Origin of the sequence: Marinobacter daqiaonensis (assembly GCF_900115285.1) — a bacterium.
GTDB classification, from domain to species: Bacteria; Pseudomonadota; Gammaproteobacteria; order Pseudomonadales; family Oleiphilaceae; genus Marinobacter; species Marinobacter daqiaonensis.
Window position 1 is genome coordinate 286,470 of record NZ_FOYW01000003.1, and the last position, 107,641, is coordinate 394,110.

The following is a 107,641-nucleotide window of genomic DNA, read 5'->3' on the forward strand; positions in this document are numbered from 1 at the left end:
CAGCGACAGGTTAAACCCGCAATAGCCGAGACGGCCGGCGATGTGTGGATTGACGTGAAGGTGGCAGAGCACCTGCTTGATTACCTGCCGGTCCAGGCGCCGGGAGAGTTCAAACCGTTCAATCAGGGGGAGGAACTCCGCCGGGGTCAGGGGCGCGCTGTCGTCCGCGGAGGGCCCACGAAGCCGAGCGAGTATTTCGATACACAGTGGCCCGTTCTTGTCCTGGCTGGCTTCCATGAGCTGGAAGTCCAGAGGAAGTCCACCCGAGGCCAGGCTGGTCCGGATATGTGCGAGCAGCGCCTTGGTGCGGGCAATATCCTCACGGCTGCTGGTCTGGCCGGCGTCGGGGCCGGTTGCCCGGGAAGCCTTTGGAACCACCAGCGGCTTCTGGATGGGCGGTTTTTCTTTGGTGACGGGGGCGGGGCGAACCACAACCCGGGCAGCCAGGAAATAGCCGCGGCTATGGCGCAAGGTGACGGTCAGCGGGCGCCCACTTTCATGGTAGCTGGCATAATCCGGGCACAGCGGGTTATCCTCCGCCGAGGCAATGAGGGTTTGCAGGGGGCGTCCCTCGATGTCTCCGGCGCTATAACCAAGCACCAGTGAGAGATTGATGTCCGTGCCAATAACGCTGCCGTCCTGGCCGATGGTCAGAACGGTCGTCACCCCTTCGCCGGCACCGGGTCGGTGGCGACAAATGACGAGCTCATTCACGTCAGAGTACTCCTTTCCCAGACTCTGTCTGACTGTTTATTATTCTCTGGCGTCCGCTGCCGATAACCTGAAAACAGGCGGGCAAGACTCTTCAGGTTTATGATCAGGTGGGCTGTCCAAATGCCAACCATTTCACATTGTACATAGAAAACGCCGAAAGAAAACGTCTCAAATCTGGAGTGTAGTCAACACGTGCATAAAAGGCCTGTCCATGTGGACTTTTCGGAAGGTGTCGACCGTAAGGTCCTGAAGTGTATCACCGAACGGTTCTGCGAGCTGAACCGCGTTCGTCTCGATCGGGCCCGCTCCGCACTGACCTGGCGTCAGCAGACAGTGCTGGATCTGCTTCCCCTCGTGTTTCACCTGAATCACCCCGCCCTGCCCGGCTATCATGCCGCTGACTGCCCCCGGGGTCTGCAGCGATACCAGCCATCGGAGCTGGCTCTCCATGCGGCCCAGCGCATTGCCCGCTCCTTCCGGCCAACGACGGGCCACAAGAAAGACGCGGATCTGACCGGGCTGTACCTGATGGGCAGTCCCGGCTCACTGGGCCACTCGGTAGCCAGTGACCTGGACGTCTGGGTCTGTCACCGGGCGGATCTCGACCCGCAGGCCGTTGCCGGGCTGACACAAAAGGCACGACGACTCACAGCATGGGCAGAGGGTTACGGCCTTGAACTCAACCTCTTCGTATTCAGCGCCGAGGATTTCCGGCAGCAACGCCAGAAGACCGAGGTGACGGCAGAGAACTGCGGCAGCGCCCAGCACTACCTGCTGCTGGATGAGTTCTACCGGACGGCTATTCATTTGGGAGGGCGCTATCCCTTGTGGTGGCTGATTCCGGTGGAAGAGGAAGGCCGATACGGCGAGTTGACGGCGTTTCTGCTGGAGAACCGGTTTATCCGGCCCGACGAATACCTGGACTTTGGGGCGGTGCCCGCCATTCCGCCATCGGAGTTTCTTGGCGCGGGCGTCTGGCAACTCTACAAAGGGATCGACTCTCCCTGGAAGTCCCTGCTCAAACTGCTGCTGATCGAATGCTATGCCAGAGACCGTGAGCATGGCCTGCTGTCAGCGCATTTCAAACGTGCGGTCTACGAGGGCGGTCTGGACCCGGATTGCCTTGATCCCTATGTCATGCTCTATCAGCGTCTCGAGCTGTGGCTGTCGGCCCTGGACGCTCCCGGTCGGCTGGACCTGACGCGACGGGCCCTTTATCTGAAAACCGGTCTGCCACTGACTCGGGCCGAGGAATCCGCAGGCCGTTGGCAGGGGCGGATTCTGCAACGGCTGGTGGGGGACTGGGGCTGGAGTCGTGAGACCCTGGCCGAGCTGGATGCCCGGCATCAATGGCGGGTCGAGCTGGTAATGGACCTGCGGCGCAGGGTAGTGGCAGAACTGACTCACAGCTACCGGCTGCTCTCCCGCATGGCGCGCAGCGGAAACGTGCGCGCCGCCATCAGCGACGCCGACCTGAACCTGCTGGGCCGAAAGCTGTATGCCGCGTTCCAGCGCAAGGCCGGCAAGGTGGAGCTCATCAATCCGGGTATCGCGCCCAGCCTGGCGGAGGAAAATCTGGCGTTCTGGCACCGGAGCGCGGCGTCGAACCAGCCCGCTCCGGACGGCTGGCTGCTGTTCCGGAATCTGGATTCTGTGGCCGAGACCTTCTGGCAGAGTCCGCTACGACGGGCGGGGAGCCTCGTGGAGCTCGTGCTCTGGTGCCACTGCAACGGGTTGCTGGTAAGGTCCACCCGGCTCAACCTTCGTCAGGAGCGGCGGGACCAGAGTGCCCCGGCGCAACGGGCCGCAGCACCGGCGCTGGCGGTGACCGACCTGCGCAGCATGGCGGCATTCCTGGCGACTCACCTGCCGGTGGCGGGACCGGTGCCCAGAGAGGCCCTGATGGCGCCGGCGCGACCGGTGACTCAGTTACTGCTGGTGAATGTGGGCGTGGATCCGCAGGCGAGCCTGACGGAAAGAGGTCTGCACAAGCTCAGTGACCGTCATGATTCCCTTGGCTTCAGTGGCGGCCGTGACAATCTGGTGGCGACCATTGAGCAGGTCACCCTGAACAGCTGGCACGAGGTGAGCCTGCAGCGGTATGTTACCGGTGACGCCCTGGTGCAGTGCCTGAAGAACCTGCTGGCGATGGTGGCCCGGGCGCCGGAGTCGCCGCCGGCGGTGGCAGTGTGGAGTGCCAGTAGCAGCCATGCCGCCGCCATCACAAGGCGTATCCGGGAACTGGTGGCGGATGTTACCAGCCAGTTTTTTGCGGGCGGTCGCGGGCCGCATCCGTTGCGGTACCTGATGCAGGTGGACCAGCGCTGGTTCGTGCTGCGCTTCGATGGCCTTGAGCCGGGCTTCACGGGACTGGCCACGGAACAGGAGCTGATGGATTACCTGGCGCGGCCGCAGGAGGTCTACACCCCGGTGGTCCCCGACCGCCATGCGCTGGCGGATGATCCCGCGTTCCGGGCGGTGTGCGGCGCCTGTCAGCCGGATATTATCCAGTTGTTCTGGCAGGTCATCGGCCCCCGCGTCCGCTTCTGGGTAACCGACGAGACCGGTTCACTCTACGGCTGGAGTCAACCTTTCAGCGGCAGCCGGCGCCAGGTCCTGCTTCCCCTTATGCGCTTCCTTGAGAGCCTTGTCGAGCGTCGCCAGCTCCGGCAGATGGCGGGTGCCTACTCCGGCGGTGCGGACCTGTCCTGCAGCGAGGTGATTGTGGAAGCCGGGGAGGCGCGGCTGGAACGGACACCGCTGGCGCCCGAATCCCTGTCACTCGATGGCATGGAGCTCCAAGCGGTAGGTGTGCAGCAGGGGGACGGCAGCCTGCGCTTCGACCTGTACTGCGACGAGGAGGCCTTTTCGGTGGAAGACTATGGCGACCGGCAGATGGCTGCGGTGGCCGACTACATCCGGCGGCACCGGCGCAGCGGAGAACGCTATCCGGTGCACCTCACCGATATTCACCTCCCCCATGATCTGGACCCCCATCTGTGGCAGCAGGAGCTGCAGACCTGCCAGTACCTGTGGTACCGGCAGCGCCTGCAGGAGGCGCTGAGCGAGGAGTTGCGATAGCGAATGCCATTTCTCCGGCGCGACGGCGTTACCCCGGCTCGCCCAGCGCTGTTGCCCTCAGGTATACTGCGCCATTGGTTTTTCACGGTGCCGGCAATCCCCCAGGGTCGGATGGCCAGCCCGGGTCAGAGGGGCGTTTGAAATGGCGAAAGCGGTAAGAGGCGTGTTTATCCTGGCACTGGTCGCTGGCCTGATGGCGGGGTGCGGGCAGAAAGGGCCGCTGGAGCGTCCGGAGAACGCCGAATCCGCCGTTATTTCCGGCACGGGCGAACCCGGCACTGATAACCGTTAACAGGACGCATTCATGGATCAGTTCAGCTATCGCGACGGCCAGCTCTTCGCAGAGCAGGTGGCCGTTGCCGACATTGCCCGGGATCATGGCACCCCGGCCTATCTTTATTCCCGGGCCGCTTTCGAGAGTCATTACCAGGCCTACGACGAAGCCCTGGCGGGCCGGCCTCATCTGGTGTGCTATGCGGTCAAGGCGAACAGCAACCTGGCGGTGCTCAATGTACTTGCCCGTCTCGGTGCCGGTTTCGACATTGTCTCGGCCGGCGAGCTGGAGCGGGTCATCCGGGCCGGCGGTGACCCGGGCCGGGTGGTGTTTTCGGGGGTCGGCAAGCAGCCCTGGGAAATGCGCCGGGCGCTGGAAGTGGGGGTGCGCTGTTTCAACGTGGAGTCCGACACCGAGCTGGACCGGCTCAATGAAGTGGCCGGCGAAATCGGCGTCACGGCGCCGGTATCACTGCGGGTCAATCCGGACGTCGACGCAGGCACTCACCCTTACATCTCCACCGGATTGAAGGAAAACAAGTTCGGCATTGATATTGCCGATGCGCCGCGGGTCTATGGCCGTGCGGCTGCCATGCCCAATCTGGAAGTTCTCGGCGTGGACTGTCACATCGGCTCCCAGCTCACTACCGTGGCGCCTTTCCTGGATGCCATGGACCGCGTTCTGGCCCTGGTGGATCAGCTGGCTGAGCAGGGCATCCATATCCGCCATCTGGACATGGGGGGTGGTCTCGGGGTGACCTACAACCAGGAGCAGCCCCCGAGCCCCGGCGATTACATCGGCGCCATGCTGGACCGCCTGGGTGATCGTCCCCTGGAGCTGTGGCTGGAGCCCGGTCGCTCGATAGCGGCCAACGCAGGCATCATGCTGACCCGGGTTGAGTTCCTGAAGTGTACTGAGCACCACAACTTCGCCATTATCGACGGTGCCATGAACGACCTCATCCGTCCGGCCCTGTACAGCGCCTGGCAGGCCATCGAGCCCGTGGTTCCCCGCACCGACACCGCGGAAAGGACCTGGGACCTGGTGGGTCCGGTCTGCGAGACCGGGGATTTCCTGGGCAAGGACCGGCGCCTGGCGCTGGCTCCGGGAGACCTTCTGGCAGTGCGCTCCGCCGGTGCCTATGGTTTCGTCATGAGCTCCAACTACAACAGCCGGAACCGTCCGCCGGAGCTGATGGTGGATGGTGACCAGGTACACGTGATCCGCGAGCGGGAAACCCTGGATGACCAGTTGCGACACGAACATTGTCTGCCGCAATGAGTGAGGATGCCATGACCGGACCGAGACGCAGTCAGGGCCCATTGCTGTCGTTCACCAAGATGCACGGTCTGGGCAATGATTTCATGGTGGTGGATGCCATCAGTCAGCCGTTCCGGCTGCGGCCTGATATGATCCGCAAGCTCGCCGACCGGCACTTCGGCGTCGGTTTCGACCAGTTGCTGGTGGTGGAGCCACCCGGTCTGCCGGATGTGGACTTCCGTTATCGCATCTTCAACGCCGACGGCTCCGAGGTGGAACAGTGCGGAAATGGCGCCCGCTGCTTCGCCCGTTTCGTGAGAGACCAGCGCCTTACCAACCGGCGTGTGATCCGGGTTCAGACCGCCGGCGGTGTTATCGAGCTGCGAATCGGCCGGGAAGGCTGGGTCACTGTGAATATGGGCGTTCCGGAACTGAATCCGGCGGCCATTCCCTTCGCCGCAGACTCCCGGCAGGTGGTCTATCCCATCGACGTCAACGGGCAGTTGCTGGATCTGTCAGCGGTTTCCATGGGTAACCCCCACGGGGTTCTGCTGGTGGACGACGTGGACACGGCACCGGTGGCTTCCCTTGGCCCTGCCCTGGAGCGACATCCCCGTTTCCCCGCCCGGGCCAACATCGGATTTCTGCAGGTGATCGACCGAGGCCGTGCCCGGTTGCGGGTATTCGAGCGCGGCTCCGGTGAGACCCTGGCCTGTGGCAGTGGCGCCTGTGCGGCGGTGGTGGCGGGGCACCTGCGGGGACTCCTGGATAACCGGGTCCGCATCACAGTGCCGGGCGGCGACCTGGTGATCGAATGGCAGGGTGAGGGGGCCCCTGTTATGATGGAAGGACCAACGGCACGGGTATTCGACGGCCAGATCCGCCTGCCCGCGGAGAGCCCGCAGCGACGCCGCGGTCGCCGCCAGACAGTACGGTCCCATGACCGCCGTCCCTAGGGAAGTGTCTGGCGCCATACAATAAACACGAGCCCATCGGCCCGGTAGAAGGCCGTCGCAATAACAGGGGAATCATCAGTGGAAGCAACCATGACAGCCGAGCAGGTGGTCGAGTATCTGCGGGACAATCCGGATTTCTTCGTGGGCCGGGATGAGCTGGTGCGCTCGCTGACCCTGCCCCATGACAGCGGACGCGCCATCTCCCTGGTGGAGCGCCAGGTCCACCTCTTCCGGGAGCAGCGGGACACCCTGCGCAAGGAACTGGTTGAGCTGGTGTCCATCGCCCGCCACAACGATCGCCTGTTCGAGAAGAGCAAGCGCTTGCTGATGCAGGTGATCGAGGCCCGTAATCTCACCGAAATGGCGGCGGCCATCGATGACAGCATCCGCGGAGACTTTGGTCTTGACGCTGCATCGCTGATGCTGATCGGCGGGGACCTGCCAGCCGGTGCCAGCTCCGGTGCCCTGCACCTGGTGTCGGAGGCGAAGGCAACGGATCAGCTGGGCTCTCTGCTGGAAGGTGAGCGCGCCGTTTGCGGTCAGTTCCGGGAAGCAGACCGCGATTTCCTGTTCCCCGGCCGCCAGGACCCGGTAGCCTCCGTAGCGCTGGTGCCCCTGAGGACCGACCGCCTGATCGGTGTATTCGCGGTCGGCAGCTGCCAGCCGGGCTATTTCGATCAGAGTATGGGCTCGCTGTTCCTGTCCTACATCAGCGACACTCTCAGCCGCCTGCTACCACCCCTGCTGCAACGTCATCGTCAGGCTGAGCCAGTGCTGGATGCGGTGGCCGATTCACGCTGACCGGGCCTGTCCATGACCGGTCATCGCCGCAGTCAGCAGTATGACGCTCCATCGTCTCTTCAGGAGCCGGTGAGCGCTTTTCTCCATTACCTTGCCAGCGAGAGGCGACACTCTGCCCATACCGGCGCCGCCTATGGCCGGGACCTGGGCCGGCTTGTGGCCTGGGCGGCCTCCCAGACCCCGGCCATCGAACACTGGCATCAGATAACTGTTGCGGATGTGCGCCGGTATGCGGCAACCCTCAACCGGGAAGGGCTTTCAGGTGGAAGCATCGCCCGGGCCCTGTCCGCCATTCGGCGGCTCTACGACTATCTCATTCGTGAGCACCTGGCCAGCTCCAATCCCGCTCTGGACATACGCGCCCCCAAGACCGGGCGCAAGCTGCCGGTGGCGGCGGACGCCGATCAGCTCATGCAGCTGCTTGACACCGAACCCGAGGATCCGCTTGAAGTCCGGGACCTGGCCATGTTCGAGCTGTTCTATTCCTCCGGGCTGCGGCTGGCGGAATTGACGGGGCTTGACCTGAATCGACTCGACCTGCCCAACAGCGAAGTGAGGGTCCTCGGCAAAGGCAGCCGCGAGCGGATACTGCCGGTGGGCCGCAAGGCCTGTGAGGCACTTCGGCAATGGCTGGCGCTGCGTCCGGAGCTGGCGGCGAGCGGGGAGACAGCCCTTTTCGTGAGCCAGCGCGGGAAGCGCCTGGGGCCTCGCAGTGTCCAGGCCCGCCTGGACCGCTGGGGCCGGCGTTGCGGCGCCGACCAGAACCTGCATCCACATCTGCTCCGGCATTCCTTTGCCAGCCACCTGCTGGAATCCAGTGGCGACCTCCGTGCCGTACAGGAATTACTGGGACATGCGGATATTGCCACCACCCAGGTGTATACCCACCTGGATTTCCAGCACCTGGCACGGGTGTACGACGAGGCCCACCCCAGGGCGAAGCGCCGGTCAACGCCCGGCAGCGACGGCTCCGGGTCCGGATAGAGGGGTTGCGTCGGATCAAGGAGTGGTGAGACCCGTTTCGCTATAGTAGCGGAGGCGCTTCCGGCAGCATTCCTGTTAGGTAAGCCAGGCAGGCCGGATTCACAGCCGTCAAGAACAGATACAGGATCGACCATGGTATCCAACAGAAATGGCGGTGACTCTCCGCCAGGTGACGAGGAGGAGCTCCACTATCTTCTGGAGCGACTTCTGGCGCGCACCAGCTTCGCCTGCGAAGGTCAGGACGAGCGGCTTGATAAACTACTGGGAGAGTTGCGCCAGTATCTCCGCGGCCGGGAGCGGGCACCGGAGACCCTGAAGACGTTCCAGGAAAAGTTGGACCAGGAGCTGGAGCGTCTTGATGGTCGGGGCCAGACCGAGGCTCGCCAGTTGGGAAAGGTTCTGGGGCGCCTTCTTGAGGCTTTGGAGCGCAGTCCCGTCTTGAGCGGCAGTCTTGCCGGACTCAGGCGACTGCGCAAGGACCTCGGGCCCAGGGGTATGCCCCAGGACAGGCTGCTGCCCTGGCTGGAGTCCTTTGCGGAAACGGTCGAACAGACACTGACGGATACCGTGGGGGAAGCCCCCCGGGGGCGGGGTCTGTTCGGGCGTCTTTTCAACCGGGAGGGAGCTTCGCCAGGATCTGCGGAAGAAAGTGGTGGCCACGATTCCGGTAAGATGGCGCTGGATCGCGAGCCGCCGCCCGTGGGGAGCCCGGACGTAGTGCAAACGGATCCGGAGCAGCGACTGCGTATTGCCCGTCGTGTCGGTGAACTCATGGAACGGGTCATGGAGCAGGTGGACCTGCCACCGGATACCCATAAGCGGGCTTCGCTGATCCGGTCACGGCTGTCTGACCACGATGACTGGGAGACCCTGCGCATCAGTCTTGAGGACACCGCCGATCTGGTGATTACCGTAATCAGCCACAATCAGCGGGAGTTCGAGAACTTCCTGCAACGGCTGGATGAAAAACTTTCCTCCCTCCACGGCCACGTCGCCGAGCAGGCGGAGGCAATGGCAGGGCGCAGGTCCGCCTCAGCGGAGCTGGAACTGTCGCTCCAGGAAGAGCTCACTGAATTGGGTTCTCATCTGCACGCCAGCTCGGATATCGCCGAACTTCGGAGCTCGGTGAGCCGTCACATCGACCACATTGCCCGCACCGTACAGGCGTTTCGTGAGCAGGAGAATGTCCGCGAACAACAGCTGGCCGAGCAGATGGTGACCATGCAGGAGAAGCTGGTGGCCATGGAAACCCACTGTGAGCAGGTTCGCGACCAGCTGAGGCGTGAGCGGGCAAGGGCGCTGACGGACATCCTGACTCAGTTGCCCAACCGGGAGGCCTGGGATGAGCGACTCCAGTTCGAGTATAATCGCTGGCAACGCTATGGCCACCCGGTTTCCCTGGCGGTCATCGATATCGACCACTTCAAGCGGGTGAATGATTCCTTTGGCCACAAGGCCGGTGACCGTGTCATCCACCTGATGGCAAAGGCCCTGCGGGAACGATTGCGCAATACGGACTTCGTGGCCCGGTACGGCGGCGAGGAGTTTGTCCTGTTGTTACCGGAAACCTCCCTGGAACAGGCTCGCCTGTTGCTGGACGATCTGCGCCAACATGTGGCGGGCATGCCGTTTCATTTTCAGGGACAACCCGTGCAGATCACCTTCTCTGCGGGGCTGGCCCGGTTCCGTGAGGGCGCGGGTCACGACCAGGTGTTCGATGAAGCCGACAAGGCGCTCTACAGCGCCAAACAACAGGGGCGCAACCGGATTGCCGGCGCCCGGGAGCTCAATCCCCAGTGAAGTACCCGTTATACCTTCTGCTTTCCATCCTGCTGAGCGGGATATCCGTGGCCCTGGCGGAGCCGGAAACGCCCATGATGTGGCCAATGCTCAGCGCCGAACAACTGGAGAGGCTGGACGACATCGACCGACTGGTGGTTGGGGTCCAGCCCGGACAGACTCCGCTGGCGTTTCTCACCGCGGAGAGCACGCTCGCGGGTACCTATCTTGATTACCTGTCCCTGATTGCCCGGAAGCTGCGTCTCGATATCCGGGTCGAGACCCTGGCCGAGACCGGCGAGCCGGATCTCCCCGGCGCCGGTCACGTTCCGGACCTCCGGATCAGCACTGGCCGCTCGGGACAGTCCACCGACGGTGACTGGATCCGAACCCGGCCCCTGATGTCGGTGACCTACGGCCTGTTCGCCGATCCGGGCGATGCCAGCATCCGCCGCCTCTCGGATCTGGAAAGGCGACGGGTGGCACTGGTGGCCAGAGACCCCAATCAGCTTGATCTGCTTGAGTCGGTTCAGGAGTTCACGCCGGTGCCGGTCGCGACCATCAGCGAGGCGGTGAGCACTGTCCTGTCGGGGCAGGCGGATGCCTTCATAGGCCCGGTGCCCGTGGTTTCCGACTACCTGCAGTCCGCACTGATCAATGGCGTGGCCCTGATCGCACTGCTCGACGGATCGCCGATGGAGGTTGTGCTGGAGGTGCGTCAGGAACGGGCCGAACTGGTACCGATCCTCAACAGGGCCATCGAGTCCATCAGTCATAATGAGCACCGGCGAATCCGGGGGGCGTGGCTGCCGGACCCGGTTATCGACCTGGACAGCGCCAGCGGCCTGACACTCAGCTCCAGTGAGAAGGCCTGGCTGCGAGACCGTGTTCCCCTCCGTGTTGCCTACCGTGAAAACTGGCCACCGTTTGAATTCACCGAGGCCGGCAAAACCCGGGGACTGGTGCCAGACCTGGTGGAGCGCCTTGGCAGCAATCTAGGCGCCGAACTCGAGAGTCGCTCGGTGTCGGACTGGGCCACCGCCGAGAGAATGCTTCGTAACGGCGAGATCGATATCCTTCCGGCTCTGCCGAGAACGCCTCGCCGGGAGGAGGACTTCCTGTTCACCCGGGCGTATCTGACCCTGCCCATCGTGGTGGTGATCCGGGAGGACGGGCGTTTTATCGGCGATCTGCGGGAATTGCGTGAGGAGCGGGTGGGGGTGGTCAGTCAGCACGCCGCCCACGATTACCTGCTGATCAATCATCCGGACCTGAACCTCTATCCGGTCGGCTCGGTGCAGGACGGCCTGCTGGACCTGTCCAACGGCGATCTCGATGTGATGGTGACCCATATCCCCGGGGTCAGCTATACCGTGGCAAAACTGGGCCTCTCCAACCTGCGGATCACCAGCATTACCCCTTACGAATACGAGTTCCGGCTGGCGGTCAACCGGAACCGCGGCGAACTGATGCGTATTCTCAACAAGGGGCTGGCCAACATCGACGCGGCGGAAAAAGACGCCATATACAATCGCTGGGTGTACCTGGACATCGAGCAGGGACAGGACTACACGGCCATCAAGCGGGTGATCCTGATCGCCGTCCTGGTGGTACTGATTTTCCTGTACTGGAACCGCAAGCTGTCACGGGAGGTGGACGAGCGTATCCGTTCCGAGCACGCCCTGCGCCGTAGTGAGGATGACCTGAGAGCCGCCAAGCTTGAGGCAGAGCGGCTTGCCCGGGAGGCGGAAAGCGCCAATCGGGCGAAAAGCGAGTTTCTGGCCAACATGTCCCATGAGATCCGCACGCCGATGAATGCGGTGATCGGTTACAGTGACCTGCTCAGCAAGACCGTTACCGACCCGCAGCAGAAGCACTACCTGGATGCCATTCGCGCCAGCAGCCGGAGCCTGCTGATGCTGATCAACGACATTCTCGACCTGTCACGCCTCGAGGCCGGGAAAATGCGCCTTGAATATGGCCCGGTTTCCCTGCGCCGGATGCTTCAGGATGTTCGCCACATCTTCGACCTTCGGGCCCGGGAGCACAATGTCAGCCTTGAGGTTAGCGTTGCGCCCGACATGCCCTCTGGCCTGGTTCTCGACGAAACCCGGCTGCGTCAGGTGCTGTTCAATCTGGTGGGTAACGCCATCAAGTTCACCCATGAGGGCGGTGTCGCCGTTCGCGCTACCGCCACACCGTCGGCGCGGGATGGCGAGCAAGGACTTTATCACCTGAGCATCGCGGTAACGGATACCGGTATCGGTATCGCGCCTGACCAGAAGGAGCGGATCTTTGATGCCTTTGAGCAGCAGGAGGGTCAGAGCAGTCGCAAATACGGCGGTACCGGCCTGGGACTGGCCATCAGCCGCAAGCTGGTACGAATGATGGGCGGCGAGCTGACCGTGGACAGCGTTGAGGGACAGGGCTCGGTCTTTACCGTGGTGCTCACTGACGTGGCGGCGGTGACGATGGAGGAAGAGCCGGAAGTGCCACTCGAGGACCACCAGACACCGATGACCGAAACCCTCGATATGCAGGAGCGGAGCTGGCTGAAGGAACAGCTGCGAGAAGACTTCGGGGATGAGTGGCGCACCGTTCGGGAAAGCGGTGACCCTGAGCAGATGCGCTATTTCGCGGCCCAGGTAATGAGCTGGGGACAGAGGTACCGTTCCCGGGCGGTGACCCGATACGCGGAAAAGCTGATGGCGGACGTGGACGCTTTCAACCTGGATGCCGTCAACGCCTCTCTCGAAGCGTTCCCCGACCTGCTGGGAGGAAGCAGGTCAGAGGAGAATGGCTGAGCCCGGAAGACCGGTATCAAGCCACGCTAGAGGCAGTCGTACTGGTAGTGCCGGTCAAACGCCACGGACACCATGTCGTAACCCTGGTGGGTGAGTGACCTGATCAGGTCTCGGTTTTTCAGAAGCGCGGTGCAGACACGGTGGACGCTGGCCAGCTCCTGCTCCCGGTCACGACCGTAACCGCTTCGGAAATCCACGATCAGGTACTTTCGATCGACCCCGGAGGCGGTGGGAATGTCGGCCCGCTCGACACTGTCGAAACCGATGTAGGTAAGCTCTTCCTTGGGAAAGAGATTGCTCATCAGCAAGTCAATGTTCTCCGCCGTCGCGGCTGCCGGAACCAGACTGGCGAACAGAAGGGCGAGCAGTGAGTGGGGGGCGAGGCGATGCATGGCCTGATTCTCCTGGCAGGGGCGAGTCCCGTGTAACAAACTGTTACGAAGTATTATCACAGAGAAATGTGAGGCACGTCACCAATGCTGCCCACGTTTTGCAACCTTTAACAGTTAGTGCCCGGTCCTGTTACTGTTCCTGACCTGTGACGTGGCGCCGCTCGGCACTGTGCCATTTCTTCCGCCGGAAGGCTAAACTTAAGTGGAAAACGCTGGTCGTCAGCGGTATCCAACCGACATGCAGAAGGTGAAAGGATCAGGCCATGTTTCAATTGATTTTCCGTGGAGAATGTCAGCCTGGCACCGATGTGGCTACGGCGCGGAGCAATGCCCGCGCCCTGTTCAAGGCATCGGTGGAACAGGTGGAACGCATGTTCAGCGGCCGTCCGGTGGTGATCCGTAACAGGCTGGAGCAGGACCAGGCGGAGAAATACCGGCTGGTGCTGGCACGCCACGGCATGATCGCCTATGTGGAAACCATGACCGGGCCGGGTGTCACTCCGGACCAGTCCGCGCGCCCCGAAGCAGCCCCGGCTCCGGCGGCCCGGGCTGCTTCGGAATCGCGATCAGCGCCGGATGTCACCAGCGCTGATAAGGTGAGCAGGCAGGGGCCGGCGGTGGAGCCGGGGGATCGCCTGCCGGTGGCCGGTGACAGGGTCGATGAGGTGCTGGCTCGGTCCAGCCTTGGCCTGGAACCGGTGGGCAGCCGCCTGGAGCCCGAGCGCCAGGTCGAAGAGCCGGTGTTCGATCACCTGGATGACTGGAGCATTGCCCCACCAGGCACCGACCTTGGCGTTGAGCGTGATCTTCCTCCTCCGGTGGTGCCGGATGTCAGCCACCTTTCGCTGGTGAAAGAGGAGCCCGGATCCGGGTCGCGGCGGTCCTGAGGGCGCAGCGGTTTCAGAGAAGTGGCGCCATCAGCCGGGCGCTGCGACAGGCCAGCCGGAACAGAGCGGACCTGCCCTCATAATCGGTCCGCTCCAGGGCACGGCTGAGGGCGAGATCCTCCTCCAGCATTGTTTCCACCTCTGCCACGAATCGGGGTGCCGTGGAAAGGGCGGTGATTTCAAAATTGAGCCGCATGGACCGGTTGTCCAGGTTGGCGGTTCCCACGGCCGCGTAACGCTGATCCACGAGCACCACCTTCTGGTGCATGAAGCCACCCTGGTACTGGCAGATCCGGATACCGCATTCATTGGCGGCCACCAGATAGGAGTAAGCGGCAAGACCGATCAGAATATGGTCGGACTTTTCCGGGATCAGTATGCGCACGTCCACCCCCCGCATGGCCGCCAGCTGGAGAGCATTCATGATCTGGAAGTCCGGGACAAAATAGGGCGACGCGATCCACAGCCGGTCCCGGGCGCTGTTGATGCAGTTCAGGAAGAACAGGGTGCAGGTTTCCCAACGATCAGCCGGGCCACTGGGCAGGATCAGCATCTGTTGGTCCCCCCTGGCAACCTTGGGGGGAGTCCAGTTCAGCTCCGGCACATCGCTGGCAGCCCAGTGCCAGTCTTCCAGCCATGCCAGCTGGAGCCCGAGGGAGGCAGGGCCGATAATGCGACAGTGGGTGTCGCGCCAGGGTTCCTCGGTCTCAGTCGCCAGGTATTCATCGCCCAGATTGATGCCCCCCACGAAGCTGGTGCTGCCGTCGCAGATCAGGAGTTTGCGATGGTTGCGGAAGTTGATCTGCAGGCGGCGCCGGCGGACATTGCCATCCCCGAAGGAAGCGACCCGCGCCCCGGCCTCCCGCAGTTGCTTGAGATAACGGCCGGGGAGAAAGGCGCTGCCGATGTCGTCGTACAGGAAGTAGACCCGGACGCCCTGGCCGAGTTTACGTTTGAGAATGTTGAGGATGCGGGTGCCGACGCGGTCGGAACGGACTATGTAGAATTCCAGCAGAATGTAGTCGGTGGCGGCCTCCATGGCGTCAAAAAGAGCCTCGAAGGTCGCTTCGCCATTGCGCAGGAGAGAACAGTGATTGCCGTCGGTGAATGGCTGTCGGCTTAGGGTGCACAAAACCTGGAACTCATCGCCGAGGCCGGAGCTGTCTCCGCCGGGCACCGTCTCGGCCTGTTCCTCATAACGGTTGAGCAGCGGCTCCAGAGCCCGGTCATTGAGCCGACGGGCGCGAACATAGCCTGAAAAACGATTGCGACCGAACAGCAGGAACAGGGGTACCGCCAGCCACGGCAGTCCCAACAGACTGATAACCCAGGCAATGGCGCCCTGGGCAGTGCGGTAACTGAGCAGGATGCGGTAAACGCAGACCAGCGCCACAGCGTATAGCCCGATGAGGGCAATGGCGACCAGCGAAAAATCCGGCATGGACTGTACTCTTGCAAAGTGACCCTGCAACAATAGCAAAGCTCGGGCGCTGGCTGCACATGCAAGGAGCCGCGCGACAGGGCTCCTTCGCGGAGCGATGATTCACAGATTCGACACGAGGTATCCATGAGCGTCACGTTACACCATCGCATAACCGGGGAAGGAAAGCCGTTGCTGCTGCTTCACGGCCTGTTCGGATCACTGGAGAATCTCGGTGGCATCAACCAGCGCCTGCAGGACAGCTGGCAGATTCATGGCCTGGATCTGCGCAACCACGGTCGCTCACCCCACACGGATACCATGGATTATCCGCGGATGGCGGAGGACGTTGTCCGGTACCTGGACAGCCAGCAGATCGAGACCGCCAGCCTGATCGGTCACTCCATGGGGGGCAAGACCGCCATGCAGGTGGCGCTCAGCTATCCGGACAGGGTGGACCGGCTGGTGGTGGCGGATATTGCACCGGTCACCTACAAGCCCAGGCACGACGCCATTCTGGAGGGCATGAAGGCCCTCGACCTGGCCACCATCAAGTCCCGGGGTGAGGCGGACAAGGCGCTGGAAGCCCATGTCGAGACTCCGGAGGTCCGCATGTTCCTGCTGAAAAACCTGGTGCGTGTGCCCGAGTCGGAGAAAAAAGACGATGGCGCCACTTTCCGCTGGCGACTCAACCTGCCGGTGATCGAGGCCTGCTACCAGAATCTGGCGGACGCGCCCAAGGGGGAGGGTCCCTTCGAGGGCCCGGTGCTTTTTATCAAGGGAGAGAACTCCGCCTATATCCAGAAAAAGCATCATGACCGCATCCAGACTCTGTTCCCGGCCGCCCGGGTGGAGGAAATCCCGGGTACGGACCATTGGCTTCATGCGGAAAAGCCCGATGAGTTTGCGCGACTGTGCCGGCAATTTCTGCAGCAGTAGCCCCGGTAACGACAACAGTTCAATGAAAATAACAGACCGAAGGAGCCATGACGCCATGACAGACCACCGGGAAGACGCCCTGACCTGGGATCTGCCAGACCCGTTCACCCTTCCCATCGAGGTGCGGCCGGAGGATACCGATCGGCTGGGCCATGCCAATAATGTTGTCTACGTACGATGGCTGGAAGATATAAGCTGGGCACATATCGAACGTGAAGGCATGACGTGGGCCCTCCATGAACAGACCGGAAAGGCCATGGCCATAACCCGTACCGAGATCGACTACCTGGGGGCCGCGAATGCCGGAGACAGGCTGGTCCTCGGCACCTGGTTAACCGATTTCGACGGTCGCATCCGCTCAGCCCGCCAGTTCCAGCTGATTCGCCCCGTCGACGGCAAAACCCTGATGCGGGCAGTCTCGACCCATGCCTGCGTCAACATGGCGTCCCAGCGACCCTCCCGGGTGCCTCCGGAGTTTGCCGATATCTTCCGTCGCATCCAGGTGAAAGGTGGCTTCACGTTCTGACGCATCGAACCACTTTCGGTGTCATCGAACTCTGCTAATCTGAACGTTCAGGAACGAGGATATTTCGTGCCCCGGGACGCTGGCGGGCGTGTTTCAAGGTTTTCGGTAGGGAGTCAATCATGGATCAATCCGGTGCAGTACCCATGAAGCAACTGGTCTACGACACATTCGGCGACCCTGACGTACTTCGTGTGACGGAGGCGTCTGTTCCCGAGCCCGGTCCCGATCAGGTCTGCGTGCGGGTTGCCGCGGCCGGGGTTAACCCTATTGATTGGAAAACCCGGCGTGGACTAGGCTTCGTGGCCCGCCAGATCGAGGATGACCTGCCCTGGATACCGGGTTATGACATGGCCGGGGAGGTGGTATCCGTGGGCGACAGGGTATCCACCCTGGTGCCCGGGGACCGGGTGCTGGGCATGGTGGGTTTTCCCGTGGACGGGGGTGCCTGCGCCCAGTATGTTCTGGCGCCATCCGCGGAGCTGGCGATTGTCCCTGAGGAGCTGGACCTGTTACACGCCGGGGGGTTACCGCTTGCCGGGCTGACGGCCTGGCAGGCCCTCTTTGAGGTTGGCAATCTGGAGAAGGGCCAGAAAGTGCTGGTCCATGCCGGTGCCGGCGGCGTCGGCCATCTGGCGGTCCAGTTCGCCCTTGAGCGTGGGGCTCACGTGGTTGCCACGGCGTCCGCTGAAAACCGGGATTTCCTGGCGGGCCTGGGTGTGCATGAAGTCATTGATTACCATCAGGTGGACTTTGTGAACGAGTGCTATGGCCTGGACCTGGTGCTCGATCTGGTGGGTGGAAGCGTTGGCCGGCGGTCGTTGCATACCCTCAGTGAGCAGGGCGTCCTGGTAACCGTGCCTACGGCCACCGCCGACGAGGTGATCAGCGAGGCTGAGAGGATGGGGCTGCGGGCCCACGGCATCACGGTCCGTCCCGATGTGTTCCAGCTTGAGGAAATTCTGGAGCTCATCGAGGACGGCGATGTCAGGGTTCACGTCGACGGTGTGTTCCCGCTGGCGGACGCCCCTGCAGCCCATCGTCTGCTTGAGGGCGGCCATGTAAGGGGCAAGCTGGTGCTGGATCTTTGGTCGTGAGCGACTCAGGCGCCTGGGGGTTCGCCGGCCCGGCGGGCGATCCGGTTGATCAGCCGGGATGCCGCGATAAAGCCGAACGTCGCTGTGACCGGAGAGGCCGCACCGAAACCGGTGGCGCAGTCCAGCCTCACCGGGCCGCCGGTGTCCGGCTTCTGGTGGCACACCTCACCGTCCCCCGTCGGATAGATCAGCTGTTCCGTTGAATAAACTGCTTCAATGCCGAACTTGCGCTTGGGGTTCCGCGAGAAACCGTACTCACGCCGCAACAGGTTGCGAATCTTGGCCAGCAGTGGGTCCTGGGTGGTGCGGCTCAGGTCCGCCACTTCGACCCTGGTGGGGTCAATCTGACCCCCGGCACCACCCGATACCACGAGCGGCGTCTTGCGGCGCTGGCAGTGGGCGATGAGGGCCGCCTTGGATTTGACGCTGTCAATGGCGTCCACCACCCCGTCCATGTCGCCGGTGATCAGGTCGGCGACGTTTCCCGCTGTCACAAAGCCGAAGTGAACCCGGATGTCCGCCCGTGGGTTGATGGCCCGCAGGCGGTCAGCCATGGCATCGGTCTTGGTGCGACCGTACTGACCCTCGAGGGCATGCAGTTGGCGGTTGGTGTTGGAGACGCAGACATCGTCCATGTCGATCAGGGTGATGGTGCCCACGCCGGTTCTAACCAGGGCTTCGGCGGCCCACGAACCCACGCCACCCAGTCCGGCAACGACAAGATGGGATTCGCGCAGAGCGATGCTTGCGCGGTGGCCATAGAGGCGTTCGATGCCGCCAAAACGGAAGGAGGTGTCGTCTGCAATCATGGCAACCGGTTCGTCGGGTGAAAACCGCATTGTACCTGAATTCCGGGTGCTTTCGTTGCTGGTTGGGCGAAAGACGGCTGAGGGTCGGGGACCCTCAGCGGATAAACGGGTTGAGAAGGCGCGTAAAGGTCCCGGTCAGCTTGAGGGGGGCGCTGAGAACGGAGAGGGTAATGCAGTCGTCCCCCTCCAGAGCCACTGGCTTGTGCTCATCCTCGGGTCCGAGAATGACAAAGTCCCACTGATTGAATACGCCCTTGTTGTCGGCAAACGCACCCTGCAGTACTACCGTGGTTTCAATGCCACGGTGGGTATGGACGGGTGCCTTTCCGCCGGCACACAGCTTCTGGAGAACCACCTGCTCCTGCTGGCCGGGGAACCGGTCAGTGATGTCCAGCACGCTCACGTCCCCCAGCTGGCGCTTCCAGGGAAGCCCGTTGAGGTCGTCCCCAAGCAATTTGCTCAGCGCGCCGCGAGGTCTGCTGGCGGGCTTTGCCGGTAGCGGGGTATCGTCATCGATGCGGGACATAATCCTGTCAAACACCGATTCCGATACGGTGACCTGAGCCTGTTGCTCCATCATGACCGCTCCCAGGCTGTCCAGGGTATCCACCCGGCTTCGGCAGTGGGCACACTTGTCCAGGTGAAGACGGATGCACAGGGCATACGGTTCACTCAGGTTGCCTGCGCTGTATTCCATCAGCATCAGGCCGTCAGGATGGTGATGGGTCATACGTTCTGGTCCTGCAGGATTACTTTGAGCTTGTTGAGCGCCAGTCTCACCCGACTCTTGACGGTTCCAAGCGGTATATCGAGTTCGTTGGCCACCATCTGGTGGGACTTGTGTTCCATGTAAACCTTGGCAATCACCGTAATCTGCTCTTCAGGAAGGTGCTTCAGAGACTCGCGGACCCGGCGCTCGGACATCAGGCGATGAAGGGAGGTAACGGGCTCGTCCTCGTTCTCGCCAGGGATCTGCCACAGGTCTTCGGTTTCAACGGGCATTTCAGCGCTGGTGCGCTGCATCTTGCGCAGCATGTCAATGCGCTGGTTACGTGCAATGGTGAAAATCCATGTGGATGCGGCCGCTTTGCGCCAGTCGTAGAGGCAGGAGCGCCTCCAGATGGATACGAATACTTCCTGAACGAGTTCCTCGGCGTGGCTGGACATGCCATTGGCCATGGCGTAGTACTTGATCTGCGGCGCGAAGTGTTCAAACAGCGCATGGTACGCCTGGCGGTCCTGATTCTTGCCAACCTTGACGAGCAGCTGGCTCCACGGGTCTTTTCGACCTTCGGCCCGCGAGTTTTGTGGATCCAGTGTCGTCACCGGGCGCTCCTTGACAGCAGCTTGAGCTGAGATATTGTTCGTCATGATTGTAGCACTCGTCCAGCGATTGTCATTGGCCGGATTTACGCTACAGGCGTGACTCTGGATCAGCAGGAACCAGAGTCGGTTAGATCATTTCTGTATCAGAGTTCTGCGCACTATTACTTTTCTATTCCTCGAGATAGGTGTATCCCTCAAGACCGGCCTCCAGTTCGGCAAGTAACTGCTTCTGCTCATCCGCCGGCAGTTCGCTGGCGGCAAACCGTTGCTGATAGGCTTTACGCAAGGCGAGCGGATCAAAATTCACATAGCGGAGGATGTCGGCGACGGTGTCGCCCTCGGTGGGCTGACCCACCTGGTAGTTGCCATCGGCCTGAAGGTGTACGTCAACGGAATGGGTATCGCCGAACAGGTTGTGCATATCCCCCAGGATCTCCTGGTAGGCGCCGGTCATGAAGAACCCGATCAGCTGTGGTACGTCGTCCTGATGCGCCGGCAGGGGCAGGGTGGTCTCCAGTCCCTGACCGTCGACGTAGCGGTCAATCCGGCCATCGGAATCACAGGTGATGTCCTGGATCACCCCGCGCCGGGTGACGGGCCGGTTCAGTCCGGCAATGGGCAGTACCGGGAACACCTGCTCGATGCCCCAGATATCCGGCAGCGACTGGAACAGGGAGAAGTTCACAAACAGTTTTTCAGCCAGCTTCTCGTCGAGTTCGTCCAGAATTTCCCGGTGGGCGCGGTTGCTGCTGCTCAGTTGCTGCTGCAACAACCGGCAGCTTGCGGTGTAGATGCGCTCGGCGTCGGCCCGCTGAGCCAGAGTCAGCAGACCGTGGGCAAACTGGGCATGGACGTCGCTCATGGCATGCAGCAGGTCATGGTAGATTTCCACCCGCGAGCGCGGACTGCCCGATTCGGAAAGGCTGAGGAAATCCCGCCACAGATCATGGAGTGGACCCGGGGCCTGATCCTCCGGGGCTTCCGGCGCTCGGGTTTCCGGCTGCTCCCGGTCGATGACGTTAGTGACCAGCACGGCGTGATGCGCGGTCAGGGCCCGGCCGGACTCGCTGATCAGGTCGGGATGCGGCACGCCTGCCCGGTCACATTCGCCCTGCAGAGTATGAACCACGTTCCAGGCGTACTCCCCCATGGAGTAGTTCATGGAGCAGCTGCTGCGGGAACGGGTGCCTTCATAATCCACGCCCAGGCCGCCGCCAATGTCGACGGTATCGATGGGAGCACCGAGGTGGCGCAGCTCACTGTAGAAACGGGCGCATTCCCGGAGGCCGGTCTGGATATCGCGGATATTGGCGATCTGGGAGCCCAGATGGAAATGCAGCAACTGCAGCGAATCCAGCGCCCCGGCGGCCCTCAGGCGGTCAACCACGTCCAGCACCTGGCCGGCGGACAGACCGAACTTGGACTTCTCGCCGCCGGTGTTCTGCCAGTTGCCCTTGCCGATAGTGGCAAGCCGTGCCCGCACACCGATCAGTGGTTTTACGTCCAGCCGGCTGGATTCCTCGAGAATCAGTTTGAGCTCCGACTGTTTCTCCACCACGATGAACACCCGGAATCCGAGCTTCTGGCCGATCAGGGCGGTGCGCACGTACTCCCGGTCCTTGTAGCCGTTGCAGACGATCACCGATCCCCGCGCCGGTGACAGCGCCAGTACCGCCATCAGTTCCGGTTTGCTGCCCGCCTCCAGGCCAATCTGGTGATTGTCGGCGGCAGGCCGGGCCTTCAGCAGCTCTTCCACCACTGCCCGTTGCTGGTTCACCTTGATCGGGTAGACCGCCGTATAGCGGCCGCGGTAACCGTGCTCACGGGAAACCTGATTGAACGCGTCACACAGGGTGTTGACCCGGTCATGGAGGATGTCGGTGAAGCGCACGAGTACCGGCAGACCGAGGCCGTCGTCGGTCAGCCTCTCGATCAGCCTTGGCAGGTTGATGTTGCCCTGGCTGCGGCCCCGGTCCGGGCGGATCAGTACATCGCCGTCGGCATTGACGTCGATGTAGCCATTGCTCCAGTGAGGGATGTTGTAGAGCTGGCTGGCGTGGGTGTCGGTGGCCATACTGGGTTCCTGTACGCGGTTGAAAAGCCACCCCGGTGCAGTCCGGAACGGCGGGCCCATTGTAGGCACGATGGCCGGCGTTGGAAACTGTTGGCGGTAACGGGCTTCAGCTGAGCCCCACGGGGTCCTACAATGGCGACCATTCCACGGCGCACGGGGTGCCCGGAAACTGACGGAGGTTTGCAAATGAGTTCACTTGATAATAACTGGTTTACCGAGGTCTTCCAGGACCAGGGCACGGCTTTCTCCCTTCAGGTCAAGGGCAAGCTCCACGAGGAACAGACCGAGTTCCAGAAACTGGAAGTCTGGGAAACGGAAACCTTCGGCAACCTGATGGTCCTGGATGGCTGCGTCATGCTCACCAGTCGCGACAACTTCCTGTACCACGAGATGATGACCCATCCGGCGCTTTTCACCCACCGGGATCCGAAGAAAGTTGTGATCATCGGCGGCGGGGATTGCGGCACCCTTAAAGAGGTACTCAAGCACCCTGATGTAAAGGAGGCGTGGCAGGTTGAAATCGATGAGCGGGTGACCCGGGCCTCGGAAAAGTACTTTCCGGAATTGTGCGAGTCCAACGGTGACCCCCGGGCCAATTTCTTCTTCGGTGATGGTATCCGGTGGATAAGGGACCAGGCGCCGGGCTCCATCGATCTGATTATCGTGGACAGCACCGACCCGGTGGGGCCGGCAGAGGGGCTGTTCGCACTGGACTTCTTCCGGGACTGCATGATCGCCCTGCGGGAGGGTGGTATCGTCGTTCAACAGAGCGAGTCACCTCTGCTGCATACCGACAGCATCATCCGGGACATTCACAACGATATGAAAAAGGCGGGCTTTGATCATGTCCGGACGCTGCCATTTCCGCAGCCGGCCTACCCCACCGGCTGGTGGAGCTGCACCATGGGCGGCAAGGAGGTTCACACGAGTTACTTCCGGGAAGAAGACGCCGCCGACCGGCCTTTCGTGACCCGCTATTACAACGAGGGTGTCCACCGCGGTGCTCTGGCAATGCCTCAGTTCATGCTGGACGCCCTGGAGGATCCGGTCCGGCCCGCCGAGGGATGAAACTGCCAAGCGCTGACCCGGAAACGCAAAAAAGAGGGCAGCTCATCGCTGCCCTCTCTGCTGTCGGCTGTGACCGACAAGCCGCCATGGCGGACGGCTCGGGGTGCGGAAGTTACTTGCTGGAGACGAACTCCGGGTAGGCTTCCATACCACACTCGGACAGGTCCACACCTTCGTACTCTTCCTCCTCGGTCACGCGGATGCCCATGACTGCCTTGAGGATGCCCCAGACAATCAGGCTCGCCACGAACACCCAGATGAAAATGGTGAGGGCGCCGATGATCTGACCACTGAAAGTGGCACCGTCGTTGGTGATCGGTACCAGCAGAAGACCAAGAAGGCCGCAGACACCGTGAGCCGAAATCGCACCGACAGGATCGTCAATACGCAGCTTGTCCAGCGTCACGATGCTCAGGACCACAAGCACGCCGCCCAGAGCACCCCAGATGGTGGCGATCAGTGGGCTCGGGGTGGAAGGCTCGGCGGTGATGACCACGAGGCCGGCAATGGCGCCGTTGAGCAGCATGGTCAGGTCCGCCTTGCCAAACATGATGCGGGCGGTGATCAGGGCGGCGAGGGCACCGCCGGCAGCGGCTGCGTTGGTGTTCAGGAAGACCATGGCGACGGAGTGGGCGCTTGCCACGTCGCCGAGCTTGAGCACGGAACCACCGTTGAAGCCGAACCAGCCCAGCCACAGGATGAAGGTGCCCAGGGCAGCCAGCGGCATGTTGGCACCCGGGAAGGCGCGGATTTCGCCGTTGGGGCCGTATTTGCCCTTGCGGGCACCCAGAAGCAGTACGCCTGCCAGGGCAGCGGCCGCGCCGGCCATGTGAACGATGCCGGAGCCGGCGAAGTCGCTGAAGCCCAGATCACCCAGGTTGTACATGCCAAATACGTCGGCACCGCCCCAGGTCCAGGCACCTTCCATCGGATAGATGAAGCCGGTCATGAACACCGCGAATACCAGGAAGGCCCAGAGCTTCATACGCTCGGCCACGGCACCGGAGACGATGGACATGGCGGTTGCCACGAACACAACCTGGAAGAAGAAATCGGAAGCGCCCGAATAGATCGAGCCACCTTCAAAGTCGCCCCGCTCGGCGTATTCACCCAGTACACCGGCGACGTCGACCTCGCCCATGCCACTGAGGAAAATGTTACCGCCATACATAATGGCATAGCCACACACGAGGTACATGGTGCAGGCCACTGCGAACAGCGCCACGTTCTTGGTCAGGATTTCGGTGGTGTTCTTGGCGCGGACCAGTCCGGATTCCAGCATGGCAAAGCCAGCCGCCATCCACATGACTAATGCACCGCAAACGAGGAAATAAAAGGTATCTATAGCGTACTGTAAATGAAAGACATTGCTTTCCATAAGAAGCCCTCCGCACGAGGCTTAACAGGATGTTTGATTTTTTGCGTTGGCCTGACTGCTTAAGCGTCCGGAATCAGACGGCTTCTTCGCCGGTCTCTCCGGTCCGGATCCGGATCGCTTGCTCCAGTTCGGTCACGAAAATCTTGCCATCGCCGATTTTGCCGGTGTTGGCGGCCTTGGTGATCGACTCGATAACCTGGTCCAGCAGGTTGTCGCCAATAGCGACCTCCACTTTCACCTTGGGCAGGAAGTCCACCACATACTCCGCTCCACGATAGAGTTCGGTATGCCCCTTCTGGCGGCCGAAACCTTTCACTTCGGTTACGGTCACGCCCTGAACGCCAATCTCGGATAGTGCCTCACGGACATCATCCAGCTTGAAAGGCTTGATGATCGCTGTCACAAGTTTCATTGCTGTCTCCTTGGAGTTTGCCGTCCCGGTCTTTTTGCCGCCTTATGCGGTGTTACCGGGTTCGGGATGCTGCCACCTCGCACACCAATTGTGCGGATTGCGTGCAAGGTGCAAAGCATCGTGTGTGCCAACGCAAAAAAGTTATTAAATTACAGTGAATTACAATATCCGTGAACCAAAATGGTTCTGCTGGGCGCGTCATTATAGCGCAGCAGCAATCATGACGAACCAAAATGGTGCAGCCTCGGGCCCTGGTGTAATGGAACCGGTGTTCGCCGACCAGACGCTGTCAGGGTCATAGTATGGCAGGGAGTAGGCTGTGTTACACTTTTTACAGATGGGCGCCAGGCGCCGATCACGTGTCCCACCAACTGAGACCCAGCGAGGCAATCAGTGAAAAGTCCTTACGACCTGCTTGGCCAGGTCCAGCAACAGATTGGCCAGTTTGTGCCAGACATGGCCCGGGCCGCCCGGGATGACGTCGAGAACCAGGCCCGGGCTACAGTATTGTCGGTGCTGGCGAAGCTGGAGCTGGTTACCCGGGAGGAGTTCGATGCCCAGCAGGCCGTGCTTTTGCGCACCCGGGAAAAGCTGGAAACCCTCGAAAAGCGGGTCGCTGATCTGGAGCAGAAGCTGGCTGGCGACCAGAAGAACGACCAGTAGCTTTCATCACCAACTTCCGGCATGACGGTGGCACAGGCAGTACCACCACGGAACAGGAAACAACGTCAGGGAAGGCAGACATGCTCGCCACCATTCACACCCGCGCGCGGCTTGGTGTCAGTGCACCGGCCGTGACCGTTGAAGTCCACCTTTCCAGTGGGCTTCCCTCCCTATCCATTGTAGGCCTGCCGGAAACGGCGGTCAGAGAGAGCAAGGACCGGGTCCGCAGTGCGCTCCTGAACGCCGGTTTCGAATTTCCGGCCCGTCGAATCACCATCAACCTGGCACCCGCGGATCTTCCCAAGGAGGGCGGACGTTTCGATCTGGCCATTGCCCTGGGCATTCTAGTGGCTTCCGAACAGCTGCCGGGGGAATCCCTGGCACAGCTGGAATGCCTGGGTGAGCTGGCCCTGGACGGGACCATGCGACCGGTTCGCGGTGTGCTGCCGGCGGTGATGGCGGCAAGGGACGCCGGACGGAGGATCCTGGTGCCGGCCAGTAATGGCGATGAGGCCTCCCTGGCCGGCGGTGAGGACGTGCTGGCAACGGATCATCTGCTGCGGGTATGCGGTCATCTGGCCGGTACCGATACCCTGTCGCCGCTGGTGCCGAGGGAGCTGAGCTACCGTCCCGGGGACGTTCCGGATCTGGCCGATGTGCGCGGTCAGCACGTGCCCAAACGGGCTCTGGAGATCGCTGCGGCGGGGGGCCATAATCTTCTGCTGTTCGGGCCGCCCGGAACCGGCAAGAGCATGCTGGCCAGTCGCCTGCCCGGCCTGTTGCCACCTTTGACCGACCAAGACGCCCTCGAAGTGGCCAGCGTTCATTCCGTGGCCGGGCTGCCGGTGCGCTCGGACTGCTGGCGTCAGCCGCCTTACCGGTCGCCCCACCATACCGCCTCCGCCGTTGCCCTCGTGGGCGGCGGCAGCAGCCCGCGACCGGGTGAAATCTCCCTGGCCCACCGGGGAGTCCTGTTCCTCGATGAGCTGCCGGAATTCGACCGCAAGGTGCTGGAGGTGTTACGCGAGCCCATGGAATCCGGCGAGATCGTTATCTCCAGGGCCGCCAATCAGGTGACCTATCCTGCACGGTTTCAGGTTATTGCAGCCATGAATCCCTGCCCCTGTGGTTACCTCGGACATCCCACCATCGACTGTCAGTGCGCTCCGGCCCAGGTGACCCGCTACCAGTCGCGACTGTCCGGCCCCCTGCTTGACCGGTTTGACCTGCATGTGGAGGTTCCCGTGCAGGGCGGGGATGTGCTGATGCAAACCGCCGACAGGGCGGAATCGAGCGCTGAGGTCCGGCGACGGGTGGAGCGGGCCCGGGTCCTGGGGGTTGAGCGGGGAAGGGTGAACGCGGGCCTGGCCGGCAGTGCCCTTGATGAGCACTGCCGGGTAGATGAAGAGAGCACTGCCATGCTGTCGAGGGCCATGGACCGGCTGGGACTCTCGGCACGGGCGCTGCACCGTATCCTGCGAGTGGCCCGCACCATTGCGGACCTGGCCGAGGATCCACGGATCCGCCAGTCTCATCTGGTGGAAGCACTGGGTTACCGCAAGCTCGATCGACGACCTTCAAGGAGCGGCACGAACGCGCCGGTGTCTGTTAAACTGTAGGTATTTCACGATCATGAGCAGGCGCAGGCCTGTCTACAGAGGTAACGAGATGACCGACTTCGACAAGACGCTGGAGACCGGGGACGACACAAAGATTACCACCCGCCGCGGAGTGCGCAGTTTCGTGATTCGTCAGGGCCGCATGACCGATGGCCAGAAGAAGGCTTACGAACGCGGCTGGTCCCGGTACGGGCTGAGCCGCGAGCAGGGTGTCATCGATCCCCGGGAAGTCTTCGGCCGGGAGGCCTGGCTGAACCTCGAGATCGGGTTTGGCATGGGCAAGTCCCTGGCGGACATGGCAGAAGCGAGGCCGGAGCAGGATTTTATCGGGGTGGAAGTACACCAGCCCGGCGTCGGTGCCCTGTTGAAGGAAATCGAGGAAAGACAGCTGGAGAACATCCGGATTTACTCGATCGATGCCAACGATGTCATTGACCTGTGCCTGCCGGATGCCAGCCTGGATCGGGTGCTGATCTTCTTTCCCGACCCGTGGCCCAAGAAAAAGCACCATAAGCGCCGGTTGATCCAGCATGACTTTATCCAGCGAATTCGCCACAAGCTGCGGGTGGGCGGTATCCTGCACATGGCAACGGACTGGGAGAATTACGCGGAACACATGCTGGAAGTGATGGCTGAGTCCGAAGGTTTCGTCAACAGCCGGGAGGAAGGAGGCTATTCACCCCGGCCCGAGGACCGCCCTGTCACCAAATTCGAGAAGCGCGGTGAGAACCTGGGACACGGGGTCTGGGACCTGGTGTTCCGTCGCACGAACTGATCAGGCCTCGGAATGGTGCATCGGGTGGCGTCGGGCCGCCCGAATGACGATCAGTCCGGCGATTCCCAACAGCAGCGTGGTGTAGCTGACCAGGGCCAGCAGGGTGGCGCTCAGGCTGAGGCGGTCGGAAGGGGCCTCCAGGTTTCCCAGCAGTATGATGTTCTCCACAATGTGGGCAAGGCCTGCCGTCACGAACAGGGCCCGGACCCAGCGGCCGGTTTTCCGTTCGCGAATGCCTGGCCGGTCCCGCAGCAGATGCCGGGTGAGCATCAGTAGAAAGAGAGTATAGACCGCCGCAAACAGAAAACCGCTCCACAGTGATGCATAGGCGTACCACAGTCCGGGGCGGGTCCAGCTCTGGAGGATTGCAGCGGCGCTCTCCCCGGTGGTGGCCAGTTGGAAGCTGAGCATGCCCTGGGGCGCAATGGGTGTCTGCAGGGGTTGGTTGAGGCCGAGCTGGACCGCCAATAACGCGGCGGCGGTGCCTCCAAGCAAGCCAATGTTGGCCGGAACGGCCTTCCTGATAACGTCGTTCATGACAGAAACCGCTCCAGCACACTGTTCAGGTACCGTTGGCCCAGTGGCGTTGCCTGCAATCGCCCGGGCTCCAGCAGACCCTCTTTCCTTAATCCCTCAAGTATTGCAGCAATGGATGTCAGAGGTAAACCCGTGCGGGCCTCGAACATCGATTCTTCGACGCCCCTTTTCAGCCGCAGGGCGTTCATCATGAATTCCAGACCCCGCTCCTCCCGCTCAATGGGCTGGGTGCCGGCGGTCCGGCTGCCAATGCGTTTCAGGTAGGCGTCAGGCTGGCGGGTTTTCCAGTAACGCAGAATGTCGCCGTTTGCCAGGGACGCCTTGCCATGACCGCCGGCACCTATGGCCAGGTAGTCACCAAAGGTCCAGTAGTTGAGGTTGTGGCGGGACTCCATGCCCGGCCGGCTCCAGGCGGAAATCTCGTAAGCACTGAAGCCGGCGCTGTTAAGGGTATCGCTGCCTGCCTGCCAGATGTCCCACAGGGCCTCGTCCTCCGGCAACTCCGGTGGTCGGCTGTAGAACTCGGTATTGGGTTCCAGGGTAAGCTGGTACCAGGACAAGTGGGGTGTACGCCACGTTATCGCCGCCTGGAGATCCGCTATCGCCTGATCCGTAGTCTGCCCTGGCAGCCCGTGCATAAGGTCCAGGTTGAGATTGTCGAAACCGGCATGGTAGGCCGCCTCGATGGCCCGGTGGGCGTCCTGCTCGTTGTGAATGCGCCCGAGGCGGGCCAGTTGCGCCGGATCGAAACTCTGGATGCCGAGGGACAGCCGATTGATACCGGCCTCCCGGTAACCGGAAAAACGGCCCTGCTCGATGGTTCCCGGGTTGGCTTCAAGGGTGATTTCAGCCCCTGCGGTGAAACCCAGCCGCTGCTCCAGGCGCCGGAACAGCTGCTGGTAAAAGCCTGCCGACATCAGCGACGGGGTGCCACCGCCGATAAAGACACTGGTGACGGGCCGCTCACGAACCAGGTCCAGGTCGTGGTCCAGGTCCTCAAGCAGGGCGTCCAGATACGCCTTTTCCGGTAGATCGCCCTGAAAGGTGTGGGAGTTGAAATCGCAGTAGGGACACTTGCGCACGCACCAGGGTACGTGAATGTAGAGGCCCAGAGGGGGGCGGGGCGTGTCCACGGGAACTCTCACCCACTCCCCGGCGCAGAGGAGCGGAGCTGTTCCAGCAACAGTCGCAGGGCGCGGCCCCGGTGACTGACGCCGGCTTTCTCTTGCCGGGACAGCTGGGCGGCACTGAGGCCGAATTCCGGTGCCAGAAACACCGGATCGTAGCCGAAACCGCCTTCACCCCGGGGCTCGCGAAGTATCCGCCCTGGCCAGCGGCCATGGCAGATCACGGGCGTCGGGTCATCGGCGTGGCGCAAGTAGACCAGAACGCAGTGAAACTGGGCGCTGCGTTGCTCGTCGGGCACATTTTCCAGGGCTTTGAGAAGAGCGCTTACGTTGTCTGCATCCGATGCGCCTTCACCGGCATAGCGGGCTGAACGAACGCCGGGAGCGCCCCCAAGGGCATCCACGGCTATACCCGAATCATCCGCGAGGGCTGCCATTCCGGTCTGGCGGGAGGCATGGCGGGCCTTGAGGATGGCGTTCTCGACAAACGTGACCGCTGGCTCCTCCGCCTCGCTCACGCCCAGTTCGCCCTGGGCCACGGGTTCCAGTCCGAACGGCGTCAGAAGTTCCGTCAACTCCTTCAGTTTGCCCTGGTTGTTGCTGGCCAGGACCAGTCGTTCAGGCACGGGGCTGCGTCCGGTCAGTCATTGAACAGTTCCTGTGAAAAGCGAACATTCAGGTCCTGGTTGTGTCCGGTGGGGCGGGCGGTGATCTCGAAAACCATCGTTTCACCGGCACTGTACTGGTACTGAGCCAGGAAATAGACATCATCCCCCTCCTGTACTCGCCTGAAAGCCAGATAGGTGGGCTGCTGTAAAGAGTTGAGGGCCTTGCCCTCCACCTGCCCCGGAACCGTCCTGAGACCGCTTTCCTCAGTCTCCTCCATAATGGCGATGTTGACGATGCCGAGGCCGCGGCTGCGCTTCAGATTGTTGGCCTTGGCCACTTCCGGGGTCAGGAAGGTGCTGGGAAACACGTTGTAGTGAACCTGGTAGTCGCCGAAGTCGACGCTTTTGTTATCCGCCAGGGCGGGTGTGGCCAGCCAGGCGGCTGCCAGTAGCAGGACGGAAAATAGAGATGCTCGCTTCATGTCAGTCTCCCCTGGTAATACGATAGATGGCGATCTGACCCAGCATGTTGGGCCAGAGCCGGCTCAGCCATCGGTCCTGGTGTTCGCCGTCCACCACCATGCGATTACAGATCCGGAAATTCTTCTGGTGACACAGTGCTTCGAAATCCCTGAATGTGCACAGGTGAATGTTAGGCGTGTTGTACCATTTATGGGGCAGGGTTTCCGACTCGGGCATCCTCCCCTGCCACATCAGGTACCAGCGTAGTCGCCAGTATGCGAAGTTGGGAAAGGTGACGATGCCCTCCCGTCCCAGTCGCATCATTTCATCCAGCACGATATCCGGGCGTCTGACGGCCTGCAGGGCCTGGGTCATCAATACTGTGTCAAAGCTGTCATCATCAAAGTTTGAAAGTCCCTGGGTGTCAAGATTCTGCTCGATAACGGCCACGCCCTTGGTCATGCACTCGGTGATATGATCCGGGTTGATTTCCAGGCCGTAGCCGGTGATTTGCCGCTCCCTCTGGAGATAGTCCAGCAGGGTGCCGTCACCGCAGCCAAGATCCAGGACATGGCCGCCCGGAGCAATCCACTGCTGGATGATTTCGAGGTCTGCTCTCATGCTCCCACCTCCCGCGCGACCCTGCCCATATAGGCCGAAAACACCGCGCTGTACCGGGGCGTCGGGATCAGGAAGGCATCGTGGCCCCAGGGCGCGTCGATCTCCGCGTAGCTGACCTTGCGCCGGGCCGCCATCATGGCGTTGACCAGTTCCTCCGAACGGGCGGGGGTAAAGCGCCAGTCGGTGCTGAAGGAAACCACCAGGAATTCGCAGTGGGCCTTTTCAAGGGCTTTTACCAGATCGTTACCGGACTCGTAGGCCGGGTCGAAGTAGTCCAGCGCGCGCGTCATGAGCAGGTAGGTATTGGCGTCAAAGGTTTCGGAAAAGCGTTCACCCTGATAGCGCAGATAGCTTTCCACCTGGAATTCGGCATCGTAGCCGAACTGGTAGGCCTGATCCCGAAGTTCCCGGCCAAATTTCTCGCCCATGGAGGCATCCGAAAGATAGGTGATGTGTCCCACCATCCGGGCCAGCATGAGGCCGCTTCTGGGCACGGTGTTATGCTCGTAATAGCGGCCCTGGTGAAAATCGATGTCGGAAGTGATGGCGCGTCGTGCCACCTCGTTGAAGGCAATGTTCTGGGCGGTCAGGCGGGGGGTGGAGGCGATCACCACCGCATGCCTGATTCGGTCGGGATAGCTGATGCTCCACTGAAGTGCCTGCATGCCTCCCAGGGAACCGCCCACCACGGCAGCCCAGCGCTCGATACCCAGTCGGTTGGCCAGCGCGGCCTGGCTGTTGACCCAGTCCAGTACCGTGACAACCGGGAAGTCAGGGCCATATAGTTCGCCGGTTTCAGGATTCAGAGTGTTGGGTCCGGTGCTGCCGTGGCAGCCTCCCAGGTTGTTGAGGCTGACCACAAAAAAACGGTTGGTGTCGATGGGCTTGCCGGGGCCGATGCAGGTATCCCACCAGCCCGGCTTGCGGTCTTCCATGGTGTGGTACCCTGCGGCATGGTGGTGGCCGCTGAGGGCATGACAGATGAGCACCGCGTTGGTGCGGTCGCTGTTGAGGGTGCCATAGGTTTCCACCACCAGGTCCCAGCTGTTCAGGGTCTGGCCGCACGCGAGCGCCAACGGCTCGTCAAAGTGCAGGGTTTCCGGGGTAACCAGGCCCACTGAGTCCGAAGGAAGGGTGTCGGGCATTGACGCGGCAAAATCCTTGAGTGGTCATCATCATGCGTGTCACCAGCGCCCGTCGAGCGCTGGTACAAACCCAGCAGTTTAAAGGCGGCCTCGGGCCGCTGCAACCGCGTCGTTCAGGCGATGCCGGAAATGTTCACCACTTTCTGCTGGCTCAGGGTCGGAGCGGGCCTGCGGATCTGCCGCTGCATGGTGTCCGCCAGTTCCAGCTGGCGGCGCAGGTCGCTGATGGTGTTGATCAGGCGCTCTTTCTCGACCTTGGAGTCTCGATCGTTGCGAACCATGTCGCGGATACGCCGTACCTGGTGCTCCAGCAGCTGTTTCTGCTCCATGGAGTACTGCATGATGGGTAGCAGGGCCTCACCGGGCCAGCGCTCCACGTCCCGGCGCACCCGCTCGTGAAGCGTCCGGGCCTCGGTGACCATGACCTGGAAGAAACGGCGGATCAGCTGATTCTGTTCCCGGAGCAGGTTGCCGGGAGCCCGACGGAAGCGGGTGGCCCGTTTCCTCAGTTCCCGCACCGCGATCACGTGGCGTCCGGCCCGAAGGGGGATGGGCTCCAGGTGCCGGGCCCGGGTGTCCTGGTTATAGCGCCGGTAGATCGCTTCCACCATGCGTTCGGCGAGTCTGCCCTCGGCCAGCAGGTTCTGAAGGTCGCTTTCCAGCAACTCGAAGAAATGGTCCATGGCCTTGCTCATGCCAGCGGAAGTCCAGCTCTTCGCCATCATCTGGCGGACGGTTTCGGCATGGGTCTCGAAGCGGGCTTCGCTCACCATGTCCGTCAGGATGTCGCCCTGGGACTGCATGAGACGTCGGCTTGATCGCAGAGTGATGAGCTTGCGATAGTAGAAGTCGTAGTCATTCTGGGCCCGGTCCGCAAGCCGCCTCAGGGCCTCACGGTCAACAGAGGTGCCTGTTCGTGCCCCCAGTTCCTCCTCCAGGTTCTCAAGGCGTGCCTGCATGGCAGCCTGGCTGTTCTGAAGCATGCCCAGAAGATCGTTGATCAGGCTCTGGGTAATCAGCTCCTCTTTGTGCTTGAGGATGCGTCCCACCAGGAGCCTTTCCAGATTGGGCAGTTCGCTGCGGGTCAGCAGTGCATCGTTGCCCTTCGCCTTGGCGGTAAGCCCCTGCTTGGCGGAGACCGGAATGACATCCTCGTCTTTGAGGCCCAGCTGGTTGGCGGTGTAGTGACAGACCCGGTCGATACTGTTCCGGACCTCCTCCGGCGCGCGGAGTTCGTCCCACAAGGTGTCGATCTTGTTGAGCACCGCGAAGCGGCCGGCGCGGTGATCCGCGTCGTCGGTATCAATGTGCTCTTTCCAGATGGTCATATCGCTGGCGGTCACGCCGGTGTCCGCGCTCAGCAGGAACAGGATGGCGTGGGCCGCCGGCAGCAGGCTGACGGTGAGTTCCGGCTCCGAGCCCAGGGCGTTCAGGCCGGGCGTGTCGAGGATCCGCAGACCCCGTTCGAACAGCGGGTGGCGAATGCTGATGCGGGCACTGCGCCAGGACGGGATCAGGACCTGGCCGGGGTTGTCGCGGTCCGCCTCCAGCATGCTCTCGCTGAAGCCCAGTTTGCGGGCCTGCTGGTGACTGACACTGCGGACCCTGGCCACTTCCGCCAGCACGGCGCGCATGGCGTCGGGATCCTTTTCGTCCAGTTCATAGCGGATCCACAGCTCCGGGCGCTTGCGCAGCTGCTGCAGGGAGAGGTCTCCCTCGCGGGTATCGATGGGCAGCAGCTGCAGGTAGTTGCTGCCGGAGGTCCGGTCGAAGTAGAGCTCGGTGGGGCACATTGTGGTGCGCCCGGCTTCGGAGGGCAGCAGGCGTTGGCCGTACTCGGAAAAGAACAGGGCGTTGATCAGTTCGGTCTTGCCCCGGGAGTACTCACCCACGAAGGCAATGGTGAGCTCATCGTCGATCAGAAGTTCAACGCCGCGGCGAATACGCTCACTGACATCGTCGGAGTACAGGTCGTTGTCCTGCAGCCAGAGCCGGTAACGGCTGATCTGCCGGATGAGTTCCTTCTTCCACTGATGGTAGGCTTCAACCTGGTGCGCCAGGATCGCTGGTCCGTTCATTGTGCTGGCCCTGTCAGCTCGGCGGGCGTGTCTGAAACGCCGTCGGATGAAATTCCGGGGCACGGGGCCCTAGATTACAATTTAACAAGGTAAGGGTATGTCGGTTCTGTTGTCAGGTCTGTTAAGCGAGTCACAACAGTGCCAGAACGGAGCCAGGGCGGCCCGTTCCGGCTGGCCGGTCAGTGGCTCAGAAAGGCAGGCCGGCGGCACGTCCGAGGTGGTCCACCATCACCAGCAGGACGTTCAGGATAAGGAATACCACAATGGGGGACAGGTCGAGGCCTCCCAGAGGCGGCACCAGGTTGCGCACCGGGCGCATGACCGGCTCCGTCAGTTCGGCGACCAGGCCAATGGCAGGGTGGTTGCTCTGGGGGGCCACCCAGCTGACCACGACCACGGCAATCACTGACCAGAAATAGATACGGATGATGAGTTCCAGCACCAGGATGATGGACCAGCTCAACAGGTAGACCGGGTTGAGGCCGGAAAGGCTGTAACCGCCGGCAAGAAAGATCAGTACCAGCGCCAGGGCCTGTACAAGAATCGCCAGCACCAGCGAGGCGCCATCAATGCCGCCCCAGCCCGGAATGACCTTTCGAAGTGGGCGCAGCGGCGGGTTGGTGGCCTTGACCACGAACTGGGTAATGGGGTTGTAGAAGTCCGCCCGGGCAACCTGCAGCAGAAACCGCAGCAGCACCACGGTGAGATAGAACATGGAAACTATCTGGAGGATGGTTATGGCGATGTCGGCCAGCATCTTGGTCTTGTCTCCGTAAAATGAGTGTCTGTCTGCAAACGGTGGGTTACTGGTTGGCTTGCGCCATTTCCGTGGCCATTTCCTTTGATCGTTTCATGGCGGACTGGTAGGCCTTTTCCACCAGCGGCCGCAGGCCGCCCTCCTCGAAGGTATGGATGGCCTGCTCGGTGGTGCCACCCGGTGACATCACGTTGCGCTTGAGCTGGGCGGGGTCGTGCTCGCTGCGGGCGGCCATTTCAGCCGCGCCGGCCATGGTCTGGATCGCCAGCTGGCGGGCGGTTCGGGGATCGATTCCCGCCTCGCTGGCTGCTCCTTCGAGGGCCTCCAGCATCAGGAAGAAGTAGGCGGGACCGCTGCCGGACAGGGCCGTCACTCCGTGGATCTGTTCCTCGTCCTCGAGCCAGAGCGCAAGACCGATGCTGCTGAAAATCGACTCGACGGTTTTTTTCTGGGCATCGCTGACGCCGTCGTTGGCGTAAAGGCCGGCCGCGCCCCTGCCCACCAGGGAGGGGGTGTTGGGCATGACCCGCACCAGCGGCAACCCGCCTCCAAGCCAGTTGTCCAGCGTGTCAGCGGTAAGTCCTGCGGCGATGGAGACCACCAGCGGCCGGGTATTCTGGACCATTGGTGCAATGTCTCCGCAGACCTCAGCCATGATCTGGGGTTTGACGGCGAGGATGATTACATCGGATTGTTCCGCACAGTAGCGGTTATCGGTGGTCACGCTGACCCCGAACTTGCGGCGCATGGTCTGGAGGTGGTCATCGTCCGGGGCACTGACCCAGATATTGGCGGCGCGGAACCCGCTGTCCAGCATGCCGCCGATGATGGCGGTAGCCATGTTGCCGGCGCCGATGAATCCTATGGTCGGTGATGTGCTCACAGTTCACTCCGCAATACAAAGGGTTGATGGCAAATCATATCAGTAATCACGGTGGCTTACCCACTCCCCTCTGGACTGCCGGGCTCCGGCAGGGCTGGGCAGTCAGCCCCCGGAGGGCTGGTTCCGCGAGCCGGCTCTTGCACCGAACAGCGCAGTGCCAACCCGCACCCAGGTCGACCCTTCCGCAATGGCCAGTTCCAGATCACCGGACATCCCCATGGACAGGGTGTCCAGCGGTCCTTCCGCGTCCGGCTGCCGCCGAAGTGCCTCAAGCGCACTGGCGAGGGCCTGGAAGCTGGTCCGCAGGTCCGCTTCCGGCTGATCCGGATCCGGTATGGCCATCAGGCCTCGCAGCGCCAGGTTGGGCAGTTCAGAGACGGTGCTGGCAAGTTCCGGCAGGTCCCGCAGGTTGCAGCCGGATTTGCTGTCCTCCTCATCGACATTAACCTGCAGGCAAATATTCAGGGGTGGCAGGTGATCCGGCCTCTGCTCGCTGAGCCTGCGGGCCACCTTGGCCCGGTCCACGCTGTGAACCCACTGGAAATTTTCCGCGATGGGTCGGGTCTTGTTGGACTGGATGGGACCGATGAAATGCCAGTCCACATCACCCAGGTCCTCCAGTGCGGCCATCTTGTCGAGGGCCTCCTGAAGATAGTTTTCACCGAAGTCGCGTTGTCCCGCCCCGTAGGCTTCGCGGAGGTCTTCCGGTGGCCGGGTCTTGCTGACTGCGAGCAAGCGCACACTACCGTCATTCCGGCCTGCTGCCTTTGTTGCTTTTTGTATGCGTCTGGTTACGCTCCGGATGTTGTCTGCTATGCTGCTCATGGTATTTTTCTGACTGCCCCTGGGTATGCTGTGAACCGGAACACGTTAACCCCGGCTCCCCGAAAAACCAAGCGGGGCAGGGCATAAAAGAAAGGCCTTCCCGAGGAATTCTATGGATATTACTGAACTTCTGGCCTTCTCGGCTAAACAGGGTGCGTCTGACCTGCACCTGTCCGCCGGGCTGCCGCCGATGATTCGTGTCGATGGCGATGTCCGCCGGATCAACCTTCCCCCGATGGAACATAAAGAAGTCCACGGACTGATCTATGACATCATGAACGACAAGCAGCGGAAGGATTACGAGGAGTTCTTCGAGACCGATTTTTCCTTCGAAGTACCCGGTGTTGCCCGTTTCCGGGTCAACGCATTCAACCAGAACCGGGGCGCCGGTGCCGTCTTCCGGACAATCCCCTCCAAGGTGCTGACCATGGAGGACCTGGGGATGGGCCAGGTGTTCAAGGATATCTCCTCGGTGCCCCGCGGCCTGGTGCTGGTCACCGGTCCCACCGGTTCCGGTAAGTCCACAACCCTGGCGGCCATGATCGACTACATCAATGACAGCCGCTACGAGCATGTGCTGACCATTGAGGACCCCATCGAATTCGTACACGAATCCAAGAAGTGCCTGGTGAATCAGCGGGAAGTGCACCGTGACACCCTGGGCTTCAACGAAGCCCTGCGTTCGGCACTGCGGGAGGACCCGGACATCATTCTGGTGGGCGAGCTCCGGGACCTGGAAACCATCCGCCTGGCGCTGACCGCCGCTGAAACCGGTCACCTGGTGTTCGGCACCCTGCACACAACCTCCGCCGCCAAGACCATTGACCGGGTGGTGGACGTGTTCCCGGCGGAGGAAAAGTCCATGGTGCGCTCGATGCTTTCAGAGTCCCTGCAGGCGGTTGTGTCCCAGACACTGATGAAAAAAATGGGTGGTGGCCGGATTGCGGCCCACGAAATCATGATCGGTACCGCAGCAATCCGTAACCTGATCCGCGAGGATAAGGTGGCCCAGATGTATTCCGCCATCCAGACCGGCGGCTCGCTGGGTATGCAGACCCTGGATCAGTGCCTGCAGCGCCTGCTGCAGAAAGGTCTGATCAGCCGCGAGGCGGCCCGGACCAAGGCGAAGATTCCGGACAATTTCTGATAACGGGGCCGGGGCCGCCGCCAAGGCGATTTCACGGTCGGGGCTATGCCCTTCAAGCGAACGTAATGCTGGACAGAACCATGGAATTCGAAAAACTGCTGCGATTGATGGTTGAAAAAGGTGGCTCGGACCTGTTCATAACCGCCGGTGTGCCACCGAGCATGAAGGTACATGGCAAGGTTCTGCCCGTAACCAAGAATGCGCTGACACCGGAACAGACCAGGGAGCTGGTCTATGGTGCCATGAACTCGAAGCAGCAGGCAGAGTTTGACGACAGCCACGAGTGCAACTTTGCCATCAGCGCCCGGGGCATTGGCCGTTTCCGGGTCAGTGCCTTCTTCCAGCGCAATCTCTGTGGCATGGTGCTGCGGCGGATCGAGACCAAGATCCCCCAGATCGACGATCTTGGCCTGCCGGAGATCATCAAGGACCTGGCCATGACCAAGCGGGGCCTGATCATCTTCGTGGGTGCGACCGGTACCGGTAAGTCCACCTCCCTGGCCTCCATGCTGGGGCACCGGAATCGCAACAGCCGGGGCCATATCATCTCCATCGAGGACCCTATTGAATTCGTTCACCAGCACCAGGGTTGCATCGTGACCCAGCGGGAAGTCGGTATCGATACGGAAAACTTCGAGACAGCCCTCAAGAACACCCTGCGTCAGGCTCCGGACGTGATCCTGATCGGTGAGGTTCGAAGCCGGGACACCATGCAGTACGCGGTGCAGTTCGCCGAAACCGGCCACCTGTGCCTGGCCACCCTGCACGCCAACAACGCCAACCAGGCCCTGGACCGGATCATCCAGTTCTTCAATCCGGACCAGCATAACCAGACCTGGATGGACCTCTCCCTCAACCTCAAGGCCATTGTCGCCCAGCAACTGATTCCGACGCCCGATGGCAAGGGCCGGCGCGCGGTTATCGAGGTCTTGATCAATACGCCTCTGGTAGCCGACCTGATCCGCAAGGGAGAGGTGCACAAGCTCAAGGAGCTTATGTCCAAGTCCACGGAATCGGGCATGCAGACGTTCGATCAGGCGCTTTATCAGTTGTACGCTGAAGGGGCGATTACCTACGAAGATGCACTGGCGCACGCCGATTCAGCGAACGACCTGCGACTGATGATCAAGCTTGGCACTGACGCGCAGGGAGCCGACAAGTTGTCGTCCAGCGTCGACAAGCTGTCGATACAGGGCGATTGAGACAGTAGTGCCCCCGGCGCGGCGCGGAATAGGGGCAGTCGTGACTGGCTCGGCACCCGGGGCGCTGCCCGGCAGTTCACCAGGGCGTTCCGGGACTCGAGGGCGTGGACACTAGCCGACTACCTGTCCCCGGTAAATGACTTTCGTTTTCCGCGCCGGCCCCGAACCCCCGGGGGCCTCCTCGTCGGGTTGCCCGTTACCATCCTTTGAATCCGTCAAGGCCCGGCCCCGGTACTTCCGGTCAGCGGAGTCCTGCTTCTCCATGGTACCGAGGTCAGGCACCTGTTCCTTCAGTGCCGTCCAGGCGCGAGAAAGGTGCTCAGACCGGGATTGTTCCGCGTAACTGGCCAGTCGCTGTTCCAGGTGCTCTTCCGTCAGGTGAAGTCTCACGCCAAATTCCGACTGGATCAGTCGACGACACTGATGGACGAGCTTCAGAAGCTTGGGGTCAAATAACCAGCTGCGTTCAGAGGCCATTGTTGCCATGGATGTCTACCTCTTGGCGAATGTCGATACCAAAGACACCTCCGCCTCGTGGCGTCCGTTCGCAGGAGGAGTGTCGACAAAGGTTTCTGTAGCGAAAACCGTGCCGTTTCATGGGCGCGGGGAAATGCTTCAAAAACCTTCCGGAAAACAGAGGCATAGAATATTACGGCGCAGTCCGGGAACAGAGGCGATGGCCGCCCATGCCTCATTTTCCGGCACCTGCACCAAAAACGGTCAGTGGGCCTCGTCCCAGTTGTCGCCAACGCCCACGTCCACCACCAGGGGAACCTTGAGCTCGGCCGCCGCCGACATCCGTTTCTGCAGCCCCTCGCGGATGGTGTCGATGGCGGACTCTCTTACCTCAAGCACAAGTTCGTCGTGGACCTGCATGACGATACGGGCGTCGCTGGAACGGGAGGACACGAGCCAGTCCTCCACGGTGACCATCGCCCGCTTGATGATGTCCGCGGCGGTACCCTGCATGGGAGCGTTGATGGCGGTGCGCTCTGCGGCCTGCTGCATCTGCTTGTTGCGGGCGTTGATTTCCGGGAGATAGAGGCGGCGGCCCGCAAGGGTTTCCACATAGCCGTCATCGTGGGCCTGCTTGCGAATCCGGTCCATGTAGGTAAGAACGCCCGGATACCGCTGGAAGTAACGGTCAATGTATTCCTGGGCGATTTTGCGGTCCACCTCCAGCTGACGGGAAAGGCCGAACGCGGACATGCCGTAGATCAGCCCGAAATTGATGGCCTTGGCACTGCGCCGCTGATCCCCGCTGACCTTCTCGACGTTGACTCCGAATACCTCGGCCGCCGTGGCCCGGTGGATGTCCTCGCCTTTGGCAAAGGCCTTGAGCAAGCCCTCGTCACCGGACAGGTGAGCCATGATCCGCAACTCGATCTGGGAATAGTCCGCCGCCATTAACCGGTACCCCTCCGGCGCGATGAACGCCTGCCGGATCCGGCGGCCCTGCTCGGTCCGGATGGGAATATTCTGCAGGTTCGGCTCCGATGATGACAGCCGGCCGGTGGCAGTCACCGCCTGGTGGTAGGAGGTGTGGATGCGGCCGGTGCGGGGGCTGATCAATTCAGGCAGGGTGTCGGTATAGGTCGACTTCAGTTTGCTCAGGCTGCGGTGCTCCAGGATCAGGCGCGGCAGCAGGTGTTCATGGGCCAGTTCCTGAAGAACGGGTTCGGCGGTGGAGGGTGCTCCCTTGGGGGTTTTCTTGATGACCGGCAGGCCCATGTTGTCGTAGAAAATGGCCTGCAGCTGCTTGGTGGAGCCCAGGTTGAAGCTCATGCCTGCCTCAGCGTGGGCTTCCTCCTCCAGCTCCGCCATGCGGATCTGCAGTTCCTGGCTGTGCTGCCTGAGGGTCATGGAATCGACCATTACCCCCCGCTGCTCGATGTGTGAAAGAACCGGAACCAGGGGCAGGTCAATGTCCGCATACACGTTTTCCAGCCGCCCCGTTTCGGCCAGGCGCGGCCGTAGCGCGTGATGCAGGCGCAGCGTTATATCGGCATCCTCGGCCGCGTATTCGGTGGCTTTTTCCAGATCAACCTGATTGAACGTCAGTTGCTTTGCCCCTTTCCCCGCGATGTCCTGGAAGCTGATGGTGCTTTCCCCCAGGTACTTGAGCGCCAGGCTGGTCATGTCATGGCGGGTTGCGGTGGAATTGAGTACGTAGGACTCCAGCATGGTGTCCTCAGCGATGCCCTCAAGGGAGATGCCGTGATTGGCCAGCACGTTCTTGTCGTATTTGAGGTTCTGGCCCAGCTTTTTCTTTGTCGGGTCCTCCAGAAGGGGTTTGAGCGTCGCAAGCGTCTTGTCGCGATCCAGCTGTTCCGGGGCGCCCAGGTAATCATGTCCGAGGGGCAGGTAGGCTGCCTTGCCGGGCTCAATGGCGAAGGAAAGGCCGACAATCTGCGCTTCGCTGTAGCGCAGCGTGGTGGTTTCCGTGTCAAAAGCAAACAGGTCGGCGGCCTCCAGTCTTGCCCGCCACTCGTTCAGTTTTTCCTCGGTGAGAATGGCCTCGTACTGACGTTCCGGTGCAGTGTTATGGTCGTCGGCGCCATCATTTTTGCCGCCGGCCTGATCGTTGCTGTCTCCGGAATACTCGGCAATCCAGTTCTTGAATTCGTACTCCCGGAACAGCTCCAACAGCCGCTCCCGGTCCTCCGGCTCCGGCGATACCTCCTCGATACCGAAGTCCAGATCCACATCGGTGCGAATCTGCGCGAGCTCGCGGCTCAGGGGAAGGTCATCCAGGGCGTTTCGCAGGTTTTCTCCGATCTTGCCGCCGATCTCGTCCGCATGGGTCATCAGATTGTCCAGATTGTCGTATTTCTGGAGCCATTTGACGGCGGTCTTGGGGCCACACTTGGGAACGCCGGGGATGTTGTCCACGGGGTCGCCGACCAGCGCCAGGTAATCCACCACCTGTTCCGGCTCGATACCGAACTTTTCCACCACGCCTTCCCTGTCCATACGGGTTTCGGTCATGGTATTGATGAGCGTGACGTGATTGCTCACCAGTTGGGCCATGTCCTTGTCCCCGGTGGAAATCACCACGTCGACGCCCTTGTCCGTGGCCTCGGTTGCCAGTGTGCCGATAACGTCGTCCGCCTCGACTTCCGGGATAATGAGCAGAGGCAGCCCCATGGCTGCGACAATCTCGTGGATCGGTTTTACCTGAACGGCCAGGTCATCCGGCATCGGTGGACGATTGGCCTTGTAGTCCTCGTAGATTTCGTGCCGGAAGGTCTTGCCCTTGGCGTCAAACACGACCACGACCTTGGAGCCGGGAAAGTCCTGCTCCAGGCGTCTTAGCATGCTGATCACGCCCTTGATGGCCCCGGTGGGGTGACCCTTGCTGGTTGTCAGGGGTGGTAAGGCGTGGAAGGCCCTGAACAGATAGGAGGAACCATCGACAAGTACAACGGGGGGTGTCTTCTGCTGACTCATATCAAGGACTGTCCGGAATCGGTTTGAAGGTTTTGGTGGCTTGTGCAACGCTTTCTGCAAAGGTTGCGACCACGGCTGTTTCAAACGCAGAGGTTACCATGAAATTAACTCCAGTCTTTGTACTCGCCGCATTCGCGGTGCTGGCTGTTGCCCCAGCTGCCGCACAGGAGACATCCACGTCTGATTTGAACGAGGACCCCTCAACGTCTCCACTGGATAAGGAACCAAGGATTCCCGATGAACCGGTCGTGTTGCCGCCACAGGACTCAGCGGGAGTGGGAACCGAGATCGTGATTCGCCCGGCAGAGGACAAGGTTTTCTACGAATACCGTGTTAACGGGGAACTGAGGGAGATCAAGGTGGTGCCGGATGTCGGGCCTGAATACTATCTTGTGCCCGCCGAAGGCGGCGGCTGGATCCGGGAGGAGGAAACCTCCCTGCTGATCCCGAGCTGGGTGATTTTTCGCTGGTAGCCAGGAGCCCACCCTCCGGCAGGCCCTGGCCTTAACCCGGCTTCCCGAAACGGGCCTTCAGATAAGATCTACCGGAACCGGGGCGGAGCGACGGCTTTCCAGACCGTTGGTGTCCAGGGTACTGACGGAAAATTCGTAGGCGCCCGGATCAAAATCATCCAGTTCCAGGCTGTTGGCGTCCGGCCCATCCAGTTCCAGAGAGCGGAATTCCTCCTGGTGCCGAAGCCGGAAGTAGACGCGGTAGCCGCTGATTTCCCCCGGGAACAGTTTGCTGCCGTCCTCCCTGGTCAGAGGACTTTCCCACTGCAAGGCAGGACGTTCGAAATCAATCACCGGATCCTGGTTTTTTACGGCGTCCCCACCCGCCAGCACATCATCATTGTCGGACGAATCATCACTGGCAACCGGTTCCTCCGGTTCGGAGCCGTTGGGGGTGGGCTCCGGGTCGCTGTTCTGAGTCCTGTTGGCAGGGTTTGTCTGATCAGCGGCAGGGGCGGGGGGCTTCATGCCCGAGAGGTTGGAGTCGCCACCGCAGCCGGCCAGAAGCAGGCAGAGCAGAAAGGTAAAGAAATGCGAAAACGTCATGGTATTCCTCGCACGTAGTTAAGCCTGACCGCGTTGAACACCGCTGCCGCGAACTGGGTCCTGGAACGACAACAGCGTGGGTCAGGTCTGGTGGTCCACCGGAAAATCAGTATTTTTATGCCAGCGGATGCCGAGCCTTGATCGGGAAGTTGGCCCCCCGTATGCCACTGCGTACGAATTCAGTACGCATTATTCATTGTCGGATTCGGGCCTCAAGTGACCATTCTGTAAAATGTCGGCTGGTTCACGTCCGATGAAAAATCCGTTTGACGGTTTGCGATCTTTGCCCGCGGTGGGCGATTAGTATGAATATTCTAATTTTTCCCCCTAATCTGTACTGGAATCACCGGGAGTCCCATCCAGGGACCGGCGACATTTTGAAGACCACTCAATAGGGGGTTGGTTATGGGTAAGCTTACAAATTGGCAGCAACAGCTGCAGGACATGGTTAACAAGGGTATTGACGCTGCGGAGAACGCGCAGAAGCAGGTTGCGGCCAGGCCGTTCAATGCTGCCGAAAAACTTGAGGTCGAGATTCGCCAGCACCGGGTCAAGAATCTGCGCAAGCGTTATAACGGCGCAACCGAGGCCGTCTACGATCAGCTTCGCACCCTGAACAGCCGTGTCGGCGGCTTTGCAGCAGATCTGATGGCGAAGCTGGAAAAGGAAACCGCTGACGCCGCCAAATCCGTCAGCAAGACCGCGGACGAAGTCGCTGACGAGGTCTCCAGCAGCGCGGAGTCCACGGCCAGCGAAGTATCCGACAAGGCACAGAGGACCGCCAACACCGTATCCCGGGGTGCCAGGTCAACGGCCAGGGATGTCTCCAAGACAGCATCTTCGGCCGGTAAGGAAGTGAGTGAGGCCGCAGAAAAGACCTCAAAGACGGTTGCCGAGGAGGATAACGCCTCCAGCAAATCAGGCTCTGGTTCGTCCAAAACCACCGCGAAGGCGAAAGAAACTGCCAGCAAGTCCAAAGAGACGAGCAGCAAGTCAACCGCCGACAAGGCCACGACTGGCGCCTGATACCCGGATTGCAGGACAGTAGAATGACTGTCAGAAGGCCACCCCCCCGGGGGTGGCCTTTTTTGTAGATTTACTGCGGGTTGCTGGTTTTCTGCGGGCCGCCCGGCTCCAGCGGCAGGGTCCGCTTGTGCTCAGTAATGGCTTCGAGGCGCTCGATATCTTCGAGATAACGCTCCTTCAGGATCTCGATTTCGGCGTTCTGAGCCGCGATTTCCGCCTCTATGTCCTCGATCTGTCGCTCCAGGCGGTCGATCTTGAGAAGCATGTTTTCGGGGATGTCGGTACCGGAGCGCTCCATGTTGGCGGCCCTCGAGTGCTCGGCGTCAAGCTGGGATTCGATGACCGAGATATTGCCCCGTTTGAGCTGGTTCAGGCCCTCAAGTTCACGGATTTTCCGGTGCAGTGCGCGCACCGCGTCGTCGGGGTGGCTGTATCGGCGCAGCAGGGCGCGGTCCTGCTTACGTTGTTCCTCCGCCTGCTGTTGCCGGCGCTTCTCCGCCTCCCGTTGGCGAAGTTCTTCCTCGGTGGGAGCCGGAGCAACACGCTCAATCACCCGGCCCTGGCTGTTGAGGATCTCATAGCCCCGGGTGGAGGCCTCCTGGGGCACGGTGTTGCTGATCACCATCTGGCCGCTGCTGTCCTGGTAACGATACATTCGGGCATCGGCAATGGAGGCGAAAAGCAGGCAGCTGGCTAGGAAAAGGCAGGTTGTCAGGCGAACTGTTTGCACCGGGTTACACCGTTTTTGTCAGTGGGGATCGAGTGAGCGTCATCCGTGTTGGTATCAGAGCATACCAGACATGCCTGTCGTTGCTACGGACCAGATCACAGGCCGGGCAGCAGCCGGCTATCGGCCTTTCAGCTGACGCCATACCGCTGGCGATAGTCCGCGATCGCCCTGGCGTGCCCGGTGAGTTCCGGATAGTCCTGGAGATACTCCAGCACTTGTTCCAGCTTGATGATGCTTATGACCGGTATGCCATAGTTTTGTTCCACCTCCTGGATCGCGGACAGGTCGCCCTTTCCGCGCTCCTGGCGGTCCAGAGCGATAAGCACGCCCGCGGGTCTTGCACCGGCCGCTTCTATCATCGTCATGGACTCCCGTATTGCAGTTCCGGCAGTGATGACATCGTCGATGATCAGAATGCGGCCCGCCAAGGGTGTGCCGACAATGTTGCCGCCCTCGCCATGGTCCTTGGCTTCTTTGCGGTTAAAGGCCCAGGGACGGTTATCGCCACTACTTGCCAGGCTCATGGCGGTGGTGGTCGCCAAGGGAATGCCCTTATAGGCGGGGCCGAAAATAATGTCATAATCCAGCCCGCTGCGGGTGAGGGCGGCGGCATAGGCCTGGCTCAGCCGGAGCAGGTCATTGCCCGTATTGAACAGACCGGCATTGAAAAAATAGGGGCTGGTGCGGCCGGACTTGAGGGTGAACTCACCGAAGCGGAGTACTTCCCGGTGTATTGCAAACTCAATGAAATCGCGCTGGTAGTCGTGCATGACAAGGCTTCTGGCGGGGGCTGGTTCTTTCAAATACGTGTAAAAACGGTATCATACACACAAACTGAATCAGGGAATACGTATGCGTGTAGTATCAATCAGCGTCAATGGCCTCGAGCAGGCCGTTGACAGGGGCTTTTTTGACTGGATTGCCCGCCAGGACGCCGACGTTATCTGTGTTCAGGACCATCGCATGCGGGTCTATGAAATCGAGGACCGCAACCTGATTCCCGAAGGGTATGAAGCCTACTTCATAGACGGCGAGCGCAACGAGGACGGTGGCGTGGGGATTTATACCCGGCACTTTCCCAAGGCCATCATGTACGGTTTCGCCAGTGAGCAGGCGGACCGCGAGGGCCGCTTTATCCAGGCGGACTTTGACCGCGTGAGTGTCGCCAGCGTGCTGGCTCCCAACGCCCTGGGCCGTGAAGATGAATTGCTCGGCGACGAGAATGACCTGACCGTTCTGGATCACAAGGACGAGTTCATGGACGATTTCGGTCTGCACATGCAGAAAACCCTGCGCAAGCGCCGGCAGTTCATCTTCTGCGCGAATCTGCAGACCGCTCATCATGTTACTGATGCCAGCCCCATTTATCATCAGCTGGATGTATCCGGCTTCCTGCCTCACGAGCGGGCATTTCTCGATCGCCTGATTGATGAAATGGGAGCCGTTGATGCCTTCCGTGAGATCAACAAGCAGAGCAACCAGTACACCTGGTGGCCGGAATGGGAAGGTGGTGAGCGCAAGAATGTGGGTATTCGTGCCGACTACCAGCTACTGACGCCGGGTATTCGCAAGACTATTGTCGATGGCTGGATCGATGAAAGCGCCCGCTTTTCGGACCATGCTCCGCTGATCATGGAATACGATATCCAGATCGGTTTCTGACCGGCCGCTATGAATGCTTGAGACAAAAAAGCGCGCCCCCTGGCGCGCTTTTTTATGTTCCGCTGTGACGGCGAGCCTTGCTCAGCCGCCCAGGGCGTCCTTCTGGATCGCAAACAGCCTGTCAATTCCCTGCTTCGCCAGGGTCAGCATTCCGTCCAGTTCATCCTGTACAAAGGGCACTCCCTCGGCGGTCCCCTGAATTTCAATGAAACCTCCCTGGTCGGTCATGATCACGTTCATGTCGGTTTCCGCCTCGGAATCCTCCGGGTAGTCCAGGTCCACCACCGGCGTGCCGCGATAGATGCCCACAGAGACGGCGGCCACCATCTGTTTTAGCGGTGACGTCTTCAGTCGCCCTTCCTTCACCAGGAAGTTCAGGGCGTCCACCAGGGCGACGCAGCCACCGGTAATCGCGGCCGTGCGGGTGCCCCCGTCCGCCTGGATGACATCACAGTCGATGGTAATGGTGTGCTCCCCCAGGGCCTCCAGGTCCACGGCTGCCCTCAGCGAGCGGCCTATCAGTCGCTGGATCTCGACGGTGCGTCCACCCTGTTTGCCCCGGGCCGCTTCCCGGCCCATGCGGCTGCCGGTGGAGCGCGGCAGCATGCCGTACTCGGCGGTAATCCAGCCCCGGCCTTCGCCCCGGAGGAAGGGTGGAACCCGGTTCTCCACGGAGGCGGTGCAGATGACGCGGGTGTCGCCAAATTCAACCAGCACGGAGCCCTCCGCATGGCGGGTAAAGTTCCGGGTAAGGGTGATGTTCCTGGGCTGGTCCGGCTTTCGTCCGCTCGGTCGCATAGTTGATCCTTCTGAATCGGAGAGTGAATGGGTCAGTACCTGGCCCGCAATGTGGCGGACAGGCCGTTCACGTGGAAAGGAACCGGAGTATAGCACGGCGTGTTTCCCTTCCGGACAGGCCGGAGATTCCGCCTTGGGCCCCGCAAGCTGGTAGACTGTGAGTTAAACGTTTTCCGTAGCCCAATGGAGTCACCATGATCAGAAGCATGACGGCGTTTGCCCGCCAGGAAACCCAGGCCGAATGGGGCGTGCTGACCTGTGAGATCCGCACCGTTAACCACCGCTATCTGGAGGCTTCCTTCCGGTTGCCGGAAGCCCTGAGGGAGCTGGAAAATGGATTTCGCGAGGAACTCCGCAAGACCCTGGGCCGGGGCAAGGCGGACATTGGCTTCCGTCTGCAGGGTACGGAAGCTGCCGATACCAGCATAGCGGTCAACGATGCCCTGGTGGCGTCCCTGAACGGGGCTATCAATCAGATCAATCGGACTCTGGACAATCCCGCCCATATCAATGCCCTCGATGTATTGCGCTGGCCCGGCGTGATGGAGCGCGAAGAGCAGGATCTGTCGCCGCTCAAGGCGGTGGCGGATGAGCTGTTCGGCAGAACTCTCGAGGATCTCGTGCGGGTCCGGGAGCGGGAGGGCGAGCGACTGCGCCCGTTGTTCGAGGATCGGCTGGACACCATGACCACGCTGGTGGAGCAGGTGCGCGACAGGATGCCCGGTCTGCTGAAAGCCCAGGAGGAGACACTTCGGGAGCGCTTCCGCACCGCCAAGGTGGAGCTGGATCCGGAGAGGCTCAGCCAGGAAATGGTCATGCTGGCCCAGAAGTCCGACGTGGCAGAGGAACTGGACCGGCTTGAAGCCCATGGGGCGGAAGTTCGCGAAACCCTGCAGCGTAATGACGCCATCGGTCGCCGTCTCGACTTCCTGATGCAGGAGCTCAATCGCGAAGCCAACACTCTGAGCAGCAAGTCGATTGATGCGGAGGTGACCCGTATCGCAGTTGACCTCAAGGTGCTGATCGAACAGATGCGGGAACAGGTGCAGAACCTGGAGTAATTTCTTCCGGCCCCGGGTGGGCGAACCGGGGTCGAATCCGTATAATTGCGCACTCTTCAAACGGGGGCTGGTTCTTTCAGGCCCTCCTGACGCCAATCAACCGTATCTCAAGCCCTATGAGTCAGCCCGTCGAGAAAGGCACCCTCTATGTGATTTCGGCCCCGTCGGGAGCTGGCAAGACCAGCCTGGTGGCTGAAATGCTCAAGGCCGACGAGCAGCTTGGAGTGTCGATTTCCCATACCACACGTCCCATGCGCCCCGGTGAGCAGGACGGGGTGAACTACCATTTTGTCAGCCGTACCACCTTCGAGGCGATGATCGCCCGTGACGAGTTCCTGGAGCACGCGGATGTGTTCGGCAATTATTACGGTACCTCCCAGGTGTGGGTGGAGCAGACCCTGGCAAGGGGCCAGGATGTGATCCTTGAGATCGACTGGCAGGGAGCAGCCCAGGTTCGCCGGCTGATGCCGGACTGCGTCAGCATCTTTGTGGTGCCGCCCTCGGCGGAAGTGCTTCGTCATCGTCTGACCAGTCGTGGTACCGACGCCCCCGATGTGGTGGAGCGGCGCCTGCGGGAGGCGTCCGAGGAGTGTCGCCACGCCCTCGAGTTCGACTACCTCGTGGTCAACGACGATTTCAGCGTGGCGCTGCACCAGTTGCTGGCCATCGTCGCCAGCCAGCGTCTGCGGATGGATCGGCAGGAGGTGCGCCATGCCGGATTGCTCTCGGCCCTGATGGACGACAGCCCATCGCGGTAGCGGTATACATCGTGAGCACTTGCCGGTAGACTACGCGGTCTGCTGAAGGGTCCGGTTTTGACCGGGCTGACCGAATTCACACCGTAATCTGTTATCTCAGTCGGGGAAGATATGGCACGAGTTACCGTTGAAGATTGCCTGGAAAACGTCGACAACCGTTTCCAGCTGGTTATGCTGGCGACCAAGCGCGCCCGCCAGATCGCCACCAAGGGCTTCGATCCGCTGGTGCCGGAAGAGAATGACAAGCCGACCGTTATCGCCCTGCGGGAAATCGCCGAAGGCAAGATCACCCGGTCCCTGCTGACGGAAGAAGACGAGGATTGAGCCTGCTTCGGCCACGCCGGCTGAAGAGGCTGTAAAAGACCATTGAAATTCGCCCCGATGGATTTATAGTGGATACATGGCGCAATGCGTGAGGCGCCACGTAATTCCAGCGGGGTACAGGAAGAGCCCGAATGTTCGCATTCGGGCTTTTTTATCCCCGTTTCCTGAGATCCATTCGGAGGCGCGGTGGCGCAAGAGCTACTAGTAGCGGAGCGAGAGCGGGAGGAGGCCACAGTCGAAGGCCTGGCAACCCAGCTTGGCAGCTATCTGGACGACAGTCGCATCGATCAGGTGCGCCGGGCCTACTATTATGCCGAACAGGCCCATGAGGGCCAGATGCGACGCAGTGGTGAGCGCTATATCACCCACCCCCTCGCGGTTGCCACCATCCTGGCGGACATGCGGCTCGATCATCAGAGCCTGATGGCTGCGATGCTTCACGACGTGATTGAAGATACCAGTATTCCCAAGGAAGCCCTAAGCGAGCAGTTTGGCGACTCCGTGGCCGATCTGGTGGATGGCGTCAGCAAGCTGACCCAGATCGAGTTCCGCTCCCGTGCCGAAGCCCAGGCCGAGAACTTCCAGAAGATGACCCTGGCCATGGCCCGGGACATCCGGGTCATTATCGTCAAACTCGCGGACCGCCTGCACAATATGCGCACACTCGGGCCCATGCCCTATGAGAAGCGCCAGCGCATTGCCACTGAAACCCTGGATATATACGCTCCCATCGCCAACCGGCTGGGCATGCACCGGGTCTGTACTGAACTCGAAGACCTCGGTTTTGCGTCCCTCTATCCCATGCGGGCGAAATACATCTCCAAGGCCGTGGACAAGCTTCGGGGCAGCCACCGGGAGATCATCGACGAGATCAGGGGCAGACTCGAGGACAAGCTTCAGGAACGCGGATTGCCCGGTCTCATCATGGGGCGGGAAAAGCACCTGAATTCCATCTACAACAAGATGAAATTCCGGCACAAGTCCTTCCATGAGATCATGGATGTCTATGCCTTCCGCATCATCACCGACAGCGAAGACGACTGCTACCGCATCCTGGGTGCTGTCCACAGTCTGTATAAGCCGCTGCCGGGCCGGTTCAAGGACTATATCGCCATGCCCAAGGCGAATGGCTACCAGTCCCTCCATACCACCCTTTTCGGGATGCACGTCAATATCGAGATCCAGATCCGCACCGAAGAGATGGAACAGATCGCCAATGACGGCATTGCCGCCCACTGGATGTACAAGCACGAGCAGTCGCCCGTCACTGCGGTGAACCAGAAGCGGGTGGACCGGTGGGTCCAGGGGCTGATGGAAATGCGGGAGCGGGCGGTGGATTCGCTGGAGTTCATCGAACACGTCAAGACGGACCTGTTCCCGGACGAGGTCTATGTGTTCACGCCCAAGGGCAAGATTCTCGAGCTTCCCTCCGGCGCCACGCCGGTGGACTTTGCCTACGCCATTCACACGGACATCGGCAACGCCTGCGTGGCCTGCCGGGTCAACCGCAATCTGGGGTCCCTCAGTCAGCCCCTGCAGAGTGGCCAGACGGTGGAAATCATCACCGCCCCCAATGCCCGGCCCAATCCGGCCTGGCTGAGTTTCGTGGTGACCGGCAAAGCGCGGAGCAGCATCCGGCATGCGCTCAAGCTGCAGCGCCGGGCGGAGTCCCTGGCGCTGGGCAAGACCCTTCTCAAGAAATCCCTGCATGGCTTTGGCCGGAAGCTCTCGGAGCTGAGGGATGAACAGATTGGCGCGGTGGTCCGGCACAACCAGGTGGAAAGTTTCGACGACCTGCTCAGCGAGATCGGCATCGGCAACCGGATGGCCTATCTCATTGCCCGCCAGCTGGTGGCAGGCGATGTGATTACGGAACCCGGCCCTGGGGACAAGGAGACCATCACCGATGATGGCACTGGTAAACACGGCGCCGTGACCATACGTGGCACTGAGGGGCTGCTGGTGCGTTTCGCCAATTGCTGCAAGCCGATCCCCGGCGATCCCGTGGTGGGCGTCATGGACTCCGGACATGGTCTGGTGATTCACAGTGATACCTGTCCGCGTCTGCCGGAAAGCTCGGAAGACCGGGCCCAGCTTACCCATCTCAAATGGGCAAAAGACATCACCGACGAATTCTCGGTTGAGCTCCGGGTGGAGCTTGAGCGTCAGCGTGGGGTGATCGCCGAGGTGGCGAGCGCGGTGGCCAAGGCGGATGGCAACATCGAACGCATCAACGTGGAAGAGCAGAACGCCCGCCTCAGCGTGGTGAGTCTGGTAGTGCACGTCAACGGACGCAAGCACCTGGCCCGAGTGATGCGTCGGGTTCGCAATATTCGCGCTGTGACCCATATCAGCCGGGTTCGGAGCTGATGGCTCCCGGAGCCGGACCTCGCCGGGGCGGTTGACAGTTTCCCGCCCCGAGCGGCAGCATGTTCTTTTTACACCAACGCAGGACCAACCCCAGATGAGCAACAAATCCATTATCCAGACCGATGCCGCGCCAGAAGCCATTGGTACATACTCCCAGGCCGTCAAGGCAGGCGATACTGTGTATCTTTCGGGACAGATTCCGCTGGATCCGCAGACCATGGAGGTGGTGTCCGGCGATTTTGGTGACAAGGCCCGGCGGGTATTCGAGAACCTCAAGGCCGTCTGTGAGGCGGCCGGCGGCGGTCTCCAGGATATTGTGAAGCTCAACATTTACATGACCGACCTGGCCAACTTCGCCACCGTGAACGAAGTCATGGCAACCTACTTCCAGGAGCCCTACCCGGCACGGGCCGCCATCGGGGTGGCCTCCCTGCCCAAGGGCGTCCCGGTGGAAATGGACGCCATCATGGTGATTAGCTAGTGTCCCGGCCGGTCAATTCGCTGACCTACTGAGCCCCTGAAAGCCTTGAGAGCAAGGCGCGGTGTCGAAGGTTTGGTGGTTCCAAATCGAGGCGCCGCAACACAGCTCTCAAGGCTTTCAGGGGCTCCCGGAGGGCTTGCCGCTGGCGACTCTGGACCTGTGTTGTCAGCCCTTGATGTGGAACCACCACACCTGCGGACTGACGCCTTGGCCAGAGTCGCCAGCGGCAAGCAATAGGTCAGCGAATTAACCGGCCGGGACACTAGCCGGTGCACTAACCCTTACTTTTCAGTTCTTCGATCATGGGCCGGTAGCCGGTCCGGAAATCCGGGTAGCGGAATTCAAAGCCGGTATCGAGAAGGCGCTGGTTGTTACACCGTTTGCTGCCACCCCGGCCGCCCGTGCGTCCATCTGGCCGGGGTGGCTGGCAGGGCAGCTGGTTGCGAATCCATGCCACCACCTCATCCAGCCTCGCGGGTTCGCAGTCGCTGGCCAGGTAGCAGTCCTTGAGGAGGGTGCCTGTCAGCGCCAGCTGAATCAGGTGGATGCACACGGCAGCGGCATCTTCCTCGTGAATCCGGTTGGTGTAGGGGCCGGGCGAGGCCGGATTCAGTTCACCCTCGACGACCGATTCCAGAAAGCGGCCACGGCCGGGCCCGTAAATCCCACTGAAACGAATGACCGTGGCGGGCAGCCCACTCCCGATCGCCAGTCTCTCACCCTCAAGCACCCGTTCGCCACTGAAGCGCCGCGGCCCCATGGGACTGGATTCGTCTACCTCGCTGTCGTCATCCTGGCCGTAGACGCTGGTGCTGCTGATGAAGAACAGTCGCTGGAGCCTGCTGGTGTCAGTTTCGGCCAGAAGATTGGTCAGGCCGGTCACATAGGCCTGGCGGTAGCCCGTGTCGTCGTAGCTTGAGGGGGTGAGGCAGTAGAGGATGATGTCGGGGGCTGCAGGAACCGCCCGGGCAAGGGAAGACCTGTCCAGGAGGTCTGCCGGCGCCGGGTTCACCTCGGAGGGGATGGCACTGGCAGTGCGACGGATTCCCCAGACCTCGGCCGAGGAGGCAAGCCGTCGTGCGACCTCTCCGCCCAGGGCGCCGCAACCAGCTACAAGAATACGGGGCCGGGACGGGCCCGTGGTGATTGCCATAGTCAATTTCAATCCTTATGCTTTAGCTCATAAAGAGCAATTGGAGTCTGTCATGACCTTGACCGAATTACGTTACATTGTCACGCTCGCCCGTGAAAAGCATTTCGGGCGGGCCGCCGAACGTTGTCATGTCAGTCAGCCGACCCTGAGTGTTGCCGTGAAGAAGCTGGAGGACGAGCTGGGCATCCCCCTGTTCGAGCGCAGCAAGAGCAGCATCCGGGTGACGGAGACCGGCCAGCGAATCATTGAACAGGCCCAGCGTGTTCTCGACCAGGTCGGGGTGATCCGGGATATGGCCCAGGACGGCAAGAATCAGCTGAATTCGCCCCTGAAGGTGGGAGCCATCTATACCATTGGCCCCTATCTGTTCCCGCACCTGTTGCCGGAGCTCCGGCGAGCCGCACCCGAGATGCCGCTCTTCATCGAGGAGAACTACACCGCGAACCTGCGGCAGAAGCTTCGCCAGTCCGACCTCGATGCCATCATCATCGCGCTGCCTTTTGAAGAACCCGAAGTGGTTACGCTGCCGTTGTATGATGAGCCATTTGTGGTCCTGCTGCCCGGCGGGCATCCACTGGCCAGGGAACAGGCCCTCACCGCCGAGCAACTGGCCGGGGAGCAGCTTCTGCTGCTGGGTCCGGGGCACTGTTTCCGGGACCAGGTCCTGGAATCCTGTCCGCCCCTGGTGGAGGCTGTTGCCGAACGCGGTGCTGGTGCACCTGGCCCGAGCCTGGTCACGGAGGGAAGTTCCCTCGAGACCATTCGTCACATGGTGGCCTCGGGCCTCGGGGTCACCATATTGCCGCTGTCCGCGGCCACCTCCATGAATTACAGCGAGGATATTCTCGCGGTCAGGCCTTTTGCCCCGCCGGTCCCGTTCCGGACCGTGGCGCTGGCCTGGCGGGTCACCTTTCCGCGACCCAAGGCCATTGACGTCCTGTCCCTGGCGGCCAGTCAGTGTCGGGTCATTGAAAAGGCCGAAAAGGAAAAGCCGGCCCTGGTCGCCGGTTGATCCCTGCCCGTGGCGTCACTGGAAGACCTGCCCGTTACCACCCTGAAGGGTGTGGGTGCCGCCCTGGCGGCAACCCTGGCGAAACTGGAGATTCGTACCCTCCAGGACCTGCTGTTTCACCTTCCCCATCGCTATGAGGATCGCACCCGCATCCTGCCAATGGGCAGTCTGAGGCTGGGTGACACCGGGGTGGTTGAAGGCACCGTCATGCGCTCGGACATGGTCATGGGCCGCCGCCGCAGTCTCCAGGTTACCCTCCGGGATGACACCGGGTTCCTGGTCATGCGCTTCTTCCACTTTTCCGCCGCCCAGAAAAACCAGCTTACCGAAGGGGCGACAGTGCGCTGTTACGGCGAAGTGCGCCCGGGGAAGGCCGGTTTTGAATTCTATCACCCGGAGTATCAGGTCAATCCTCCGCCCATGCCGCCTCCGGGGGAGGCGACCCTGACTCCGGTCTATCCCCTGACCGAGGGCGTCCAGCAGCCCCGGGTCCGGAGTCTGTGCCGACAGGCCCTGGGTTACCTGCAGCGCTACCCGATTCGGGACTGGTTGCCCGGGTCCCTGCTGGCAGACTATCAGTTGCCGGATATTTCTTCCGCGGTGGCACTGGTTCACGCACCGCCCGCCGACGCTCCGGTGAATCTCCTGATGGAGGGATGCCATCCCGCACAGCAACGCCTGGTAATGGAGGAGTTGCTGGCTCATCAACTCAGTCTGTTACTGGTGCGCCAGCAGATCCAGCAGCGTCAGGCTCTGGCGCTGTTGCCCCGGGGTGAACTGACGGAGCGATTCCTGGATCAGTTGCCGTTCCGGCTGACTCCGGCCCAGTCGCGGGTGGTGGAGGATATCCGTCAGGACCTCAGCCAGCCCCTGCCCATGCTGCGACTGGTGCAGGGGGATGTGGGGTCAGGCAAGACCGTGGTGGCGGCCATGGCAGCGCTTCAGGCTGTGTCGTCGGGTGCCCAGGTGGCTCTGATGGCGCCCACAGAGATCCTGGCCGAGCAGCATTTCCAGAACTTCAGACAATGGATGGAACCGTTGGGCCTGGAGCTGGAGTGGCTCTCGGGCAAGGTCAAGGGCAAAGCGCGGACCCGGACTCTGGAGCGCCTGGCCTCCGGTGAGGCCAACCTGGCGATCGGCACTCACGCCCTGTTCCAGGAGGACGTCCACTTCGAGCGGCTGGGGCTGGTCATTGTGGACGAACAACACCGGTTTGGCGTCCATCAGCGTCTGGCCCTGCGGGATAAGGGCGCAGAGGGACGGCTTGCTCCCCATCAGCTGATCATGACAGCGACGCCGATTCCGCGCACACTGGCCATGAGCGCCTACGCGGATCTCGATACCTCGGTGATTGATGAACTGCCCCCCGGCCGCAAGCCCATCGAAACCATCGTGATCCCCGAAGCCCGCCGCGACGAGGTGGTGGACCGGGTGCGCGAAGCCTGTCAGGGCGGTCGCCAGGCGTATTGGGTCTGCACCCTGATCGAGGAGTCTGAAGCTCTCCAGTGCCAGGCGGCAGAGGTGACCGCGGAAAATCTTCGGGAGCGGCTGCCCGGGCTGAAGGTTGGCCTGGTTCATGGTCGCCTGAAGGCGACGGAGAAGGCCGAGGTCATGGACCGCTTCAAGAGTGGTGAACTGGATCTGCTGGTGGCCACCACGGTCATTGAGGTGGGCGTGGACGTGCCCAATGCCTCCCTGATCATCATCGAGAATCCCGAGCGCCTGGGCCTGGCCCAGTTGCACCAGCTCAGGGGGCGCGTCGGTCGCGGCGAAGAGGCCAGTTTCTGCGTCCTGATGTATCAGGCGCCCCTGTCCCAGAACGGCAGGGCCAGGCTGCAGGCACTGCGGGAGAGCCAGGACGGCTTCGTGATCGCCGAAAAGGATCTGGAAATACGGGGCCCGGGCGAGGTTCTTGGAACCCGGCAGACCGGCATGATGCAGTTCCGGCTGGCGGATTTCGAGCGGGACCGGGGCTGGATCGAGACGGTCCGCGAGATAGCACCATCAATGATGGCGACGCCGCCGGCAGTTCACGCCCTGGTGCGGCGGTGGCTGGGAGAGCGGGTTCGCTATGGAGATGTCTGAAATCGGCCGGTTCGGCAGCAAAGTGTCATACAATCTGAATAAGTGAAACATGAAGGCGCTGACCTTCCACCACACACTTCGTCAGTCGCCAGCGCATGGCTTGGGAGAACGCAATGGAAATGTCTGCTGCAATCCGTAAGGTTCTGGAGGCAGCCACCATCAATGCACAGCCGGAGGCGGTGGCCGGGACAGAAAGTGGAGCCCGCCTGCGAATGGTGTTGCTGGGGGACGACCAGGGCAATATCCAGGCAATAACCCGACGGGACGACCTGCTCGACCTGGTGGATCTCAACAAGCAGTTGGGCCGGGATCTACACCTGGTCTCCCAGACCGAGTACGCCCGCCTGCGGCGGGAGACCGGGTTGAGGGAGATACCGGCGCTACCGGGGCTTACAGGGTGGCCCACCCTGGTTGACGATCGCGCCAGAAGCGCGGACATGGTCGTGATTGAACCGGCGGGCGACAACGCCTGCCTGCGGCTGAACCAGGAGCAGTTCGGCGGGCTCATCCACGGTGCCGACCTGCGGTCCTTCTGCGTGCCGCTGAGTTCCGTCGACGTCAATCTGGGCGCTCCTGAAAAAGACGGTGAGCAGCTGAAGTCGGCGATCCAGAAGTTCACGGGTCTGCGGATCCGTCAGCGCCTGGAAGATACCCTTGAACTGCCGCCGCTGCCGGAAACCGCCCAGCGCATTATCCATCTGAGGGTAAACCCGAACGCCGCCATGGGGGACTTGGTGGACATCGTGGAAAGCGACCCCAGTCTGGCGGCACAGGTGGTGAGCTGGGCCTCCTCATCCTTTTACGCCGCGGCCGGCCAGGTACGCTCGGTACATGATGCGGTATCGAGGGTGCTGGGGTTTGATCTGGTGATGAACCTGGCCATGGGCCTGTCACTGGGTAAAACCCTGAATCAGCCAAGCGACCATCCCCGGGGTTTTGTGGGCTATTGGCAGCAGGCCATCTGGGAAGCCCAGGCTGCCGGTATTCTGGCCGGCATGATGCCGAGAGGGCAGCGCCCCACCTTTGGTCTGGCCTACCTGGGCGGCCTGCTTCACAACTTTGGCTACCTGGTACTGGCCCAGGTATTTCCTCCCCATTTCAAACTGGCCTGTCGCCACTGGGAAGTGAATGACCATGTTGATACTTCCCTGATCGAGCATTACCTGCTGGGCGTGACCCGGGAACAGCTGGCGTCGGAACTGATGGCAAACTGGGGCATGCCGGATGAGGTGATCGTGGCCATTCGCCACCAGAAGAACCTGACCTATAGCGGGCCACTGGAGGTCTATCCGAAGCTGCTCTGGCTCGGGCGCCAACTGCTTAACGAGCGCGGCCTGAACCTGGGCCCGCGCAAGGTTATTCCCGAAACTCTCTACATCCATCTGGGACTGGACCCGGACCAGGTGGCCGAGCAGTTCGACGATCTGGTGGCGTCGAAAGACTCCGTAGTTGCTATGGCCGGTATGATGAGCCAGGCATAAAAAAGCCGGCCCTGAGGCCGGCAAGCTCACCCGCTTGTTGCAGATCAAGACGTATCTGAGTCCAAAACGTCGTCTACTCAACAGATACAGTCCGGGGTACGCACACTGAGTACAATCGGTTCTTTATTCACTGTAGACAATGGGTCGGAAAATGCCCGTCCTTTATTGTCGCGGGCTAACCAGTCGTCTTAACATGTGTTACTTGGTAACTAAAACTGCTTGAATTTCAGTCAGGAAGGAATTTCTTTCTGACCGCCCTTGGTAACAAACTGTTACAAAAATATTCGGGACGGGAGCGGTCAGTGGAAATCGTGGTGGCGAATCGCTGTGGCTGCCCGACGAATGGCATCGGCGTGCTGCTCCTCAAGGGCGTGGCGCTCCCTGTCCATCTTGTGCACGAAATGACTGTCGGTCTGCTGGCGGGCCTGGTGGGTAGGCATGTGCTGGATCTGATCATGCATCTCCAAGAACACCCGGTAAGGGTTTTGATGCAGCAGTTCCGGTGCAACATGGTCCAGCAGCCCCTTGATGCGGAGGCAGGCCTCGGAATATTCCACCTGGTCCTCCTCCACCGCCATGGCGAGAATGCGAATGCTTTCGATCATGTCTTGCCGTCGCCGTAACTGGAATGCTTCCTGTTTGGCGAGGGTTTTCTTCTGATCCCGGACCAGCCGGGTATGGCGCAGGATAAACATCGCCAATACGAAGATGGCTATCAGGCCTAGGCCAATCAGGATCCATTGCAACCATTGGGGCATGGCGAGCTCCAGAGTGAATTCGTTCGCCAGTGTAACCTAATTCCAGTGTATTGGCGTGACGCTCTGGCGTCCGGTATGGCCTGTGGGGCATGACTGGCCTGTGAACCTGATCATCACGGACGTCGAGGGGCCCGGGTTATCATGACGTTCCTGATATCATCCGGCCCATGGAATACGCCATGATGAATTCGTACCGGGATGTTCCCGCCTTCGGCAACTGGATGCCGGCACTCGCCATGCTGGCGCTGACATTGCTGGCGGTTGCCGCATTGCTTAACGGCATTGGTCGTCTGGGCGTGATGGCCACTCCGGACCCGGGCAGGGGCCAGTATCTGTCGCCGCAGTCTCCCGCTCTGGCGGAGCGGGTGGACTTTTCCCAGGTGGACCGGACGATCAGGCGGCTGCCTGTCGATGAACAGGGAAACAGCGATTCGCTGGCATCCCTGGAGCCCTTGCTGATGGCTCTGTCGGCCGCCCTGAAAGATGCCCCGGTTGTCAGCGGCCCGGCACTGGAGCGGGCGCAGTTCCTGCTGCGCCGCAGTTTGCCGAGGGAAACTGCCCGGCCCGTGAACGCGATCCTTCCGGATTTTTTGCGGTATCAACGAGCCGAGACAGCGCTGTTCCACTATCGCCTGAAGGGACCCCAAAGCATCGAGGCAGCCTATGCGCAGTCAATGATGCAGCAGGCCCTGCGCCGCATGACACTGGGCCCGGACGTGGCTGACGCACTCTATGGGCAGATCCATCGTCTTACCGGGATTCACCTGCTCCGCCAGATGCTGATGGAGCGTGAGGATCTGGCTGACGAGGAAAAGCAGGAGATGCTCAGGCAGCAGATGGAGGCCCTGGCAGCCCCGGAGTCGGAGGATGACGCCGGATGAGATGCCAGGTGCCACCGGTATTCCGGTCGTGGCTGCCGTCACTGGGCGCGGTTCTGACCGGTGTTCTGGTGGCCACCCCTGTCAATTACGCCGGACTTTACCCGCTCACCTGGGTCGCTTTCGTTCCATTCCTGCTGATTTTGCGGGGGAAAAGTCTGAGGGCGGCATACGGCCTTGGCCTGCTTTGCGGTCTGAGTCTGTTTCTGGTGGGAACCTCGTGGATGGTGGAGTTCCTCCAGCGCCTGAAAGACTATTCCTTCGGTCCGGCCCTCGCGGGGTCGGTCCTGTTCTGGTTACTCAGTGCCCATCTTACCGCACTGCTGGCGGTGACCTACCGGCTGCTTCAACGCTGGCTGGGCGACTATTCCCTGTGGCTGTTTCCCATCCTGCTGATGCTTTTCTTCGGCTGGTTTCCGGTACTGTTTCCGCTCCAGCTGGGCGAGAGCCAGAGCGCTTTCCTGCCGGCCATACAGGGGGTGGCCTGGACCGGGGTTTACGGCCTCGATTTCATGATTGGTCTCAGTAACGCCCTGGTGGCCGCCGCCTGGCAGCAGCGCAGCGGTCGGTCGCCCGCGCTTGAGTCCCGGACCTCCGCGCTGGTGGGCGTCCTGGGGGTGGTCATGCTGGCGGTGTGGCTGGGTTACGGCTGGTGGGCCCTGTCCCGGTGGGACCAGCAGGTGGCTGGCTGGCCGGAGTTCACGGCAGGGCTGGTGCAGTCCAATGAAACCCCCAGCGCCGCAGTGCCACCGCCCGAACCGGGTTTTGCCCGCGCCTGGCCGCCGGAGATGGAGATCAGTCACCGGCTGGCGGATGAGGGTGCGCAAGTCATTCTCTGGCCGGAGACCCGTTATAAAGGGTATTTCGAAAGGGATTACGTGCGCCTTGCCTATGGCCGCAATGTGGCCGATCTCGGCGTGCCCCTGGTTTTTCACGATGCCGAGCAGCAGGGGGAGGGTGCTGACTTCCGTGAGCACAATACGGCAGTCCTGCTGGGGTCTGGGGGACAACTGGAGGAGCGTTACCGTAAACACCGTCTGGTGGCCTTTGGTGAAACGCTGCCGTTGTCCGGCGAGTTCCCCTGGCTCATGAGATGGGTGAAACGGTACCTGGGGGAATTTTTCGCTGACCTGACCCCGGGGGAAGAGCGGACTCACTTCCCGGTGGCAGGGGTCAATCTGGTGCCGGCCATCTGTTACGAGAGCGCCTTCCCCGGCCACATTGCCCGGTCCGTGGCCGAGACCCCCTCCAGCCCCATTCTCGTCATACTGTCCAACAATGGCTGGTTCGGTGACTCCCGCATGCCCTGGCAGCATGCCGGCGCAACCGTGCTGCGGGCCGTTGAAAACCGGGTGTCGCTGGTTCATGTGATAAACAACGGCCCTTCCATGGTTGTGTCTCCCTCTGGCCGTGTGCTTGCCCAGACCCCCTTCCGGAAACGCACCGGCATGCTGGTCCCCGTGCCCTATACCCCTCCGGGCGAAGGGTTCGCCTCCTGGTTCACGAAGTGGCCGGAGTGGTTCCCCGTGACGGGTCTTGCTTTCCTCCTGCTGGCCCTGGCAGTGGCGCGGTTTCGCCGGAACCCGTTGTGAACTCGGTCACACTGGCGCGGCTGCGGGTTTTGGGGCATTCCCGGAGCGGGCGCATTTTGCCGGTCGCGTTATAGTCGATTATCTTCCTCTGGGGTACTACAACCTGGGTGTGACCTGTGTGGAGACCCGTCCGGCTTTTGCGGGCAATGAGAGCCGCTATATCAGCTCTGACGGCATCCACCCCACCGCAGCCGGTTCCCGTGTACTGGCGGACCTGATCCTGGACGCCCTGAACTAGACGACTATCCTGAAGTGAAACGTTGGCGATCATAAGCGATTGCCGGCGTTTTCTCTGAACAGGAAACGTTATGTGCCCATCCTTTCGCACACTTGTTCTGGCATCTGCCCTCCTTGCGGCCGAGGCTGCCGGGGCCGAATCGCCCTCACAGTTTACCAATGGCCTGGGAATGACCTTCATCCAGGTGCCCGCCGGCCGTTTTTCCATGGGTAGTCCGTCAGACACGCCAGGGCACGAGCCGGATGAAACCCTTCATGAAGTCACCATCAGTAACAGCTACTATCTGCAGCAAACCGAGGTAACCCGTCGCCAATGGCTTGCCCTGGTCGACGGTGTACCCTCCGCCTTTCCGGAGTGTGGCAATGACTGCCCGGTTGATGGCCTCAAGCCTGCATGGGTTGCGTGGTACATCAAGGCCCTTAGCGAGCAGGATCCGGCGTGGGACTACCGGCTTCCCACGGAAGCGGAATGGGAGTACGCCGCCCGGGCGGGCACCGCCAACGCCTATTACACCGGGGACTGTCTCAGCGGGGCCCAGGCCAATGTCACGGGGAGACAGGTGCTCCCCGGATGCGAACCGTTTGGCAGGGCTTCGGGCCCCCGCCCCGTGGCCAGCTACCCACCCAATCCCTGGGGCTTCCACGATATGCTGGGGAATGCGTGGGAGCTTTGTGGCGACTGGTATGGGGCGTATCCGGAGGGGGCGCAAACCGATCCCGACGGGCCCCAGGACGGCAAGTACAAAGTGCTGCGAGGCGGCAGCTGGCACTTTCCCGCCGTTCATGCCAGGGCGGCAAACCGCTTTCAGGCCCGCAACGCGATTGCGGGTTTCCGACTGGTGGCTGAGCCAGTGGTCAGGGATTCTCAGTAGTTCAACGAGTTAACCGGGCCGGGCACTAGCGGACGCCTGCCCGCAGATGCTGGGGGAGCCAGTTGGCGAGGGCGTCCAGTTCGTCGCTATTGAAGTGGGTACCAGCAGCGTGTCGATCTGGCGCTGTTTCTCCTCTTCGGAAAGACCCGCCCGGAGAACCAGATTCCTTTCCTTTTTGAAATGATCATATCGCTGTTGCCAGTCCCAACTGTTGCTGCCCGTCAGGTCCCGGGCGGCAACCAGACCCAGAGTCTGTTGCTCCAGTTGCAGGCGGGTTGCCTCGCTGAGGCCCAGCTTTCTCCAGTTTTCACGAGCATTACGAAGATCCTCGGGAGCACTGGTCCCTTTACTGTTAACCAACAGCGCACCGGAGCGGAGATTTTCTTTCAGCCGGCTCAGGGCAGCCTGCCGCTGATCGTTGCTCAGGTCACGGTTCGCGCGCACCTCCTCCCGGGCAATGAGGAAGCGCTGGTGGGCATCCTCACCGGCAAACAGCTGGCTGGAGGTCAGTGGTCCCAGGTGTTGACGGCGCAGGGCGATGGTGCGCTCAAGTTTCTCCCCCGGCGCTAACGGTTGCTCCGCCATCCATTGAGCCTCTGCCTGCTCGAGGGCTTGCCGGTAACCAACGTAATTCCCGAGGAGCCGCGCAGCCTGGCGGCCTGTTTCACCGGCGAGGCCCGCCCGCACGTACTGGTGGAGCATCTCAAGATCCGCCGGGCTGGCCTCTTCAAGGCCGTTAAAGGCCTGGCGCAGTGAGACCAGGGCAATCTCGTCCAGAATCAGTTCATCGTTTTCGTCAATGCCGATATTGGCAAGGGCGAACGGCCTTTACGTCCCGGCCGATGTGGTAAAGTGATCCTCCGCCCCCCAGGAGATATCCAGCACGATGACCCGCTTGCTCATTCTCAAGACAGGCTCCACCTATCCGGAAATTCGTGATCACTTTGGCGACTTCGAAAGCTGGTTCCTACGAGAACTGGCCGATAGCAGAGAGGCGATGACCGTGGATGTCTCCGCCGGAGAGGACCCCGGGCAGCCGGCGGACTGGCGGGGAATTATCGTGACCGGCTCCCCCGCCATGGTCACCGATCGCGAGTCCTGGAGCGAGAAAACGGCGGCCTGGCTCCGAGCTGCCGTGAACGAGTCAGTCCCGGTACTGGGGGTCTGCTATGGCCACCAGCTGCTGGCCCACGGCATGGGAGGAGAGGTTGGCTATCGGCCGAAAGGGCGGGAGTCGGGTACCTTCGAGGTGCAGTTGACGCCGGCAGGCGACAGCGACCCCCTGTTCGGCCAGCTGCCGGCCCGTTTTCCTGCTCACCTGACCCATGCCCAGTCCGTACTGACACTGCCGGAAGATGCTGTCCTCCTTGCCTGCTCGCCGGGGGAACGCTACCAGGCCTTCCGAATTGGCCAGCACGCCTGGGGCGTGCAGTTTCATCCGGAATTCAATGCCGAAATCATGCGGGCGTACCTGGGCATTCAGGCGCCACGGCTGCAGGATGAAGGTCAGGATGCGGAGGCTTTGCTTGCCGCTGTCGGGGAAACCCCGGTCGCAGCGGGTCTGATCCAGCGATTTGTTGAGTATGTGGACAGGGTTGGAGAGGGGCTGCGTTGACCCGCTGATTCGAAAGCGGACGGGTCTGGGGTGGAGTGCCGGGTCCGGAACACGGTGCCCGTTTTTTCAGGACCAATCCAATCAAAACTGTAAGGAAGTATGAAATGCGGATCCGAAAGTCTGTTCTGTTGCTTTTTCTCTCGCTCGCTGTCTCATCGCCGTCATTGTCGTTCGCGCAATCAGCTGAGGAGCGACTTATTGACGACATCGTCAATGATGTGATCAATCGGACCGCAGAAACGGTCAGGGAGGAGGTGAGGCGCAAGACCGGCATTGATCCGTTTGAGCGAGGCTACGGCGAACGAGACGATTATCGCCCTGCGCCTTCCGACCTCGGGGACGATGGTCGGGATGAGCTTCGTCGGCTCGATGACAAGTACGATCGCAAGGTCGCCCGCCTTGAGGAAGAGCTGGTGCGCAAGCTGAACAAGGCAGAGCGAGAATTCCGCCGCGAAGAGGCCAGGGAAGACAAGCCTGGGAAAATCCGCAAGAAACGCAACAAACTGGATGAGAAAGTGGATAGCGCCCACCACAAATTCGAAGAAAAACTGCGGAAGGAAAACGAGCGCTATGACCGCAAGCGAGAGCAGATTCTTTCGAAAGGTTACGAGTGATTGAGCCGGTTTTGGCGGTTGAACGAGGCTCCGCACCAGCGGAGTCCAACCAGGCAGGCTGAATGACAGGGAAGTGGTGGGCCCAGCTGGACTCGAACCAGCGACCAAGGGATTATGAGTCCCCTGCTCTAACCAACTGAGCTATAGGCCCTTTTTCTTGAATGCTGCTTGCCTGAGGCAAATCGGGCGCCATTATACCGTTGCGGCATGGCGCCCGCTACTGATTGCAGAGATTAACCGTTGCCCTGATCGTCGATGAAGCCGCGCAGGTGGTCGGACCGTGACGGGTGCCGCAGTTTGCGCAGGGCCTTGGCCTCGATCTGACGGATCCGCTCCCGGGTGACGTCAAACTGCTTGCCGACTTCTTCCAGCGTGTGGTCGGTGTTCATCTCGATACCGAAGCGCATACGCAGAACCTTGGACTCCCGGGCGGTGAGCCCGGCGAGAACGGAGCGGGTCGCTTCCCGCAGTCCTTCTGCGGTGGCGGAATCCACTGGCGAAAGGGCTTGGATGTCCTCGATGAAATCTCCCAGATGGCTGTCTTCGTCATCACCAATGGGGGTCTCCATGGAAATCGGCTCTTTCGCGATTTTCAGGACCTTGCGGATCTTGTCCTCAGGCATTTCCATACGCTCGCCCAGCTCTTCCGGCGTGGGTTCGCGGCCCATTTCCTGGAGCATCTGGCGGGAGATCCGGTTGAGTTTGTTGATGGTCTCGATCATGTGCACCGGAATCCTGATGGTGCGGGCCTGGTCCGCAATGGAGCGGGTAATGGCCTGCCGGATCCACCAGGTGGCATAGGTGGAAAACTTGTAGCCACGGCGGTATTCGAACTTGTCCACGGCCTTCATCAGGCCGATGTTGCCTTCCTGGATCAGGTCCAGGAACTGCAGGCCACGATTGGTGTACTTCTTGGCGATGGAGATCACCAGACGCAGGTTGGCCTCGACCATTTCCTTCTTGGCGCGGCGGGCCTTGGCTTCGCCGATGGAGACCCGACGGTTGATTTCCTTGATGTCGGGAATATCCAGGTCCACTTCGTTCTGGACGTTGGCGATGCGTTTCTGCAGACGGACGATTTCGTCGATGCGCTCGCCGATAGCGTTCGCATAGGGCTTCTTGGAACGTGCGATCTTCTCCGCCCAGTCGAGGTTGGTCTCGTTGCCGGGGAAAGACTTGATGAACTCCTTGCGGTCCATTCGGCATTCACGAACGCAGATCTGCATGATGCCCCGTTCGTTTTCCCGCACCAGCTCATTGGTGGAGCGGACCACGTTGACCAGCTCGTCAAAGGCCTTGTTGGCCAGCTTGAAGGGCGCGAAGGCCTGACCGAGTTCGTTCAGGGCTTCCTGGGTTTTCTTGTGGGCGCGGCCATGCCTGGCCAGATGCTCTTCCGCCACCGCGAGCTTTTCCCGCACCAGTTCAAAGCGCAGGCGGGTCTCTTCGGGATCGGGGCCGCTGTCACTCTCTTCCTCGGAGGAACTGTCGTCGTCATCATCGCTGGACGAGCTGTCGTCATCGGATGAAGATGTGTCGGAAGTGTCCTCTCCCATGAAAGGCTCGGCATCATCCGGATCAAGGAAGCCGGTAACGATGTCGCTGATGCGGCCTTCGTTCTCGATGATGCGGTCGTAGGCCTGGATCACGGTGCCCACCGTGCCGGGGAAGTGGGCAATGGCTGCCATCACATCACGGATGCCTTCCTCGATGCGCTTGGCGATCACGATTTCGCCTTCGCGGGTCAGCAGCTCCACGGTGCCCATTTCACGCATGTACATACGCACCGGGTCGGTTGTGCGGCCCGCGTCGGTCTCTACCGCGGCCAGGGCGGCGGCGGCTTCTGCGGCGGCGGCCTCGTCGGCGGTGGAGTCCCCCTCGGTCATGAGCAGGGTGTCGGCATCGGGCGTTTCCTCACATACCTGGATGCCCATGTCGTTAATCATGCGAATAATGTCTTCTACCTGATCGGGATCCGCGATATCCTCAGGCAGGTGGTCATTGACTTCGGCGTAAGTCAGGTAACCTTGCTCTTTGCCTCGAGCAATGAGGTCTTTCAAACGGGATTTCTGAGAATTGCCTGACATAGACACCCTGTGAAATTGATGGTAGAAAGGTAAAAAATTAAACGACCATTATAGCGGCCGCACGTAATGACTGCCACCGAATGGTTAGATGGTGATCGATAGCTTCGGTTTCAAGCCATCAGCCCGATTTTCGGTTGCTTTCAGCATATTTTCAGTAACCTCCTGAAATCCTGTGACTTCCCTTCTCATCCGTGTTTTCCCTGATGGTCCGTCAGTGACGCCTTCAGCCGTTGACGCTCTTCCGGCGTCATGTCCGCAAAGTTGAGGTCCCGGGCTTTTTCCGCCAGCGCCTTCAGGCGCTGCTTCCGCATTGCCTCCTCGTTGGGCGCCAGCAGCTCCCGGGCGCTGTCCAGGGCGTCTTCACGGCTGGGCAGGTGTTCGATTCCGTCGAAAATGCCCTGAAACCGGGCCTGCTCTTCCGGCGCTCTCGCCAGATGGTGCAGGATCTGCCGGCGATTCTTCAGCTGGCGCTCCCCGAGCCATTGGGCGAACCGGGCGGCGGTATCCAGTTGCCGGTCCTGGCGACAGAGTTCGCTCAGCTCCGGAGCCAGGTCAGGCGCTTCCAGCATGGCCAGGCATAGCATGTGATTCCTGCTCAGGCGAACCGGTTCCCGCTGCGCCGGCACACCGGTGCCGGCACCCCGGCCCTGGCGCCGGGGACCGCTCCACTGGCGTCCGCCACGACCCTCTTCCCAGGTGCCCCGGGGTGGCCGGCACAGTCTCATCATCTCGTGCCACATGGCGTCCCGCAGCGTGCCCTTGGGCATGCGGTTGAGCAGTGGTTCCGCCCGGGAGCGGAGTTCCCCGCGGTGCTCCGGCAGTTCCAGGTTCAGGCCTTCCTGCATCCGGTCGAACAGATAGCGGGAAAGCGGTGTGGCCCCCTGTATCCGTTTCTCGAAGGCTTCCGGACCTTCCTTGCGGACAAGGGTGTCCGGATCCTCGTCTTTCGGCAGCATCAGGAACTGCATATGGATGCCATCCGCCAGCAACTCCAGGGCATTCTCCATGGCCCGGTCTGCCGCCCGGTAGCCCGCGGTGTCGCCGTCAAAGCAGAATACCAGGTGGCGAGTCTGCTTCAGCAGGGCGCCCAGGCTGTCCTGGTTCGTGGCGGTGCCCATAGCGGCAACGGCGTAATGAATGCCGTACTGGGCCAGGGCAATCACATCCATGTAGCCTTCGACCACCAGGAGCTTGTCGATCTGTCTGAGTGCCTGGCGGGCCTCGAAAAGGCCATAAATCTCGCGACTCTTGTGGAAAACATCCGATTCCGGGGAGTTGATGTACTTGGCCTTGTCATCCCCCAGGGTGCGTCCACCGAAGGCGACGGTGCGGCCCCGGGTGTTGCGGATGGGGAACATCACCCGGTTGCGGAACAGGTCCCGGGGCTTGCCATAGCGATCGGAAATGTTTCCGGTTTCAATCAGCGGGCCGCGCAGTTCATCGCCAGCGGCATTGTACAGAGCCGTGCCGGCGCCCGGGGCGAATCCCAGCTGATAAAGCTCGATAATCTTCTGGTCCAGGCCGCGTTCCGCCAGGTAATTGCGGGCCAGGGTGCCTTCGCTTGCGTTGAGCCGGTTGTGGTAGAACTCGCTGGCAAAGTCCAGGGCGTCCGTCAGTGTCCTGGCCTGCCTGATCTGCTGACTGGCAGCCTTGTCGTAAGGCACTTCCAGGCCGGCGCGTCGGGCCAGTTCCTCGACCGCGGCGGTGAAGTCCAGGCCCTCGAATTCACGGACGAAACTTATGGCGTCGCCATGGGCGCCGCAACCGAAGCAGTGGTAGAACCCCTTGTCGGGGCGGACATTGAAAGACGGTGTTTTTTCATCGTGGAACGGGCAGCGGGCCTTGTAGTTGGCGCCGGCCTTCTTGAGAGTAATCCGGGAGCCGATCAGCTCGGCCAGGTCCGTCCTGTCCAGCAGGTCTTCAATAAAACGCTGGGGGATCAGTCCGCTCATGCCTACTCCATGCCGGGCCTGAAGGGCCGTGTACTGCTTTGGAGGCTGTCGGTGAGCACAGCCAAAAATGCCGTCGGGGCCATACCCCGACGGCATTTGTATCACGCTTGCCGGTCAGCATGACGCCAACCGGATTCTCGCGCCATGAACGGGTTCAAAACCCTGCGGTGCAGGGTTTCACCGTTCTTAATACAGGCGCTCGAACTTGCGCTGTTCCCGCTGAAGCTTCTTGAGATGACGCTTGACGGCGGCAGCGGCCTTGCGCTTGCGAACAGCGGTCGGCTTCTCGTAGTGCTCACGACGACGCACTTCCGAGAGTACGCCTGCTTTCTCGCAGGAACGCTTGAAACGACGCAACGCTACGTCAAACGGTTCATTCTCTTTCACTTTAACAGCTGGCATTAAAGATCACCTACCTTGAATTCGGTTTAGAAAAAATTGCACAAAACTCAACCAGTGCTATTTGGGGCGGCAATAATAGCGCCCGGGGTGGGGTAGCGTCAATCTTCCTATGAAACTATCGCCAGGGTTTCTGGTAGAATGCCGCAACTTTTTTAGACTGTATGGCCTGAGGTGCCGGCTCCTATGCTGATTCTGGGTATTGAAACCTCCTGCGACGAAACCGGTGTCGCGCTCTATCACAGCCAGCAAGGCTTGTTGGCGGATGCTCTGTTCAGTCAGACCGATATGCACGCTGACTATGGTGGGGTGGTGCCGGAGCTGGCCTCCCGCGATCATGTCCGCAAGCTGCTGCCGCTGTGTGACGAGGTGTTGAAAAGAGCGGGTTGTGGCCGGCAGGACATTTCCGGCATCGCTTATACCGCGGGGCCCGGCCTGGTCGGCGCGCTGATGGTGGGCGGGTCGGTGGCCCATGCCCTGGGGCTGGCTCTGGATGTGCCGGTGTTGGGTGTCCACCATATGGAGGGGCATCTGCTGGCGCCAATGCTGGAGGAGAATCCGCCCGCCTTTCCCTTTGTGGCGCTGCTGGTATCCGGTGGCCACACCCAATTAGTGAAGGTGGAAGGCATCGGAGAGTACCAGCTGCTTGGCGAGTCCGTGGACGACGCCGCTGGTGAGGCATTCGACAAAACCGCAAAGATGCTGGACCTGGACTATCCGGGGGGCCCCCGGGTTGCGGCCCTGGCGGAAAAGGGGCGGGCGGGCGCTTATCGGTTTCCGCGGCCGATGACCGACCGGCCGGGACTGGAATTCAGCTTCAGTGGTCTGAAGACCTTCACCCTCAACACCGTCACTGCGGAAAAACAGGCGAATAACTGGAACGATCAGACCCGGGCCGACATCGCCCTGGCGTTCGAGACCGCGGTCGTGGACACGTTGGTGATCAAGTGCCGGAGGGCCCTGGAAGCCAGTGGCTGCGATCGCCTGGTAATGGCCGGTGGCGTCAGTGCCAACCGGCGGCTGCGGTCGGCGCTGGAAGCCATGGCCGGCAAACAGGGCGCCTCGGTTTTCTATGCCCGCCCGGAATTCTGCACAGACAATGGTGCAATGATTGCCTATGCCGGCTGCCAGCGACTGCTTGCCGGTCAGCGGGACGGTGATCGAATCGTGGCCAGGCCACGCTGGCCGATGGATACATTGCCAGGGCTTGCGGAGATCCGGACCGAAGGTCTGGGCTGACCCCTGGGGACCTGGCCGGTCATGTACTCCACCGTGGCACTAGAACCGGCTTTCCCGCCCCTGGGTGAGCCGGATCAGGTTGTTGCGGTGGCGGATCACAATGACAATGGCCAGTAGCCCGAACAGGGGCAGGGTTTCCGGTTCAAACAGGGCGCTGATCACGGGGCCGGAGCCGATGGCGATCACCGAAGCGAGGGCGGAAATGCGCCAGCGCCACAGAATGAGAAGCCAGATAAGGGCCAGGACGGCTGTGGTCAGCGGCGCCAGTGCCAGCCCGGATCCCAGGGCGGTAGCGACTCCCTTGCCGCCCTGAAAGCGGTACCAGACCGGGACCATGTGGCCGGTTACAGCGCACAGAGCCACCATCGCCTGGGCGAAAACCGACAGACCGATTTCCTGCGCCAGCCAGACAGGCAGGGCCCCTTTCAGGGCGTCCAGAAGCAGGGTCAGTGCCGCTGGCAGAGGACCGCCGGCCCGGTATACGTTGGTGGCTCCGGGGTTTCGTGACCCGAGTGCCCTCGGGTCCGGCAGTCGCCACAGCCGGCAGATGGGGATCGCGAACAGTACCGACCCCGCCAGGTAGGCCAGGGCGCAGATCGCAATCAGTATAATCGGGTGGCTGGTGGCATCCATGGGCAGACTGACATCATGTTTTAATTGGAATGGTCCGACCTTAGCCCGTTGTGGCGGGCGGTTCAATCAGCAAAGCTGTCTTTGTGACAGCGGGGCCGGAGGCCGGGTGAGTTGACTGACAGTGTTTTGATTGAAGGCCTGGCCGTGGAGACGGTGATCGGCGTTTACGATTGGGAGCGGCAGATCCGGCAGACCCTGTTGCTCGATCTGGAGCTGGCCTGGGATAACCGTGAGGCGGCGGCCACCGACGACGTGTCCCGGGCCCTGGATTATGCCGCAGTGAGTGATCGGGCCGCCCGCTTCCTGGAGCAATGCCAGCCCGCTCTGCTGGAGACGGCTGCCGAGCAGTTGGCCGCCTGCCTGATGGCGGAATTCTCGGTTCCCGCGGTGAGGCTGGTCTTGCGCAAGCCGGGGGCGGTGCCCGGAGCCTGCAGTGTTGGGGTCCGGATTGAACGGGGAAACTGGTAATGACGCCCCCGGTCCGGGTCTATGTGGGGGTGGGTAGCAACCTCGACCGTGAGCGCCACATCCGCGCCGGACTCGATGCCCTCGAAGGGATGTTTGGGGAGCTGGCGGTGTCGCCGGTTTATGAGAACGAGGCGGTGGGCTTCAATGGCTCGCCTTTCCTGAATCTGGTCGTGGGCCTGCAAACCACCCTGCCACTGGCGGCGCTGTCCCGGACCCTCAAGGGAATCGAGGCTGATAACGGGCGCTGTGCCGGGTCGAAGCGCTTCAGTCCCTGCACCCTGGATCTTGATATCCTCACCTACGGCGATCTCGACCGGTCGCAGGACGGTGTTGATATTCCCCGTTCGGAAATTCTGGTTAACGCCTTCGTACTGAGACCGCTTGCGGACCTGGCTGGCGATGAGCGCCATCCGGTGGATGGCCGCACCTATCGCGAGCTGTGGCGGGCCTACCGCAGTGACCAGAAACTCTGGCCGGTGGCGTTTCGCTGGCGGGGCTGAGGTTTCCCGGGGCAGGGCTACGGCTCGCCGCGGAAAAGGCGGATCAGCCCCAGGGTCGAGCAGTCGATGCCGTCTCCGTCGGTGCCTTTCTCAAGCTGGTTCAGGATCGGTTTTCCCAACTGCTTGCCAAGTTCCACACCCCACTGGTCGAAGGAATTCAGGTTCCAGATCACCCCCTGGACGAAGGTCCTGTGCTCGTAAAGGGCGATCAGGGCGCCGACAGTTTCCGGCGTGGTCCGTTCAAGGACCAGGGTATTGGAGGGTTTGTTGCCCGGCACGACCTTGTGAGGTAACAGGCGATCAACCTCTTCCGGAAGCAGGTCCTGGGACTCCAGCTCTGATCGGGCCTCGGCCTCCGTCTTGCCCTGCATCAGGGCCTGACTCTGGGCCAGGCAGTTGGCGAACAGGACGGCGTGATGCCGTGCCACGGGATTGTGGGTTCTCAGGGGGATAATGAAGTCCGCCGGGGACAGAACCGTGCCCTGGTGCAGCAACTGGTGATAGGCGTGCTGGCCATTGGCGCCCACGCCACCCCAGATCACCGGCCCGGTGGCGTAGTCCACAGGCCGGCCTTCCCGATCCACCCGCTTGCCGTTGCTCTCCATGTCCAGTTGCTGCAGATGATCTGGCAGCTCCTTGAGGTACTCGTCGTAGACCAGGATGGCATGGCTGTCGGCGCCCCAGAAGTTCACATACCAGATGCCCAGCAGAGCCATTACAACCGGCATGTTCCGGGCCAGCGGCGCTTCCCGGAAGTGCTGGTCCATCGCCCGCGCCCCGGCCAGCAGGCCGCGGAAATGGTCCATGCCAAGTGTCAGCGCGATTGGCAGACCAATAGCGGACCAAAGGGAGTAGCGCCCGCCCACCCAGTCCCACATGGGGAAGATGCCATCTTCGCGGATGCCGAACTCCGTGGCCGCGGCAACATTGCTGGTGACGGCCACAAAGTGTTTGCCCAGATCCTTCTCGCTGGCTCCGGCATCCAGTAACCACTGGCGGGCCACCCGGGCATTGGCGAGAGTCTCCTGGGTGCCGAACGACTTGGACTGGATCAGGAACAGGGTGGTCGCCGGAGCCACCTCCCCGAGCACTTCGCTGACGTTGGTGCCGTCGATGTTGGCGACATAGTGGCAGCGGATACCGCTCTGCCAGAAAGGCTTCAGGGCGTCGGTGACCATGCGGGGGCCCAGGTAGGAACCGCCGATACCGATGGAAACCACGTCGGTGAAGGCATTCCCCCGGAAGCCGGTAAAGGCGCCGCCGTGCACTTCATCCACGAAGCGCTCCATCTGGTCCAGGGTGGCCTGCACCTCGGGTACGATGTTGTTGCCGTCCACCCGGATGTCGGTATGCGCTGACGCCCGCAGGGCGGTATGTAGCGCCGGGCGGACCTCCGTGTTGTTGATGGCGTCGCCGTCGAACATGGCCTCGATTGCCGAAGGCAGTCCGCAGGCATTGGCAAGGTCCACCAGCAGAGAGAGGGTATCGCGGGTAATGCGATTCTTGGAATAGTCCAGCTGCAGGCCGGCGGCGCCGAGCAGGAACCGCTGGAATCGCTCCGGGTCCTCCCGGAACAGCTCACGCATGTGGCTGTCCGCCATATGCGCCTGATGGTCATTTAGTGCCATCCATTCCGGCTTGCGGGTCAGAGGTAGGCTTGCCTGTGTCATTTCGCGTCCTTTCGAAAAGGGTTAACGGACGATCGACAGATTATCGATCAGCCGCGTTGTCCCCAGGAATGCTGCCGCAAGGATGGTGAGTTCACGGTCTCCGGGTTCGGCAGGTTTCAGGGTGAAGCTGTTGACGATATTGAAGTAATCCGGGCGGAATCCTTCCGTGGCCAGGTTCTCCCTGGCGGAGGCCTCCAGGCCGGCAAAGTCATCGCTGCCCCCGGCCAGTGCGGCGCCGGTTTCCGTCATTACCCGGTGGATTGCCGGCGCCTTCCGGCGTTCGTCCGCCGACAGGTACCCGTTGCGGGAGCTCATGGCCAGGCCGTCCGCTTCGCGAATGGTGGGCAGGCCGATGACATCCACCGGCATGAACAGGTCCCGGGTCATCTTGCGGATGACCGCCAGCTGCTGGTAGTCCTTCTCGCCGAATACGGCGACGTCTGGCTGAACCATGTTGAAAAGCATGGTCACCACCGTGGCCACCCCGGTGAAATGACCGGGTCGGCTGGCACCGCAGTGGCCTTCGCTGACTTCCGGCACCACCACCTGGGTCTGAAGCGCGAGGCCCGCCGAGTAGATCTCCCTCACGGTGGGGGCGAACAGCAAAGCGTTGCCTTCCTGTTCAAGTTTGCGCTGGTCCTCGGCCAGGGTTCGGGGATAGGCCTCCAGGTCCTCGCCGGCACCGAACTGCATCGGATTGACGAAGATGCTGGTGACCACTACATCGGAGGCTTCCCGGGCCCGTCGAATCAGCGCCAGGTGCCCTTCGTGGAGATTGCCCATGGTGGGCACCAGGCCCACCCGCTTGCCCTGGTTGCGATAGCTGCGGATAACGGCGCGCAGTTCCTTGATGGTGTGTACGGTACGCATTATTTGAACGTGTGCTCCTCAGACGGGAAAGTGCGTTCCCTGACGGCCTTGACGTAAGCCTTGATCGCGCCGGGAATGCTTCCCCCTTCTTCCAGGAAATTTTTCACAAACTTGGCTTTGCGGCCTTCGGGAATGCCCAGCATGTCGTGCAGCACCAGCACCTGGCCGTCGGTGTCCCTGCCGGCACCAATGCCGATCACCGGCGCCTGCACCGCCTGGGTGATGCGGGCCGCGAGGGGGGCCGGAACACACTCCAGCAGGATCACATCGGCGCCGGCCGCCACCAGCTCGCTGGCGTGCTCGATCATCAGTTCAGCCTGTTTCTCTTCCCGGCCCTGCACCTTGTAGCCGCCAAACTTGTTGACGAACTGCGGGGTGAGCCCCAGGTGGGCGCAGACCGGAACACCCCGTTCGCTCAGGGCGGTGATGGTGTCCTTCATCCAGTCGGTGCCCTCGAGCTTGACCATATGAGCGCCCGCCCGCATCAGCCGGGCCGCATTCTCCAGGGCGTCGGGGATGGTGCCATAACTCATGAACGGCATGTCCGCCATGATCAGGGCTCCCCGGTTACCGGCGGCCACGGAGCGGGTGTGGTAGCAGATGTCGTCCATGGTGACCGGCAGTGTGCTGTCCTTGCCCTGCAGGACCATGCCCAGAGAGTCGCCAATCAGGATGGCGTCGACCCCGGCTTCGCTGACAACCTGGGCGAAGGCCGCATCGTAGGCGGTGAGAACGGCAAAGGCCTCACCTTTTTCCTTGTAATCGCGCAGGGTGTTGATGGTAACCGCCATAACCGTTATGCCTATGCTGTGAATGAATTACCCGGGGCCCGGACCAGCCAGGGGCCGGCCGGACCACCAGAATGCGGGAGACCGGTACGGATTTCCAAGGTTAATGCTGGTGGGGTGGTGTGGCAAGGCCGGAAGACGCCTTCGGTTCCAGGCGTATCAGGTCATTGTCCGCGCAGTGGGCGAGCAGCTCCGCCGCTCGCTGTCCGCCCGGGAGAGCCAGCTGGGGATCGATGTCCAACATTGGCCGGAGCACGAAGTCCCGTTCCGCAAGGCGCGGGTGGGGCACGGTCAGCCGATCGGTGCCGATGGTTTCGCCGCCATATAGCAGCAGGTCCAGGTCCAGGGTTCGTGGTCCCCAGTGCCTGAGTCGTACCCGCCCGTGGGCCTGTTCAAGAGCCTGTAGCTGGTCCAGCAGTGTTTCAGCGGGTAACCGGGTATGAAGGAGAACCACCCCATTAACGAAATCCGGTTGGTCCCGGGGGCCCATGGGCCGACTGCGGTAGAACGGAGACTGTCCGGCGAGGACCGTGTCCGGCAGGGTGGCCAGGCCGGACACCGCCCGGGCAAGTTGCGCCAGCGGATCCTCGAGGTTGCTGCCAAGCCCTATCCAGGCCTCAACCGGCGGGGTCATCCGTTGTCGCCCCCGCCTGTGTCCTGGCTCGCGGGTTTGCGACGCCTCCGGCGCTTGCGCGGACCCTGTTGGCCAAGCTGGCTCAGCATTTTCTCGCGCTCCCGGTCATCGGCGCTCTGGAAGTCGGTCCACCATTGACCCAGGCCGGGCTCGATCTCCCCGGCGGCCTCCCGCACCAACAGGAAGTCGTAGGCGGCGCGGAAACGGGGGTGTTCCATAATGGCGTAGGCGCGCTTGCCCTGGCGTCTTGGCAGACGCATCTGCAACTCCCAGATCTCCTTCATGGGGCCGGAGAAGCGCTTGGGGATCGAGGTGGCCTGTACCTGCTTGCCAATCACCTTGCCGATCGACTGGTGCAGCGCCAGCTGAACCGCTTCACCGTTATCCTGTCGCCGCTGCCATTCCGCCTGAAGGGCAGGCCAGAGCAGGGCCGCATACATGAAATAGGGGGTGACGGACTTGCCTTGGCGAATGCGGTCATCGGTATTCTGGAGAGCCCGGATGATCAGTGCATCTGAGAGCCCGTCATCAAGAGCCTTGACGGTTGCCGGGAACAGCGGTGCGATCAGGTCATACTGCTTGAGCAGATACCATGTGGACTCGCCGTGGCCGGCGGAAAACAGCTTGAGGACTTCCTCGAACAGGCGAGCCGCCGGGATATGGCTGAGGAGCGGCGCGAGTTCACGGATGGGAGCCTCGGTGGTGGGTTCAATGGTGAAACCGAGCTTGGCGGCGAACCGCACCGCCCGGATCATCCTCACCGGATCCTCCCGATAGCGGGTCTCGGGATCACCGATCAGCCGAAGCTGTCGCTGCCTCAGGTCTTCGACCCCCCGGGCATAATCGATCACGGTGAAGTCGCGTATGCAGTAGTACAGGGCATTGACCGTAAAGTCCCGCCGGAGGGCATCCTCTTCCATATTGCCGTAGACGTTGTCCCTCAGCAGCAGGCCGTGCTCGCTGGTGCGACGGTCATCGTCTTCTTCCGGGTCCTCACCGTTGGCGTTGCCCCTGAAGGTGGTGACCTCAATGACTTCCCGCCCGAACAGCACATGGACAATACGGAAGCGCCTGCCGATGAGCCTGGAATTGCGGAACAGCTCGTGAACCTCCTCCGGCGTGGCATTGGTGGCGATGTCGAAGTCCTTGGGCTGTTCTCCCAGCAGGATATCGCGCACGCCACCCCCCACCAGATAGGCCTCGTAACCGGCGTTATTGAGCCGGTTGAGCACTTTCTTGGCAGGCTCACTGATGGCAGAGCGCGAGACGTTGTGCTGATCCCTCGGGATCTCCTGGCGCTGGTACACCGGTAGCTTCGGTGTCTTGCCGGGAAACAGGGCACGTACTCTTTTCTGTATGTTTTTCAGCATTGAAATCCATGAACTGCGTATGGGCAGCCCGGTTCCCGGGGCTGGCCGGCGTTTGAAAAGGCTGGAATGGCAGCCACAATCGGGTGGAACCATTCGTGCAGGAGGGAGAGTTTAACGGTTTGCGCAGGATTTGCCCATGTTGCCGCGGGAATCCCGCTGCAATGGCTTATGGAGGCCCTTAAAATCAAAAGGCGGGAACGCTTTCGCGAACCCGCCCCGGAAGAGTAGACGATCTGCATTGTTGTTGTTTTTTGCGGTTATTTTTATTTGGCAGGCAGTGCCTGCGATTGCCTCAACCAGAGGCATAATCCTGCAAACGGAACGCTTTGAATACAGAGAGCGGTAGTGACCAGGTGATCATCTTGAGCAGAGGTAGCGACGTCTGGAAGACGTTTCTTATCTACAACTACGATTCTCACAAGCCAAGGCACCACTAAAAAGCTCAGCACCCAAAACACTCAGTTCGCTCACGCCCTATTCTTGTCTTTGTTACCGGGCGCTTGTTCTGCAGCTTTTTGTTCTTGTTGTGTCGCTGCTATGGCACGTTGTTTTTGTTGTTGTGCACGTAGAGTATTGCAGGGCGCGTGCCAGTTTTTCAAAATGCTTTATTAACAGTGTGTTGCGATTTCCTAATGGATTTTGGGAATAAAAAATCCCGGGTTAGTGTTACCCAGGTCTCGGTTTTCCACTATGCCGTGTTTCGTGCGGTAACACCGGGTAACAGGGGTCGTGTTACCGGACCGGTAACATTGGGGTAACACCCGGTGCATAACGCTCCGGGCAAGGGCTGATTTCGTGTAAGGGGAGTGAGAAGGCCAGGCCGACAGGGCGTCAGCCTTTCTTGCGGGGGATACCAAGGCGCTGGCGCCGTTCCCAAAGGGATTTCCGGCTGATTCCCAGTTTCTGGGCCAGTTCGGTCTCGCTCATACGATCCTGGTTTTCCAGGACAAAATGCTGGAAATAGTCCTCCAGGGAGAGATCGCTCGACGTGTCGGTTTCCCGCGAAGGTGGCGGTGTCTGTTCATTGTTACCTTCGACCAGGCTGCTGGGAATCGAGTAGTCATCGCCGCCCTCCATTTCCAGGTCCAGTTGCGAGGGCGTGATAACGTCGCCGTCCGCAAGAATTGTGGCCCGCTCGATGGCATTCTCCAGCTCCCGTACATTGCCGGGCCAGCGATGCTTCTCCAGCGCCCTCATGGCCTCGGGTGAGAGGCTCAGGCCGGGCTTGCCCATGCGTTCCGCCTGGCGTTCCAGGAACCGTCTGGCCAGGCCCAGGACATCGCCGGTCCGCTCCCGCAGAGGCGGGATACGGATCTGCATCACGTTGAGCCGGTAGTAAAGGTCCTCGCGGAATTCTCCGGTGCGGGTCATGGCCTTGAGATTACGGTGGGTGGCCGCGATCATGCGAACATTCACCTGGCGGCTCTGGGTCGCCCCCACTTTGCGGATCTCCCCTTCCTGAAGCACCCTCAGCAGGCGGGCCTGGGCTTCCGGAGGCAGTTCGCCGATCTCGTCCAGGAACAGGCTGCCCCCGTCCGCCGCCTCGATCAGGCCGGTGCGTCCCGATACGGCTCCGGTGAAGGAGCCTTTCTCATGACCGAACAGTTCCGATTCAATCAGGCTCTCGGGAATGGCAGCGCAGTTGACTGAAATCAACGGGCGAGCCGCTCGCGGAGAGAGCATATGCAGCGCCCGGGCGGCCAGTTCCTTGCCGGTGCCGGACTCCCCCTGGATCAGTACGGTGGTTTCCGTGGGCGCCACCTTGCGAATGAGGGTGAACACCCGCTGCATGGCATCGCACTGGCCGTACATGATCTGGGAGGGATCGCCTTCGGCCTCATGGTCGGCATTGGCACCCGTCTCCACCGGTGGAACCCGCTCCGAGGCGGTGGCGAGGATGCTCTCAACCGCCTCAAGCATCTCGTCGTGGTCGAAGGGTTTGGCGATGTATTCCACCGCACCCTTCTTCATGGAATCGACGGCGGACCGCAGGCTGGCGTAACTGGTCATGATCAGCACCGGTACGCCGGGGGCATGGTTGATCAGGCTGGTGCCGGCCTCACCGGGCAGGCGAAGGTCGGAAATGATCAGGTCGAAGGAGGGCAGGTCCTCGTCACCTGTTGCCCGCTCGACGGAATCCGCCACGGCGACTTCGTAGCCGTTGTGTTGCAGCAGCTTGCGCAGGGCCGAACGGATAATCTCTTCGTCTTCAACAATGAGAATGCGGTGCATAGTGTCTTTATGACCCTTGATTGTCGCTGTCGGTTGCGGCATTCCCTTCCTCTTCGTAGGCAGGAAGCTTCAGCCGTACCAGGGTTCCCCGCCCGGATTCGCTGCTGGCGGGGCTCTCCACGTTAATCGTGCCGTAATGTTCCTCGACGATGCTGTAAACCAGGGAAAGGCCAAGACCGGTACCCTGGTTGGCGCCCTTGGTGGTATAGAAAGGCTCGAAGATGTGATCGAGCTGATCCGGAGGAATCCCGGTCCCCTGGTCGACGACCTCGATGATAGCGGAGTATTCGTCGCGGTTTCCACTGACCCGGATGGCGCCGCCGGCGGGAGACGCGTCCCGGGCGTTGGCCAGTAGATTGACGAATACCTGGACCAGGCGCTGCTCGTCTCCCAGCACGAACAGATCCTCGGGGCATTCGTTGCTGTAGTCAATGCCCCGGCCCTTGTCACTCAGGGACAGCAGGTTGATGGATTCGTCCACACAGCGTCTTATGCGCACGGGCTCGTAGCGATTGGCCTGGGCATGGTTGCCGGTGCGCGCAAAGTTCATCAGTGACTGTAGGATATTGGAGATGCGCCGGGTCTGCTGCTGGATCTGGTCGGCCGTCTCCAGGATGTCAGGGTCGTCGGTTTCCAGCTTCAGGTTCTGGGCCAGGGAGGAGATTCCTGTGACCGGATTGCCTACCTCGTGGGCCACGCCGGCAGCCAGGCGGCCAACGGACGCCAGCCGCTCGCTGTGCATCAGCTCGTCCTCCAGCAGCCGGGTCTCGGTCTGGTCTTCCACCAGGATGATGCTGCCACCCTCGTGATGGTCCGGACCCGCCAGGGCAGCCTTGTGCAGGTTCAGCCAATGGGGCCGTCCCCTGAGATCGAGGCGGTGTTTGTAGCGCCGGAGGTCGGGGCCATGGACGAACTCATCCAGCAGGTTACGCCAGTGGGAGGGCAGGGCCAGCAGTCTCGCTCCCACCACCTCGTCTGCGGAAATGCCGGTGAGTTCCGCCATGGCCTGGTTCCACATCAGGATCTCGCCGTCGTCACCGACGGAGCAGGCGGGAATGGGAAGGTTCTGAAGGGTCTGTCGGTAGTGACGCCGCAGATTGTCCAGTTCGCCCGCCAGGCCGGTCAGGCGGTTCTCGTACTCGCCCAGGGCCCGCTCCACGTACTGGATGTCCTGGGCGGTGCGGCTGCCCACCATGGGCTTGAATCCGAGATGACGCTTCACCAGGTCCTGGGCGACAGACGGCCCCATCAGGCCCGACAGGTTACCTTCAATCTGATCACGCAATCTGCGCAACTGGTAGGGACGGTACTCCACCGGGGGAAGGTCAAGCTGTTCGAGGGCCCGTGTCACTTCCCGTTTGGCAACCGTGTAACCGAGGGGGTCCGCCAGCTGGCGGACAAAATCGGAAGAGGAGGCGGCAATCAGCTCCCTGCGCTGGGGCCGTGAGAGGGCGCCCAGGGAGCAGGCCTGGGCGGCACTGCTTTCCTCAGCACTGGTCTTGCTGATAATGGACACCAGGGTAAAGGCGACAATGTTCACGCCCAGGCTGATAAACGTGAAAATGTGCCAGTTGTCGTATTCCGGCGCGATGGGGAGATCCATCCAGCCCAGCAGATCACCGGTTTGAGACAGTGGCAGCACCAGAGTGACCGCCCAGAGGGTCAGGCCGGCCAGAAGGCCGCTGATAAGGCCCTTGCGATTGCCTTCCGGCCAGTAGATGACCCCGAGGGCACCGGGCAGCAACTGCAGCATGCCCGACAGTGCCAGTATCCCAAGGGTGGAAAGATCGAGGTCCCGGCCCATCAGCTCGTGGAACAGCAGGGCCGCGAAGATGATCACCGCGATCAGGAGTCGCTTGACCCAGCGCAGCCACCGGTAAATGTCTCCCTGATCCCGCGGCGTCCGCAGGGGAAGCACCACGTGGTTCAGCACCATTCCGGCCAGCGCCAGGGTGCTGACGATCATCAGGCCACTGGCTGCGGACAGTCCCGCCACGTACATCAGCATGGTCAGCCAGGGGTTGCCCAGGGTCTGGGCGGTGGTGAGTGCGTAAAAGGCCGGACCGTCCGCCACAGGCAGCGCCATGCCTCCCCACAGGATCAGCGGCACCGGCAGACCCAGCAACAGAAGATAAAGGGGAAGGCCCCAGCTCGCCCGGGACAGCGCCCGGGGGCTGGGGTTTTCGCTGAAAATCATGTGGTACATGTGGGGGAGTACCAGGGCGCCGGCAAAAGACATCAGCATCAGGGCCCGCCAGCTGCCGTCCTCGATGCTCAGAGACAGTGCGCTGACGCCCGATGCAGGCATCGCCAGCCACTCGTTGAGTCCGGCGGGGCCGTCGAAGACCGTGAACAGGATGGTTGTCCCCAGCAGCAGCATGGCGCCGAGCTTGACCAGCGAATCGAAGGCGATGGCCACCACCAGCCCCTGGTGGCTGCCGGAGGTCTGGTCCCGCCGTGTGCCGAAGAGCATGGCGAACAACACCACAAGGACACTGAACAGAGTGCTGATCAGTTGAGGTGAGGCATTGGGGGTGAGCAGGCTGGCGCTGTCGGAGACCGCCTTGATCTGCATGCTCAGCAGTGCCATGAGGGCGATGCCCGTGCAGGCCGTGACGAGGGTGCCGGCCCACTGGCTGCGGTAGCGAAAGGCAAACAGGTCCGCCAGGGAGGTAAGCTGGTAGGCCCGGCCAATGCGCATCACCGGGTTCAGCAGTACCGGTGCCAGCAGAAAAGCACCGCTGATGCCCAGATAATAGGCCAGGAAGCCGTATCCGTATTCCGCGGCCACGCCCACCGCACCGTAAACAGCCCAGGTTCCGGCGTATACGCCCAGGCTGAGAGTGTAAACCAGGGGGTGACGTGCCCAGCGCCCGGGCAGGCGGCCGCGCTCGGTGGCATGGGCGATGCCGAACAGCGTGAGCAGATAGCCCAGACTGACAACCAGAAGAACCGGCAGGCTAAAACTCATTGGGGTCCCGTCGCCATTCCAGCCAGACACCGACGGCGATCAGGCTGATCCAGAACAGATAGGGGGAATACCAGACATTGCCCGGTGATACCCACCAGTCCAGAATGTTGGGTGAAAAGATATAGACGGCCAGAACCAGCAGAAATACCAGGCGATAGATATACATCAGCGTGTTTGTCCGGGCAGATAACCCCGGGGTTATATCACGTGGCGGGGTCGGCTGTCAGGTTGCGTACTCCGGGGCGTGACTGTTGCTCCGGGGAAGAAGGGTCAGGTCCCATGCCTCGTCCGCCCAGGAGAGCAGAAGATCCGCTGGGGCATCCCGTAGCTCCGTAGGTGGTTGCTGACCGAGCGTTACCAGCGCGTCCCAGAGGTTTCGGCCAGGGTGGGTGTCATCCAGAGCAGGGGCATGATTCTGCTTGCTGAGCTTCTGTCCCTGGCGGTTCAGCACAACCGGAATGTGAGCCCGGCTGGGCGGCGTGGCACCCAGGGCACGGTATATCTGCTGCTGCTGGGCGGTGGTTTCCAGCAGGTCCGACCCCCGAACAATGTCGCTGATGCTCTGGTCCACGTCGTCCACGACCACGGCCAGCTGGTAAGCGACAAAGCCCTCCTTGCGCAGAATCACCGGGTCATTCCGCATGCCCTGCACCACCTGTTGCTGTGGTCCCAGGATACGGTCCCGCCAACTGAAAACCTCATCCGTAAGGGCAAACCGCGTTGCGACCGGACGGTCGGGAGGCGCTTCGCCCCCCTCTCGGCAGTGAAAGGGATGATGCCCGTCGTTGGCTCTGAGTTCGCTGCGGCTGCAGCCGCAGCGATAGGCAAAGCCCGAACTGACCAGATCATCCGCAACGGTGTGGTAGATTTCCAGTCGCGCCGACTGATAGCGCACGCCCTCGTCCCAGTGAAGTGAGTGGGCCTCCAGGCTTTTCAGGATGCGGTCGGTGGCTTCGGGGCTTTCCCGGAGGGGGTCGAGGTCTTCGATACGGACAAGCCACTTGCCTTTACGGGTGCGGGCCTCCAGAAAACTGGCAAGGGCGGTCACCAGAGAGCCAAAATGCAGAGGGCCAGTGGGAGAGGGGGCGAATCGTCCGCGATATTCGGTCGTGGTCATGGCAGGGGGGAAGCGGGTGCGCGTACCTGCTGGCCACACACCCACTGTGGGTTCATCTCAGATGCCGGTCTGGCGCTCGCGGATTTCGGCCAGGGTCTTGCAATCGATGCAGAGGGTCGCGGTGGGGCGGGCCTCAAGCCGGCGAATGCCGATCTCGACACCGCACTGGTCACAGAAGCCGTAGTCTTCCTTGTCGATGCGGTCGATGGTCTTGTCGATTTTCTTGATCAGCTTGCGTTCCCGGTCCCGGGTGCGAAGCTCGAGTGAGAACTCCTCCTCCTGGGATGCCCGATCGCTGGGGTCCGCATAATTGGCGGCGTCTTCCTGCATGTGGTGCATGGTGCGATCCACTTCCTCCATCAACTCCTGACGCCACTGCATCAGCAGGTTGCGGAAGTGTTGCAGCATTTCAGGGCTCATGTATTCTTCACCCTTTTTGGCTTCATAGGGGGTGAAGTTGGTGAAGCTCTCGCGTGCGTTCTCTGCAGTCTTTGCCATGTAACCCGGCCTCTTATTTGATACTCCAAAAGGACGCGGTCCGTGCCGCGCCCATCTGAATCAGGAGCCTGGAGGCTCCCCAGGAATCTGCGGAAAATAGCAGATATGCTGCGGGCGCGCCAGCTTTGTATGATGCCGGACCCACGTCCCTCATCTCACCATGGAGAAGTGATGAAATTCCCTGAACCTCTTATCGAGGGCCGTTTGGTCAAACGCTACAAACGCTTCATGGCGGATGTGCGACTGCCCGATGGCAGCACCGTGACAGCCCATTGTCCCAATACCGGCTCCATGCAGGGCTGTCAGCCCCCTGATGCCCGTGTATGGCTGAGCCCGGCCAGCAACCCCGCCCGCAAACTGCGGTATACCTGGGAACTGGTGGAAACCGGGCCGGGCCAGATTGCCTGCATCAACACTGCGCGGCCCAACGCCCAGGCCCGGGCCGCGGTCGAGGCCGGGCGGATCGCTTCGCTGGCGGATTACGGCACGGTCAGGGCGGAGGTGCGTTACGGCGACGAGAAAAGCAGGATTGACCTCCACCTGTCAGGCCACGAAAGCCGGTCCGATGCCTGGGTCGAAGTAAAGAACGTAACCCTCTGTGAGGACGGTATCGGTTACTTTCCGGATGCGGTGACCCTGCGGGGACAGAAACACCTGCGGGAGCTGATGGCGCAGGTCAGGGGTGGTGACCGGGCGATACTGCTGTTCTGCGTCAATCACACCGGCATCCGGGAGGTCAGGCCGGCAGATCACATCGACCCGGCCTATGGCGAGCTGCTCCGGGAAGCGGCCTCTCAGGGGGTGGAGGTGATGGCCTGGCAGGCAGAGCTGGAGGCAGGCGGTGAGCCAAGCGGCAGTCTGGTTCTGGTGCGGGAGTTAGCCGTGGTGCTCTGACGGATCCCTGACTTCCACCTGGCCACCCACCACCCGGAGGGTGAGGGGCGTCAAGCTGTCCCCCTGGCAGGGCCCGGCAATGCAGTCACCCGATTCGGGCGTAAACAGCGCCCCATGGGTGGCACAGTGGATAAAGCAGTTATCGCTGTCCATAAAGCGCTCGGGCAGCCAGTTCAGGGTAATGCCCAGGTGTGGGCACCGGTTGCGGTAGCCATAGAGATGTCCCTTCCGGCGGAACACGAAGCAGGGCGTCTCGCCCAGGCTGAATTCCAGGAACTGGCCCTCCCGGATACTCTCCTCGGCCCCGATGGTTGTCCAGGACTTGCCAGCAACCGGTACCGCCGGACTCATTCGGTTCCCGTGATTCCGAAGTGGGCGCGGATACGTTGGGCGAGCTCGCCCGCGGCCAGGGACTCGTCCGTATGCACATGGACAGTGTGGGTCTTCTCCATGGTGGAGATCGGCTCTTCCCACTCTTTCTGCTTGTCGAGCAGCGACTCATCGGCCTCGGATGCGTCCCCACTGCGGGCACGGATCCACTGGCGCCGGGTTTCCTCGGGGGCCTCGCAGTGAATCAGGGCGAAGGGCACGCCCAGGCTTTCCGCGACGCCGGCCAACAACTCCCTTTCGTTCTCCCTCAGGCAGGCGGCATCGACGATCACGCCGAAACCGGCCAGCAGCAACTGCTTCGAAAGATCCGCCAGACGGTGATAGGTCTGGCGATTGGCCTTCTCGGTATACAGGTTTTCGCCAACACCGGACTTCGAGTTGTCCAGCGGGCCCAGACCGGCCATGCGCTTGCGCTCGACGTCCGACCGCAGTCGCACCAGACCAAGCTCCGAGGCCAGGGCATGACTGACGGTGGACTTGCCGCTGGCGGAGAGACCGGTAGTGGCCAGCAGGTAAGGCATGGGGATTTCGGTGTAGTGCTCCGCCAGGTTGGCATAGTCCCGGTACTTGTCCAGCAGGCCGCTTCTGTCCTGCTCGGACAGACCTTCGTTACCACGGGTGAACAGGGCGATCTTGGCCCGCACCATGGCTCGGTAGGACTTGTAGAGCGGGAGAAGCTCCAGCCCTTCAAAATCGCCACGCCATTCAAGGTAGGTGTTGAGAGTATGGCTGGCCAGGGCGAATTCCCGGCGGGACTCCAGGTCCATCAGCAGGAACGCCAGATCGTTGATCACGTCAATCCAGCGGAACGGTTCGCTGAACTCGATGCAGTCAAAAACCGTTACCCTGCCTTCAAAAAGGGTGATGTTCGCCAGGTGCAGGTCGCCATGGCATTCCCGGACGTAGCCGTTCTGGCGGCGCTGGGCAATCAGTGCCTGCTGGCGCTCGAAGGTGGAACGGGCCCAGCCCTCCAGGGCGTCGAGCTGGCCGATAAGGTCGGCATCGTTGTCCAGCATCGGCCGGATCTGGTCAAAATTCTCCTGCATGGCGGCAAATACCGCTTCCGGTGTGCCCAGGGGCTTGTCGTCGGGGATCGGGGGAAGCTGGTCGTGAAACCGGGCTACGTCCTCAGCCAGCTCGCTGAGCAGCTCCGGTGTCAGGCTCCCGCGCTCCTGGAGGCCGTCGAACAGCCCGTCCTGACTGAACTGCCGCATGCGTATCGCGTACTCGAAGGGTTCGCCGGCGCCATTGAATTCCGGTGCCTCCGGCGTGCCGGTGATGGCGACGATGTCGAGGTAGAGTGGCTCTGCCAGGCGACGGTTGAGGCGCAGTTCCTCCTGGCAGAAGTGGAGCCGTTTCTCGAGTGTGGAAAAATCGAGAAAGCCGAAATCCAGGGGTTTCTTGATCTTGTAGGCGTAGTCGCCGGTGAGGATGACCTGTGAGATGTGGGTTTCCAGAATCTGGAATTCTTTGACCGGATGATCGTAAAGCGCCGGGTCTTGAAGGTTCTCGATCAGGCGGCTCGCCGGTGCATCACTCACAATATTTTCCTCCTGGCAGTGGCTGGCCCGGTTTTCGGGCAGGGGGTTACGGCAACTATCATAACGGTGAGATTACACAAATAATACCGAAGCTGGCTGACGGTCCCCGCCGGGGATTGGTTATAATCCGCGGATGCCAAAGAAAACACCTGCCAAACGCAAAAAATCTCCGCCCCGAAAGTCTGCCTCCTCCTGGCGCCAACGCCTCTGGCATGTGAGCTGGAGGCTGGCCGTGGTTGCCCTGGTCGTTCTCGCGGGCTGGATGGTCTACCTGGATGCGGTGGTTACCTCCCGCTTCGAGGGACGCCGTTTCGAGGTACCGTCCCGGGTCTTCGCCCGCCCCCTGGAATTGTATGATGGCGCCACCGTTTCCGCCGAGGGTCTGCGGCAGGAGTTACAGCTGGCAGGCTATCGCTCGGGTAACGGTCAGCAGGCCGGCACCTGGCAACAGAATGGCAACCGTTTTCTGATCAGCACCCGGGGCTTTGATTTCGTTGATGGCATTGAGCCACGCCGCCGGTTGTCCCTGACCGTGGCCGACAACAAGGTCACCGCAATGCGGATCGTCGAAGGCGCACCGTCACCCATTGTGCGCCTGGAGCCGGCCCAGATCGGTGGCATCTATCCCGCCCACCGGGAAGACCGGGTACTCGTCAGCCTCGAGGATGCGCCGGCGCTGTTCGAGGAAGCCCTGCTGGTCACGGAAGACCGCAACTTCTATGACCATATCGGCATCGCCCCACTATCCATTGGCCGGGCGTTTCTGGCCAATATTCAGGCCGGGCGGGTGGTGCAGGGGGGCAGCACCCTGACCCAGCAGCTGGTCAAGAATTTCTTTCTGACCCGCGACCAGACCCTGGTGCGCAAGGGCAACGAAGCGCTGATGTCCCTGTTGCTGGAATGGCACTACGACAAGCGTGACATTCTCGAAACCTATCTCAACGAGGTATACCTGGGGCAGGCAGGCAACCGCAGTATCAACGGCTTCGGCCTGGCCAGCCAGTTCTATTTCGGCGAGCGGTTCAGCGATCTGGACCTGCACCAGTCAGCGTTGCTGGTGGGCATGGTGAAAGGGCCCAGTTACTACGACCCGCGGCGAAACCCCGAGCGGGCGCTGGCACGGCGCAACCTGGTGATCGAGCTGCTGGCGGAGGCCGGGGCCATCGACCGCGAAACCGCCCGCAAGGCCAGTGGACGGCCGCTGGGCGTCACCAGCCGCCCTTCCTGGTCCGAGCACCGCTATCCGGCGTTTATCGACCTGGTCCGCCGCCACCTGGCCCGGGATTATCATCAGGATGATCTGCAGAGCGAGGGGCTGCGGATCTTCACCACCCTGCATCCGGCCATACAGGAGCAGGCTGCGGCCTCGGTCACCCAGACTCTGCAGCAGCTTGACCAGCGCTCCGCCGATAACCGCCTGGAAGGCGCCATGGTGGTGACCGCCCGGGACAGCGGTGAAGTGCTCGCTCTCGTGGGCGGTCGTGACGCGTCATTCGCGGGCTTCAACCGGGCACTGGACGCGCAGCGGCCCATCGGTTCCCTGGTAAAACCCTTTGTCTATTTGACTGCCCTGACACAGCCGGACAGGTATACCCTGATCACCCCCGTAAGGGATGCCGGCCTGGCCCTGGAATTTGAAAACGGTCAGCGCTGGGAGCCTAAGAACTTCGACAAGGAACAGCGGGGGGAGGTGCCCCTGCATCTTGCGCTGTCACGGTCCTGGAATCTGCCGGCGGTGCGGGTGGGTCTGGATGTGGGCGTGCCGGCCGTGGCGGAGACGTTGCGAGCGTTTGGCGTGACATCGTCCATCAATCGCTATCCCTCGATGTTCCTGGGTTCGGTCACCCTGTCCCCGGTTGCAGTGGCCCAGATCTACCAGGGCCTGGCCACGTCCGGCTTCAACGCCCCGTTGCGGACCATTCGCGATGTCACCGGTGCTGACGGTGCGGTCCTCAGTCGCTACAGTCTGGAAGTGGATCAGGTGGCCGACCCAGCGGCGGTTCACCTGGTGCAGTATGCCATGCAGGAAGTGATGCGTGAGGGTACCGGCCGGTCTGCCTATCGCTTCGTGGACGAGAGTCTGGGGCTGGCCGGCAAGACCGGCACCACCGATGACGGTCGTGACAGCTGGTTTGCCGGCTTCAGCGGCGATCTGCTGGCGGTGACCTGGGTGGGCCGCGACGACAACGGCCCAACATCCCTGACCGGCGCCAGCGGTGCGCTCCCGGTCTGGGCCCGTTTCATGGCCCGGGTGCCCCAGCACGGATTCTCGCCGGTGGTGCCCGACGGTGTACAGTATCACTGGGTCAACAGTACACAGGGTGTGCTTACCGACAACCACTGCGAGAATGCACGGCTGATTCCCTTCATTGTCGGCAGTGAGCCGGAGCGGTTTGAAGGGTGCGGTGGTGATTTCACACGACGCCTTCGGGGCTGGTTTGAAGGATTGTTCCAATGAGTCAGAGATTAATAAAAGCGGCCATGCTGGGGTTCTTTATGGCCGGACTGGCCGGGTGCGCCAGCGATATTTATGTGACGCCCGGTGCTGAACCAAGGACCCCGGAAGCACCCCGGCCACCCGCTGTGGAGGAGGAGCAGGAAAAACCCTCCCGGAAACTGTCCGAGCAGCCAGAAGGCAAGGTTGAGCCTGCCCCGAGCCCAGCCTACCAGGAGCAGGGCGATGACCTGTCTCCCGCTGCCGCCAGCCTGATTCAGCAGGCCGACGACCTGATGGCCCGGGGGCGCACCGAGGCCGCGCTGAGCCAGCTTGAGCGGGCCCAGCGAATCTCCCCCCGTTCGGCACAGGTGTATTTCAAGCTTTCCGAAGCCTATGTGAGAATGGGCAATCTGGGTTCAGCGGAGCAGTTCACCCTCAAGGGGCTGTCGCTATCCGGTTCCAACCACAAGCTTCAGAAGACGGGCTGGCTGTTGCTGGCGGATATTCGCCGTGAACGGGGCAATGTGGCAGGAGCGGAGCAGGCGGAGCGACGGGCTGCGCAGCTTTAAATGAAAAAGCCCCTGCGGGGCAGGGGCTTGAAACGTTGTTCAATTTTAGTTGTTGAGGATTGTCAGCTCTGTAGTCGCGCCAGCTTCGACCGTGACTCCCGGTTCTGTTCCATAGAACGTCAAACTGTCATCAATCGGGTTGCCACTTTCATCAGTGATGTTGTCCTCATCGCATGTATAACTAACGGTGTAGTCACCAGCGGGAATAAACGCTGCGATAAATCCAAATGTCTCTTGGTCAACCGGAACGGCTACCAGAGGTTCGTTTTCGCCGCCAATATCATCAGGAGTTTCGTCAGCTCCTGAGAAAATGTAAACGGAACCAGGATAGGGTTTTGAATCATCGCTGCCGCATGCTGTGGCAATCAGCGTGCTGTCAACGGTGCCCGCGATTTCTCCGACTTCCACGTTGTCGACCAGGCGAAGGGTGGGGCGAAGTACGTAGCGATCCGGTCCAGGGTTATAGGCGAGCGACTTTCTGACGTCAAAATCAATTGTGAAGTCAACATTGCCTCCGGCCGGAACAGTAAAGCCCGAGGTTTGCAGGCCCCGTTGTGCTCCGGAAGGAACAAACAGCGTTTTCGAACCCTCACTATCGAGAACTGTAAAGGTACTGCCGTCGCCAAGCCTGAGGCGCATCCACTCATATTCACCCGCAGGCAGTTCCTGGTTGGTCAGAAGCGCCTCGACCGCACCACCTTGCAGAGACAAAAGATTCAGATCGGTACGAACATCAGGGTTGTCAATCTCAAAGCTGATCCTGTCGCCCTCGGCTGGCTGTAATTCAACGCCTGTGATAGAGATGTTGACTTCTGTGACGTTATCTACGGGCGCGTCTGTTAGATCCAGTGACATCGTCCCTGTAGAAGAACCACTGTCACTGCCACCACAAGCCGCAATGGCAGCTGCCAGGGTTGCCACACCAAAACTCTTGATCAATGGATACTTCATACATCCTCCTCGGAGCGTAAGCCCGTTCATGAAAGGCGCGGGCCGTTAGTTAGCTTCGGCTCCTCCGATCAGTGAAAATCGCGGCGCCTGAGGATACAACGTTGACCTTTTCATTCGGGTTCCAGTGAATCCTGTTACAAAATGTACAGAATGCAACGATCGTCAGATGGGACAAAGGGCGGCGCACCCGGTCACGTTTTCTGGTATAAGGCCCCTTAACACTCCATCCACAGGTTGCTTTAGTGGCATTGATCCCCTTCCGGCGCTCTCCCGCCAGACGTTTTGAAGACGCTGTCCGCCCTCACCTGGTGGGCATGTACCGTTTCGCCTACCGTCTTACCGGTCAGCGGGAAGATGCCGAGGACCTGGTTCAGGATGTGCTCACCAAGCTCTTTCCCCGGGCGGAGGAGCTTTATGAGGTGGATCAACCCGGCGCCTGGCTCAACAGGGTCCTGTACCGGCGCTTTATCGACGTGACCCGCAAACGTGGTCGGCAGGCGGACCGTCCGGCCTCAAGCCTCATGTCCGAGGAAGCGGGCGCCGATTTTCTCGACAGTCTTGTGGACAGCGCAGCCGGGCCCGCCCGGCACCTCGGGGACGAGCAGCTGCAGCAGGCGGTGGCGGGTGCCCTGGACAGCCTGTCGCCGGATCAGCGCACTCTTCTGTTGCTGCATGACGTGGATGGCTGGCGACAGGAAGACATCGCCGAGGTTCTGGGCATCGCGGTGGGCACCGTCAAGTCCCGTCTTCACCGGTGCCGCGCCAGCCTCAGGAGTAACATGGCGAAAGAGCTGGAACCTTTTGTTCCGGGCGAGCGTGTATATGACTGAGGTGATCAAGATGACAAGCTGCCGCCAGGCCCATGAATACATTGACCAATACGCGAACGGTACCATCGCCGCGGCGGACGCCGTTGCGCTGGAGCGGCATGTGGGCGGTTGCATATCGTGCGAGCGGCGGTTGTGCCTGCAGCAACGAATAGCCGGTGAGCTTGCCCGCCAGGGCGGCATACCGGAACCCGCTCCGGATTTCGAGGCACGGGTGCTTGCCGCAGCCGCCGGTCGCCGTCTTGTCCGCCGACGCTGGACCATGCCGGTTATCGGTGGTGCCATTGCTGCCGCGCTGGTACTGGGCCTTGCTCTTGACCTGGATTCCGGGGCACACGAGGAGCCGGGGCTGGCGTCTGTGCAGGAGCAGGCGAACCGTGAGGTAGTCTCCGCTGAGCCCCGGGAGCAAACAGTGCGACTGGCTTTCCACTCCCGGTCCCAACTGGATGACGTCAGCCTCACCCTGGAGCTGCCACCTCATGTGGAGCTGGTTCAGTTTCCCGGACACCACCAGTTGACCTGGCAGGTCAATCTGAAACCCGGTGACAACGTCATCGCCCTGCCACTTCGTATCGCCTATCCTGAGCGGGGAGAGATCATCGCCCGCCTGGACGATGGCAGCAAAACCAAGACCTTCCGGGCCCCTATACCCGGTACGGGCGTGAGGGACAAGGAACCTTCGTCATGAACACATACGGGCAATTGAGGCCTTACTGCCTTGCATTTCTGGCGGCCGCTGTACTCTTGTCTCCGACGAGTCTTCTGGCCCAGGGCCGGGACGATCTTGACGTCACCATGCGCATGGTGGTGGACGACGAGGATCTGTCTGATGGCCTGGTCCAGGAACTGCAACTACCGGCCTCGCCCTTGGCCCGCCAAAATGAGCGGGGCGCAAAGGGCCGCCAGGACGCTGAGGACATGCGTGAACAGGGCCGGGCTCTGGGCCGCCGGATTTCGGAAGAAGCCCGGGACCGGCGCGAGGAGCGTCCCCTGGGAAAGCCCGGTGACGGTCTGGACCTGCCCGGCGACTCTCCCCGTGATGATATCGGTGGTGAGCGCCCCGGCCCGGGCATGGATCCCGGCAACCGACCCGAACGACCGGACCAGGGCGCCCGCCCGTGAGATTGTAGCCTGATCCTGCAGGCTGCCCTACACGCCGAAATCGCACTCCCTGCCGGAGGCCTCCCAAGGCCGTCTTTCCCTCTTGGTCACGCTTCCGACCCTGCTATACTGCCGCCACTCATGTTGTCTCTATAAGTAACAACCAATACGCGGGGGAGATCCGTTTGGCGCGTCTGCTTCATCTGTCCATGACCGGCCTGTTACTGGTCGTCGCTCTGACGTCGCCGCCTGTTCTGGGTAGTGAACAGGGAACCGAGGTCAGGTCTCTGATGGAGGAGGGCGTGGCCGCTTTTAACCGGGGCGATCTGGAACAGGCCCTCGATCTCCTGGAGGCGGCCCGCGCGGGCGGGCTGGAGTCTCCCGCCCTGCGTTACAACCTCGGAGTGCTCTACTACCGTATTGAGCGATACGATCTGTCACGGCAGGCGTTCGAGGGGCTGCTGGGTACTCGCCACGATGCCCTGGCCCGGTACAACCTTGGCCTTGTCGCCCAGGCGCAAGGACGTGAAAGTCAGGCACGGGCTTGGTTTCGCCAGGTCGTCGAGACCGCGGAACAGGAAAAGCTGCGTGCGCTGGCACAGATCCAGCTGGATGAAAGCCCGGGAACCCGCCGCCCCGACACTGTGGCCTGGGCTGGCTTTGCTTCCCTGGGGGCGGGCTACGAAGATAACCTTTCCCTGAGGTCCGACAGCGTCGCCTCCGATCTCTCTGACAGCTTCAACGAGGTAATGCTGGCGGGAAAGGGGCCGGTCCTGAACCTGGGCGGGGAGGGCAAGGCCCTCCATGCCTCGGGCAGTTTCTTCCGCCGTCACTATCATTCGGAAGAGGAGTTCAACAGTGATGCCGCCAGGCTTGGCCTGTCTTGGGTATCCAGCGGGATGAGCGATCGCAGGGAGGTGGGGCTCAGCCAGAGCTACTATCGCCTGGGCGGGGAGTCCCGTGAGCTGCACACCTCCATCATGCTGAAGTACCGGCAGGAGGGTTGCGGCTCCTTCGGTACCAATGGTCGCTGTGAAATGGCCCTCGTCGCCTCAACGGTGACGCCGTTCGACGGATTCGAGGCCTACGAGGGCATGCGCTACCTCGCCTGGGCGGGCTATCGTCACGACTGGGATTACTGGCGCGCCTCCGCCCGCCTGTCCCTGGAATTCAATGAACGGGAGGATATTGCCGAGGGTGATCAGTTTGTCAGCGTGTCGCCGCGACGCCAGGAACTTGTCCTGGAGCTGGACTACCGGCGGTGGCAGCCATGGACGTTGGGAGCTGAACTGGGGTATCGCCGCAGTGACTATCCTGACCCTTACCGCCTCGCTGCAGCTACGGGCGTCGAGTCAGGGCGCCGGATTGACGACCTCTATACGGTGGAGCTGTCAGCGGAATACGCCCTCGCACGGGACTGGACTATTACCGGAACAGCCAGCTACCGTGACAACCACAGTTCACTGAACCAGTATCGCTACGATAACCAGATTTATCAGCTCAGTCTCGACTATCTCTTCTGATCCGCCTGCTGGTTCTGAGGCGACCGGCACCTTTCCCTGGTCCCGGCCGGGGTTCATCACAGCGTTGCCATTACCCGTTCGGCAGCAGCGACCGTTGCATCGATATCCTCATCGCTCAGGGCGGCACTTGTGAATCCCGCTTCAAACGCCGAAGGCGCCAGATAGACGCCTTCCCTGAGCATGCCCTGGAAGAAGGCCTTGAATCGTTCCACGTCGCAGTTCATCACCTGATCGAACCGACTGATCCGGGGCTCGTCGGTGAAGAAGATGCCAAACATCGCGCCGGCACTCTGCATGGTCAAAGGGATGCCGGTTCTTTCAGCGGCGGCTTCCAGGCCTTTGCACAGCTTCCGGGTCTTCTCGGTGAGGCGATCGTGAAAGCCCGGCTCGGAAATCAGGTTGAGGGTGGTCAGCCCGGCGGTCATCGCCAGTGGGTTCCCCGAGAGCGTTCCGGCCTGGTAGACCGGGCCCAGGGGCGAGATATGTTCCATGATTTCCCGCTTGCCCCCGAACGCCCCCACCGGCAGTCCGCCGCCGATGACCTTGCCCAGAGCGGTCAGGTCGGGTTTGATTCCGTACAGACCCTGTGCGCCGCCCAGGGAGACCCGGAAGCCGGTCATGACCTCGTCGAAGATCAGCACCGAGCCATGCTGGTCGCACACCTCCCGGAGGGCTTCCAGAAAGCCGGGCACCGGTGGAATGCAGTTCATATTCCCTGCCACCGGCTCGACGATGACGGCCGCCACCTGGTCGCCCATCTCTGCGAATGCCCTGCGAACCCCGTCGACATCGTTGAAGTTCAGGGTAACGGTATGTTCCGCCAGGCTGGCCGGAATACCCGGCGAATTGGGCACGCCCAGGGTAAGGGCGCCGGACCCCGCCTTCACCAGTAGTGAGTCGACGTGGCCATGGTAACAGCCCTCGAATTTCACGATCTTGTCGCGTCCGGTATAGCCCCGCGCCAGGCGAATGGCGCTCATGGTGGCCTCGGTGCCGCTGTTGACCATCCGCACCAGGTCAATGGACGGGACCAGCTCGCAGACCTTCCTGGCCATTTCGGTTTCGATGGCGGTGGGTGCGCCATACCCCACGCCCAGCTCGATCTGGGTATGAAGCGCCTGTTTGATGTGCTCGTTGGAGTGGCCCACGATCATCGGGCCCCAGGAGCCGACATAGTCGATGTAGCGCTGGTCGTCCTCGTCGTAGAGGTAGGCACCTTCAGCATGCTTGAAGAAGATGGGCGTGCCGCCCACCCCCCGGAAGGCCCGTACCGGCGAGTTGACGCCCCCGGGGATGTACTTCTGTGCCTGTTCAAACAGCGTTTCAGATTGGCTCATGTCAGCGGCTCCTTTGGTGCTCGCCAGAAAGAATACGGTCGAGACTCGACAATGGAATAAGTGATCGCAATCCTACCAGAGATTGACGCCTAGCGAGGCCGGAAACAGGGATGGTGTTCGGCGAACAGCCGCGTGAATGTCCGGGCCCGCGCCTCGATCTCATTGGCCTCCCCGGCGAAAAGCCCCCCGACCACCGCCAGCAGGTCTGCTCCGGCGCGGATCAGCGGTTCGCCGTTGGTCTCCGTTATGCCGCCAATGGCGGTGCGGGGCAGTCCAAGTCCCCCCGCCCGGGTCAGAACCTCGGGCGAGGCGGAGGGCGCGCCGGGCTTGGTGGCGGACTCGTGGAATCGGCCAAACGCGAGGTAGTCGGCTCCCAGGTGGGCGGCCTTTTCCGCCAGCTCAAGCCGGCCATGACAGGTGATCCCGATAATGGCGTCCTTTCCGAGCAGGGCCCGGGCTTCCGCCACCGTGGCATCGCTTTGCCCCAGGTGCACGCCCTGGGCACCGGATTCCGCAGCAAGCCGCGGGTCGTCGTTGATGATCAGGGGTACGCCCTCAGCCCGGCAAAGACTGGCGAGGGCTTTTGCCTGCCCGAGTCGCTGAGCTGCGCCCAGGTTTTTTTCACGGTACTGGACCAGTACCGCGCCGCCACGAATGGCCGCAGCCACGGCCGCTACCAGCTGGCCCTGGGGCAGGAGGTGGCTATCGGTGATGGCGTACAGTCCCGGGCGCAGGCCCTTGGCGAACACGGGTCGGGTCATGGTGTCTCCGACAGGGGCACGGAGCGATCCGGTACCGGCTGGCCTCCCCCGACGGCGAGAGCGTGGTTGATGGCTCCGGATACGAAGGCCTGGGCCTGCTCAATGGCCTGTTCCAGGGTAAGCCCCCTCGCCCGGCCGGCCGCAATGGCTGCGGCGAGGGTGCAACCGGTGCCATGGTACTCACCGCCGACACGGGTAATCTGCCACTGCCTGGGCGGTTGACCCGGACGATAGAGCGTATTGACGATGTTTGCTCCGGTACAGTGGCCGCCGGTGGCCAGCACGCCCCGGCACCCACCGGCGATCAACTGCCCGGCCGCTGCCTCCGGATCGTCGTGCCGACCCAGCATGGTCAGCTCGACACCGTTGGGGGTGATAATCTCGGCGCGGCCGAACAGGCGGGTTTTCATGGCGTCCAGAAGCTTGTCGTCAGCCAGGTCACCACCGCCGGCGGCCTTGATGACGGGGTCGAGAATCAGGGGTAGTCCGGGATGCCGGTCCAGAAAGTCGGCCAGCACGGCGACCACATCGGCGTTGCCCAGGGCCCCGGTCTTGACGGCGTCAATCCGGCAGTCGGCTGCCAGGCAATCCAGTTGCTGGCGGATCAGGTCGGCGTCAACCGGGGCCGCATTGTAGACGTTATGAGTATCCTGCACCGTCAGGCAACTCAGTACCGGCAATGGGTGCGCTCCGAGTGTGGTGACGGCCTGAATGTCCGCCTGGATACCGGCGCCGCCGGAGGGATCCAGGCCCGAGAGAATCAGTACCTGCGGGCGTTGATGGAGTTTGATGACGAACCTCCTCAGAAGGGTTTGACCACGGCCAGGATGACCACGGCGACCAGGATCAGTACCGGAAGTTCGTTGAACCACCGGTAGAAGACATGACTGCGTGTGTTCCGGTCTTCCCGAAAGACCCTGACCAGGTGGCCGCAATAGAAGTGGTAGGCAATCAGCAGGGCCACCAGCAACAGCTTCGCATGCATCCATCCCTGACTGAAATAGCCCGGGAGGTTGTAGCTCAGCAGCCATACGCCGAACACAATGGTGGCAATCATGGACGGCGTGGTGATCCCCCGGTACAGCTTTCGCTCCATGACCTTGAAGCGCTCCTGCCCGGGCCTGTCCTCGCAGGCGGCATGGTAAACGAACAGTCTGGGCAGGTAGAAAATGCCGGCGAACCAGCTTACCAGGGAAATTATATGCAGGGCCTTTACCCATAGCATGGTGGTCAGCTCCGTCGGTATTGGTAGTAGCTTTCGATGTCGGACTTGAGAATGACGCCGTAGATCCGCTGAATCATAGGTGCCACGTGTCGCTGCACATACAGGGCTTCGGCCTGGGTATTCTCGAACTGGTCCAGGGCCTCTTCCAGTGTTGCCTGGTATTGAATCGGGGCCAGATCGCGGCGATTGGCAGGCATTTCCATCAGGTCGATGGCCTCGGGTAGTGGTCTTTCCTCCTCGGCCTCCCGGTTCTTGAGGTGTTCCAGGAAGCGGGCCAGATCCACCGAGGGCATAAGGGCGGTAGGCCCACTGCTGCCTTCCACGACAAGCCACTTGGGCTCGTTTTTCAGCAGTTCCTGGGCGGCGGTGTAGGTGATTTCACGATCGGTCCGGGCGATGCTCCGGTCCATGATGGCGCCCACCGCTATCCGTCGCAATGCCTGGATGACGGGTGAGTGATGATAACTCAGGCCCTGGTTCTGGAGCATGGTCAGGAACACCGATTTCTTGCCGAACACTTCACTGGTGACCAGTGAGGCGGTGGTAATGATGAGCATGCCGGGGAGGATGATGTTGGGGTTGCGGGTCAGCTCCATCAATGCCATGAGCGCCGCCAGTGGCGCCTGAAGGACAGCGCCCATCATGGCGCCCATGCCCAGCATGGCGTAGAAGCCCACCGAAGACGTCACCGCCGGTGCCACTGAAGCCCCGATAAGGCCCATGGCCGCGCCGATGGTGGCCCCCATGAAAATGGTGGGACCAATGATTCCGCTGGGCATGCCGAGGCCTATTGTGACGGCGGTGATGACCAGCTTCGCGACACCGGCGCCCAGCAGCAGCCAGAAAGCCATCTCACCGTTGATGGCGGCGGTAACCGTGTCATAGCCGATGCCCATGACTTCCGGCACCACAAGGGCGAACGGCACCATCAGCAGGCCGGCCACAGTCAGCCGCAGCAGAATCGGCCGGTGCTGTTGGCGACTGGTGAGAGAGAGGATGTGAATGAAGGTGGCCGCCGCCACGCCAATGATCAGGGCGATGGCGATTATCCAGGGTATTTCCATGAGCGAGTTCATGGTCAGTGCCGGCACGCTGAAGGCGGGTTCGGCTCCATAGACCGCCTGGGTCACGATGGCGGCGCTGACCGCTGCCAGGATGATGGGGGTGAATCCGGCGATGGTGTATTCCATCATCACCACTTCCATGGCAAAGATCACGCCCGAGATCGGGGTATTGAAAGAGGCGGATATGGCTGCGGCGCAGCCACAGGCCACCAGGGTGCGGATGCTGTTGTTGGGCAGCCGCATCCACTGCCCCATGAGACTTGAGAACGCAGCACCGAGATGAACCGCGGGCCCCTCCCGGCCGGCCGACTGGCCGGTGACCACGGTGGTGACCCCGGTTACGAACTGGACCAGGGCGCTACGCAGCGGGATGTACCCCTGGTGGTAGTTCAGCCGCTCCATGACATGGACCACCCCTACCTTGCGGTTCCGGGAGGACAGATTGTGAAGCAGAAGCCCCAGGAGTATGGCTCCCGTCAGCGGCAGAGCGCCACGGGTAATGAGGGACAGTTCCTCGAAGGCCTCATGGCCGCCGGGAAGCAGGTAGTCCAGGGGCCATTCAATGGCGAAGCGGAACAGCAGAATCACACCGCCGGTAACAATCCCGGAAAGCAGCCCCAGCAAGGCCAGCTGAGGCAGGGCGTCAACATCCGCCAGGCGCCTGCGGAAGAGCGGGATCAGGTTGTTGGTCAGATGCTCTCTGAGCTTTTGCATGGGCTATGCCGACAGGCGCCTGGGTTATGGAGGTGATAACGGTAATGAGAAATAATCATAAGGCATTGTAACGGTCAGAGGGACCGCTGCAATAAGACCCTGGTTTATCATGATAGACTACTGTTTTTTCGGGCGGCGGATCACCGCCGGTGCATTTAATCGGGCAGTGTGGGGTCCCGCCATCGCAGTCGCGGATATCGGTGACTGCGAGGGGCACCCGGATTCAGACAGGACAGGAGAGACAGGTGATCAAAGCAGGTATTGTCGGAGGCACGGGGTACACGGGCGTTGAACTGCTCCGGATTCTCGCCATCCACCCCGAGGTAGAGGTGGCCTGTATCACTTCCCGTTCGGAAGCGGGTATTGCCGTTTCGGATATGTATCCGAACCTGCGGGGCTATTACGAGCTTGCCTTCACCGAGCCGGACATCGACGTTCTGGCAAGCTGTGACCTGGTGTTTTTCGCGACCCCTCATGGTGTTGCCATGCGGATGGCGCCGGAGCTTCTGGCCCGCGGCGTACGTATTGTCGACCTTTCTGCTGACTTCCGGATCAAGGATCTCGATGTCTGGGCGCGCTGGTATGGTATGCCCCATGAAACCGCCGAGTGGGCTGAAAAAGCTGTCTACGGGCTGCCTGAAGTGGCCCGGGATGCGATCCGCGACGCCCGTTTGGTGGCCAATCCCGGCTGCTACCCTACCGCGGTTCAGCTGGGCTTCCTGCCCCTTCTGGAGAATGGCCTTATCCGCACCGGACACCTGGTGGCAGACGCCAAGTCCGGCGCCAGTGGCGCCGGCCGACAGGCCAATGTGGGGATGCTTCACGGCGAAGTGGGTGAAAGTTTCAAGGCGTATGGGGCGTCCGGCCACCGTCATCTTCCCGAGATCCGCCAGGGTCTTGAGTTGGCGGCTGGTGGCAAGGTCGGAATCAGCTTTGTGCCTCACCTGGTTCCAATGATTCGTGGTATCGAAGCGACGCTCTATGCCGAACTGGAAACCCCGGAGGATTTTGACCGGCTCCAGTCCCTGTACGAGGGCCGCTTCCGGGACGAACCTTTCGTTGACGTCATGCCCTTTGGCAGCCACCCGGAAACCCGGAGTGTCCGGGGTGAGAACACCTGTAGAATGGCGCTTCATCGGCAGGAAAACAGTCCCGTTGTCATCGTCACCTCGGTGATCGACAACCTGGTCAAGGGCGCGGCCGGTCAGGCAGTGCAGAACATGAACATCATGTTCGGTCTTACCGAGCATGCCGGCCTCAGAGCCCCGGCGTTGTTGCCATGATGGCGGCTGGCGGCGCCGGAGACTGTTGCCGTGGCTGAGACCAGAAACCCCCAGGAAGAATTCATGATCGTGCCCAGGCGCCAGGGAGTGCGCCTGTCCAGGGTTGTCGGGGTACTGTTTCTCTGTGTTCTGTGCGGACTGGTGGGTTACGGTCTGGGCTGGTCCCAGGGCGGCTATCGTATCGCCGATGTGGCCCAGAGCCGCCCTTCGCTCGCGGGAGAGCTGGCTCGGCTCAAGGCGGAATATGATGAAGTCCGCCAGCAGATGACAAGGCTGGAACGCAGTCACGCCATTGATCAGGAAGCGTTGAGGTCCGCCCGCAACACCATGGCGGAGCTCGACGGCACGATTGCATCCCTGGAATCGGATCTCACGTTTTATCGCAATATCATGGCCCCATCGGAAGTCAGCAAGGGTCTCCAGGTGGACCAGCTCAGCCTGCGGCAGGTGCGGGGAGAGGGTCGCTATGGCTTCAAGCTGGTGTTGACTCAGGTAGGTGACAATAAAAGCTACATTTCGGGCGTGGTGGCAGTGAATATCATAGGGGCACGGAAAGGAGAGCAGGAGGTTATTCCATTGCGGGATCTGTCGCAGGAGGTCGAGGACCTCGGTGTGCGCTTCCGCTTTCGCTATTTCCAGGATGTCGAAGGCACTCTGACCCTGCCTGAAGACTTTGAACCCTATGAAATTCAGGTGGTTGCCAAGGCAGAAGGTGCCAAGGCCTCCCAGGCCGAGCGCACCTTTGACTGGCGCCAACTCACGGAGAGCTGAATATGCTAAGTAAGAAGAAGCAGAAACCGAAACGGCCACAGGGGCATTTCGATACCCTGATCTCGGCAAAGACAACGGTGGAGGGCAACATTCGCTTCTGCGGAGGCCTGCATGTGGACGGTAAGGTGCAGGGCAATATCATGGCCGAGGAGCAGGCGGACACGGCACTGATCCGCGTTTCAGAATGCGGCGAGGTCCAGGGGGACATAGTGGCGCCCCACATTGTTATAAACGGCACCGTAACCGGTGATGTCTTTGCTCTGTCGCACCTTGAACTCGCCGAAAAAGCCGCCATTAAAGGAAACGTGTTCTATAACCTGATTCAGATGGAGGCAGGCGCCTCCGTGAACGGAAACATGGTGCACAGCAAGGATCCGGACGCCCTTCCAAGGCCGGCCCGTTTGAATGCCCCGCTAACCCGCGGGCCGGTGGATCAGACGGGAGACGAGCTTCCGGAGGATAGCCCCGGGGAGCCGGGGGTCAATCCACTGGACGAGGCACTGCCCGCCGGAGGCTCCAAGGAATAGTTGACCAATTTGGTCAGGAATACCATAATGGCACCACTAACGTGATGTCGGGAGGCCACAGTTGAGCGTAGTCCAGGAACAGGTAGCTGTACCCCTTTTTTTCAGCGAAAGCGCCGTTGCCAAGGTGAAGGAGCTTATTGAGGAAGAGGAAAATCCGGATCTGCGGTTGCGGGTGTTCGTCACCGGCGGAGGCTGCTCCGGCTTCCAGTATGGTTTTTCATTTGATGACAGCCAGCAGGAGGACGATACCGCCGTGCAGCGGGACGGCGCCACCCTGCTGGTGGATCCCATGAGCTATCAGTATCTGGTGGGTGCCACAATCGACTATCAGGAAGGCCTGCAGGGATCCCAGTTTGTGGTCCAGAATCCGAATGCCACAGCCACCTGCGGTTGTGGATCTTCTTTCTCTATCTGACCCGGCCTTTCACGCCGGGTAGATTGCGCCAAGAATCCTCTCGCCTTTTGCTCCGGTAACGGCAGGAACGTTACCGGGTCGCCCTTCCAGTGTTTCTCTCGCCAGCCAGGCGAAGGCAGCCGCCTCTACCCATTGCGGATCGATTCCAAGATCGCCGGTGGTCGCGAGGTGAATGTCGTCCCCACTGGTCAACTCGCCCAGTCTCGCCATGAGTGCTCGATTCTTTGCCCCACCCCCACAGACAAAAACGGAGAGCGGACGAGATTCGGGTAGCTGATTGGCAATGGTCGTCGCGGTAAGCTCCAGAAGCGTGCGCTGAACGTCGGCTTCGGGAACCTTGGCGTATGTTGCCAGGTTGCTGTTCAGCCAGCCGAGGTTGAAATATTCCTTGCCGGTGCTTTTGGGAGGCTGTTTCCGGAAGTAGCGATCGGCAAGAAAATGCTGCAGTAAATCATTGGTCACCGTCCCGGTCATGGCCCAATGACCATCCATATCGAAGGGGTGGTCCTTATGCTTCTGGCACCAGGCATCCATCAGACCGTTACCTGGTCCGGTATCGAAACCACCATCAGCCGAGGCCTTTCCTGCCGGAAGCCAGGTTATATTGGCAATGCCCCCGATATTCACCAGCACCCGGTTTTCCCGGGAGGACGAAAATGCGGCGTGGTGAAAAGCGGGCACCAGCGGCGCCCCCTGACCGCCTGCGGCCATGTCTCGTCTGCGAAAGTCGGCAACCGTGGTGATGCCGGTTCGCTCGGCGATGACGTTGGGATCACCGATCTGCAGAGTGAACGGCGTATTCCCCCCAGGCTGGTGACGGATTGTCTGGCCATGACTGCCAATGGCCCGGATGTCGGCCGCGGTAATGCCATCGGTTATATTGAGAAGCCCATGAACGGCCTGCGCGAATTGTTCGCCCAGAAGGTGATCGCTATAGCCGAGGTCATCCGGTGTGCCGGAATTCTGGCTCAGGCGGGTCAGGATCTGGAGAAGGGGGGAGGGAAAAGGTTGGCTGTGAGAAGCGAGGATTTCCGGGCCCCTGTCACCGAAACGCACCAGCACGGCGTCGATGCCGTCCATGCTGGTGCCTGACATAAGACCGATAAACAGGGCCATGAAATCAATCGTCTTGTGAGCTTGCGTCTTCCGCCATCGCTATCTGGCGGAAACCCTCGCCGAGTGTGTTCAATTGCCCAACCAGCTGCTGGGTGGCGGACTTGAATCGGGCCAACTCCGTTGCCGGCACCGGACTGGCTTCCGGCAGGTCGATCGTCCGGGAGTTGCGGGCAACGCCGTTGACGCGGAACTCATAATGCAGGTGGGGACCGGTAACCATGCCGGAGGCTCCCACGTAGCCGATAGTCTCTCCCTGCTTGACCCGCTGGCCATTCTTGATGCCCCTTCCAAGCTTGCTCATGTGGGCATAAAGGGTTGAGATGTTGTCGCCGTGTTGCAGTACGACCGTGCGTCCGTAACCACCTTTCCAGCCAGCGAAACTGACACGTCCATCGCCAGCAGCCTTGATGGGTGTGCCCACTGGCGCTGCATAGTCGGTTCCCTCATGGGGACGGACCACGTCGAGAACCGGGTGGCGTCTCTGTAGGTTGAATGGCGATGACACTCTGGCATTGATGGGCGTGCGCAGAAATGCCTTGCGCATGCTGTTGCCGTCTGGTGTGTAATAGTCGGTGTCGCCGCTGGAGTCACTGTAGTGCAGTGCCACGATTTCCCGGCCCCGGTTGACGAAGCGGGCGGCCAGGATCTTGCCGTCACCAATCTTCTCGCCATCGAGGAACAGTTCCTCGTAAACCACTTCAAAACTGTCGCCCCTGCGGATGTCGTAGACGAAGTCGATGTCCCAGCCAAAGATGCCGGCCAGTTCCATTGTGATGCGGTCATCCAACCCCGCCTGTTTGCCTGCCAGGTAGAGGGAGCCTTCTATCTCACCGGACGCGAAGGCTACCTGGGGTTCCGGGACCTTGGTTACGGTCTTGCCGTGGAAGCCATCTTCAGTGCGCTCGATCAGCAGTGATTCGAGCCGGTTGCGATCAAGCCGGATGGCCTCCAGCTCTCCGTTTTCGGAGGTGGCAAATGCCAGTGTTTCACCGGCATAGAGCCGCTGCAGTTTGGTGGCCTCTCCCTCGCCATGAATGACAGAGAGCATGAGACCGTCATTGAAACCAGCCTTTCTGAACAGCGACGAAAGTGTGTCACCGCTCTTGATCCGGAACTCTTCCCAGTCGGGTTCCGCCGGTACCGGCTCGGCAACCTCCGCCACCGGTGCGGCGGTGGCCGGTTCCTCAGCCAGCGTCACGGGCTCTGGCGGACTGCTGGCGGGTATCTCCTGCGCCGTGGCGACCGGCTGTGGCAGGGGCTCGCTCTTTTCAGGGGCGGGCTCGACAGCAGAGGGCGACTGGGACCGGTGGGTGTCCAGGGTAACAACCATCCGCTTGGCCTCAACATCGGAGCTGGGGCTGAACATCATGGCAGAGCCCACGACAAGGCTGATACCCGCGGCGGCGATCAGATGAGTTTTGGGAAACGTCTTAATCACGTCAAAAACCTGTTTTTTTCGCTACATCCGTAGCTTGTGTGAGCCGATTCAAGTGCTGGCTCAAGTATAGAGCAAGCCTGATCGTATAAAAAGCGCTCAGTATCACGCTGTAATGCCGAACGGCAGCAGATTTTCTGGTTCCGGCTGATATAATCCGTCGACTTACCGGAAGCCGGGGATACCGGCGAGAACACAAATGTATCAGGGTTTGTGGTTACGCTCAGCTTATCTTTTGTTGAGGACTGTAACCTCCGGGCCCGTTTTGTTATGGGGTTCAAAGAATTTATGGCGTCGATTGACGAAGCGCTGGCAATTATCAAGCGGGGAGTGGATGAGCTCATCCCCGAAGACGCACTGATCGAGAAGCTAAAGGAAGGCCGCCCGCTGCGTATCAAGGCAGGGTTCGATCCCACCGCACCGGATCTTCACCTGGGGCATACCGTGCTTATCAACAAGCTTCGGCAGTTCCAGGACCTGGGGCACGAGGTGATATTCCTGATTGGCGACTTCACCGGCATGATCGGCGATCCCACCGGCAAGAGTGCGACCCGGCCGCCTCTCACCGAAGATCAGGTCCGTGAAAACGCCGTCAGCTATAAAGAGCAGGTCTTCCGTATCCTAGACCCGTCAAAGACCACAGTCGTCTTTAATTCCGAATGGATGAGCAAGATGACCGCCGCCGACATGATCCGCCTTGCCGGTCAGTACACGGTTGCCCGGATGCTTGAGCGGGATGACTTTGACAAGCGGTACCGGGCGGAGCAGGCCATCGCCATCCACGAGTTCCTCTATCCTCTTGTCCAGGGTTATGACTCGGTGGCGCTCAGGGCGGATGTGGAATTAGGGGGCACGGACCAGAAGTTCAACCTGTTAATGGGGCGCATCCTGCAGCGGCACTATGGTCAGGATCCACAGGTCATCCTGACCATGCCGATCCTCGAAGGACTTGATGGCGTCCAGAAGATGTCCAAGTCACTGGGCAATTACGTCGGTGTCAGCGACGCACCGGGAACCATGTACACCAAGCTCCTGTCCATCCCGGACCAGTTGTTGTGGCGGTATTTCGAGCTGCTCAGCTTCAGGCCGCTGGCGGAAGTGGAAGAGTTCCGTCGCCGGGTTGAGCAGGGGGGAAATCCTCAGGACTTCAAGAGGCTGCTGGCCCAAGAGATCATCACGCGCTTCCATGATGAAGATGCTGCGGCCAGCGCCCACCGGTCTGCGGGCAACGTGGTTGCCCTGGGTGCCATTCCCGAAAACGTGCCTGAGGTGGCTGTTTCTCTGGGGGGGCAGGAGAATCTGCCGATTTCTGCCGTGCTGCGGCTGGCTGGCCTTGTAAAGAACGGTGCTGCTGCCCGCGATGTACTGGGTCGAGGGGCCGTCTATATAGATGGGCAGCAACTGGAGGATGCGGATCGGCGGTTTAGTGTAGGTGAAGAAGCGGTCATTCAGGCCGGAAAGAAGAAGATTGCCCGGGTTCTGATCACCGAATAGACAGTTTTGAAGAAAACCAAACTTTTTCGGAAAAGGTCGTTGACAGGAAGCCGGAACGCTGTAGAATGCGCCCCACTTCGACAGGGAACGCCGGTGACGGCGGGAACGGAAGTCGGGGTAAGCGGTTGTGATTATTGAGTTTTTCGGGTTTGAGCTTCGGGAGAAGCGGAAAGAAAAAGTCAAAAATAACCGTTGACAAGGTGGCGATCTGATGTAGAATACGCGGCCTTGATTGAGCTTCTGCTCAAACGCTCTTTAACAAGTTGACCAAGTAATTCGTGTGGGCGCTGGCCGAGACTATCTGGCGACAGATAATCGAGGCAAGCGACTCGTCGAGAATGAGTTTTTGTCTTGAGCAAGATTAGAGATCTTCGGATCTTGTATGATTTAAACTGAAGA

The 107,641-nt window shown here is 61.3% G+C and carries 101 protein-coding genes and 1 tRNA gene (1 of these 102 running past the window's edge); 49 read left to right on the forward strand and 53 right to left on the reverse strand.

The genetic code is table 11. From position 1 onward, the window contains the following. Positions 1–714: the 5' portion of an EAL domain-containing protein gene (locus BM346_RS16415; protein WP_167812579.1), read on the reverse strand. Its footprint begins 492 nt before the window's first position; only the first 714 of its 1,206 coding nucleotides appear in the window; its start codon is at positions 712–714; its stop codon lies beyond the left edge, outside the window. 192 nt (positions 715–906) lie between these two features. On the opposite strand from BM346_RS16415, the gene BM346_RS16420 reads away from it, so the two are divergent. The 8 genes from BM346_RS16420 (at position 907) to BM346_RS16450 (ending at position 12,653) form a co-directional block, all read left to right on the forward strand. Further along, positions 907–3,795 carry a class I adenylate cyclase gene (locus tag BM346_RS16420; RefSeq protein WP_092015747.1) on the forward strand — a complete coding sequence of 963 codons (2,889 nt, stop codon included), beginning with the start codon at positions 907–909 and terminating at the stop codon, positions 3,793–3,795. 142 nt (positions 3,796–3,937) lie between these two features. Then, positions 3,938–4,087 carry an LPS translocon maturation chaperone LptM gene (gene lptM, locus BM346_RS17990; RefSeq protein ID WP_139229950.1) on the forward strand — a complete coding sequence of 50 codons (150 nt, stop codon included), beginning with the start codon at positions 3,938–3,940 and terminating at the stop codon, positions 4,085–4,087. A 12-nt stretch (positions 4,088–4,099) separates the two neighbouring features. Next, a complete protein-coding gene (gene lysA, locus BM346_RS16425) occupies positions 4,100–5,350 on the forward strand; it encodes a diaminopimelate decarboxylase (protein ID WP_092015751.1) in 1,251 nt (416 codons plus the stop codon). Positions 5,351–5,361: 11 nt separating this feature from the next. Next, a complete protein-coding gene (dapF, locus tag BM346_RS16430; protein WP_092016067.1) occupies positions 5,362–6,285 on the forward strand; it encodes a diaminopimelate epimerase in 924 nt (307 codons plus the stop codon). Positions 6,286–6,375: 90 nt separating this feature from the next. Then, complete coding sequence (locus BM346_RS16435) at positions 6,376–7,086, forward strand: DUF484 family protein (RefSeq protein ID WP_092016074.1); 711 nt, start codon at positions 6,376–6,378, stop codon at positions 7,084–7,086. A 12-nt stretch (positions 7,087–7,098) separates the two neighbouring features. Beyond that, on the forward strand, positions 7,099–8,070 hold the full coding sequence (gene xerC / locus BM346_RS16440; RefSeq protein ID WP_092015754.1) for a tyrosine recombinase XerC: 972 nt from the start codon (positions 7,099–7,101) through the stop codon (positions 8,068–8,070). Between the two features lie 132 nt (positions 8,071–8,202). Further along, the gene (locus BM346_RS16445; protein WP_092015757.1) at positions 8,203–9,870 is read left to right on the forward strand and encodes a GGDEF domain-containing protein; all 1,668 of its coding nucleotides are present in this window, start codon (positions 8,203–8,205) and stop codon (positions 9,868–9,870) included. 86 nt (positions 9,871–9,956) lie between these two features. Further along, the gene (locus BM346_RS16450) at positions 9,957–12,653 is read left to right on the forward strand and encodes an ATP-binding protein (RefSeq protein WP_092016077.1); all 2,697 of its coding nucleotides are present in this window, start codon (positions 9,957–9,959) and stop codon (positions 12,651–12,653) included. A gap of 26 nt (positions 12,654–12,679) precedes the next feature. On the opposite strand, the gene BM346_RS16455 is transcribed toward BM346_RS16450, so the two are convergent. After that, positions 12,680–13,045, reverse strand: coding sequence for a hypothetical protein (locus BM346_RS16455; protein ID WP_092015760.1), 366 nt, complete (start codon positions 13,043–13,045; stop codon positions 12,680–12,682). Between the two features lie 263 nt (positions 13,046–13,308). On the opposite strand from BM346_RS16455, the gene BM346_RS16460 reads away from it, so the two are divergent. After that, on the forward strand, positions 13,309–13,932 hold the full coding sequence (locus BM346_RS16460; RefSeq protein WP_092015763.1) for a hypothetical protein: 624 nt from the start codon (positions 13,309–13,311) through the stop codon (positions 13,930–13,932). Positions 13,933–13,945: 13 nt separating this feature from the next. On the opposite strand, the gene cls is transcribed toward BM346_RS16460, so the two are convergent. Continuing rightward, the gene (cls, locus tag BM346_RS16465) at positions 13,946–15,373 is read right to left on the reverse strand and encodes a cardiolipin synthase (protein WP_092015765.1); all 1,428 of its coding nucleotides are present in this window, start codon (positions 15,371–15,373) and stop codon (positions 13,946–13,948) included. A 126-nt stretch (positions 15,374–15,499) separates the two neighbouring features. Here cls and BM346_RS16470 point away from each other — a divergent pair, with 126 nt between their 5' ends. The 3 genes from BM346_RS16470 (at position 15,500) to BM346_RS16480 (ending at position 17,911) form a co-directional block, all read left to right on the forward strand. Further along, positions 15,500–16,291 (forward strand): alpha/beta fold hydrolase, encoded by a 792-nt coding sequence (locus BM346_RS16470; RefSeq protein ID WP_092015768.1) that lies wholly within the window; start codon positions 15,500–15,502, stop codon positions 16,289–16,291. Between the two features lie 55 nt (positions 16,292–16,346). Then, positions 16,347–16,817, forward strand: a complete 471-nt coding sequence (locus BM346_RS16475; protein ID WP_092015771.1) for an acyl-CoA thioesterase — start codon at positions 16,347–16,349, stop codon at positions 16,815–16,817. 119 nt (positions 16,818–16,936) lie between these two features. Beyond that, positions 16,937–17,911 carry an NADP-dependent oxidoreductase gene (locus tag BM346_RS16480; RefSeq protein WP_227662779.1) on the forward strand — a complete coding sequence of 325 codons (975 nt, stop codon included), beginning with the start codon at positions 16,937–16,939 and terminating at the stop codon, positions 17,909–17,911. Positions 17,912–17,916: 5 nt separating this feature from the next. Here BM346_RS16480 and tcdA read toward each other — a convergent pair whose 3' ends face one another. The 4 genes from tcdA to speA all read right to left on the reverse strand — a co-directional run bounded on the left by tcdA (position 17,917) and on the right by speA (position 22,120). Further along, positions 17,917–18,750: a tRNA cyclic N6-threonylcarbamoyladenosine(37) synthase TcdA gene (gene tcdA, locus BM346_RS16485; RefSeq protein WP_092015773.1), complete on the reverse strand. Its 834-nt coding sequence runs from the start codon at positions 18,748–18,750 to the stop codon at positions 17,917–17,919. A gap of 64 nt (positions 18,751–18,814) precedes the next feature. Continuing rightward, positions 18,815–19,450: a ChrR family anti-sigma-E factor gene (locus BM346_RS16490; RefSeq protein ID WP_092015776.1), complete on the reverse strand. Its 636-nt coding sequence runs from the start codon at positions 19,448–19,450 to the stop codon at positions 18,815–18,817. Further along, a complete protein-coding gene (locus tag BM346_RS16495) occupies positions 19,447–20,091 on the reverse strand; it encodes a sigma-70 family RNA polymerase sigma factor (protein ID WP_406812879.1) in 645 nt (214 codons plus the stop codon). The genes BM346_RS16490 and BM346_RS16495 overlap by 4 nt, the downstream gene beginning before the upstream one ends. A gap of 124 nt (positions 20,092–20,215) precedes the next feature. Then, positions 20,216–22,120, reverse strand: a complete 1,905-nt coding sequence (speA, locus tag BM346_RS16500; protein WP_206675654.1) for a biosynthetic arginine decarboxylase — start codon at positions 22,118–22,120, stop codon at positions 20,216–20,218. A 186-nt stretch (positions 22,121–22,306) separates the two neighbouring features. Here speA and speE point away from each other — a divergent pair, with 186 nt between their 5' ends. Beyond that, the gene (speE, locus tag BM346_RS16505) at positions 22,307–23,188 is read left to right on the forward strand and encodes a polyamine aminopropyltransferase (protein ID WP_092015785.1); all 882 of its coding nucleotides are present in this window, start codon (positions 22,307–22,309) and stop codon (positions 23,186–23,188) included. 112 nt (positions 23,189–23,300) lie between these two features. On the opposite strand, the gene BM346_RS16510 is transcribed toward speE, so the two are convergent. Together BM346_RS16510 and glnK are read right to left on the reverse strand one after the other, a co-directional pair. Next, complete coding sequence (locus tag BM346_RS16510) at positions 23,301–24,566, reverse strand: ammonium transporter (protein ID WP_092015788.1); 1,266 nt, start codon at positions 24,564–24,566, stop codon at positions 23,301–23,303. A 73-nt stretch (positions 24,567–24,639) separates the two neighbouring features. Next, a complete protein-coding gene (gene glnK, locus BM346_RS16515; protein WP_004578958.1) occupies positions 24,640–24,978 on the reverse strand; it encodes a P-II family nitrogen regulator in 339 nt (112 codons plus the stop codon). A gap of 393 nt (positions 24,979–25,371) precedes the next feature. On the opposite strand from glnK, the gene BM346_RS16520 reads away from it, so the two are divergent. The 3 genes from BM346_RS16520 to trmB all read left to right on the forward strand — a co-directional run bounded on the left by BM346_RS16520 (position 25,372) and on the right by trmB (position 28,035). After that, complete coding sequence (locus BM346_RS16520; protein ID WP_092015791.1) at positions 25,372–25,641, forward strand: accessory factor UbiK family protein; 270 nt, start codon at positions 25,372–25,374, stop codon at positions 25,639–25,641. Positions 25,642–25,721: 80 nt separating this feature from the next. Next, positions 25,722–27,260 (forward strand): YifB family Mg chelatase-like AAA ATPase, encoded by a 1,539-nt coding sequence (locus BM346_RS16525; RefSeq protein WP_092015794.1) that lies wholly within the window; start codon positions 25,722–25,724, stop codon positions 27,258–27,260. A gap of 49 nt (positions 27,261–27,309) precedes the next feature. Next, positions 27,310–28,035, forward strand: coding sequence for a tRNA (guanosine(46)-N7)-methyltransferase TrmB (trmB, locus tag BM346_RS16530; protein WP_092015797.1), 726 nt, complete (start codon positions 27,310–27,312; stop codon positions 28,033–28,035). Here trmB and BM346_RS16535 read toward each other — a convergent pair whose 3' ends face one another. The 10 genes from BM346_RS16535 to BM346_RS16580 all read right to left on the reverse strand — a co-directional run bounded on the left by BM346_RS16535 (position 28,036) and on the right by BM346_RS16580 (position 37,078). Further along, positions 28,036–28,572, reverse strand: coding sequence for a hypothetical protein (locus BM346_RS16535; RefSeq protein WP_092015800.1), 537 nt, complete (start codon positions 28,570–28,572; stop codon positions 28,036–28,038). It lies immediately after the preceding gene. Then, the gene (hemW, locus tag BM346_RS16540; protein WP_227662778.1) at positions 28,569–29,705 is read right to left on the reverse strand and encodes a radical SAM family heme chaperone HemW; all 1,137 of its coding nucleotides are present in this window, start codon (positions 29,703–29,705) and stop codon (positions 28,569–28,571) included. The genes BM346_RS16535 and hemW overlap by 4 nt, the downstream gene beginning before the upstream one ends. An 8-nt stretch (positions 29,706–29,713) precedes the next feature. Further along, a complete protein-coding gene (gene rdgB / locus BM346_RS16545; protein ID WP_092015803.1) occupies positions 29,714–30,325 on the reverse strand; it encodes an RdgB/HAM1 family non-canonical purine NTP pyrophosphatase in 612 nt (203 codons plus the stop codon). A gap of 14 nt (positions 30,326–30,339) precedes the next feature. Further along, positions 30,340–30,789, reverse strand: coding sequence for a DUF4426 domain-containing protein (locus BM346_RS16550; RefSeq protein ID WP_092015806.1), 450 nt, complete (start codon positions 30,787–30,789; stop codon positions 30,340–30,342). A gap of 1 nt (position 30,790) precedes the next feature. Continuing rightward, positions 30,791–31,390, reverse strand: a complete 600-nt coding sequence (metW, locus tag BM346_RS16555; protein ID WP_092015809.1) for a methionine biosynthesis protein MetW — start codon at positions 31,388–31,390, stop codon at positions 30,791–30,793. After that, positions 31,387–32,535, reverse strand: coding sequence for a homoserine O-succinyltransferase MetX (metX, locus tag BM346_RS16560; RefSeq protein WP_092015812.1), 1,149 nt, complete (start codon positions 32,533–32,535; stop codon positions 31,387–31,389). Before metX ends, metW begins: the two co-directional genes overlap by 4 nt. 113 nt (positions 32,536–32,648) lie before the next feature. Next, complete coding sequence (locus tag BM346_RS16565) at positions 32,649–34,613, reverse strand: dynamin family protein (protein ID WP_092015814.1); 1,965 nt, start codon at positions 34,611–34,613, stop codon at positions 32,649–32,651. A gap of 187 nt (positions 34,614–34,800) precedes the next feature. Then, entirely contained in the window at positions 34,801–35,370 is a 570-nt protein-coding gene (locus BM346_RS16570) for a YggT family protein (protein WP_092015817.1), read from the reverse strand. A 46-nt stretch (positions 35,371–35,416) separates the two neighbouring features. Then, positions 35,417–36,253, reverse strand: a complete 837-nt coding sequence (proC, locus tag BM346_RS16575) for a pyrroline-5-carboxylate reductase (RefSeq protein WP_092015820.1) — start codon at positions 36,251–36,253, stop codon at positions 35,417–35,419. Between the two features lie 102 nt (positions 36,254–36,355). Then, positions 36,356–37,078, reverse strand: coding sequence for a YggS family pyridoxal phosphate-dependent enzyme (locus tag BM346_RS16580; RefSeq protein WP_092015823.1), 723 nt, complete (start codon positions 37,076–37,078; stop codon positions 36,356–36,358). Positions 37,079–37,190: 112 nt separating this feature from the next. Here BM346_RS16580 and BM346_RS16585 point away from each other — a divergent pair, with 112 nt between their 5' ends. Beyond that, complete coding sequence (locus BM346_RS16585) at positions 37,191–38,225, forward strand: type IV pilus twitching motility protein PilT (RefSeq protein ID WP_092015826.1); 1,035 nt, start codon at positions 37,191–37,193, stop codon at positions 38,223–38,225. An 80-nt stretch (positions 38,226–38,305) separates the two neighbouring features. Then, positions 38,306–39,427 carry a PilT/PilU family type 4a pilus ATPase gene (locus BM346_RS16590; RefSeq protein WP_092016086.1) on the forward strand — a complete coding sequence of 374 codons (1,122 nt, stop codon included), beginning with the start codon at positions 38,306–38,308 and terminating at the stop codon, positions 39,425–39,427. A gap of 111 nt (positions 39,428–39,538) precedes the next feature. Here the strand turns inward: BM346_RS16590 and BM346_RS16595 are convergent, their stop codons facing one another. Next, on the reverse strand, positions 39,539–39,913 hold the full coding sequence (locus BM346_RS16595; protein ID WP_092015829.1) for a hypothetical protein: 375 nt from the start codon (positions 39,911–39,913) through the stop codon (positions 39,539–39,541). A 234-nt stretch (positions 39,914–40,147) separates the two neighbouring features. Then, positions 40,148–42,877, reverse strand: coding sequence for a DNA polymerase I (gene polA, locus BM346_RS16600; protein ID WP_092015832.1), 2,730 nt, complete (start codon positions 42,875–42,877; stop codon positions 40,148–40,150). Between the two features lie 98 nt (positions 42,878–42,975). On the opposite strand from polA, the gene BM346_RS16605 reads away from it, so the two are divergent. Further along, positions 42,976–43,350: a DUF2782 domain-containing protein gene (locus tag BM346_RS16605; RefSeq protein WP_092015835.1), complete on the forward strand. Its 375-nt coding sequence runs from the start codon at positions 42,976–42,978 to the stop codon at positions 43,348–43,350. A 57-nt stretch (positions 43,351–43,407) separates the two neighbouring features. On the opposite strand, the gene BM346_RS16610 is transcribed toward BM346_RS16605, so the two are convergent. After that, entirely contained in the window at positions 43,408–43,935 is a 528-nt protein-coding gene (locus tag BM346_RS16610; protein ID WP_092015838.1) for a fibronectin type III domain-containing protein, read from the reverse strand. A 405-nt stretch (positions 43,936–44,340) separates the two neighbouring features. Between BM346_RS16610 and BM346_RS16615 the strand changes: the two genes are divergently transcribed. After that, on the forward strand, positions 44,341–44,961 hold the full coding sequence (locus BM346_RS16615; protein WP_174805132.1) for a hypothetical protein: 621 nt from the start codon (positions 44,341–44,343) through the stop codon (positions 44,959–44,961). Between the two features lie 70 nt (positions 44,962–45,031). Here the strand turns inward: BM346_RS16615 and BM346_RS16620 are convergent, their stop codons facing one another. Then, complete coding sequence (locus BM346_RS16620) at positions 45,032–45,691, reverse strand: DUF4124 domain-containing protein (RefSeq protein WP_227662777.1); 660 nt, start codon at positions 45,689–45,691, stop codon at positions 45,032–45,034. A gap of 128 nt (positions 45,692–45,819) precedes the next feature. Beyond that, positions 45,820–46,461: an orotate phosphoribosyltransferase gene (gene pyrE / locus BM346_RS16625; protein WP_092015841.1), complete on the reverse strand. Its 642-nt coding sequence runs from the start codon at positions 46,459–46,461 to the stop codon at positions 45,820–45,822. 82 nt (positions 46,462–46,543) lie between these two features. On the opposite strand from pyrE, the gene BM346_RS16630 reads away from it, so the two are divergent. Further along, complete coding sequence (locus tag BM346_RS16630; RefSeq protein ID WP_092015844.1) at positions 46,544–47,353, forward strand: exodeoxyribonuclease III; 810 nt, start codon at positions 46,544–46,546, stop codon at positions 47,351–47,353. A gap of 81 nt (positions 47,354–47,434) precedes the next feature. On the opposite strand, the gene rph is transcribed toward BM346_RS16630, so the two are convergent. Beyond that, positions 47,435–48,151 (reverse strand): ribonuclease PH, encoded by a 717-nt coding sequence (rph, locus tag BM346_RS16635; protein ID WP_092015846.1) that lies wholly within the window; start codon positions 48,149–48,151, stop codon positions 47,435–47,437. Positions 48,152–48,345: 194 nt separating this feature from the next. On the opposite strand from rph, the gene BM346_RS16640 reads away from it, so the two are divergent. The 5 genes from BM346_RS16640 to BM346_RS16660 all read left to right on the forward strand — a co-directional run bounded on the left by BM346_RS16640 (position 48,346) and on the right by BM346_RS16660 (position 53,145). Continuing rightward, positions 48,346–49,212: a YicC/YloC family endoribonuclease gene (locus BM346_RS16640; RefSeq protein ID WP_092015849.1), complete on the forward strand. Its 867-nt coding sequence runs from the start codon at positions 48,346–48,348 to the stop codon at positions 49,210–49,212. Positions 49,213–49,328: 116 nt separating this feature from the next. Next, positions 49,329–49,970, forward strand: coding sequence for a guanylate kinase (gene gmk / locus BM346_RS16645; RefSeq protein ID WP_092015852.1), 642 nt, complete (start codon positions 49,329–49,331; stop codon positions 49,968–49,970). 111 nt (positions 49,971–50,081) lie between these two features. After that, positions 50,082–50,294, forward strand: coding sequence for a DNA-directed RNA polymerase subunit omega (gene rpoZ / locus BM346_RS16650; RefSeq protein WP_092015855.1), 213 nt, complete (start codon positions 50,082–50,084; stop codon positions 50,292–50,294). A 186-nt stretch (positions 50,295–50,480) separates the two neighbouring features. Next, positions 50,481–52,664, forward strand: coding sequence for a RelA/SpoT family protein (locus BM346_RS16655; protein WP_092015858.1), 2,184 nt, complete (start codon positions 50,481–50,483; stop codon positions 52,662–52,664). A gap of 94 nt (positions 52,665–52,758) precedes the next feature. Next, positions 52,759–53,145 (forward strand): RidA family protein, encoded by a 387-nt coding sequence (locus tag BM346_RS16660; protein ID WP_092015861.1) that lies wholly within the window; start codon positions 52,759–52,761, stop codon positions 53,143–53,145. 274 nt (positions 53,146–53,419) lie between these two features. Here BM346_RS16660 and BM346_RS16665 read toward each other — a convergent pair whose 3' ends face one another. Further along, positions 53,420–54,298 carry an NAD-dependent epimerase/dehydratase family protein gene (locus BM346_RS16665; RefSeq protein ID WP_092015864.1) on the reverse strand — a complete coding sequence of 293 codons (879 nt, stop codon included), beginning with the start codon at positions 54,296–54,298 and terminating at the stop codon, positions 53,420–53,422. 52 nt (positions 54,299–54,350) lie between these two features. On the opposite strand from BM346_RS16665, the gene BM346_RS16670 reads away from it, so the two are divergent. The 3 genes from BM346_RS16670 (at position 54,351) to BM346_RS16680 (ending at position 58,876) form a co-directional block, all read left to right on the forward strand. After that, complete coding sequence (locus tag BM346_RS16670; protein ID WP_092015867.1) at positions 54,351–55,310, forward strand: hydrogen peroxide-inducible genes activator; 960 nt, start codon at positions 54,351–54,353, stop codon at positions 55,308–55,310. Between the two features lie 9 nt (positions 55,311–55,319). After that, entirely contained in the window at positions 55,320–57,395 is a 2,076-nt protein-coding gene (recG, locus tag BM346_RS16675; protein ID WP_092015870.1) for an ATP-dependent DNA helicase RecG, read from the forward strand. Between the two features lie 113 nt (positions 57,396–57,508). Continuing rightward, positions 57,509–58,876: an HDOD domain-containing protein gene (locus tag BM346_RS16680; RefSeq protein WP_092015873.1), complete on the forward strand. Its 1,368-nt coding sequence runs from the start codon at positions 57,509–57,511 to the stop codon at positions 58,874–58,876. Positions 58,877–59,175: 299 nt separating this feature from the next. On the opposite strand, the gene BM346_RS16685 is transcribed toward BM346_RS16680, so the two are convergent. Continuing rightward, positions 59,176–59,634: a DUF2489 domain-containing protein gene (locus tag BM346_RS16685; RefSeq protein ID WP_092015874.1), complete on the reverse strand. Its 459-nt coding sequence runs from the start codon at positions 59,632–59,634 to the stop codon at positions 59,176–59,178. Positions 59,635–59,813: 179 nt separating this feature from the next. Between BM346_RS16685 and BM346_RS16690 the strand changes: the two genes are divergently transcribed. The 3 genes from BM346_RS16690 to BM346_RS16700 all read left to right on the forward strand — a co-directional run bounded on the left by BM346_RS16690 (position 59,814) and on the right by BM346_RS16700 (position 63,213). Beyond that, entirely contained in the window at positions 59,814–60,515 is a 702-nt protein-coding gene (locus tag BM346_RS16690) for a lipase secretion chaperone (protein WP_092015877.1), read from the forward strand. Further along, positions 60,512–62,104, forward strand: coding sequence for an apolipoprotein N-acyltransferase (gene lnt / locus BM346_RS16695; RefSeq protein ID WP_092015880.1), 1,593 nt, complete (start codon positions 60,512–60,514; stop codon positions 62,102–62,104). The genes BM346_RS16690 and lnt overlap by 4 nt, the downstream gene beginning before the upstream one ends. 308 nt (positions 62,105–62,412) lie before the next feature. Then, a complete protein-coding gene (locus BM346_RS16700) occupies positions 62,413–63,213 on the forward strand; it encodes a formylglycine-generating enzyme family protein (protein ID WP_092015883.1) in 801 nt (266 codons plus the stop codon). Between the two features lie 9 nt (positions 63,214–63,222). Here BM346_RS16700 and BM346_RS16705 read toward each other — a convergent pair whose 3' ends face one another. Continuing rightward, positions 63,223–63,915 carry a lipase secretion chaperone gene (locus BM346_RS16705; protein ID WP_092015886.1) on the reverse strand — a complete coding sequence of 231 codons (693 nt, stop codon included), beginning with the start codon at positions 63,913–63,915 and terminating at the stop codon, positions 63,223–63,225. Between the two features lie 184 nt (positions 63,916–64,099). Between BM346_RS16705 and BM346_RS16710 the strand changes: the two genes are divergently transcribed. Continuing rightward, a complete protein-coding gene (locus BM346_RS16710; RefSeq protein WP_092015890.1) occupies positions 64,100–64,828 on the forward strand; it encodes a glutamine amidotransferase in 729 nt (242 codons plus the stop codon). 104 nt (positions 64,829–64,932) lie between these two features. Continuing rightward, complete coding sequence (locus BM346_RS16715; protein ID WP_092015893.1) at positions 64,933–65,442, forward strand: hypothetical protein; 510 nt, start codon at positions 64,933–64,935, stop codon at positions 65,440–65,442. Positions 65,443–65,516: 74 nt separating this feature from the next. Here the strand turns inward: BM346_RS16715 and BM346_RS16720 are convergent. From BM346_RS16720 to rpsU, 4 genes are all read right to left on the reverse strand, one after another. Further along, positions 65,517–65,593 (reverse strand) — tRNA-Ile (locus tag BM346_RS16720). Positions 65,594–65,675: 82 nt separating this feature from the next. After that, the gene (rpoD, locus tag BM346_RS16725; protein WP_092015896.1) at positions 65,676–67,526 is read right to left on the reverse strand and encodes an RNA polymerase sigma factor RpoD; all 1,851 of its coding nucleotides are present in this window, start codon (positions 67,524–67,526) and stop codon (positions 65,676–65,678) included. A gap of 185 nt (positions 67,527–67,711) precedes the next feature. After that, on the reverse strand, positions 67,712–69,478 hold the full coding sequence (gene dnaG / locus BM346_RS16730; protein WP_092015899.1) for a DNA primase: 1,767 nt from the start codon (positions 69,476–69,478) through the stop codon (positions 67,712–67,714). Between the two features lie 186 nt (positions 69,479–69,664). After that, positions 69,665–69,880 (reverse strand): 30S ribosomal protein S21, encoded by a 216-nt coding sequence (gene rpsU, locus BM346_RS16735; protein ID WP_007153483.1) that lies wholly within the window; start codon positions 69,878–69,880, stop codon positions 69,665–69,667. 183 nt (positions 69,881–70,063) lie between these two features. Here rpsU and tsaD point away from each other — a divergent pair, with 183 nt between their 5' ends. Next, positions 70,064–71,116: a tRNA (adenosine(37)-N6)-threonylcarbamoyltransferase complex transferase subunit TsaD gene (gene tsaD, locus BM346_RS16740; RefSeq protein WP_092015901.1), complete on the forward strand. Its 1,053-nt coding sequence runs from the start codon at positions 70,064–70,066 to the stop codon at positions 71,114–71,116. A 39-nt stretch (positions 71,117–71,155) separates the two neighbouring features. Here tsaD and plsY read toward each other — a convergent pair whose 3' ends face one another. After that, on the reverse strand, positions 71,156–71,749 hold the full coding sequence (plsY, locus tag BM346_RS16745; RefSeq protein WP_092015904.1) for a glycerol-3-phosphate 1-O-acyltransferase PlsY: 594 nt from the start codon (positions 71,747–71,749) through the stop codon (positions 71,156–71,158). Positions 71,750–71,860: 111 nt separating this feature from the next. Between plsY and folB the strand changes: the two genes are divergently transcribed. Both folB and folK (BM346_RS16755) read left to right on the forward strand, forming a co-directional pair. After that, the gene (gene folB / locus BM346_RS16750; protein WP_092015907.1) at positions 71,861–72,217 is read left to right on the forward strand and encodes a dihydroneopterin aldolase; all 357 of its coding nucleotides are present in this window, start codon (positions 71,861–71,863) and stop codon (positions 72,215–72,217) included. Then, positions 72,217–72,717 (forward strand): 2-amino-4-hydroxy-6-hydroxymethyldihydropteridine diphosphokinase, encoded by a 501-nt coding sequence (gene folK / locus BM346_RS16755; RefSeq protein ID WP_092015910.1) that lies wholly within the window; start codon positions 72,217–72,219, stop codon positions 72,715–72,717. Before folB ends, folK (BM346_RS16755) begins: the two co-directional genes overlap by 1 nt. 17 nt (positions 72,718–72,734) lie before the next feature. Here the strand turns inward: folK (BM346_RS16755) and pgi are convergent, their stop codons facing one another. The 10 genes from pgi to dksA all read right to left on the reverse strand — a co-directional run bounded on the left by pgi (position 72,735) and on the right by dksA (position 84,867). After that, entirely contained in the window at positions 72,735–74,387 is a 1,653-nt protein-coding gene (gene pgi, locus BM346_RS16760; RefSeq protein WP_092015913.1) for a glucose-6-phosphate isomerase, read from the reverse strand. A 21-nt stretch (positions 74,388–74,408) separates the two neighbouring features. After that, positions 74,409–75,257 carry a pantoate--beta-alanine ligase gene (panC, locus tag BM346_RS16765; protein WP_092015916.1) on the reverse strand — a complete coding sequence of 283 codons (849 nt, stop codon included), beginning with the start codon at positions 75,255–75,257 and terminating at the stop codon, positions 74,409–74,411. Continuing rightward, entirely contained in the window at positions 75,257–76,048 is a 792-nt protein-coding gene (panB, locus tag BM346_RS16770; protein WP_092015919.1) for a 3-methyl-2-oxobutanoate hydroxymethyltransferase, read from the reverse strand. Before panB ends, panC begins: the two co-directional genes overlap by 1 nt. A gap of 100 nt (positions 76,049–76,148) precedes the next feature. Next, positions 76,149–76,679 (reverse strand): 2-amino-4-hydroxy-6-hydroxymethyldihydropteridine diphosphokinase, encoded by a 531-nt coding sequence (folK, locus tag BM346_RS16775; protein WP_092015922.1) that lies wholly within the window; start codon positions 76,677–76,679, stop codon positions 76,149–76,151. Next, positions 76,676–78,049 carry a polynucleotide adenylyltransferase PcnB gene (gene pcnB / locus BM346_RS16780; RefSeq protein WP_092015925.1) on the reverse strand — a complete coding sequence of 458 codons (1,374 nt, stop codon included), beginning with the start codon at positions 78,047–78,049 and terminating at the stop codon, positions 76,676–76,678. The genes folK (BM346_RS16775) and pcnB overlap by 4 nt, the downstream gene beginning before the upstream one ends. Before the next feature lie 831 nt (positions 78,050–78,880). Continuing rightward, complete coding sequence (locus tag BM346_RS16785; protein WP_092015928.1) at positions 78,881–80,281, reverse strand: sigma-54-dependent transcriptional regulator; 1,401 nt, start codon at positions 80,279–80,281, stop codon at positions 78,881–78,883. 7 nt (positions 80,282–80,288) lie between these two features. Then, positions 80,289–83,252: a sensor histidine kinase gene (locus tag BM346_RS16790; RefSeq protein ID WP_092015931.1), complete on the reverse strand. Its 2,964-nt coding sequence runs from the start codon at positions 83,250–83,252 to the stop codon at positions 80,289–80,291. Further along, the gene (locus tag BM346_RS18125; RefSeq protein ID WP_167812578.1) at positions 83,242–83,418 is read right to left on the reverse strand and encodes a hypothetical protein; all 177 of its coding nucleotides are present in this window, start codon (positions 83,416–83,418) and stop codon (positions 83,242–83,244) included. Before BM346_RS18125 ends, BM346_RS16790 begins: the two co-directional genes overlap by 11 nt. A 57-nt stretch (positions 83,419–83,475) precedes the next feature. Beyond that, the gene (gene gluQRS / locus BM346_RS16795; protein ID WP_092015934.1) at positions 83,476–84,369 is read right to left on the reverse strand and encodes a tRNA glutamyl-Q(34) synthetase GluQRS; all 894 of its coding nucleotides are present in this window, start codon (positions 84,367–84,369) and stop codon (positions 83,476–83,478) included. 57 nt (positions 84,370–84,426) lie between these two features. Then, positions 84,427–84,867 (reverse strand): RNA polymerase-binding protein DksA, encoded by a 441-nt coding sequence (gene dksA, locus BM346_RS16800; protein WP_092015937.1) that lies wholly within the window; start codon positions 84,865–84,867, stop codon positions 84,427–84,429. A gap of 171 nt (positions 84,868–85,038) precedes the next feature. Here dksA and sfsA point away from each other — a divergent pair, with 171 nt between their 5' ends. Next, entirely contained in the window at positions 85,039–85,761 is a 723-nt protein-coding gene (gene sfsA / locus BM346_RS16805; protein WP_092015940.1) for a DNA/RNA nuclease SfsA, read from the forward strand. On the opposite strand, the gene BM346_RS16810 is transcribed toward sfsA, so the two are convergent. Both BM346_RS16810 and BM346_RS16815 read right to left on the reverse strand, forming a co-directional pair. Further along, entirely contained in the window at positions 85,744–86,112 is a 369-nt protein-coding gene (locus BM346_RS16810) for a Rieske (2Fe-2S) protein (RefSeq protein ID WP_092015943.1), read from the reverse strand. The genes sfsA and BM346_RS16810 overlap by 18 nt on opposite strands. Continuing rightward, positions 86,109–87,692 (reverse strand): bifunctional aminoglycoside phosphotransferase/ATP-binding protein, encoded by a 1,584-nt coding sequence (locus BM346_RS16815; protein WP_092015945.1) that lies wholly within the window; start codon positions 87,690–87,692, stop codon positions 86,109–86,111. The genes BM346_RS16810 and BM346_RS16815 overlap by 4 nt, the downstream gene beginning before the upstream one ends. Before the next feature lie 133 nt (positions 87,693–87,825). Between BM346_RS16815 and mrcB the strand changes: the two genes are divergently transcribed. After that, complete coding sequence (mrcB, locus tag BM346_RS16820; RefSeq protein ID WP_092015948.1) at positions 87,826–90,150, forward strand: penicillin-binding protein 1B; 2,325 nt, start codon at positions 87,826–87,828, stop codon at positions 90,148–90,150. Beyond that, complete coding sequence (locus tag BM346_RS16825) at positions 90,147–90,698, forward strand: tetratricopeptide repeat protein (RefSeq protein WP_092015951.1); 552 nt, start codon at positions 90,147–90,149, stop codon at positions 90,696–90,698. The genes mrcB and BM346_RS16825 overlap by 4 nt, the downstream gene beginning before the upstream one ends. Before the next feature lie 45 nt (positions 90,699–90,743). Here BM346_RS16825 and BM346_RS16830 read toward each other — a convergent pair whose 3' ends face one another. Continuing rightward, positions 90,744–91,649 (reverse strand): DUF4382 domain-containing protein, encoded by a 906-nt coding sequence (locus BM346_RS16830; protein WP_092015954.1) that lies wholly within the window; start codon positions 91,647–91,649, stop codon positions 90,744–90,746. Between the two features lie 242 nt (positions 91,650–91,891). Here BM346_RS16830 and BM346_RS16835 point away from each other — a divergent pair, with 242 nt between their 5' ends. The 4 genes from BM346_RS16835 (at position 91,892) to BM346_RS16850 (ending at position 95,100) form a co-directional block, all read left to right on the forward strand. After that, a complete protein-coding gene (locus tag BM346_RS16835) occupies positions 91,892–92,479 on the forward strand; it encodes an RNA polymerase sigma factor (protein WP_092015957.1) in 588 nt (195 codons plus the stop codon). A gap of 10 nt (positions 92,480–92,489) precedes the next feature. Further along, positions 92,490–93,164: an anti-sigma factor family protein gene (locus BM346_RS16840; protein ID WP_167812577.1), complete on the forward strand. Its 675-nt coding sequence runs from the start codon at positions 92,490–92,492 to the stop codon at positions 93,162–93,164. Further along, the gene (locus BM346_RS16845) at positions 93,161–93,598 is read left to right on the forward strand and encodes a hypothetical protein (RefSeq protein ID WP_092015960.1); all 438 of its coding nucleotides are present in this window, start codon (positions 93,161–93,163) and stop codon (positions 93,596–93,598) included. The genes BM346_RS16840 and BM346_RS16845 overlap by 4 nt, the downstream gene beginning before the upstream one ends. 164 nt (positions 93,599–93,762) lie before the next feature. After that, entirely contained in the window at positions 93,763–95,100 is a 1,338-nt protein-coding gene (locus BM346_RS16850; protein WP_092015962.1) for a tetratricopeptide repeat protein, read from the forward strand. Positions 95,101–95,156: 56 nt separating this feature from the next. Here BM346_RS16850 and hemL read toward each other — a convergent pair whose 3' ends face one another. The 5 genes from hemL to BM346_RS16875 all read right to left on the reverse strand — a co-directional run bounded on the left by hemL (position 95,157) and on the right by BM346_RS16875 (position 100,201). After that, positions 95,157–96,437: a glutamate-1-semialdehyde 2,1-aminomutase gene (hemL, locus tag BM346_RS16855; protein WP_092015965.1), complete on the reverse strand. Its 1,281-nt coding sequence runs from the start codon at positions 96,435–96,437 to the stop codon at positions 95,157–95,159. An 89-nt stretch (positions 96,438–96,526) separates the two neighbouring features. Continuing rightward, positions 96,527–97,198: a thiamine phosphate synthase gene (thiE, locus tag BM346_RS16860; protein ID WP_092015968.1), complete on the reverse strand. Its 672-nt coding sequence runs from the start codon at positions 97,196–97,198 to the stop codon at positions 96,527–96,529. Then, complete coding sequence (thiD, locus tag BM346_RS16865) at positions 97,195–97,962, reverse strand: bifunctional hydroxymethylpyrimidine kinase/phosphomethylpyrimidine kinase (RefSeq protein ID WP_228704343.1); 768 nt, start codon at positions 97,960–97,962, stop codon at positions 97,195–97,197. Before thiD ends, thiE begins: the two co-directional genes overlap by 4 nt. 38 nt (positions 97,963–98,000) lie before the next feature. Beyond that, positions 98,001–98,423, reverse strand: a complete 423-nt coding sequence (hemJ, locus tag BM346_RS16870; protein ID WP_092015972.1) for a protoporphyrinogen oxidase HemJ — start codon at positions 98,421–98,423, stop codon at positions 98,001–98,003. A 5-nt stretch (positions 98,424–98,428) separates the two neighbouring features. Then, positions 98,429–100,201, reverse strand: coding sequence for a chloride channel protein (locus tag BM346_RS16875; protein WP_092015975.1), 1,773 nt, complete (start codon positions 100,199–100,201; stop codon positions 98,429–98,431). Between the two features lie 245 nt (positions 100,202–100,446). Between BM346_RS16875 and argC the strand changes: the two genes are divergently transcribed. The 4 genes from argC to erpA all read left to right on the forward strand — a co-directional run bounded on the left by argC (position 100,447) and on the right by erpA (position 103,197). Continuing rightward, positions 100,447–101,484 carry an N-acetyl-gamma-glutamyl-phosphate reductase gene (argC, locus tag BM346_RS16880; RefSeq protein ID WP_092015978.1) on the forward strand — a complete coding sequence of 346 codons (1,038 nt, stop codon included), beginning with the start codon at positions 100,447–100,449 and terminating at the stop codon, positions 101,482–101,484. Positions 101,485–101,514: 30 nt separating this feature from the next. Then, positions 101,515–102,255, forward strand: coding sequence for a DUF6776 family protein (locus BM346_RS16885; protein WP_092015981.1), 741 nt, complete (start codon positions 101,515–101,517; stop codon positions 102,253–102,255). A 2-nt stretch (positions 102,256–102,257) separates the two neighbouring features. Beyond that, positions 102,258–102,782, forward strand: a complete 525-nt coding sequence (locus BM346_RS16890) for a bactofilin family protein (RefSeq protein ID WP_092015984.1) — start codon at positions 102,258–102,260, stop codon at positions 102,780–102,782. A gap of 61 nt (positions 102,783–102,843) precedes the next feature. Continuing rightward, positions 102,844–103,197 carry an iron-sulfur cluster insertion protein ErpA gene (gene erpA / locus BM346_RS16895; protein WP_092015986.1) on the forward strand — a complete coding sequence of 118 codons (354 nt, stop codon included), beginning with the start codon at positions 102,844–102,846 and terminating at the stop codon, positions 103,195–103,197. 9 nt (positions 103,198–103,206) lie between these two features. On the opposite strand, the gene BM346_RS16900 is transcribed toward erpA, so the two are convergent. Then, a complete protein-coding gene (locus BM346_RS16900; protein WP_092015989.1) occupies positions 103,207–104,313 on the reverse strand; it encodes an anhydro-N-acetylmuramic acid kinase in 1,107 nt (368 codons plus the stop codon). 4 nt (positions 104,314–104,317) lie between these two features. Beyond that, positions 104,318–105,751, reverse strand: a complete 1,434-nt coding sequence (locus BM346_RS16905) for an OapA family protein (RefSeq protein ID WP_092015992.1) — start codon at positions 105,749–105,751, stop codon at positions 104,318–104,320. A 285-nt stretch (positions 105,752–106,036) separates the two neighbouring features. Between BM346_RS16905 and tyrS the strand changes: the two genes are divergently transcribed. After that, positions 106,037–107,242 (forward strand): tyrosine--tRNA ligase, encoded by a 1,206-nt coding sequence (tyrS, locus tag BM346_RS16910; protein ID WP_092016094.1) that lies wholly within the window; start codon positions 106,037–106,039, stop codon positions 107,240–107,242. Positions 107,243–107,641 lie beyond the last annotated feature (399 nt).

Bases quoted from the DNA above. Each gene is read 5' to 3' on its own strand.
- rpoZ (WP_092015855.1), top strand. From the start codon at position 50,082: ATGGCACGAGTTACCGTTGAAGATTGCCTGGAAAACGTCGACAACCGT.
- BM346_RS16510 (WP_092015788.1), bottom strand. From the start codon at position 24,566: ATGGAAAGCAATGTCTTTCATTTACAGTACGCTATAGATACCTTTTAT.
- trmB (WP_092015797.1), top strand. From the start codon at position 27,310: ATGACCGACTTCGACAAGACGCTGGAGACCGGGGACGACACAAAGATT.
- BM346_RS16790 (WP_092015931.1), bottom strand. From the start codon at position 83,252: ATGAGTTTTAGCCTGCCGGTTCTTCTGGTTGTCAGTCTGGGCTATCTG.
- BM346_RS18125 (WP_167812578.1), bottom strand. From the start codon at position 83,418: ATGTATATCTATCGCCTGGTATTTCTGCTGGTTCTGGCCGTCTATATC.
- dksA (WP_092015937.1), bottom strand. From the start codon at position 84,867: ATGGCAAAGACTGCAGAGAACGCACGCGAGAGCTTCACCAACTTCACC.
- BM346_RS16710 (WP_092015890.1), top strand. From the start codon at position 64,100: ATGACCCGCTTGCTCATTCTCAAGACAGGCTCCACCTATCCGGAAATT.
- thiE (WP_092015968.1), bottom strand. From the start codon at position 97,198: ATGACCCGACCCGTGTTCGCCAAGGGCCTGCGCCCGGGACTGTACGCC.
- BM346_RS16875 (WP_092015975.1), bottom strand. From the start codon at position 100,201: ATGCAAAAGCTCAGAGAGCATCTGACCAACAACCTGATCCCGCTCTTC.
- BM346_RS16535 (WP_092015800.1), bottom strand. From the start codon at position 28,572: ATGAACGACGTTATCAGGAAGGCCGTTCCGGCCAACATTGGCTTGCTT.
- BM346_RS16665 (WP_092015864.1), bottom strand. From the start codon at position 54,298: ATGGCAATCACCACGGGCCCGTCCCGGCCCCGTATTCTTGTAGCTGGT.
- gmk (WP_092015852.1), top strand. From the start codon at position 49,329: ATGAGTCAGCCCGTCGAGAAAGGCACCCTCTATGTGATTTCGGCCCCG.
- BM346_RS16595 (WP_092015829.1), bottom strand. From the start codon at position 39,913: ATGGCAACAATGGCCTCTGAACGCAGCTGGTTATTTGACCCCAAGCTT.
- BM346_RS16785 (WP_092015928.1), bottom strand. From the start codon at position 80,281: ATGCACCGCATTCTCATTGTTGAAGACGAAGAGATTATCCGTTCGGCC.
- panB (WP_092015919.1), bottom strand. From the start codon at position 76,048: ATGGCGGTTACCATCAACACCCTGCGCGATTACAAGGAAAAAGGTGAG.
- BM346_RS16845 (WP_092015960.1), top strand. From the start codon at position 93,161: ATGAACACATACGGGCAATTGAGGCCTTACTGCCTTGCATTTCTGGCG.
- pgi (WP_092015913.1), bottom strand. From the start codon at position 74,387: ATGACACAGGCAAGCCTACCTCTGACCCGCAAGCCGGAATGGATGGCA.
- BM346_RS16450 (WP_092016077.1), top strand. From the start codon at position 9,957: ATGCTCAGCGCCGAACAACTGGAGAGGCTGGACGACATCGACCGACTG.
- BM346_RS16480 (WP_227662779.1), top strand. From the start codon at position 16,937: ATGGATCAATCCGGTGCAGTACCCATGAAGCAACTGGTCTACGACACA.
- rpoD (WP_092015896.1), bottom strand. From the start codon at position 67,526: ATGTCAGGCAATTCTCAGAAATCCCGTTTGAAAGACCTCATTGCTCGA.
- BM346_RS16590 (WP_092016086.1), top strand. From the start codon at position 38,306: ATGGAATTCGAAAAACTGCTGCGATTGATGGTTGAAAAAGGTGGCTCG.
- xerC (WP_092015754.1), top strand. From the start codon at position 7,099: ATGACCGGTCATCGCCGCAGTCAGCAGTATGACGCTCCATCGTCTCTT.
- plsY (WP_092015904.1), bottom strand. From the start codon at position 71,749: ATGGATGCCACCAGCCACCCGATTATACTGATTGCGATCTGCGCCCTG.
- metX (WP_092015812.1), bottom strand. From the start codon at position 32,535: ATGCCCGACACCCTTCCTTCGGACTCAGTGGGCCTGGTTACCCCGGAA.
- BM346_RS16715 (WP_092015893.1), top strand. From the start codon at position 64,933: ATGCGGATCCGAAAGTCTGTTCTGTTGCTTTTTCTCTCGCTCGCTGTC.
- dnaG (WP_092015899.1), bottom strand. From the start codon at position 69,478: ATGAGCGGACTGATCCCCCAGCGTTTTATTGAAGACCTGCTGGACAGG.
- rpsU (WP_007153483.1), bottom strand. From the start codon at position 69,880: ATGCCAGCTGTTAAAGTGAAAGAGAATGAACCGTTTGACGTAGCGTTG.
- BM346_RS16840 (WP_167812577.1), top strand. From the start codon at position 92,490: ATGACAAGCTGCCGCCAGGCCCATGAATACATTGACCAATACGCGAAC.
- BM346_RS16490 (WP_092015776.1), bottom strand. From the start codon at position 19,450: ATGACCCATCACCATCCTGACGGCCTGATGCTGATGGAATACAGCGCA.
- BM346_RS16580 (WP_092015823.1), bottom strand. From the start codon at position 37,078: ATGAGCAGCATAGCAGACAACATCCGGAGCGTAACCAGACGCATACAA.
- pyrE (WP_092015841.1), bottom strand. From the start codon at position 46,461: ATGCACGACTACCAGCGCGATTTCATTGAGTTTGCAATACACCGGGAA.
- BM346_RS16570 (WP_092015817.1), bottom strand. From the start codon at position 35,370: ATGCTGGCCGACATCGCCATAACCATCCTCCAGATAGTTTCCATGTTC.
- BM346_RS16830 (WP_092015954.1), bottom strand. From the start codon at position 91,649: ATGAAGTATCCATTGATCAAGAGTTTTGGTGTGGCAACCCTGGCAGCT.
- folK (WP_092015922.1), bottom strand. From the start codon at position 76,679: ATGACCCCGCCGGTTGAGGCCTGGATAGGGCTTGGCAGCAACCTCGAG.
- tsaD (WP_092015901.1), top strand. From the start codon at position 70,064: ATGCTGATTCTGGGTATTGAAACCTCCTGCGACGAAACCGGTGTCGCG.
- BM346_RS16610 (WP_092015838.1), bottom strand. From the start codon at position 43,935: ATGACGTTTTCGCATTTCTTTACCTTTCTGCTCTGCCTGCTTCTGGCC.
- BM346_RS16550 (WP_092015806.1), bottom strand. From the start codon at position 30,789: ATGAAGCGAGCATCTCTATTTTCCGTCCTGCTACTGGCAGCCGCCTGG.
- BM346_RS16475 (WP_092015771.1), top strand. From the start codon at position 16,347: ATGACAGACCACCGGGAAGACGCCCTGACCTGGGATCTGCCAGACCCG.
- BM346_RS16435 (WP_092016074.1), top strand. From the start codon at position 6,376: ATGACAGCCGAGCAGGTGGTCGAGTATCTGCGGGACAATCCGGATTTC.
- BM346_RS16680 (WP_092015873.1), top strand. From the start codon at position 57,509: ATGGAAATGTCTGCTGCAATCCGTAAGGTTCTGGAGGCAGCCACCATC.
- BM346_RS16470 (WP_092015768.1), top strand. From the start codon at position 15,500: ATGAGCGTCACGTTACACCATCGCATAACCGGGGAAGGAAAGCCGTTG.
- mrcB (WP_092015948.1), top strand. From the start codon at position 87,826: ATGCCAAAGAAAACACCTGCCAAACGCAAAAAATCTCCGCCCCGAAAG.
- BM346_RS16585 (WP_092015826.1), top strand. From the start codon at position 37,191: ATGGATATTACTGAACTTCTGGCCTTCTCGGCTAAACAGGGTGCGTCT.
- rph (WP_092015846.1), bottom strand. From the start codon at position 48,151: ATGCGACCGAGCGGACGAAAGCCGGACCAGCCCAGGAACATCACCCTT.
- folK (WP_092015910.1), top strand. From the start codon at position 72,217: ATGACGCCCCCGGTCCGGGTCTATGTGGGGGTGGGTAGCAACCTCGAC.
- BM346_RS16825 (WP_092015951.1), top strand. From the start codon at position 90,147: ATGAGTCAGAGATTAATAAAAGCGGCCATGCTGGGGTTCTTTATGGCC.
- speA (WP_206675654.1), bottom strand. From the start codon at position 22,120: ATGGCCACCGACACCCACGCCAGCCAGCTCTACAACATCCCTCACTGG.
- BM346_RS16810 (WP_092015943.1), bottom strand. From the start codon at position 86,112: ATGAGTCCGGCGGTACCGGTTGCTGGCAAGTCCTGGACAACCATCGGG.
- BM346_RS16455 (WP_092015760.1), bottom strand. From the start codon at position 13,045: ATGCATCGCCTCGCCCCCCACTCACTGCTCGCCCTTCTGTTCGCCAGT.
- cls (WP_092015765.1), bottom strand. From the start codon at position 15,373: ATGCCGGATTTTTCGCTGGTCGCCATTGCCCTCATCGGGCTATACGCT.
- BM346_RS16690 (WP_092015877.1), top strand. From the start codon at position 59,814: ATGATGAATTCGTACCGGGATGTTCCCGCCTTCGGCAACTGGATGCCG.
- BM346_RS16460 (WP_092015763.1), top strand. From the start codon at position 13,309: ATGTTTCAATTGATTTTCCGTGGAGAATGTCAGCCTGGCACCGATGTG.
- dapF (WP_092016067.1), top strand. From the start codon at position 5,362: ATGACCGGACCGAGACGCAGTCAGGGCCCATTGCTGTCGTTCACCAAG.
- BM346_RS16445 (WP_092015757.1), top strand. From the start codon at position 8,203: ATGGTATCCAACAGAAATGGCGGTGACTCTCCGCCAGGTGACGAGGAG.
- BM346_RS16640 (WP_092015849.1), top strand. From the start codon at position 48,346: ATGATCAGAAGCATGACGGCGTTTGCCCGCCAGGAAACCCAGGCCGAA.
- lysA (WP_092015751.1), top strand. From the start codon at position 4,100: ATGGATCAGTTCAGCTATCGCGACGGCCAGCTCTTCGCAGAGCAGGTG.
- BM346_RS16630 (WP_092015844.1), top strand. From the start codon at position 46,544: ATGCGTGTAGTATCAATCAGCGTCAATGGCCTCGAGCAGGCCGTTGAC.
- BM346_RS16900 (WP_092015989.1), bottom strand. From the start codon at position 104,313: ATGGCCCTGTTTATCGGTCTTATGTCAGGCACCAGCATGGACGGCATC.
- glnK (WP_004578958.1), bottom strand. From the start codon at position 24,978: ATGAAACTTGTGACAGCGATCATCAAGCCTTTCAAGCTGGATGATGTC.
- speE (WP_092015785.1), top strand. From the start codon at position 22,307: ATGAGTTCACTTGATAATAACTGGTTTACCGAGGTCTTCCAGGACCAG.
- BM346_RS16565 (WP_092015814.1), bottom strand. From the start codon at position 34,613: ATGAACGGACCAGCGATCCTGGCGCACCAGGTTGAAGCCTACCATCAG.
- tyrS (WP_092016094.1), top strand. From the start codon at position 106,037: ATGGCGTCGATTGACGAAGCGCTGGCAATTATCAAGCGGGGAGTGGAT.
- gluQRS (WP_092015934.1), bottom strand. From the start codon at position 84,369: ATGACCACGACCGAATATCGCGGACGATTCGCCCCCTCTCCCACTGGC.
- tcdA (WP_092015773.1), bottom strand. From the start codon at position 18,750: ATGCGGTTTTCACCCGACGAACCGGTTGCCATGATTGCAGACGACACC.
- panC (WP_092015916.1), bottom strand. From the start codon at position 75,257: ATGCGTACCGTACACACCATCAAGGAACTGCGCGCCGTTATCCGCAGC.
- hemL (WP_092015965.1), bottom strand. From the start codon at position 96,437: ATGAGCCAATCTGAAACGCTGTTTGAACAGGCACAGAAGTACATCCCC.
- sfsA (WP_092015940.1), top strand. From the start codon at position 85,039: ATGAAATTCCCTGAACCTCTTATCGAGGGCCGTTTGGTCAAACGCTAC.
- polA (WP_092015832.1), bottom strand. From the start codon at position 42,877: ATGAGTCAGCAGAAGACACCCCCCGTTGTACTTGTCGATGGTTCCTCC.
- BM346_RS16660 (WP_092015861.1), top strand. From the start codon at position 52,759: ATGAGCAACAAATCCATTATCCAGACCGATGCCGCGCCAGAAGCCATT.
- BM346_RS16890 (WP_092015984.1), top strand. From the start codon at position 102,258: ATGCTAAGTAAGAAGAAGCAGAAACCGAAACGGCCACAGGGGCATTTC.
- BM346_RS16670 (WP_092015867.1), top strand. From the start codon at position 54,351: ATGACCTTGACCGAATTACGTTACATTGTCACGCTCGCCCGTGAAAAG.
- BM346_RS16495 (WP_406812879.1), bottom strand. From the start codon at position 20,091: ATGACGAACAATATCTCAGCTCAAGCTGCTGTCAAGGAGCGCCCGGTG.
- BM346_RS16685 (WP_092015874.1), bottom strand. From the start codon at position 59,634: ATGCCCCAATGGTTGCAATGGATCCTGATTGGCCTAGGCCTGATAGCC.
- hemJ (WP_092015972.1), bottom strand. From the start codon at position 98,423: ATGCTATGGGTAAAGGCCCTGCATATAATTTCCCTGGTAAGCTGGTTC.
- metW (WP_092015809.1), bottom strand. From the start codon at position 31,390: ATGAGAGCAGACCTCGAAATCATCCAGCAGTGGATTGCTCCGGGCGGC.
- lptM (WP_139229950.1), top strand. From the start codon at position 3,938: ATGGCGAAAGCGGTAAGAGGCGTGTTTATCCTGGCACTGGTCGCTGGC.
- BM346_RS16615 (WP_174805132.1), top strand. From the start codon at position 44,341: ATGGGTAAGCTTACAAATTGGCAGCAACAGCTGCAGGACATGGTTAAC.
- BM346_RS16525 (WP_092015794.1), top strand. From the start codon at position 25,722: ATGCTCGCCACCATTCACACCCGCGCGCGGCTTGGTGTCAGTGCACCG.
- BM346_RS16700 (WP_092015883.1), top strand. From the start codon at position 62,413: ATGTGCCCATCCTTTCGCACACTTGTTCTGGCATCTGCCCTCCTTGCG.
- BM346_RS16605 (WP_092015835.1), top strand. From the start codon at position 42,976: ATGAAATTAACTCCAGTCTTTGTACTCGCCGCATTCGCGGTGCTGGCT.
- BM346_RS16705 (WP_092015886.1), bottom strand. From the start codon at position 63,915: ATGCTCCACCAGTACGTGCGGGCGGGCCTCGCCGGTGAAACAGGCCGC.
- lnt (WP_092015880.1), top strand. From the start codon at position 60,512: ATGAGATGCCAGGTGCCACCGGTATTCCGGTCGTGGCTGCCGTCACTG.
- pcnB (WP_092015925.1), bottom strand. From the start codon at position 78,049: ATGCTGAAAAACATACAGAAAAGAGTACGTGCCCTGTTTCCCGGCAAG.